This window comes from Rhodococcus sp. BP22, from assembly GCF_014281965.1.
GTDB lineage: Bacteria > Actinomycetota > Actinomycetes > Mycobacteriales > Mycobacteriaceae > Rhodococcoides.
The window spans coordinates 1-115343 of sequence record NZ_JACFTB010000002.1 but is presented as its reverse complement, the minus strand read 5'-3'; the positions used below and the strand labels follow the sequence as shown (position 1 = coordinate 115343).

Here is a 115343-nt window from a genome sequence, read left to right as displayed (position 1 = left end):
ATCGGGATGAGGGGCAGCACGAACCACACCACCAGAAGTAACCGCCCCGCGGGCCGCGTCGCCGTCATTTCCATACCGCCGATCTGCGGAGATAGTTGAGCGCGACCGCGGCCACGACAATCGCCAGTGCGGCGGCAACTATCGCAGCGGCCGCAGCTTGGGGACGGGCAGCGAGGTCGATCGAGGTGAACAATCGAATTGCCATGACGGACAATGGTTCCGGATAGGGCCGACCGAGAATCCGGGCCACTTCGTAGGACCCGACGGTGTAGGTGAAGGTTATCGCAGCCGACGCTGCCAGGGCCGGCCGCAGCAGCGGCAGCGTGACCAAGCGGAAGCGTGCCCACCGTCCCGCACCGAGAGTGGCCGCTGTCTCGTCGAATCCTGCCACCCGAGTTGCCAGGGTGCCGGCCACGACGATGGCGACGAATGCCGATTCCTTCCACGCGTATTCGAGTGCGACGGCAATCCACCAGCGTCCACCGACAAGCTCCGGCCATCCGCCGTCGGTGAGCCCGAAGATGCGCGGGAGTAATCCTGAGTCGGCGAGCAGCAAACCCATGGCGGCCGCACCGATCAGATGGGGTACGGCCAACGTCAGCGCCGCGGCGACCAACGCCGTTCGACGGCCGGACAGCACCGTCAGTGCCGCTGCGAGACCGATGACGACAGCCAGGAGAGTCGAGACCGTCGCGACGGCAAGAGTGAGCGCGAGAGAACTCCAGAGATCTCCACCGAGGGCAGAATAGGCATCGAGGGTGAGTGCGGGCCGTCCCACCAGAGGCATCAGACCGAGACTCTGCAGCAGGGCAGCTCCGAGGCCACCGCCGACCACCAGTAAAACCGGAATCACCGCTGGAAGCACCCAGAGGGTGCTGCGTACCTTTCGCTGGCTCACTGCCCCGCGAGAACGGATCGCCGCCACCCCTCGTCCAGCGGCGTGACCCACTCCGCGGCCAGTTCGGGATGAGCGTTGGCCGAGAGTTCCTCGTATGGCGGGAGGACAGGGGAGGCTGGGAGCGCCTCGAACTGCGCCCTGACTTCCGGTGTCAGGCGAGAAGTGTCCAGCACTGTGAACTGGCCCCATACATCTGGTTCGGATTTGGCGAGCTGCTGCTCCGGTGACAGTGCGATGTTGGCGACGACCTGCGCTGCCGCGGACTGCCCCGACGTCGACGGGATCGCCAGGAAGCTCGCGTTGCCGACGGTGCCCTCATCGAGAGCCAGGACGCGCGTCTCGGGGGGATAGGTGCCGTCGGCGACAAGTTGTGGCAGCGTCGCGGGCCCATAGGTCATGGTCATGTCCACCTGCCCGCCGGCGTACAGGTCGTCGAGTTCGCTCGATGACTGCGGATACGTGGTGCCCCCGCGCCAGAGCGACGGTGCAAGGGCGTTCAGCCGATCGAACACGGCCGGCGCGAGAGAATCGTAGGTGTCCTGATCGAACTGGGCGGGCACCTTCTCGACGCCACCGGACTGGTTCACCAGTGCCTCGCGGACGAATACCGAACCGGTGAAATCCGGGGGCGCAGGATAGGTGAAGCGGCCGGGGTTGGCCTCGGCCCAGTCGAATACTTCGTCCAAAGTGCGGGGCGGGTCCGCTATTGCCGCCGAGTTGTAGACGAGCGTGAACTGCGCCTTGTGCCAGGGTGCTTCGCAGTTGTTCACCGGCGTACCGAAATCGCTGCTCAGCAGCGGGTCCTCGGGGTCCGTGTACTCCATGTTCGGTAGATTCTGTGTCCAATTGCAGAGCCACGCGCCTGCCTGCTGACCGGTCCCGAAATTTGCACCGTTGACCCACACCAGGTCGACCTCTCCATCGGTGACACCTGCTTGCCGCTCGGAGAGAATCCGGTTGACGGCGTCGGTGGTGGATTCGACGGGCACACGACGCAGCGTGACCCCTGCGGCTGCGGCGGCGGGGGTGAGGACGTTGTCGACGTACGTATTGCCCTGTTCGTCACCGCCGTACATCCACAGTGAGACTGTTTTCCCCTGCGCTTGCTGTTCGATCTCGCTCCAGGACAGTTCCTCGGCGACCGGCGCGTCGGACGACGGGGCTGCGCACGAGGACAGGACCAACCCCACGCTCGCGGCAACCACCAGGGCCGCGAACGCGTACTTTCTCGGTCGACGGGTATGAGATCGAGAAAACAACGTGGGCCTCCTGGTCCGAGGATGCAGACAGAGTCGACGCTGCCTGTTCCACGGTAATCGGTCGAATCCGGTGATAGGGGAACACACTGGGGTAGTCGAGGACTTCCCGTCGTAGAAGAACTGTTTTGTGTGTCGAGCACGAGAGGTAGCAATTGTGAATCAGGACCCCCGACCGGCACGTAGCCGCTCCACCGCGATCAAGCTGGCAGCTGCTGCCGCCGTGATCACGGTGGTCGTCATCGTGGCCGCGACTGTGGACCTTCCGGACCCGGAGTCGATCCGAACCCTGGTCGCGGACGCAGGTGCGTGGGGGATCGTTGCGTTCGTAATTCTGTATGTCGTGCTGTCGGCGACGCCGTTCCCAGCGAGCGCCCTCACCATCGCTTCCGGATTGCTGTTCGGGTTGGCGGTCGGTGCAACGGTGGTGGTCGTGGCTGCAACGGGAGGCGCCTATGTGGGTTATTGGGCGGCGCGTGCGCTCGGCCGTGGATCGGTTGCACGCTCGGAGTGGGGCAAGCTCCGCAGGCTGGACGCCATGCTCGGGCGACGCGGTTTGATGTCGGTGTTCATCGTCCGCTTGATCCCAGTGTTCCCATTTTCGGTCGTCAACTACGCGGCGGGTATCAGCGCCGTGGGCCAGCGTGATTACCTGCTCGGCACGGCGGTCGGCATCATCCCGGCCACTGTCGGTTTTACCGCCCTCGGCGCGTACGGAACCTCTCCGCTGTCCTGGCCGTTCGCCGCTGCGCTGGTGGCCGTCCTCGTGATCGGCGTCGGGTCGTCGTTGGCTGCCAAACGTCTCGCCCTGAAGAGTGATCCGGAACCCAACGGCCCACATCTCGACGGCATCGCGGCCCCATGATCGATAGCTATCTGCGTCGCAAGCTCGAGGGGCCGCTGGATCGGTGTGCACGAATCCTCGACATCAGCCAGGTCACTCCGGACCGAATCACCGCGGTCGGTCTGCTGCTGGGATTGGGCAGCGCAGTGGCCGCTGGGCTGCAGTTCTGGCTACTCGCGTTGGCACTGTGGATCCTCTCGCGCCTTGCCGATGGACTCGACGGACCACTGGCCCGTAGACGACTCCGCGGTGGCGGACCAACCTCCGGTGCGGGCGGGTTCTTCGATATCACAGCGGATTTCACCGTCTACGGGACCACGGTCGTGGGCGTCGCGGTCGGTGCGTCGGCCGGTTACGACGCCCCGTGGTGGCCGTTTCTATTGGTGTTGCTGGCGTACTACATCAACGGCACGGCCTTTCTCGCGTTCTCCTCCATCGCTGAAAAAACGGGCAGAACACTCGACGACGGCCGCTCGCTGTCATTTCTGGGCGGGTTGGCCGAAGGAGCGGAAACGATTGCCGTGCACAGTCTCTGGTTGTTGTTTCCCGCAGTGTCGTGGCAGATCGCAACGGTATGGGCGGCGGTGGTGGCGGTCAGTTCGGGTCAACGCATCATTGCCGGCTACCGCGCTCTCTCCTGACGATCCACCTACCTCGGGCCTTCGCGAGGGTGTTCAGTGCGCGAGATGCAACTGGAGTGCTCAACTGCGAACGGACGTCGCCGACCGCAGCGTTCCACGGCCCGTCGTTGTACGTCGGATACGGGTGGGTGGCACCGGCGAGATCGCGAGTGCGCAGGCCCTGCCTGACGGCGAGAATCAGTTCGCCGATGGTTTCGCCCGCCCGTGGCCCCACCACGCTGGCACCGACGATGCGGCGCTTGCCGTCGAGCACCAGCGTCGTGAAGCCGGTGGTTTTGCCCTCGGTGACCGCGCGGTCGACGTCTTCGTGCCCGAGTGTCTGCAATCGCAACCCGGGGATACGCTTCGCTGTGCGCACATCGATTCCAGCAGAGGCGATTTCGGGATCGGTGAAGGTGACGCGCGGAGTGCCGGTCTTGTCGATCTTTCGGAGCACACCGAGTACGGCGTTGCTCGCCGCGAGGCTGCCGTGCATCCCTGCCACATGAGTGAACTGTGGGTGACCGGTCAGATCTCCGGCGGCCCAGATGCGGGGATTAGTGGTGCGGAGATGATCGTCGACCACGACGTAACCGTGCTCTTTCAATGACACCCCGGCGGCGTCCAGGCCCAACCCCGTGGTCCGAGGAGTACGTCCGGTGGCGACGAGGACTTCGTCGAACGTACACGTGAGACCGGAATCGGTGATGGCCTTCCCGTCGTCGATTCGGGTGACCGTCGTAGAGGTCAGAATGTGCACTCCCTCATCGGTGAGCGCTGCGGACAGTACTGCCGATGCCGAGGCGTCCTCCCTCGGAAGAATGGTCTCGGCCCGACCGACGAGGGTGACAGCCGAGCCGAGACGGGCAAAGGCCTGAGCCATTTCGCAGCCGACGGTGCCGGCCCCGATGATGAGTAGTCGTTCCGGCAGAGATGTCAGGGACCACAGTGTCTCGCTGGTGAGGTAGGCCGTCGAGTGCAATCCTGAGATCGGCGGTATCGATGGACTGGCACCGGTGGTGATGATGGCTTGACCGAAACGCAAGGACCCCGATCCGACGGCCACGGTGCCGGGTCCGGTGAACACGGCATCACCGGCGACGACGGTGACCCCCGCTTCGGTGAGCGCTTCCGGAGAATCGATCGGGGCGATCTCAGCGATGGCGCGGGAAACGTGCGCCATGACACGGGGAAAGTCCACGCGCGGCTCGCCGGCGTCGATCCCGAAGCTGCGCGCGTCCCGGATCGTGGCAGCTGTCGACGCCGCCGCGAGTAACGCCTTGGACGGCACGCACCCGGTCCACAGGCAATCACCGCCGGGCCGCTCCCGCTCGATCAGTACGACGCGCACGCCGAAGCCAGCAGCAGTCTTGGCTGCGACGATGCCTGCTGTTCCGCCGCCCACTACGACGACGTCGGCTTCGGTCGGCATCGAACTCATGTCATGTCACCTCGGGTAAGTCGATCCACGAATTTTCGAGCATGCTCGACGCTCTTCTCATCGGGGACCGTCCGTACCGTCCACCTGGACAACGCCGTATCGATCTGACGGAACTCGCCCTCCGCGGCCCGGCATCTGGCGCACACAGCAAGGTGTGCCTCGATTCTGCGCACCTCGGCGGGATCGAGCCGGCCCGACGGGTCGGCGTCGAGATAACGCTGCAATCGTCGAGCCGACCAATGGCAGGTGAGCATCATCCGCGCGGTCTTCATCATGGCTTTCCCTTTCCGGTGGCAGAGGCGAATGTGGGACGCAGCCGGCGTCGAACCCGATCACGGGCCCGGCTCAATCGGGACATCACCGTTCCGACCGGGACGTCCAGAACGTTCGCGGCCTCGGCGTAAGTGAGTTGATCGACGTCGATCAGCAACAGAACCGTCCGGAATTTCGGGTCCAGCGACCCGACTGCCCGCTCGAGATCGTCGGACAAGATGGATGTCATGACTCTCTCCTCGGTTCCGAGTTCCTCGACGCCGAACGCGGGCCGGGTGGACAGGTAGTCGCCGAGCTCGGCGAATGTGTCCGGCCGCTGCCGTCGGTGCATGTTCATGTTGGTGTTGCGCAGAATGGTCAGCAACCAGGCCCGAGGGTGGCGCCCGTCGAAGCTGTCGACGCTGCGCCACGCACGTATGAGCGTCTCCTGCACGAGGTCCTCGGCTTGCGAGGGCCCAGTCAAGGTGGCGGCAACGCGCAAGAGCACCTCGATCTCCGGTTCGACGTAGAGGCTAAAATTACGTGCCTGAGCGTCGTTGACGGCGTCGGATTCGATTTCGGGCACAGCTATGGAACCCTTCGAGTGTCCTGCGGTGTTCCCATAGCGACAGAGTGTGCCCTGCAGGCCTCGATGAAATGGACCGACCGATGAAGAAGCCGATGCCCTACACGATTTCGGCGCGCATGTACGACGTGATTTCTTTCGAGTGGCCGATCTATCGCGCTGGTCGTACGGCAGCGATCGATCTGATGGCTCTTCCAGCGGGCAGTCATGTCCTCGACGTCGCCTGCGGGACCGGCCTCAATTTTGCTTTGCTGCAGCGCCGGATCGGGCCTACAGGTTCGATCACCGGTGTCGATTCGAGCCCGCAGATGCTCGAGCAGGCCAGACGCCGCGCTACCTCCGCTGGGTGGGAGAACGTCACCCTGATGTCAGCGGACGCCACCGCACTCGATTCGGTGTACCTGGGAGATCACGTTCCCTTCGACGCGGCTATCAGTACCTACGCGTTGTCGCTGATGGCTCGGTGGGAGGTTGCACTCGACGCGATGATCTCCGCAACGCGGGCAGGGGGAGTCGTGGCCGTCGTAGACATGCAGAAACCCGTCGGACGCGCAGAATTATGGACACCGCTGGCGCGCCTGGCGTGCCGACTGGGTGGATCCGACATCGACGCTCACCCGTGGACTGCAATGCCTGCTCGACTCGACACGGTGCAGTCAGCATCGGTGCGCGGCGGTCACATCCAGGTTCGCGTCGGGTCGGTCCCCTCTGTGTGACCGCCGGTTGCACCGCCCGAGGTAGTCATTTCTTCTGACGTCGACTACCGGCGTGCCAGTCTTGCTGCGTGCCGACTTCGTCCTCCGCTACACCCAGAGCCTTCAGTTGTGGAAGCTCACGCATGCTGCGCTTCATTTCGGCGAATCCTGGGAAGCGTGCGAGTCCGATCACGTTGTCCCACAGAGGTACTGCATCTTCGTCACTGGGTAGTCTGCTGATCACCGGGCCGAAAAATGCAACTCCGTCCGGAGGCTCGAAGGCAATGATCGGTGTGCCGACGTCCTTGCCGGTCAGCGAGAGAGCGTGGTCGGTTTCGGCACGAATTTCCTCGTCGAACGAGGAATCATCCAGGGCGCTGGTGTGCCGAGTCGGCAAGCCCAGTTGTTCGAGGATCGGTGCCAGGAATGCCGCGGTGCCGCGATAGCCGTGGCTCGCAGCGTCGTCGGGCACCACATCGGTATCGAAAATTCGCGTACCGAGGGCGGCATACAGTGGCCCGATCGCAGCAGGCCCGTGCTCGCGCCGAATGTCTGCGGCGGCCCTCAGCAGTCGGAGACCTGCGGTGTGGCCGGCCTCGTACTCGGGTGGAAAGTGGGACGTGTAGTCGATGTGAGAATTGAGCAGGCGCAGGGAGATGAATCGCCAGTCGACCGTGTAATCACGCTGCGCCTGCACCTTACGAACCCATTTGCTGGTCATCCATGCGAAAGGGCACACCGGATCGAAATAGAAGTCGATATCGGACATCGAGGGACGCTCCTTGCCAGTCGGAATTTCCGTGTGCACGACGGTATACGCAGGGGCGCACTTCGTACCTCCGCACAGACGATCAATTCTCCCCCAACAATTCCGCTCGCTGCTCGATTACCACCGCGCGGATCGCGTCGACTACTGCAGATACCTCGGGCCGCCGCAGCGATTCTTGCCGGGTGACGAGCCAGTAGGACAGTCGTGTGGCGACGGTGTCGTCCAGAATTCTGACGAGGTCTCCGTGCCGATCTGCCATGAAGCACGGCAGCAGGCCGATGCCCGCCGATGCCCGGGTGGCTTCGACGTGCACGAAGACGTTGGTCGAGGAGACCGATTCACGCATGGTCGGGGTGAAGTTGGGGGCGAGATCGAGGTCGTCGACCTGGAGCATCGAGTCGATGAAATACACCAGCGGATGGTCGGCGAGGTCGTCGACGGTACCCGGTGTTCCGTGGTCCGCGAGGTAGTCCTTCGACGCGTAGAGACCGAGACGGTAGTCCCCGAGCCTGATGGCCTGCGCGCGATGCAACTGCGGTTCACCGACGACGATCTCGATATCCAAACCGGACCGCTGCTGGGATGCGCGACGAGTGACCGCGACAATTTCTACCGCCACTTTCGGGTGCTGGCGCTGCACGCGAGCGGCTGCTGGAGCTGCGATGTATGCGCTGAATCCGTCGGTCGCCGAGAGTCGGACGACGCCTTCGATTTGTCCAGGTTCATCCCCGCTTTCGAGTGATCTCATCGCCGCTTCGACAGTCTCGGCCGCGCGGAGGGCGCCGCGTCCCAGCTCGGTGAGTTCCCACCCGCCTCCTGCCCGGATGAGCACGCGGCCGCCGAGGCCGGCTTCGAGCATGGCGATTCTCCTCGAGATGGTGGTGTGGTTGACGCCCAGTTCGTTGGCTGCGGAGCTGAACCTCCCGCTGCGCTCCACAGCGAGTAGTACCAAGAGGTCGTCTGCGCTCGGACCGGGCTGATCGCGTGCCATATCTGCATTTTTGCAGACTGGGCCTGCAGTCTTGGCCATTGTCCGCATACCGATCTGCATCGATACTCAGGAGCAGCGGTTCACTGTGTACCCCGTCACACTTTTAGGCACGACGGCTTTCGACCACACAAGGAGATGAAAATGAGCGTTGACGATCGGACACAATCCGGCGGTCCAGACCCGGACGAAGCCCCGACCGGGCTCAAGAAGGTCGTCGCGGCGTCGATGGCAGGCACCATCGTCGAGTGGTACGAGTTCTTCCTCTACGGCACCGCAGCGACGCTGGTGTTCTCGAAGATCTTCTTCGCAGCCGGCACCAGCGAACTCGATGCCATTCTCGCTGCATTCGTCACCTACGCCGTCGGGTTCGTGGCTCGCCCGCTCGGCGGTATCGTCTTCGGTCACTACGGGGACAAGTACGGTCGAAAGAAGTTGCTGCAGTTCAGCCTGGTGCTCGTCGGCGGAGCAACGTTCCTCATGGGATGTCTCCCCACCTTCAACCAGATCGGCTACTGGGCTCCCGCACTTCTCGTGGCGCTTCGATTCATCCAGGGCTTCGCAGTCGGTGGCGAATGGGGTGGCGCGGTTCTGCTTGTGGCAGAACACAGTCCGAACAAGAGTCGCGGATTCTGGGCCAGCTGGCCACAGGCCGGGGTCCCCGCCGGAAACCTTCTCGCCACCGTCGTGCTTCTCGTTCTGACCACAACGCTGTCCGATGCAGCCTTCCTCAGCTGGGGCTGGCGTGTCGCGTTCTGGCTCTCCGCCGTCATCGTGTTCGTCGGCTACTACATTCGCACCAAGGTCACCGACGCCCCGATCTTCCTCGAGGCACAGAAGCAAGCCGAGGTCATCAAGGCCGCGTCGTACGGCGTCTTCGAGGTCGTGAAGCGTTACCCGCGTGGCGTTCTCACCGCAATGGGTCTTCGGTTCGGCGAAAACGTCATGTACTACCTCGTCGTCACATTCACCATCACCTACCTCAAAGTCGAGGTCGGCACCGACACCCAGACGATCCTGTGGTGGATGCTCGCAGCTCATGCCGTCCACTTCGCCGTCATTCCGCTGGTAGGACGTCTAGCCGACCGTATCGGTCGACGGCCGGTCTACCTGTTCGGTGCACTGACCGCCGGCACCTGGGGCTTCTTCGCATTCCCAATGTTCAACAGCGGGCACAACGCCGTCATCATGCTCGCCATCATCATCGGCCTGGTCTTCCACGCCTTCATGTACGCCACCCAGCCGGCGATCATGGCCGAAATGTTCCCGACGCGTATGCGGTACTCCGGCGTCTCCCTCGGCTATCAGGTGACCTCGATCGTCGCCGGCTCGCTCGCGCCGATCATCGCAGTGTTCTTGCTGAACAGGTACGGATCCTCGGTGCCGATTGCGTGGTACCTGGCCGGTGCGTGCACCATCACGTTGGTTGCAGTCATCGCTGCCCGTGAGACCAAGGGCCTTTCGCTGGAGTCGATCGATATCGCAGACGCCAAAAACCTTGCAACGGAGTCAGAACTGGCCAAGGCGGGACTGAAGTGACGGACCTGACCGGGAGGTCCGCACTCGTCACCGGTGGGGCAGGCGGCATCGGTGCAGCGTGTGCCCGGATGCTCGCCGATCGGGGCGCGAGAGTCACCATCGCCGACGTCGACGAAGTCGCGGCGAAGGAGCTGGCATCGGAACTGCACGGGGAGTCGTGGGCGGTGGACCTATCGGACGTTTCGGCTCTGGAGAACCTCACGCTCGACACCGACATCCTGATCAACAATGCCGGCATACAGACCGTCTCACCGATAGTCGATTTCGATCCAGCAGCATTTCGTCGGATCCAGACGCTGATGGTCGAAGCGCCCTTCCTTCTCGTCCGAGCTGCGTTGCCGTACATGTACTCTCGCGGTTTCGGCCGAATCGTGAACATATCCTCCGTGCACGGCCTACGCGCCTCGGCATTCAAAGTCGCCTATGTCACGGCCAAACACGGCCTCGAAGGACTCTCGAAAGTCACCGCGCTCGAAGGTGGCCCACACGGAGTGACGAGCAACTGTGTCAATCCGGGCTACGTCCGAACCCCATTGGTCGAGAAACAGGTCACCGATCAGGCTGCCGCGCATGGCATTCCGGAAGAAGAGGTGCTTCAACAGGTCATGCTGGCCGAGAGCGCGATCAAACGGCTCGTCGAACCGTCGGAAGTTGCCTCGTTGGTCGGATGGCTGACGTCCGCGGACGCGGGCATGGTCACCGGTGCGTCCTACGCCATGGATGGTGGGTGGTCGGCGAAGTAGGCGCCCCGCCGCCGGCTGGTGTTCACTACCACCGCCGGCTGGTGTTCACTACCACCGCCGGCTTGAATGGACCCCTCTAGCTATTTGATCGTATGAGTGGTTCATTCAAGCGATGGGTGAGGCGCCTTCAGACCTCCCGGCCCAACTGGGCGAGCACCTTTCTCTGGCGATCGGCCGACGCCGGCACCTCGACGGCCGGACCGCACACTCCCTCCATCCGAATGCTGTCGCCTATCTGCTCGATGAACGCTTCGACGAAGTCGAGGTCCTGGTCGGCGATCGTTGCGTCGACGCCCGCCGGGTGCGCAATGTCCCACGCGTGAACGATCAAGTCCAGGCTGTAGAACGACCCGATCGACGACGCTAGATCGGTTTTCCCGAAATGTCCGTCGTACTCGAGGTTCGCGCGGGCGGGGTCGTCGAGAATGTCCTGCATGCTGTCGCGGGTGTGGGCCCAGGCGGCGGCTGGATCGTCGTCCACCGATGGGCCGTCGGGAATGGAGAGGCCGACGGGTTCGAGTGCGCCCTTCTCGGTCTCGATGAGGTGTTTCACGACATCACGGATGCTCCAGCCCGCACAGGTAGAGGCGATGTTCCACTTATCGGGCGGCACTGCCTCGATCCGTTGGGTGAGTATGCCTGCGAGGCGGCGATAGCGGTCGGCGGTCGATTCCGGCGTCGTCATGTGGCCGATTCTCCCAACATTCGCCCTTGTCGGGGATCGAAATCGGATTGCGTAGGAGACGGGGCGCGCGGACCTGCACCGATATGAAGAAAGCCCCTGCAACCAACCGGTTGCAGGGGCTTCCCTGGCGGAGGATAGGGGATTTGAACCCCTGAGGGCGTTAACCCAACCCGCGTTCCAGGCGAGCGCCATAGGCCACTAGGCGAATCCTCCGTGTGGAAGCGTACCGGATAACCCCCTCCAGATCCCAAACGGGCTCCGGTGAGGGCCACCGAAACGACACGGCCGCCAGTGTGGTTACACTCTTCCTTGGATCCCGCGCGGCGCGCATCCTGTGAACTCCCCCAGGGCCGGAAGGCAGCAAGGGTCAATGGGCTCTGCCGGGTGCGCGGGGTCCCCTTTACTTTCAAGGGACCAGATTCCGAGCCCCGAACACCGAGAGGGAAGCTCCACATGCCAGCGCAAACCCAAATGGGGTTGATGAGCCATGAGGAGCTCGTCTCCGAGAACGAGCGTCAGTCTGCCAAGTACCAGCAGCTCGAGAACGAGAATCTCGCACTCGACCTCACCAGAGGGAAGCCGTCGCCCGAGCAGCTCGATCTTGCTGCCGGCCTGCTGACGCTTCCCGGTGAGGATTACCGCGACGGCAACGGAACCGACTGCCGCAACTACGGCGGCCTCGCAGGTCTTCCCGAGTTACGAGCAATCTTCGGTGAAATCCTCGGCATTCCGGTGAAGAATCTTCTGGCCGGCAACAATGCCAGCCTCGAAATCATGCACGACCTGGTTGTGTGGGCCCTGCTGCACGGTCTTCCCGATTCGCCGCGGCCTTGGTCGGCCGAGCCCAATATTCGCTTCTTGTGCCCGGCGCCCGGGTACGACCGGCACTTCGCAATCGCCGAGAGCTTCGGCATCGACATGATCGCAGTCCCGATGCTTCCCGATGGTCCCGACATCAACGAGATCACCCGTCTCGTCTCGTCGGATCCGCAGATCAAGGGCATGTGGGCGGTTCCGAATTACTCGAACCCCACAGGGGCCGTGTACTCCGAGGAAGTAGTGCGAGCGTTGGCATCGATGCCGACTGCCGCTCCGGACTTCCGCCTGTTCTGGGACAACGCTTACGCCGTACACCCGCTGGTGGAAGAGTTCGCCCCGTCCCACGACATTCTCGGGTGGGCGGCCGAAGCCGGATATCCGAATCGTCCGTTCGTGCTGGCGTCGACGTCGAAGATCACGTTCGCCGGTGCGGGCGTCAGTTTCTTCGGCAGCTCGGACGAGAATCTCGCGTGGTACCAAAAGCATTTGGGTAAGAAGAGCATCGGTCCGGACAAACTGAATCAGCTTCGGCACCTTCGGTTCTTCGGCGACGCCGACGGTGTCCGTGCCCACATGGCAAAGCACCGGGACATCCTTGCACCGAAGTTCGCGCTCGTCGGTCAGATCCTCGAAGACCGGCTCGGGGCGTCGAAGATCGCGTCGTGGACGGAGCCGAAGGGTGGATATTTCATCTCCCTCGACGTGCTCGAAGGTACCGCGGCCCGCTCGATCGCCTTGGCGAAGAACGCCGGTATCGCGTTGACGGGAGCGGGTTCGGCATTCCCGTACGGAAACGATCCCGAGGACCGAAACATCCGGCTCGCTCCGAGCTTCCCGTCCCTGGACGATCTGCAGAAGTCGATGGACGGGGTCGCGACGTGCGTTTTGCTCGCCGCGACCGAAAAGCTCCTCGACAGGTAAATGGAATACGCCCGAGAGGGCGTATTCCATTCGAGCTGCAACGAAGTCGCTCAGTGACCGATCACTACCGCGCCTTCTGGTGCTTCGGCGAGTAGGCCCGGTCGCAACAGGAACCCCGTGATGACCGCGCCCAGTACGAAGATCCCACTCGCCCACCAGAACGTCGTTGTGTAGCTGGCGAGTTCGGCGTTGGCCTGCAGTGCTGCCGCACTCGAGGCGCTAGCCACATTGTCTGTGACGTACGTGGCTGCCGCGCTCGCTGCGATGGTACTGAGCAGTGCCGTACCGATCGAGCCGCCGATCTGCTGCATGGTGTTGACCGTGGCGGAGGCGACACCCGAGTCGTCGAGATTCACCCCGGAAATCGCACTTTGAAAGGCCGGAGCCATGGAGGCGCCGAGTCCGAGGCCCATGATGATCAAGCCGGGCAGAATGTGCATCGGGTAGGTGCTGTCCAGTGAAACCTGGGTCAGGAGACTCATTCCGATCCCGGCAACCAGCAGGCCCGTCGGTATCAGTACCCGGGGGCCGAATCGCGGCAGGATCACTCCCGTCGACACCGTTGCGGTGAGGATCAACGCGCCGATCATCGGCATGAATGCGAATCCGGTGGTGATCGGTGTGTAGCCGAGTGTGCTCTGCATGTAATAGGTGAGGAAGAGGAACACCGCGAACATGCCTGCCCCGGTGACGAAGACTGCGAGGAACGATCCGGCGCGTGTCCGGTCGAGGATGATGCGCAGCGGCAGCAGAGGATGCGCGACGCGTCGCTGCAGGACGACGAACACTCCTAGCAGTGCTGTACCGATGATGAGGAACGCGAGGGTGACCGTGTTGCCCCAGCCGTCGGATTCTGCGTGGGCGAAACCGTAGACGATTGCGAACAGCGCGGCCGAGACTGTGACTGTTCCCGGAATGTCGAGCTTGGGCCTGGTGGTGACCGCATGCTTGGCCAGCAGGATGAATCCGGCGACGAACGCCACCCCAGCGAAGATTAGGTTGACGTAGAGGCTCCAACGCCAGGTCGCCCATTCGGTCAGGATGCCGCCGAGCAACAGGCCCAACGCGCCACCGCCACCGGCGATCGCACCGAAGATGCCGAATGCTTTCGCACGCTCCTTCGGGTCCGTGAATGTGGTTGCCAGCAGCGACAGTGCCGCCGGCGCGAGAAGTGCACCGAATACGCCCTGGCCTGCGCGAGCTGCGACGAGCATTCCGAAGTTCACCGATGCGCCCCCGACCGCGGACATGAGGGCGAACCCGACGAGCCCGATGAGGAAGGTGTTGCGACGACCGAACAGATCGCTGAGTCGCCCGCCGAGGAGCAGGAGACTGCCGAAGGCCAGCGCGTATGCGGTGATGATCCAGGAGCGGTTGCTGTTGTCGAAGCCGAGATCGAGCTGGGCCGCGGGCAGCGCGATGTTCACGATGGTCGCGTCCAGAACGACCATGAGCTGAGCCAGGCCGAGGGTGGCGAGAACAAGCCAGCGAACGCGATGTGATTTTGCGTCAGCGGTTTCTTCCGAGGCCGGTGACGTCGATGTCTCGACGCTATCCGGAGACAATGCGGTCATGTTCGTCCTTTTGTCGACTATGCGGAGGTGTACTCTCCGGTTATCGACCAAAGGTAGCAGCTAAGCGGAGGGCTACCCTCCGCTTATCGGGTGAAACGGACATTCAGATGAGTGTGAGAGCTGACACAGCGGCAAAGAAGCCGCTTCGGGCCGATGCGGAACGAAACCGTAAGCGCATCGTCGAGGCAGCTCGCGAGCTGTTCGCATTGCGTGGCATCGATATCACTCTCGACGACGTCGCCGACCATGCGAAGGTGGGCGTCGGGACCGTCTATCGACGTTTTTCGTGCAAAGAAGAGCTCATCGATGGTGTCTTCGAGCAGCGACTCGAGGAAATGATCGTGTTTGCCGAGGAGGCGTTGACCGCTACCGACCCATGGGAAGGCCTCGTGATTTTCCTCGACCGATTGTGCGAGGGGATGTCCGCGGACCGGGGCCTCGGTGAGGTCGTGCTCGGTACAGACGAGGGCTGCGAGGGGATCGCGCAGGTGCGCGAACGGCTCGAGCCCTTCGTCGACAAGATCGTCCTCCGAGCGAAGGCATCGGGCCAGCTTCGCGCCGACGTCGAGGTCAACGACATCTTTCCGCTGATCGGCATGGTCTCCACCGGTGCCGAGTTCACCTCCGCCGTGGACGCCGGCAATTGGCGCCGCTACTTCACCGTGGTTCTCGACGGGCTCCGATCCGAACCCGGTGCGGCGACCGCTCTGCCGGGTCGTGCACTCACCGGAGCCGAACTCGACTCGGCCAAAGCTGCGATGCATCGCCGTCGCCGCTGATCCGTCTTTTGTGAATGTTCACAAGGTTCGCGCCGGTGAACGGTGGGTTGAACCATCGGTCTTTCGCCTGTGCTGTACATCACGTATGGTCCGTCACAAGTGTTGTTACTGCCGAGTAAGGAGTGGCGGCAACAGTGGACCTATGGGGGTAATGCATGCGAGCGTCACGGGTAGTCGGACCGGCCGTCGGAGCCGTTCTGTTGGCAGCAACAGCAATGACGCCCTTGGCGTCGGCTCAGCCGCCTTCGGGTTCATCGACCGGATCGACTGTGGAGTCCGACTTCTACACGCCTCCGAGCCCACTGCCCGACGGCGATGCAGGGGACGTCATCCGCTCCGAGCCCTCGCATTTGGCGATCTCGGTGCCCACCATCGGTGGGGAACTCCCCGGCGAGGCGACTCGAATCATGTACCGCAGCAAGGATTCCAACGGTGATCCGATCGCAGTGACGGGTACCTACATCGATCCGTCGGCAGACTGGACCGGCCCAGGTCCGCGACCGCTCGTGAGTCTCGCACCCGGCACGCAGGGGCAGGGCGACCAGTGTGCGCCATCGAAGATGTTGAACAACCTGATCACTTACACGCCTCCGTTCGACGCCATGGTGGAGTACGAGGTGCTCTCCGCATACGCGTTGCTGTCTCAGGGGTATGGCGTCGTCATCACCGACTACGAGGGACTCGGCACCCCGGGTGCGCACACTTACGTCAACCGCGCTGCCGAAGGGCATGCTGTTCTCGATGCGGCTCGGGCAGCTCAGAGTCTTTCCGGCACAAAGATTTCCACCGATGGACCCGTCGGGCTGTACGGCTATTCGCAGGGTGGAGGCGCGGCGGCGTCCGGCGCAGAACTGGCATCCGAGTACGCGCCGGAACTGAACATCGTCGGAGCGTATGCGGGTGCTCCGCCTGCTGATCTGAAGTCGACACTCGAACAGGTGGACGGCACCATCCTCACCGGCGTTATCGGGTACACGCTCAACGGTTTGCTCGAATCCGACCCCGATCTGCGTCAAATCCTCGACGAGAACATCAACGGGGCGGGCCAGGCGATGCTGAAAGAGGTCGCGGATCAATGTGTCGGCGACACGATTCTGACGGTCGGGCTCCATCGCACGGAGGAGTACACCAACACCGGCGAACCGATGTCGGTTGTCCTCGACAGGCTACCCAGGGCCCAGGAGATATTGGCGGCCAACAAGATCGGCGAGCGCACGCTCGACGCACCCGTGCTGATTCAGTCCGGCGTGTCCGACGACATCGTCCCGCACGGTCAAGCTGTGCAGCTGGCCGCCGACTGGTGCAGTCAGGGCGCAACCGTTCAGCTCAGCAGTGCTCAGGTGCCGGCCATAGTGCCGGGATCGGGTGCGGGACACATCATTCCGGATCTACTCGGACTCGGTGAAGCGCAGAGCTGGATGAAAGATCGTTTCCATGGAGTCCCAGCGCCGTCGAATTGCTGAGGTGATCTCGTACGGTCCGGGTACAGTCAGCGCGGACCGTACATGATCACGGCGACGCCGAGAAGGCAGAGTGCTGCTCCCGTCACGTCCCACCTGTCCGGCTCGAAGCCGTCGGCAATCATTCCCCAGGCGAGAGATCCCGCGACGAAGACACCGCCGTACGCGGCGAGGATGCGGCCGAAATTGGCGTCCGGCTGCAGCGTCGCAACAAATCCGTAGGCACCGAGCGCAACGACACCTGCGCCGACCCAGATCCATCCGCGGTGCTCTCTGACTCCCTGCCACACCAGCCATGCTCCGCCGATCTCCAGCACTGCGGCGAAGCCGAACAACAGGATGGATTTGAGTACCGTCACGTGTGCACGATTCCACATGTTCACCGAAGTGCCATAGGTTTCCTAAGTGTAGGAGCATCAACACTCGGGTATCAGGGGGACGGTATGTACACAGCGAGGGGCGGCGGCAGATGATCGTGACCGATCGAGGTCAATCGAGTAAGCCCAACGGAGGTAGGTAGCTCATGCGTGAGCAGTACAACGTCACCTTGGATTCCCTCGCAGCCGATCTTGCATCGATGTGCGGACTTGCCGAAGTTGCGATGGAGTCGGCCACTCGAGCCTTGCTGACCGCGGATCTCGCCGTCGCGGAACACACCATCTCCGGCAGGGAAGCAATCGACAGAGCTGCAGCCGACTGGGAGCACCAAGCCTTCGGAGTCCTCGCATTGCAGTCGCCTGTTGCCCTGGACCTGCGAATCATGGTCAGTGGACTTCACATAGTTGCCGATCTCCAACGCATGGGTGGACTTGCCATCCATATCGCCGAGCTCGCTCGACGCAGGCACCCTGCACCCGTACTGCCGGTCGAGGTGGAGAGTGTGTTCGCCGAGATGGGGCGCGTCGCCGTCGAACAGGCAGATTCGACGCGCAAGGTTCTGCTTTCCCGTGACGCCGAACTGGCAACCGAGCTGCAGACCAAGGACGAAGCGATGGACGAACTCCACCGGAGCTTGTTCACTCTGACGTCGGCACCGGGCTGGCCGCACGGCATTCCTGCTGCCGTCGACATCACGTTGCTCGGCCGCTTCTACGAACGGTTCTCCGATCACACTGTCGAGGTTGCCAAGCGGGTCATCTTCCTCGTCACCGGTGAATTTCGGTCCGACGAGACATAGTCGCGCCACACCGTTCGGCCAGGACATCGCAGCTGGAACCCGATAACGGAATTTCCACCCGCGTGGGAGGATCGGAGTCATGTCACCTACTCTGCACCTGGTCGGCGACCCAGAAGCCGATGCGCTGCTCGCCGAGGACCCTTTCGCGTTGCTGATCGGAATGCTTCTCGATCAGCAGGTTCCGATGGAATCGGCATTCGCCGGTCCCAAGAAACTCGTCGACCGTCTGGGCGATCTGAAGGTCGAGACGATCGCGACAGCCGACCCGGAGGAGTTTGCGGCCGTGTGCGCCACAACCCCTGCGGTACATCGCTTTCCGGCTTCGATGGCCAAACGTATCCAAGGACTCGCGGAATACCTCGTCGAGAACTACGACGGTAAGCCGGATCAGATCTGGCGCCGTGACAGTCCTGACGGCCCCGAAGTACTGAAGCGGCTGAAGGCTTTGCCGGGGTACGGAGATCAGAAGGCCCGTATCTTTCTCGCATTGCTGGGCAAGCAGATGGGAGTGACGCCAGAAGGGTGGCGCAAGGCCGCGGGCGCGTACGGGGATGAGGGATCGCGGCGGTCGATCGCCGATGTCGTCGACGAGAAGTCGCTCCTCGAAGTCCGTGAATTCAAGAAGGCAGCCAAGGCAGCAGCCAAGAACAAGTGACGTACGAGCACTGGCTCGAGAGTATCGACGAGGCGTCGCTGGCTCGCCTTCTCGAGAAGCGTCCCGACGTGGCGCTCGATCCGCCACCGCGCACGTATGCCGCACTTGCCCACCTTCTGCGGCGCGATCGATCGTTGGATGCTGCCATACGTGAACTCGACGTGGGTGCCCTGTCGCTGCTCGTGATTCTCGTTGGAAGCGAATCGATCTCGCGTTCGGACCTCGGTATTGCGGTCGCGGAGGGAGTCGATTGCACGACGTCAGATGTAGATTGCGCCGTGAGATCGCTGATCGAACTCGGACTCTGCTCACCGGTCGGTGAGGGTTACACCTCCATTCTCGAGAACCTCGAACGTCTGAATCTGCACGCACTCCTCGACGTGTCGCGGCCCGTCATGGTCGAGCGAGGGGCAGCGAATGTGCAATCGCAGGAACTTGCCGTGGCCGGGTTCTGCGACCTCGTCGAAGCAGTGCTCGTGGAAGTCGATGCAGGCTCTGTGAAAGCGGTCAGGGCAGGGGGAGTGGGGAGTCGCGAGGTTCGGGCACTTGCCAAGGGCGTCGGCGCAGATGTCGACGACGTCGAACTTGTTCTCGGTCTCGCAGGCGAGCTGCGTCTCGTCGAACCTCGCGCTCCGCTACTGCGATGCACGACCGAGTACGGCGAATGGCAATCGATGGACCGGGCAACGAAATACACGAAGATCGTGGAAGCGTGGTGGTGGTCGGAGGGTGCCGCGACGAATTCCTTGCAAGCGAACGGCAAACGGGCTCAGATACTCGGTCCGATCGCCCCGAATCCGTCGACGGCCGTGCTTCGTCGACGCATGATCGACTCGATCCCGGACGGTGGTTTTCTCGACATCGACTCGGCTGTGAACTACACAGTGTGGAAGCTGCCCCGGTTCGTGGCCGAGGCGAACCCCGGTGATGTCGCGGCCGTGTGGCGCGAGGCATCCGCACTCGGGATCATCGTCGACGGTGCTCCGACGGACTTGTCACGACTGCTCGGCAGCATGGGAACTACCGTCGACGGGACGGTAGTTGCACCCGCTGTGCACCAGCTCGTCCACCGAGCCGAATCAGTAGTGCGGTTGTTGCCCGATCTCACTGCCGTGGTGTCCGGACCTGTGAGCGAACGTGTTTCGCTGCTCCTCACGGGATCGGCCACCCGCGAATCGCGCGGCGCTGCGTCGGCCTGGCGGTTCAGCGACCGGTCCATCCGCGGTTGGCTCGATCGAGGTGGCTCCGGCGAAGAACTGCTCGTATCCCTGGCTGCAGCCGCATCGACCGAAGTGCCACAGTCACTCGAATACCTGATCCGTGATGTCGTGCGCAGACACGGGGCAATCACCGTCGACCGGGTGTCCGGGCGCATCGAGTCTCGAGATGCCGCACTCATCGCCGAGATTCACACGCGCGCACTGTTCGAGGTCGAAAGGTGCGCGGACACAGCCCTGGCCCCGTCGATACCGGCGCTCAGCGTGCTCGCCGCGTTGCGATCCGCGGGCTACGCCCCAGTGCTCACCGGCGACTTCGCACCGACAGAGGTGGCCAGGGTGGCACCTCGACCGCTACAGGCGCGCATCGTTCCGATCTCGCCGCATCGCACCGATGTCGGTGAGTTGGCGCGCGCCCTCGTGACAGGTGTTCCAGCCGAAGTCGATGTAGCCCGATTGGCCGCGCGTTTGAAGGCCGTTCATCACCTCCCGGCCCGAGATGCCGATGCCCTCGCTGGAGCCATCGCGGTCGGCACTGTGGTGACGGTCGATGTACTTACCGCGGGCACGGGCATCGTCAAGGACGCGATCGGTGACATCCTCCTCGATTCCGGTACGTTGCATGCCTGGTCGGAACGGTTGCAGACCAGGCGGAGTATCGGTATCTCGAATGTCCGGATGGTCGTCGCGCCGCTGTTGTGAACTCGAGACTGGGCCATCGACGCCGATGTCGGCGTTCGCCGGTACCCTTTCGGCGTGGCTCTCTACCGGAAGTACCGTCCTGCGACGTTCGCTGAGGTTGTCGGGCAGGAGCACGTCACCGAGCCCTTGAGTGTGGCGCTCAACTCCAACCGAATCAACCACGCCTACCTCTTCTCCGGCCCACGTGGCTGCGGCAAGACGTCGTCGGCGCGCATCCTCGCGCGTTCGCTGAACTGCGCCGAGGGCCCTACCTCCACACCGTGTGGGGTGTGTAATTCCTGTGTCGCGCTCGCGCCGGGTGGACCAGGCAACTTCGACGTCGTAGAGATGGACGCAGCGAGTCACGGCGGCGTGGACGATGCCCGTGATCTTCGGGACAAAGCGGTGTATGCACCCGCCGAGTCTCGTTACGTCATCTTCATCATCGATGAGGCTCACATGGTGACCACGGCGGGCTTCAACGCGCTCCTCAAGGTCGTCGAGGAGCCGCCGGAGCATCTGGTCTTCATCTTCGCCACCACCGAGCCGGAGAAGGTGCTGCCGACCATTCGCTCACGCACGCACCATTACCCGTTCCGGTTGCTGCCCCCGTCGACCATGCGCGGACTGCTCGAAAAGATTTGTGCGCAGGAGAACGCGATCGTCGCGGATCCCGTGTTCCCGCTCGTCATCCGTGCAGGAGGTGGATCGCCGCGTGATTCGCTGAGCGTGTTGGATCAGCTCCTCGCGGGCGCAGGTCCGGACGGCGTGACGTACCCCCGGGCGCTGTCCTTGCTCGGAGTCACCGATGTCGCACTGATCGACGAGGCAGTCGACGCTCTCGCTGCCGGCGACGGTGGCTCCCTGTTCGGCACCATCGACAAGGTCGTCGATGCCGGTCACGACCCCCGCAGGTTCGCCACCGACCTCCTAGAGCGGCTGCGCGACCTCATCCTGATGCGCGCCGTGCCCGACGCCGGGGAACGCGGTCTGGTCGATGTGCCGGGCGACGTGCTCGAACGACTCCGCGAAGAGTCCACGCGCATCGGATCGGCAACCTTGGCGCGATACGCGGAAATCGTGCACTCCGGATTGGGGGAGATGCGTGGGGCCACTGCACCGCGACTTCTCCTGGAGGTGATGTGTGCGCGCATGCTTCTGCCCTCCGCTTCCGACGCCGAATCTGCCGTCCTGCAACGTCTCGAGCGCCTGGAACGGCGTCTCGAGGTGACCCTTCCCGCCGGTGAACAGGCCGCGGTCGATCGGGCTGCGGTTGTCGAAGATGCAGCCCCGAGGCGGATCGAGGCGTCGGCGCCAGTGGCACCAGCGGCACCGGTGGAGGACACCCCGTCGAAGTTCGTCCGCCCCTCGCAACGGCCGGTGACAGAGGCGCCTGCGCCAGCCGTGCCTACACCTGAGCCCGCCGCGGCTCCTGCCACGCCCCCGCCCCCGGCCACGCCCCCGCCCACGCCCACGCCCACGCTGACTGTGCCTGCGCCGGAGCCACAGCCGGAACCGGAACCGCAGCCCGAGCCGGAACCACAGCCCGAGCCGGAACCACAGCCCGAGCCCGAGCCGAGTGCTGTACCCGAGTCGGCTCTTGTATCGCCGCCGGAGCAAGAGCACGAGGCAGAATCGCAGCCCGAGCCTTCGGCCGTCAGCGAGCCCGTTGTTAATGAGCCCGTTGTCATTGACCCGGTTGTCAGCGAGCCTGAGCCCGCGCCGGTTCCCGTCGCGGCGAATCAACCCGATGCGGCGGCGGTACGTGCGGTGTGGTCCGAGGTCAGGACCAAGGTTCGCGAGCGCAGCCGTACGGTCGAGGTCATGCTGTCCGGGGCGTCGGTGCGTGCCGTCGAAGTCGATTCGATCACCCTCGGCCACGACTCGGCCCCGCTGGCCAAGAGGCTCGGGGAACCGCGAAACGCCGATGTCATTCGAGACGCACTGCGTGATGTTTTCGGAGTCGACTGGGCCGTGACCTGCGTCGTGGGTGCGACCGCGCCGGTTGAGGAGGTCTCGGCATCGAAGGGTGCTCCCGAGGCTCCAAAGGCCCCGTCGACGAAATTCTCACGACCTAGCCAGATCAGCAAGACGGCGCGGACGACCGATGACGCATTCGGTTCGGCGGGGGATGGATCGGGGTACGACGACATTCCGCCACCTGAAGCGCCGGATTACCCTGACGACCCCGAGCCGACAGGTCCGCCACCGCCGGAAACTGCCGAGGATGAGGAAGAGCTCATGAAGGCGGCAGCAGAGCCTGCGGATCCATCGATCAGGCGCGACCCGGATACGGTGGCACTGGAGTTGATTCAAACCCAGCTGGGCGGAACTCCTCTGAAGGAGTAGCGCTGCTCGTAGCGGAGAAATCTGCTCAGGCGAAGTTGTTGTCGAGTGCCGTGTTGTGCACTCGACAACAAGCGGCTAGGCCGGCTCGATATCTTCCGGATCCACGAAGACCAGGCGTCCGTCGTCGAGTGCGACCGCATACCGACGAGCGAGAGCCCAGCCGCGGTCGGAAACCGAGGCTTGTTGGTCGCCGAAGTCTTCCTTGACTACGCCGGACTCTTTTGGCCAGTGCTCGCGCGAGAGCTCGGCGTCGGAGCTGTAGCGAACCTTCACATGTGCGCCGACAGCAACGGGCTGCTGGGTGTCCATGGACATCAACTCCTGATCTTCCACAAATATCCCCCCGCTATGTCGATTGTAGGTCTACCCAGCACCTTCGAAACCCAAACTGCCCGTTCGGTCACGGACAATGCTCGTTTAGGTCCTGTCGCTTTTGCGGTAACACGTTCTAGTCTGTACACAGCCGAGGTGTATTCCTCGTGTCCTGCAGCGTCCTGACCGGCGCTGCCACCGAAATCAGTACGTGGAAGGAACTGCACGCTGTGACTACAGAGGCGTTCATTTACGAAGCCATCAGAACCCCGCGCGGTAAAGGGAAGAACGGCTCGCTGCATTCCGTGAAGCCGCTCTCGCTGGTTACCGGGCTGATCGACGAACTTCGTCGTCGATTCCCGGATCTGGACGAGAACCGCATCTCGGACCTGATCTTGGGCGTCGTGTCGCCGGTAGGCGATCAGGGTATGGACATCGCCCGCACCGCCGTTCTCGCCGCGAAGATGCCGGACACCGTAGGCGGATTCCAGCTCAACCGGTTTTGCGCTTCCGGTCTCGAAGCAATCAACCTGGCCGCACAGAAGGTGCGCTCCGGCTGGGATGAGCTCGTGATCGCAGGCGGCGTCGAATCGATGTCTCGTGTTCCGATGGGTAGCGACGGTGGTGCGTGGGCGATGGATCCGGCCACCAACTACGACACCTACTTCGCCCCGCAGGGGATCGGCGCCGACCTGATCGCGACGATCGAGGGCTTCACTCGCGAAGACGTCGACGCATACGCAGTGCAGTCGCAGGAGCGCGCGGCAGCAGCATGGTCGGGTGGATACTTCGCCAAGTCGGTCGTGCCCGTCACCGATCAGAATGGTCTGCTCATCCTCGATCAGGACGAGCACATGCGTCCGGGCAGCACCGTCGAATCGCTCGGCAAGCTGAACCCGGCGTTCGCCGGAGTTGCCGCCATGGGCGGATTCGACGACGTCGCGCTGCAGAAGTACCACTGGATCGACAAGATCAATCACGTGCACACCGGTGGTAACAGCTCCGGCATCGTCGATGGTGCAGCCCTCGTCCTCGTCGGCAGCGAGCAGGCAGGCAAAGACCTGAATCTCGTTCCGCGAGCGCGTGTCGTAGCAACCGCGACGAGCGGCGCCGACACCACCATCATGCTCACCGGCCCGACCCCGGCATCGAAGAAGGTTCTTGCGGCAGCAGGCTTGACCGTCGACGACATCGATCTCTTCGAGTTGAACGAGGCGTTCGCCTCGGTCGTGCTGCGGTTCCAGAAGGACCTGAACATCCCGAACGAGAAGCTCAACGTCAACGGTGGAGCCATCGCTATGGGTCACCCGTTGGGCGCCACCGGAGCCATGATCACCGGAACCGTGCTCGACGAGCTCGAGCGCCGCGGCGGCCGTTACGCACTCATCACCCTGTGCATCGGCGGCGGCATGGGCGTTGCCACCATCATCGAGCGAGTCTGAGGCGAAGACATGACAAACACTGAAGCAAGCAACGACAACATGATCAAGTGGGAGCAGGACTCCGACGGCATCGTCGTGCTCACGATGGACGACCCCAATCAGGGCGCCAACACGATGAATCAGCTGTACAAGGACTCGATGGCCGCCACCATCGACCGTCTCGAAGCCGAAAAGGACTCGATCACGGGCGTCGTCATCACCTCCGCGAAGAAGACCTTCTTCGCCGGTGGCGACCTGAAGAACATGATGAAGATCGGACCCGACGACGCGCAGCAGGTGTTCGACGAGGCCCAGAACCTCAAAGCGCAGCTGCGACGCATAGAGAAGCTCGGCAAGCCCGTCGTCGCAGCCATCAACGGTGCGGCGCTCGGCGGCGGATTCGAAATCGCACTCGCAACGCATCACCGTATTGCGGCGAACGTGTCCGGAGTTCAGCTCGGCCTCCCCGAGGTTTCGCTCGGCCTGCTCCCCGGTGGTGGTGGCGTCACGCGCATCACTCGCCTCCTCGGCATTCAGACCGGCTTCATGACGGTCCTCGCCCAGGGCACTCGATTCCGTCCCGACAAGGCGCTCGAGATCGGTCTCGTCCACGAACTCGTCGACAGTATCGACGCGCTCGTGCCTGCAGCCAAGGCATGGATCAAGGCCAACCCGGAGGGCGGCGTCGCTCCCTGGGACGTCAAGGGCTACAAGATTCCCGGTGGGACACCGTCGAGTCCGGCTATGGCCGCTGTTCTGCCTGCTTTCCCCTCGAACCTGCGTAAGCAGCTCAAGGGCGCACCGATGCCCGCGCCGCGTGCAATCCTCGCCGCTGCAGTCGAAGGCGCCCAGGTCGACTTCGACAACGCGTCGACGATCGAGTCGCGGTACTTCACCGAGTTGGTCACCGGGCAGATCTCGAAGAACATGATTCAGGCGTTCTTCTTCGACATTCAGGCGATCAACGCAGGCAAGTCGCGTCCGGACGGCATCGAGAAGACGAAGTTCACGAAGGTCGCCGTCCTCGGTGCAGGCATGATGGGCGCCGGAATCGCCTACGTGTGCGCCAAGGCCGGCATCGACGTAGTGCTCAAGGATGTGGCCATCGAGTCCGCGCAGAAGGGCAAGGCGTACTCCGAGGCCATCGAGGCCAAGGCGCTCTCGCGTGGGAAGACCACCCAGGAGAAGTCCGACGCACTGCTCGCTCGGATCCACCCGACCGCCGATGCCAAGGACGTCGAAGGCGCCGATCTCGTCATCGAGGCAGTCTTCGAGTCCGAGGAGCTCAAGCAGAAGGTATTCCAGGAGATCGAGGACCTCGTCGATCCGACGTCGTTGCTCGGCTCGAACACCTCGACGCTGCCGATCACGAGCCTGGCGAAGGGAATCAAGCGCCAGGAAGACTTCATCGGGATCCACTTCTTCAGCCCCGTCGACAAGATGCCGCTCGTGGAGATCATTCGCGGTGAGAAGACGTCGGACGCTGCTCTGGCGAAGGCATTCGACCTGGTCCAGCTCATCAAGAAGACCCCGATCGTCGTCAACGACAGCCGTGGGTTCTTCACCTCGCGCGTCATCGGCACGTTCATCAACGAGGCAATCGCCATGCTCGGCGAAGGTGTCGAGCCGGCATCCATCGAGCAGGCCGGTCTGCAAGCGGGCTACCCAGCAGCGCCGCTGCAGCTCTCGGACGAGCTGACGCTGACGCTGATGCAGAAGATTCGCAAGGAAACCGCGGACTCGGTGATCGCGGCCGGCGGAACTCCTGCCGAGGATCCGGCCGGTGCGGTCATCAACAAGATGGTCGACGAGTTCGAGCGTCCGAGCAAGCTCAAGGGTGCAGGCTTCTACGAGTACACCGACGGCAAGCGCACCGGCCTGTGGCCCGGACTGCGTGATGCGTTCAAGTCGGGAACCTCGGAAGCTCCGTTCGAGGATCTCATCGAGCGCATGCTGTTCATCGAGGCACTCGAGACGCAGAAGTGCTTCGACGAAGGCGTGCTGACTTCCACAGCCGACGCCAACATCGGGTCCATCTTCGGCATCGGGTACCCAGCCTGGACCGGCGGCGTGCACCAGTACGTCGTCGGCTACAAGGGTGGTCAGGCGGGCTTCGTCGCGCGCGCCGACGAGCTTGCAGCGAAGTACGGCGAGCGGTTCACCGCGCCGGACTCGCTCCGCTCCTAGCAGCCATGTGAGTGGAAATACGTCCTACACGACGTATTTCCACTCACATGTTGCGGTATGCGAGCAAACGCTCGGCGCCGTCGGTGAATTGCCTGCCCATCAAAGTGCAGGCCGCATCGACGTCGCCGACGTCCAAGGCATCGATCAGTTGCTCATGGTTGCTCACGGCCGCGCGGCCCCATTCGGGGTCCGACGCATATAGACGGGTGGGGGTGTACCGGGTCGCGTTGTTGAGAAACCACGCCAACTTGCTCGCCTCGGCCAGTCTGTTGATCACTCGGTGGAACTCGAACTCGCTGACTTCGACCTCCTCGGCCCGGCCGTTCGCCACGGCAGCGGCCAACGATGCATTGAACTTTCTCAGCTCGGCGATCTCTGATTCGCCGATTTTCGGTGCCGCGCGCCGAACCAACTCGACGGCAATCCGACCCTGCAGCCAAAAGATGTCCGCGATATCGGCCGGAGTCAGTGCCGAGACCACGTATCCGCGATGCGGTACGAGTTCGACCATTCCCTCGCCCCGAAGTGTCAGTAAAGCCTCTCGAACCGGCGTGACACTGACACCGAGCTCGGCTGCGGTCTCGTCCAATCGGATGTAGTCACCGGGGCGAACTTCTCCGGACATGACGAGGTGCCGCACATGATTGGCGACGTCCTCGGACAGCTGTGGCCGCCGACGCAGCGCTGTTGCTGCGGAAGTCGTGCGCGCTCTGCCTGCCATGACGATCAGCCAATCACAGTGTGTAGGTCTGCACTCAACTCCGGGGCCGGATCAAAGACTTCGTAAGGGGCTCGACCACGCGTGCAGCGACGGGTCCGAGTACCGCCATCAACAGCACGTACGCAGTCGCGAGGGCAGCCAGTTCGCCGTCGACAGCGCCGGCGGCAACAGCGAGCCCCGCGATGACGATCGAGAACTCTCCTCGCGCGACCAAAGCTGCGCCCGCGCGCAGCTGTCCAGGCCTGCCGATGCCTTGTCGACCAGCGGCCCAGGCGCCCGTCATGACCTTGGTGACCGTTGTTGCCACGGCCAGGACGACGGCCCAGCCGAGGACGGGCGGAATGGTCGAGGGGTCCGTATTCAGTCCGAACACGACGAAGAACATGGCGGCGAAGAGATCACGTAACGGTTCGAGGATGCGGGTTGCGTTGTCCGCGGTCGAACCGGAGATGGCGATGCCGAGCAGAAAGGCGCCGACTGCGGCCGATACCTGCAACTCGGAGGCGATGCCGGCTACCACCAACGCAGATCCGAGGACCGTGAGCAGAACTACCTCGCGGTCGGGGCTGTCGACGACGGCAGAGACGAATCGTCCGTATCTGAGCGCGACCACAAGGACCACGGTGATGACGAGTAGCGAGATTCCGACCGCACCGAAGCCACCAAGAATGCCCACTCCGGCCAGGACTGTCGTCAGTATCGGCAGGTAGATCGCCATCGCGAGGTCCTCGAATACGAGGATCGAGAGCACTACGGGTGTTTCGCGGTTGCCGAGACGGCCCAGATCGGTGAGAACTTTGGCGATGATCCCCGAGGATGAGATGTAGGTGACGCCGCCGAGAACGAGGGCGCCGACGCCACCCCAGCCGAGCATGAGCGCGACGACTGCTCCCGGGGCGAAGTTGAGGACGATATCGACGACACCGGCCATCCACGACCTGCGTAGCCCGGTGACGAGCTCGTTGGCGGTGTACTCCAGCCCGAGCAGTAAGAGCAGAAGTATGACCCCGATCTCGCTGGCCAGTTCACTGAACTCGTCGATACCGTCGAGTGTGATGAAGCCGCCGTTGCCGAAGCACAGTCCGCCGAGGAGATAGAAGGGGATCGGGGAGACGCCGATGCGTCCGGCGAGCCTGGCGAGGAGGCCGAGTGCGAAGAACACTGCCCCGAGTTCGGTCAGCGCGAGTGCGCTTTCGGCCATGGGTAATCAGCCCTGTTTCTTCTTATGCATTGCCGAGCAGCTTTGTGGCTGCATCCAGTCCCTCTGCCGTACCGACAGCAACGAGCAGATCGCCGGAGACGATCAGGAAATCAGGGTTGGGTGACGGTTGGACCTGCCCGGCGCGCATGACCGCGACGATGGATACACCGGTCTTGGTGCGCATCGTGGTGTCGCCGAGAGTTCGGCCGTCGAATCGCGAGCCCTCTTTGATGCGGAGCTGTCGCGTGTGGATGCCGGGGAGTTCACGGTGCTCTTCCCCGAGCTGAGCAATGAGTTGCGGCGTGCCGAGCAAATTGCCCAGCGCCGCCGCTTCCTCATTGCTCAGTGTGATGGACGCCTGTGTCGCGTCGGGGTCATCCATGCGCGAAACGATCAGCTCGTTCACGCCGTCCTTGCGGGTGATGACACCGATGCGACGCCCAGATGCGAGGGCGAAATCCTTCCGCACCCCGATCCCGGGCAGCAGGGTCACTTCGACATTCATAGGGGAATGTTAACCCCAGTCGGTATGACCCGTACCGCCTAGAGCCTCTCGGTCAGGACGCGACAGCGGCCAGCAGTGCTTCACGCTGGTTGGCGCCGAGTCCACCGATGCGGCGGGTGTCTGCGATGGAAAGCTGCTCGAGCAGCTGTGCGGCGCGCACCGAACCGACACCCGGAAGTGCCTTGATCAGTGCGGAGACCTTGGTCTTCTTGACAATCTCGTCGCCCTCGGCCTTTGCGAGAACGTCAGCAACGCTCAGCTCGCCGGACTTGACGGCGGCCAGCAGCTTCGACCTGGCGGTACGTGCCTCGGCCGCCTTGGCCAACGCCGCGGTGCGCTGTTCCGGAGTCAATACTGGTAAAGCCATGGCCTTATCTCCTCGATAGTGGTGACCCGTCGCTCAATGACATGGTCGGGACCCTCTTGCATCGTGCCTGGTGGCTCGGACAATCTTTTCGAACGACACGCGTGTCATTCGGAGTGAGCCACCGATCCTTCACCGCCAGGCTACGTGCTTTCGCTTTCGGGGTATGCCCCGACCAGCAGTTCGGCGGATCCGGATCTCGGCAACTGTGTCACTTCGGTCCAGCAGGCGCCAGTAGCCGGCGGTCTCGATAGCCCGTGAAGCCGATCGGGCTCGTCATCCGGTCAGTTCGCATCGGCAGGTGAATACGAGCTTCGTAGAGCGGCTTTGACAACCTTGCCGCTGGCGTTGCGGGGGAGAGCGTCGACGACCACGAGCTCCTTCGGGTGTTTGTACCGTGCGAGGTGCTCGCCCAGCCATTCCACGAGTTCCTCCAGGGTCAGATCCGGGGCCCCGGACGCGTCGGTCAGGGCAACTACGGCTACGGGTACCTCGCCCCAGGTCTCGTCGGTTCGCCCGATGACTGCAGCTTCGCGGATCCGCGGATGTGAGAAGAGGACGTTCTCCACTTCGGCGCAGTAGATGTTCTCGCCGCCGGAGATGATCATGTCCTTCTTGCGGTCGACGACGAAGACGAAACCTTCGTCGTCCTGACGGACCAGGTCCCCGGAGTGAAACCAACCACCGCCGAACGCGTCGGCCGTGGCGTCGGGGTTCTGCCAGTACTCACGCATGAGAGTAGGGCCCCGGTAGACGATCTCACCGATCTCCCCACGAGTGACGTCTTGCATGTCGTCGTCGACCACACGGGCCGAAACGGTGGCGATGACGCGGCCGACGGAACCGAGCTTGCGCAGCGCGTCCGCTCCGTCGAGAACGCAGGTGATGGGTGACATCTCGGTCTGGCCGAAGACCGCGACGTTGAGTGCATCGGGGAACGTTGCCGACATTGCCTTCAGGATGGTGTCCGACGCCGGGGCGGCGCCCCAGGATATGACGCGAAGCTTCACCGCGCGTGGCGCTCGCGATTGTTCGGCACATATCGCTTGCCACTGCACGGGCACGAGGAACAGTGTGGTGACTCCCTCGTATTCCAGGACATCCAGCAGTGCTGCCGGATCGAATGCGCCGACTGGGTAGATGACTGTCGGAACCCCCAGCAGCAGACTCGGGGCCAAGCTACCCAGGGCCGCGATATGAAACATCGGTGATGCGCAGAAGCCGATTTCGTCGACGCCGTGCATCTGCAGTGCGCGAATGCACGTCAGCGCTTGCGCCTGCATGTTGGCGTGGGTCAGCACAGCACCTTTCGGTCGGCCGGTAGTGCCGGAGGTGTACATGATCAGTGCCGGTGCATCATCGGGGACGTCGACGGGTGCGGCGTGATCGGCGTCGACGAGCAGTCTCTCGTACTCCTCACCGACCGTGATCGTTCCTGCCACGGAATCCGATTGTGCTGCAACTGCTTCGGCAAGTCGAGCCAGCGGCTCGTCGGTGACGAGTAGCGTCGCACCGCTGTTGTCGGCCAGGAACGCGACCTCAGGGGCGGTCATCCTGAAGTTCACGGGTACTGCCAGCGCGCCGAGCGCATTGATTGCCAGCACCGATTCGAGGTATTCGGGGCGGTTGAGCATGAGGATCAGGACGCGATCCCCGGCGCCGACACCTCGTCGACTCAGGACGTCGGCGAACCTCGCGACCCGGTCGGAAAGCTCGTGCCACGTGGTGGATTCACCGAGGAATCGCAGCGCGAGCCCGTCCGGATTCATCAGGGCGTGGCGACGAACCTGGTTGTTCCAGTTGTTTCGAACCGAACGTTGCGGCTCCTGGCTGTGATCGGGTGAGTCCATTGCTGGTTCCTCTTTCGCGCGGTGCCGGCTGTCGGGGGTTCGATTTTCCCGGTCAGAGTGTCGCGGGTTGCTCCGCTCGTGGACCGACACTGCGTTCGGGTGTGTACGGGCACGTCGGTGGATCGGCGAGCGCACCGAGTTGGCTCGGACGGTAGCCGCGCGGGTAGCCGGGGTAGGTCTTGTTCTTCGAATCGTCGGTGGTTCTCGAATGCCTACGCTTGGGCATGAATCGTTCACCACGCGCTTTGGCGCGTAAACTCGCTACCGCGATGCGACGCAGAGTCGGTGAGCCGGCCGGGAAGCCGAATGCGTGCGCCATCTTGTCGTCCATCAGTGCATAGACACCTTGCCGTACCGCCGGATGCAGTGCCGTCGGAAACCATGAGCAGAACAAGTCGAGGGTGTACTTTCCGACGCGGTGGTTGTCCTCGGTGTACCGGAAAGTGCGTTCTTCGTAGTCGAGTTTGAATCGCGCGAATTCGGTGTAGGACTCCGGAATGTTCTTGATACCCATCCGAATTCCGATTTCACGGTAGAAGTAGAACGTTGCCAGGCGTTCCTTCGGGTGCAGCCGACGCCAGCCGTATCGGTCGATCCAGTCGATCGGCTCGTAGATGAATGTGGTCAGAACATAGAGCATGTCGTCGTTGTCGATGTCGTACTTGCCGTGCATTCGGTTGATCGTCCGTAGTGACTCGCGTCCTCTCTCGGAGTCGTAGCCGTGCTCGAGCATTTCCGCCATCAGGAGCGATGTGTCGTCGTAGCGCTTCTGCGGTCGATTCTCGAATTCGCCTGTCTTCTCCAACAGTTCGGAGATGGTCGGGACGCAGTACGTCCGGAACAGGGCGAATTCCAGAGCGCGTTGGTAGTCCCACGGAAACTCGCAGCCTGCGGTGATGAGATGAATCTCGTGGTTGTCCACTTTCGGATCGAGTTCCTCTATTCGCCGCAACCACCCGTACCGGCCGCGCTTGGGAGTGGCATCCATGTCAGCCTCTCCCGTGTCGCAGTTTGAGCATCAGTTTCGAGATCTTCATGTCGCGTGCTTTGCGGTTCATCGTGAGCAGCTTCAGTGGTATCGCGAATTGCTGTACGGCAAGTGATTTGACGGTGCTGAACTCGCGGAGTCCGTCGGCACCGTGGATACGACCGAAGCCGGAATCGCCCGTACCACCGAACGGCAAAGCAGGAATGCCGGCGAACCCGAGGACGGAATTGACCGTCACGACGCCGCAGTCGAGTCTTTCCGCTGCACGTCGTCCGGCCTCGGTGTCCTTGGTGAATACCGAGGCGCCGAGTCCGTACACCGACGCGTTGGCGCGCTCGATTCCCTCGTCGAGATCACGAACCTTGTTCACGACCACCGTCGGACCGAAGGTCTCTTCCGTTATCGCAGTGGAATCTTCGGGAACGTCGGTGAGAATGACGGGGTCGATGTACGGGCCGTGCAGCGATTCGAGGCCGCCGATGACAGCACGCGCGCCCTTGGCCAGAGCGTCTTCGATCTGGCTTCGGACGATGTCGCTCTGCTTTCCGAGGGTCATCGGACCGTACGAGGAAGATCCGGCGCCGCCGGGTTTCAACGCTGATACTGCCGCAGCAAGTTTGTCGACGAAGGTCTCGTACACCGGAGCCGCGACATAGATCCGCTCGACACCTGCACACGTCTGACCCGCATTGCCCATCGCGCCGAATGCTGCAAACTCCACGGCTGCATCGAGATCGGCGTCCGCATCGACGAGCATGGCATCCTTACCGCCACACTCGGCAACGAGCGGGGTCAGCGACTGGGCGCACGTTGCCATGACCTTCTTGGCGGTGGCCGTGGACCCGGTGAAGGCGATCTTGTCGACTCCCGCAGTGCACAACGCAGCGCCGGTCGATCCGTCACCGGTGACGGTCTGCAGCACTAGCTGTGTCGGCGCGAGTGACTCCCATTTCTTCGCCAGCCACACACCGACGCCCGGGGTGAGCTCGCTCGGTTTGAACACCACGGCATTGCCGGCCGCAAGTGAGTACGCGATGGAACCCATCGGGGTGTACAACGGGTAGTTCCACGGCCCGATGACGCCGACGACACCGAACGGCCGGTAGCCCACATAGGCCTTCTGATTGGCGCTGATCAGTCCAGAGGACACCTTGCGCTGTTTCAGCGTCTTCTCGGCGTTCCGTGCAGCCCAATCGATGTGTTCGACGGCCATCATGACCTCGAGAATCGCATCCTCATCGGGCTTGCCGCTCTCGGCGGCAATGACCGCAGCAAGGCTCTGCGCATCCTTGGCGATCGCGTTCTTGAACTCGAGCAACCAATTCTTACGTCCGGTGAAACCCTGAAGATCCCACCACCGAGAGGCCGCCCGAGCGCGGTCGACGGCGGCCAGGACTGCATCGCCGTCGGAGATCGGATAGCTGGCCAGCACCTCGCCTGTCCTCGGATCGAGACTGTCGAACGTTGGAACTGTCATCTGCGTGACCTGGTCCGTCATGGGCCGGAATCCTCCCGCTCTCACAATCACATCACATATATGTGATGTGATTTACTGTTGTCTGGCTCACACTATGCGGCGTGTGCGGTGCCGACAACCAACCGGGTTGCGGGTGGTTCGAAGCCCGCGCGAGACGCCATGCGTCGCCGGCTTCGTGGACGGGGCCGAACGGATGACAGCGCCTCTCGATGGCGGGGCCTAACTCAGATGATGTGGCTGCGGGTGGGACTTGTGAGCCTCGTCGGATCTCACGTCGTTCTGGCGACCGCGGCCTTCGGTGCCGGCAGCCCCGGCAGGAAGTAGCTTGATGACGACCGATTTCGATGTTGGACAGTTGCTTCCCACTGCCGTCGAGTCCAGGGGAACCAACGGATTGGTCTCCGGGTAGTACGCGGCGGCGCATCCGCGAGGGGTGTCGTATTCGACGATCCGGAAATTCGAGGCACACCGCTCGATGTCGTCGTCGTCCCATTTGGTGACGAGGTCGACGTACTCGCCGTCGCGATAGCCGAGTGCGGCAATGTCCTCGCGGTGGACGAACACGACGCGTCGGCCGCCTTCGATTCCTCGGTAGCGATCGCTCAGGCCGTAGATCGTCGTGTTGAACTGATCGTGACTCCGGAGCGTCTGGAGTAGTAGGTGGCCTTCCGGGACATGTAGAACGTCGATCGGCAAGGCAGTGAATTCGCCGCGCCCTGAGTCGGTTTCGAAGGTTCGTGAATCCCGCGGTGGATGTGGGAGAATGAACCCGCCTGGCCTGCGTACGTTGACCTCGTAGCCTTCGCAGCCCGGTACGACGCGAGAGATGTGTGTGCGGATGTTTCGGTAGTCCTGACGCATACCCTTCCAGTCGATGCCATGGCGGTCACCCAAGGTGGCCTCGGCGATGCCGGTGAGGATGGCAACCTCGGACCGGAGGTGCGCACTGGCAGGCTTCAACGGGCCGCGAGAAGAGTGCACCGAGCAGGTGGAGTCCTCGACGGAAATCCACTGTGGGCCCGAGGCTTGCACGTCCTGCTCGGTGCGGCCGAGTGTCGGGAGGATGAGGGCAGTCTCACCACAGACGAGGTGCGAACGGTTGATCTTCGTCGAGATGTGCACGGTCATGCGCATGCCGCGCATGGCCTCGAATGTGACGTCGCTGTCCGGCGTCGCCTGAACGAAGTTGCCGCCGAGTCCGAGGAAGAAATGGGCTTTACCGTCACGCATCGCGCGGATCGAGTCGACTGTGTCGAGACCGTTCTCGCGCGGTGGATCGAAACCGAACTCGGCCTCGATGGAGTCGAGGAAGTGCTGGGGGACTCGCTCCCAGATCCCCATGGTGCGATCGCCCTGCACGTTGGAGTGGCCGCGGACGGGCAGCAGCCCGGCACCGGCCTTGCCTATATTGCCCTGCGCCAGAGCCAGATTGGTGAGTTCTTTGATGGTGGCGACGGCGTTGCGGTGTTGGGTCAAGCCCATGGCCCAGCAGAAGACGGTGGCCTTCGAATCGCGGAGCATACGCGCCGCTTCGGTGATGACTTCCCTTGTCAATCCGGTGGATTCGGTGACGACATCCCAGTCGAGGGCGCGCACGTTCTCGCGCCACGCGTCGAACCCTGCGGTGTGAGCCTCGACGAACTCGTGGTCGAGTGCATCCCATTCGACGAGCAACGACCCGAACGCCTGGAACAGCGCCAGATCACCGTTGACTCTGATCGGCAAGTGCATGTCGGAGAGGTCCGTACCGGGACCGACCATTCCGCGGACGGTCTGCGGGTTCTTGAAGTTCACCAGACCGGCTTCACGCAGTGGGTTGATCGAGAGGATCTTCGCGCCGTTCTGCTTCGCCTTCTCGAGCGCCGACAACATGCGGGGATGGTTGGTGCCTGGATTCTGGCCGGCGAGGATGATCAGTTCGGCGTCGTATACGTCGTCGAGCGTCACGCTGGCCTTACCGATGCCGATGGTCTCCTGCAATGCGATCGAGGTGGACTCGTGGCACATGTTGGAACAGTCGGGCAGATTGTTGGTACCGAATGCCCGCGCGAAGAGCTGGTAGGTGAAAGCTGATTCGTTCGATGCTCGACCCGAGGTGTAGAAAATCGCCTCATTGGGGTCGGGGAGCGATCGAAGTTCCTCGCCGATGAGCGCGAACGCGTCGTCCCACTCGATCGATTCGTAATGCTGGCTACCTGGCCGCTTCACCATCGGATGGGTGATTCGCCCCTGCTGCCCGAGCCAGTGTTCGGAGTGACCGTCCAGGTCTGCGATGGTGTGAGCCGCGAAGAACTCAGGGGTCGCACGCGTCGTCGTCGCTTCCTCGGCCACCGCCTTGGCGCCGTTTTCGCAGAACTCGGCGACGTGACGATGGCCGGGGTCGGGATCCGGCCATGCGCAACTCATGCAGTCGAAGCCCTCGGCCTGGTTGAGATCGAGAAGGGTCTTCGCCGTCCGAACCGGACCCATGTGGCCGAGCGCGCGTTTCATCGACACCGCGACGGCGGTCAGGCCCGCAGCATGAGTCTTCGGTGTGCCGATGTCGAGCTCGGTTTCGTGACGCTCCATGCTGGGTCCTTTCGGGTCGGGCGAAGCTGCTACTTGCCTAGCATCCTGGCGACCAAGTCCACGTAGGACTGCTTCGCCGAATCCTGGCTCGTTCCTTCGAGCTTCGCCCATGCGTCGAACTTGGCACGATTGACCATGTCCAGTCTTCCGGGACGCTTACCCTCGGCGTCGCCTTTCGAACCTTGCTTGAACAACGAGTACAGGCTGAGGAGGTCGTCGTTACTGGGCTTGGAGGTCAGCGTCTTCACATCGATCTGGGCCTGCTGAAACGACTGCTCGAGATCGGACACTTTTCGGCTCCCTTGTTGTGCGACGCGGTGCTCTGGTGATCTGCTCACCCGATCATGGCACGCGAGCGGAGTGCTGACAGGCCGTTCGTCCGGCATCGGCGACGAGGCGGACACAATGAGCGAGAAACTTCTCCCGCGTTGCGGTGACGGTCCCGTCGAGGTATCCGACGAACAACGAGGTGAGCGCTCCCACGACACCGATGGCGACCAGGTGCTGGTCTACGGCGTCGAGGCCGGTCAGTTCCGCACGAACCAGGTCGACGAAGGCGGGGACGAGCGCGGTTCCGCTTCGGCTGATCGCGGGCTCGGACAGTGGCGCCAGCAGCAGTACTCGGCCCACAGCAGGGTTGTCGAGGACCAGTTCGACGAATGCGCGAACAGGTGCTGCGGCTCGGTCCTCTTCGGTGGAGGTCGCGACAGCGGTTTCGATGGCAGTACGTGCTCGAAGCCCGACGTGGGCGTAGACGGCTCGGACGTACTCGTCGCGGTCGGTGAAGCTCTCGTAGAAGTATCGCTCGGTCAGGCAGGCGCTCCGGCAGACCGCGCGGACGCTGACTGCGGGTCCGCCCGGGGAGCCGAGGAGTGCAACACCGGCGTCGAGCAGCGTCGCGTACCGGTGTCTTCGGCGTTCGTCGATGTTCACCGGTCTCCTCGCCTCTATTGACTACGGATGTTGTCGAATCCTAGTGTGACAACATGTGTAGTCAGTCTGGGGTCGATAGGCCGATTCCGCTGGGGCCCGAGTCGTTGACGTGGAAGTACTTCGGCGATTGGCGCGGCATGCTGCAGGGGGTATGGGCCGGATCCATGCAGAACATGCATCCCGGGCTCGGTGCAGGCGTCGAGGAGCATTCGACCTTCTTCGATGAACGTTGGCAGCGCCTGTACCGATCGCTGTATCCGATCGGCGGCGTGGTCTTCGACGGCAATCGAGCCGAACGAACTGCGCTGGCCGTCCGTGGATATCACGACAACATCAAGGGCATCGACGCCAAAGGCAGGCGCTATCACGCACTCGACCCGGATACCTTCTACTGGGCGCACGCAACGTTCTTCATGGGGACTGTTCTGACGGCGGACCACTTCATGGGTGGCCTCGGTGAAGAACAGAAACGCCAACTGTTCACCGAACATGTTCAGTGGTACCGGTTGTACGGGATGAGCATGCGCCCGGTTCCCGAGACATGGGAGGACTTCCAGGTGTACTGGAAGTACATGTGCCGCGAGGTATTGGAAGACAACAAGGCCACTCGCGACGTCCTGGATCTGTCGGGGCTGGGGCCGCCGCCGTACGCGTCGTGGATTCCCGGGCCGATCTGGGGTGTGCTCCGGCGACCGGTCGCGCGGGGTTTCGTGTGGCTTACCGTCGGGCTCTACGACCAATCGGTACGAGATCTGTTGGGCTACAACTGGACCGAGCGCGACGAGCGAATCTTCTCCGCCGTGGGAAAGCTGATCGACAAGGCGTTCGCCGTGGTGCCTCGTCGATACCGTATGCACCCGAGAGGACGAGCAGGGTGGGACCGCGCGACCGGACGCATTCCGGCCGACGCGGTACTACCTCAAACCCCGGCACGCAATCTGCCGCCGATCGGTGAGCGGAACGATCCGAAGCACTACAGTCCTCGGGTCTAGAGGTTCCGCTCACCTGTTCACGGAAGGTGCCTAGGCATCCCACCAGGGCCGCAGTGGGAGGCCGGCTTCACCCTTGGGTCCGAGCTTGACGCCCAGAACCTGGTGCAGCTGAACGACATTGCGTTCGAATCCCAGACGTGAGCCGGCCATGTAGAGGCCCCAGATGCGGGCGGTTCCTTCGCCGGCTTCGGCGACGCATGCGTCCCAGTTGTCGACGAGATTGCGGCACCACGCGGCCAGCGTGAGGGCATAGTGCTCGCGGAGGCTTTCCTCGTGCCGCACCTCGAGGCCGACATCCTGCATCTCGCTGATGATGCGCCCCGAGCCGGTCAGCTCACCGTCCGGAAAGACGTACCTGTCGATGAACGATCCGGCTTTGGCGTGGCTTCGATTGTCGGGGCGGGTGATGCTGTGGTTGAGCACTCGACCACCGTCGCGCAACTTCGACTGAATGAAACTGAAATACGCTGGATAGTTACTCACCCCGATGTGCTCGGTGAGGCCGATCGAAGACACCGCATCGAAACCGGTCTCGGCGATGTCGCGGTAGTCGGAGAAACGAACCTCGGCGAGTTCGGAGAGCCCTTCGTCGGCAATGGCCTTCTGCGCCCAGTCTGCTTGCTCGCGAGAAAGAGTCGCGCCGATGACCTTGACGCCACGTCGTGCGGCATAGCGGACCATCGAGCCCCAGCCGCAACCGATATCGAGCAGTCTGTCGCCTTCCTTCAATCCGAGCTTCTCGAACACCAGGCGATACTTGTTCTCCTGTGCCTCCTCGAGGGACTGCTCCGGTGAAGTGTATGCGGCACAGGTGTAGGTCATCGATTCTCCGAGTACGTACTCGTAGAACGTATTCGACACGTCGTAGTGGTGCGAGATCGACTCGGCGTCACGAGTCTTGGAGTGGCGCAAGCCCTCCGCGATTCGGCGCCACCGCGGAATCGCCTCCTGTGGCGGCGGAGCGATGGGACGCAACAGGTCCCAGCCGAGAGAGCGGGTGATCGTGGCGAGAGTGAGAGCGGACGGCCTGCGGAAGTGCAGCTCGTCTCCCATCACCCGCAACAACTCATACGGATCTCCCGGGTGTACGCCCTCGGCCTCGAGGTCGCCGGACACGTAGGCGCGGGCCATGCCGAGGTCGCCCGGAGCGGTCGCCAAGTAGGTGGTGCCGCGCGGACTCTTGAGCTTGAGTCCGAGCGGGGCATCCTCCGGACCGGCGGCGCTGCCGTCGTAAGCGCTGAAACGGAGGGGGATGTTTCCGTCGGAAAGCAGCTCGAGAATCTCCGAGATGGTGAGCTTGTGGGTGCGGCTCGCGTCGCTACTGGTGGATTCTTTCAACGTTGTCATTTTCCTTGCACCGCTTTCGAGTACATGTCCAACAGACGTGACTTCGGATCGTACTTTTTCTTCAGTTCTTCGAATTTCTCGCCGCCGTACAGCGCGGCAAACTCTGCCTCGGAGTAGTAAGCATCCGAGTAGAGCGACTTATGCCCATCGAAGTCGGTGACCTTGTGTTCGATGGCACGATTGGTGGCACCTTCCGGTTGGCCGGGGACTATGGGGACCGAAGACCAGAAGCCGATGTTGACGTAGGTCTTCTCGGGCTGGAGCGGATACAACGGCCATGGTCGCGCACCGTCGGCGCCGTCAGGTGCCGGATCACGAAGGCGCAACGGGCACAGCCACAATGGCTCGATGGGGATTTCGTCGAGGAACCAGCGCAGAAACGGGGCGGTGTTCTCGATGGGAACCTCGACGTCCTGAACGACGCGCTCTCGCGGTGGTCTTCCCTTGCGGGCCTCCAGGCGATCGGCGATATCGTATTTGCGGTCGAGGCCGATGAGCTTCCAGTAGAAGCTGGAGCGTCGATACTTCTTCGGCCAGAGACGTCGAATTTTCGGATTCTGGGTGCCGAAAGCGCGTGAGCACCAGAACCAGTCGGTATCCCAACGCCACAGGTAGTCGTGAATCGTCAGTCGATCGGTCTTCGGCTCGGCGCCGTCGTGCTGGATCGAGCGGTAGAAGATGTCGGGCCCGGCGTGGTACTCGCTGACCGGGCCGGGCTCGGCCGTTTGGGTACCCAGTGTCAGGTAGCTCTCGTCGGCGGAGAACACGACGCCGTCGAGGTAGTGGACTTCGATGCCGTCGTACGCACGCTCGGAAACTATGGTGTCCATCGTCGACTGCATCGTGTCGAGGTCGTGGAAGCGCACGTGACGGAGAGCGACGAACGGCTTTACCGGTTCGAGTTGAATCTTCAGTCGGGTCGAGTATCCGAGGGTGCCGTACGAGTTGGGGAAACCCCGGAACAGTTCGGCGTTCTCGCCGCCCGGTGTGGCGGTGATGATCTCGCCGTTTCCGGTGAGGACGTCTATCTCGAGAACGGATTCGTGTGGAAGTCCGTTACGGAAAGAGGTGCTCTCGATCCCGAGGCCGGTGACGGCACCGCCGAGCGTGATGGTTTTCAGTTGCGGGACGACGAGCGGGGCCAGACCGTACGGCAGCGTTGCGTCGACCAAATCCTCGTAGGTGCACATTCCGGCCACATCGGCTGTCCGATCCGTCGGGTTCACCGTGATGACTCCGGTCAGCCCCGATACATCGAGTCCTGGGGCGGTCGAGCCTGCTCGTGCTCGAAAGAGATTCGAGGTCTTCTTAGCCAGACGCACCGTCGCGTCCTCGGGGATTGCTCGGTAGCTTGAAAGTAGTGCGCCGACGCCGGCGCGATACGCGGCGAATCCGATCTCTCGAGGTTCGGGTCGTCGTCTAGTCAGCACGTTCGCGGAAGCCACAGACTGACGCTATCTCTACTGCAGGTCGAGGGCCACCGAGAATGCGTCCTCTCACGAAAACTTTCACGCAAATGTTGAGTGAAAGTGTCGGTGGAACCGGACTAATCGGTCAAATAGATGCGTCTTGCATGTCTTTTGCACGGCTAAATAAAAGTCGGTGAACCCTGTCACATCGCCGCATACCGTTGGGCCGACGCTGCGCCAAGGGCGGGCAGGATGGTGCTTTGGTCTTGAAACGGATTCATCGAAGGAGACACATCATGGCTCAGGTAAGTGCGCGTAGCTCCATCACGATCGCTCAGGCACCCGACAAGATATTGGCCGCGCTCGCCGACTACGAAACAGTGCGCCCGCGCATACTTCCCGAGCAGTACCTCGACTACGTAGTGGTCGAGGGTGGCCAGGGTGACGGCACAGTGGCCAAGTGGACGCTGCAGGCAACCTCGAAGCGCTCGCGCAACGTCTTGGCCACCGTGACGGTCGCGGGATCGAAGATCACCGAGCGGGACGCCAACTCCACGATGGTTACGACCTGGACGGTCGAACCGTCCGGGACGGGATCCCAAGTTACGACGACCACCGAATGGAAGGGCGCAGGTGGCATCGGCGGATTCTTCGAGAAAACTTTCGCACCGCTCGGACTGAAGAAGATCCAGGCGCAGACGTTGGCGAACCTGGAACGCCAAGTTCGATAGAACGCCGTACGGCGACACGCACGTGTACGGATGCTGGGCCGCGCTCCCCTGAGCGGGGCGCGGCTAGGCTGAGATGTGTAACCGAACCGAGAGGACACCACAGTGCAACCCGGTGAGCAGCCCGACATCGCGTCGATCATGCAGCAGGCGCAGCAAATGCAGCAGCAACTGATGGCCGCACAAGCCCAGATCGCCGAGATCGAGGTGAGCGGGCAGGCGGGCGGAGGATTGGTCACGGCAACGGTGAAGGGCACAGGCGAACTCGTCGGCCTGACGATCGACCCGAAGGTTGTCGACCCGGACGACGTCGAAACACTGCAGGATCTGATCATCGGCGCGATCGCCGACGCGGCGAAATCCGCTCAGACCGTAGCGGCAGACAAGCTCGGTCCGCTCACTGGTGGGCTCGGTGGCGGTTCGCTCGGCCTTCCCGGCTTCTAGGACCGACACGTGTACGAAGGTCCTGTTCAGGATCTGATCGACGAACTCGGAAAACTTCCAGGTGTTGGACCCAAGAGCGCTCAGCGCATTGCGTTTCATCTGCTGAGCGTGGAACCACCCGACATCGACCGGCTCCTGAAAGCGCTGCAACGCGTCCGCGACGGTGTCCAGTTCTGCACGGTGTGTGGCACTGTCTCCGACAAAGAGCTGTGTCGAATCTGTGCCGACCCGCGACGCGATCGCAGCATCATCTGCGTCGTCGAAGAGCCCAAAGATGTTCAGGCGGTGGAGAGAACGCGGGAGTTCAAAGGTCGTTACCACGTGCTCGGTGGTGCCCTCGATCCCTTGAACGGCATCGGCCCCGACCAACTTCGCATTCGAGAGTTGTTGGTGCGGATAGGAAACCAGGACGATGGTGTCGATGTGTCCGAGGTGATCATCGCCACGGACCCGAACACCGAAGGTGAGGCAACGTCGACATATCTGGCCAGGACGATGCGTGACTTCCCAGGTCTGTCGATCACCCGGCTGGCCTCGGGGCTACCGATGGGTGGGGACCTCGAGTTCGCGGACGAGCTCACCCTGGGTCGGGCACTGACGGGGCGTCGGGTGCTCTGACCCGATCAGCGCGTTCGACGCCGCCGGCCTTTCACGTGACCAGCGGGACGCTCTAGCGGCTGAGCCGCTCCTTCCGCAGTTGGGTGACCTCGGGGAGTTCCAACGGCGCCAGCGGCGATCCGAGCGCACGTTCGAGGAGGTAGTCCGCCAACTCGGGATTGCGCGCGAGTACCGGCCCGTGCATGTACGTCCCGATCACCGAACCCTGTACGACGCCTTCGCGGCCGTCGCCGACACCGTTGCCGACTCCGTGCGTGACCTTCCCCAGTGGGGAAGCGTCGGCGCCGAGTGTCGTTCCACCACGGTGGTTTTCGAAGCCGGTCAGATGCGAAGTGAGCCCGGCGAGCAAAGGTTCGGTGACGACCTCACCGATCGACCGCGTCGCCTGCGGCTTGGTGGTGACGTCGAACAGTGACACGCCGTCGACGCGCTCGCCGGAGGATGTTTCGTACCAGTGCCCGAGGACCTGAATGGCCGCGCAGATCGCGAGGACGGGAACGCCGCGTGAGGCCGCATTCTGCAGTCCGGGGTATCGGGCGAGGTGACGCGTCGCCAATCGTTGCGCCGAGTCCTCGGCGCCGCCCAAGGTGTAGACGTCGAGTGACTCGGGGACAGGGTCCTGCAGCGTGATGTGGACGACTTCGGCATCGATACCGCGCATCCGAAGACGCTGCCGGAGAATCAGCGCATTGCCGTTGTCTCCGTAGGTTCCCATGACGTCGGGCAGGACGAGCCCGATCCGAACGGTGGACTCAGACATCGTGCACCTCGCGGGCGAGCGCGCGGCCGAGGTCGCGGAACGCGGTGTAATTGGCCAGCACTTCCACGCGTCCGGGCGGACATGATGCGATGGCCTTCAGCGGATCTGTCACGGTCGTGTGTGGGGAACCGGCGTAGAGCAGGCGCACGCCGAGATCGGTGGCGCGTTCTCCGGAAGCGACGACGGCGACATTCTCGAAGTGTTCGAAGCGTACGTCCCACAGCCAGGAGAGGTCTTCACCGTCGGGAACCTGACCGTTTACGGCGATGACCAGACCGTCCACGGTGGGGTCGATCATCGACATGGCTTCCTGCCATCCCGCGGGATTCTTGGCGAGAAGCAGACGTACGGAATGAGGTCCGTACTGGACTGTCGAGTAGCGGCCGGCGACCTCGTCCACTCCCGACGCCGCGGCAACGGCGTCGACCGCGCTCGCTCCGAGAGTCACGGCAGCGGCGACGGCTTGAGCTGCGTTACCGCGGTTGGCTCTACCGGGCAGGGCCAGGGTCATCGGAATCTTCAGACTGTTCGGCCCGTACAGATTTTCGTCGTCGAGCCACCAGTCGGGTGTCGGGCGCTCGAAGGCCACGCCGTTTCCGACTTCGCCGCCGGTGCTGTACCAGTGGTCGCCGTCCCAAACGATCGGTTCGCCGGTCCTCGGGCAGCTGACGGAGTCTCCCGCCCAGCCGCCTCCTGCGGCTACCCATACGACGTTGGGGGCATCGAACGCGGCGGACGTGACGAGGACGTCGTCACAGTTGGCGATGACGACGGTCTCGGGGTGCCGTGCGAGACCGGCGCGCAGCTTGCGCTCGATCATGTTGATCTCGCCGACGCGATCGAGCTGATCGCGGCTGAGGTTCAGTAGAACGACAGCGTCGGGGGACACCGCGTCGCACACGTGGGGGACGTGGAGTTCGTCTACTTCCAGCGCAGCGATCGGTGCATCGAGATGCGCGAACAGGGCCGCGACGATTCCGGCATCCATGTTGGCGCCGTCGGCCTGGGTGGCTACTTCTCCGAGGGGAGCGAGTGCCGCCGCCGTCATCCGCGTCGTCGTCGACTTTCCATTGGTACCCGTCACCACAACCGTGCGACGGCCGGAGCCGAGGCCAGTCAGGATGTCGGGGTCGATCTTGAGGGCGACGAGGCCGCCGATCATCGATCCCTTGCCCCGGCCTGCCTTGCGTGACGCCCACGTTGCAGCCTCGGCTGCTCGTAGTGCCAGCCTTCCGCGTGCACCTATCGCCGCTCTGCGCTCACCCGCTCGAACCATGCGCCGAGTCTGGCACAGACTGGCCGATGAACTCTCCTCGGAAGTTGCCTCGGACCGCTATCTTGTTTTTGGAACATGTTCTAAAAACGATGAAGGGACTACTTTTCATGGCTCCAACTGCCGATGTCATCCGCAAGACGGTCGACGCATACGTCCAGGCCGTCGCGCACGGCACTGTCGACGACGTCTTGGCGTTGTACGCCGAGGGCGCCACGGTGGAAGATCCGGTCGGCACCGAGGTCAAGACCACCGAGGCCTCGATCAGGGAGTTCTATGCAGTGGTCGAACCGATGGAGCAGACCGGAGAGGTGCTGACGGTGCGGATCGCGGCGAGCACCGCGGCGTTCCACTTCAAGCTGACAACCAAGTTCGGGGACAAGCTGCTCGAGATCTCGCCGATCGACGTGATGGAGTTCGACGACGAGGGCAAGATCACTTCGATGCGTGCAATCTGGGGTCAGGAAGACATGGTTCAGCTTCCCTGAACCGAGGTCGATCACGCCCCGGGCTCACAGCCCCGGTCGTGCCCCGAGTTCCGGTCATTCCGCCGAGACAGCCACCGATGACGACAGCGGCTCCGATCAGAGACAAGACACTCGGGGACTCGGCGAGGAAGATCCACGCTCCGGCGATGCCGACGACGGGGACGAGCAGGGAGAACGGTGCGATGACACCCGCGGGGTGGCGACTGATCAGTACCGTCCAAAGACCCGATCCGGCGATCGTGCCCAGCAGCACGATGTAGGTGAGACCGGCGAGCGCCGGCCAACCCGACGAGCTGAACGAGTCACCGAGGGCACGCCACCCTGTGGATGGTCCTTCGACGGCAGCCGAGAGTGCAAGCATCGGAAGCGGCGGGACAACACACATCCACAGCATCAGCCGCATCGGTTCGGTCGACCTGGCGAGCCTGTTGCCGAGGTTGCCGAATGCCCATCCGAGCCCGGCGAGCAACGTCAGGGCGACGGGCAGCAACGACGCGGCCTGTGCTCGGTCCCAACCGATGAGGACCATACCTACGACGGCGACGGTGATACCCACTGTTCGGCGGCGACCGACGTGTTCACGAAGTAGCAGCGCGCCGAGGACGATGGTGAACGGTGCAGAGGATTGCAGCACGAGGGAGGCGAGCCCGGTGGGCATTCCGGCCTTCATTGCAGCGAAGAGAAAGGCGAATTGAAGAAATCCGAAGCCGAACCCGTAGAGCAGAAGCCATGCGATCGGCACCTTCGGCGGACGAACGAACAGCAATACCGGGATCGCGATGACGAGAAACCGAAGACCGGCGAAGAAGAACGGCGGGAAGTGATCGAGCCCGACCCGAATGGCAAGAAAGTTGAGCCCCCACAGCACCGCGACGGTGAGCCCGAGGAGTCGATCGCGGTTGTTCACGGTCACTATCCTGATCGGTAGCAAACATCAGCACAATCTAATAAATCCGCATGAATGATTAAGCTGTGCTTCATGAACGTTGACCGCTTGCGGATCCTTCGGGAGCTGGCCGACCGCGGGACGGTCGCGGCAGCGGCTTCGGCACTGTCCTTGACCCCGTCCGCGGTGTCCCAGCAGCTCAAACTGCTGGCCAAAGAAGCCGGCGTGACGCTGTTGGAACCCGACGGCCGAAGGCTGCGATTGACCGATGCCGGGCACGCGCTCGTGCTGCGCGCCGACGAGGTCGTATCAGCACTGGACAGAGCCGCAGCGGAGATGGCCTCGTGCAGCAACTCCCCGCGTGGACGCGTGCGCGTCGCACTGTTTCCATCGGGCGCGGCGCTACTGCTTCCCGGTGTGCTGGGCAGATTGAGCGAGAGCGGAACTCGCATCGAAGCCAGCGACGAGGACCTCCCCGCATCTTCCGCATCGGCGCTTCTTGCGGACTATGACGTCGTCTTGACTCATCGTGATGACGTTGCCCCGGCGACCGCGGCCATGCGTATCGAGGTCGTGCCGCTGATGCGTGAACCGATCGATCTGGTGTTACCGCCCGATCATGCACTGGCCGAGCAGGATTCGGTAGATGTGCGCCAGCTGGCGGATGAGCGCTGGATCAGCGTGCGTGGTGGCTTCCCGGTCGACGACGTTTTGCTCTCGGTTGCGGCAGCTACCGGAGTGCAACCTCGAGTTGTGCAGCGCATCAATGATTTTCGAGTGACCGAGGAACTCGTGGCCCGCGGCCACGGCGTCGCGCTGATGCCGCGTTATGCGGTAGTGCATCCGCTGCTGGTTCGGCTGCCGTTGAAGGGTGTGAAGGCCGGACGGATCTACGAACTCGCGACGCGGCCGGGAGCACACAGGCTCCCGGCCGTGGCCGCGGTCATCGAAGCTTTTCGTGCGGAGGCTTCGCAGGTGAGCGGAAATGCATGACCTGCAATACATTTCCGCTCAGACGCGAAGAAGCCTTTCTACTGTAGTGCCTTGGCCTTCAGCTGCGTGAACTCGTCTTCGGTGATGGTTCCGCTGTCGAGAAGTGCCTTGGCATGTGCAATCTCCTCGGCGGAGGTGCGTCCTGCGACCTGTTTGATGTACTGCTCTTGTTCGTCCCTTGCGTGCTGCATGGCCGAAACCTGACGCTTGGTCATATCGCCACCCTTGGCGATCAGGTAGATCAGCGCAGTGATGAACGGTGCCAGGATGAGGAAGAAGACCCAGATGGCCTTGACCCATCCAGAGCTCTTGTGATCCCTGAACAAGTCTCCGATGATCGAGAACAGCACCATGAGATAGGCGATGAATGCGAAGCTGACGATGATCAGCCAGAGGAAATCCCAGAACGAATCCACGATTCGATGCTCCATTTCGAGTGAGACCAACTTCTGGTGACAGAAAATTGGTGAAAGGCCCTGCGCCTTAGTGTCGCACTCATCTGCGAGCAAGATCATCATCCGAAACAGGTGAATTCACCCGCGCCGGATGATGGCACAGGTGGCGAACGCGGGGAGTATCACTGCGATGAGTGAGACGGTGTTCGACATAGGGCCGGTTGGCCTGTTGGTCATGACATTTCCCGGCGATCGGGCAAATCCCAAGGTGGTCGAGGCGCTGCAAAGTGTGATCGCACAGGGCTCGGTGTCGCTTCTCGATCTGGTGTTCATCGGGCGAAGACCGGACGGAACTTATCGTCAGGTCGATGTCGACGAGAAACTCGAAGACGTGGGTCTCGAGATCCTCTCGCTCGAAGCCAAGGCATTGATCAGCGACGAGGACCTCGACGTCGTGCGTGAGTCCCTCGAACCGGGGACCTCCGCCGCAGTTCTCGTCTACGAGCAGACCTGGGCCCGAACCTTCGCGAATGCAGCACGCGCGGCAGGTGGCGAAGTCGCACTGCACGTTCAAATTCCACGCGAAACAGTCGAAATCGCGCTCGCCGCAGCGCTGGTATAGGAGAAGCACATGGTATTCGGACGAGGACGCGTCGGTAGGCCGGGACTACTGGGGACGGTGGCCCGCACCGCTGTCGTCGCGGGGACGGCGAATGCGACGTCCAACGCGATGAACCGCCGCAGACAATCGCACGAGCAACAAGCCCAGGACTCACAGTCGTACCGGAACGAGCAACAGCAGGCGCCGCCGCCGGTAGCCGCGCCTCCGGCCGAGGACGACCTCGTAGGTCAGATCCAGAAGTTGGCCGCAATGCGCGATGCAGGCGTGCTCGACGCGAACGAGTTCGCGGCAGCGAAAGCAAAGCTCCTCGCCTGATCCCCGGGGGCGGTGGAAAAATACGGGCCCTTCTCCGCCTAGGCGGAGAAGGGCCCGAGTGATCGGCCGAAGTTACTTCAGGGCGCGATTGACCGCGGAAACGAGCGCTCGCAACGATGCAGTCGTAATCGACGTCGCGATACCAGCACCCCACACCGTCACAGCAGTGCCGGAGGGACCGGTGACCGAGGCCTCGACGTAGGCAGCTGCCTGGGCGTCGTCGCCCGCCGACATCGCGTGCTCGGAGTAGTCCAGGACGCTGATGTCGTAACCGACCGTCGACAGCGCGTCGACGAAAGCAGCAAGGGGGCCATTGCCGGATCCGGTGATGTCCTGCTCGACGCCGTCGAGCAGGATCGTCGCGACGATGCTGTCGGTTCCGCCGTCCGTTTCGGCCGCGATGACGCGCTGCTTGATGCGCTCGAGCGGACGTACCGGACTCAGGTACTCCTCGGCGAAGACATCCCACATTTCCTTCGGGGACACCTCGCCGCCCTCACCGTCGGTGATGCGCTGAACAGCCTGCGAGAACTCGATCTGCAGCCGTCTCGGCAATGCGAGGCCGTGATCGGACTTCATGATGTAGGCGACGCCGCCCTTGCCGGACTGCGAGTTGACGCGAATGACGGCTTCGTAGGTGCGGCCTACGTCTTTCGGATCGATCGGCAGGTACGGGACCTGCCAGGTGATCTCGCCGACATCCGAGTTCTGTTCGTCGGCGGACACTTTCATCGCGTCCAGACCCTTGTTGATGGCGTCCTGGTGGCTTCCTGAAAATGCCGTGTACACCAGGTCTCCACCGTAGGGGTGACGCTCGTGGACGGGGAGTTGGTTGCAGTACTCGACTGTCCGACGCACCTCGTCGATGTTCGAGAAGTCGATCTGCGGATCGACACCGCGGGTGAACAGGTTCAGACCCAAGGTGACCAGACAAACGTTGCCGGTGCGCTCACCGTTGCCGAAGAGGCATCCCTCGATACGGTCCGCGCCCGCCTGGTAACCGAGCTCGGCAGCAGCCACGCCGGTGCCGCGATCGTTGTGCGGGTGCAGAGACAGAATCACGCTGTCACGACGATCGAGATTTCGGCTCATCCACTCGATCGAGTCCGCGTACACGTTCGGCGTGGCCATCTCGACCGTTGCAGGCAGATTCAGAATGATGGGCTTGGCTGGTGAAGGATCGATGACGTCGACTACGGCGTCACAGACCTCTTTGGCGTAGGCGAGCTCGGTGCCGGTGTAGGACTCCGGGGAGTACTCGAATCGCCAGTCGGTGTCCGGGTACTTCTTGGATTCCTCGAGGCATTTACGTGCGCCGTCGGTAGCGATCTTCTTGATCGTGTCGCGCTCCGCGCGAAACACCACACGACGTTGCAGAATCGACGTCGAATTGTAGAAATGCACGATGACGTTCTGTGCACCTTCGCACGCAAGGAATGTGCGCTCGATGAGCTCGGGTCGGCACTGCGTCAGAACCTGAATCGTCACATCGTCGGGAATGGCCCCGTCCTCGATTATCTCGCGGACGAAGTCGAAATCGGTCTGGCTCGCGGAGGGGAATCCGACCTCGATCTGCTTGTAACCCATACGGACCAGCAGGTCGAACATACGTCGCTTACGTGCCGGACTCATCGGGTCGATGAGCGCTTGGTTACCGTCCCGCAGATCGACCGCGCACCACTGCGGGGTCCGGTCCGTCACCTTGTCCGGCCAGGTGCGGTCGGGGAGGGTGATCGGCTCGACCTCCTCCGCGAACGGCAGGTACCGGTACGTCGGCATCGAGGAGTTCTTCTGGGTGTTCCACGCAGGCTGGTCGCTGGGAGCGGGCCGCGAGGGAGGAGTAATTGTTCTCGAGGTGAATGCGTCGGCTGGTGACATTGGCTCAATCTCCGAAGTTACTGGCTGAAATGGTTATCGACCGGCGCGAAAAACCCCGCGACGGGAAGCCAGTCTGATTCAGACCCCGTCGCGGCGATCGAGGAGGAGCGCACGCTGCATGAATAGAAGTGTACTACCGCGAGCGCAAACCTCGTGCCGGGGTCGGTAAGCAAAGTTCAATCGGGAAGTCTTCGCAACTCCACGACGGTCAGTCCCAACGCGTCGAAACGCGCAAGCATCCCGCGCAAGGCAGTCTCGTCGTCCACCGGACCGAACAACCGGGTGAACGGCATCGGGACTTCGGTGGTGGCGAGATCGGGGAAGGCAGCCTGCGCACGTTCGGACAGCTCACCCTCGACGAGGAATTCGTACCGAACTCTGTGGGTGTTGATATCGGCGGGCTGAGCCATTGTGCTGCTCCTTCGCGGTCCGCTGCTGGCGTTACCACCAGGGTCCGCGCACCCTGCCGCCGCGGCATCACCCGCAGATGGTGAACCTGCGCCACTTCTTCGAGCTGCGCATCACAGCAGGCCGTGCTCGTGCGCGGCGGCAATCGCGTCGCGGCGCGATCTGACCTCGAGCTTGCGGTAGATGCCACGCAAATGCGTCTTGACGGTGTTGACGGACACGAAGTGATCGGACGCGATTTGCTCGGCAGTACGCCAGGACGGCAGTTCGCGGAGCAATTCCAGTTCGCGGGGTGTCAGTGCGCCCGACATCCTCGACTCGGCCGCAGCCGGATGCCTCGGTACTACTTCGCGGGCGCGATCTGCGAATGGTTCGAGCAGACCGAACCGCCCGCGATTGTGCGTGAGAATGTCCCGCAAAGCGGCGCCGCCCTCGGCGAACGGCAGCAGTATCGCCTCGGGTTCGGCCTCGGCAAGAGCGCGGCACACGAGCTCGAACGCGCGTGCCGGATTGCGTCGTGCCAGCGCGACCTTGGCAGCAGTGATTGCAGCGCGGATGGGAGTTGTGAAGCCGGCGCATGGGAGCTGACCGCCCAGGATCGCCGCAAGTTCGGAGTCTGCGACGTCGAAGCGCCCGTGCACGCGGTGGATCTCGGCGGACAACAGGGCAACCTCGCCGACCTTGCCGAGCCGTCGCCTCGTGACAGCTATCAGCTCGGTTGCCCAGAGGGTTTCACCCGCCGTCAGATATCGACGCTGAACCATCGGCGCCAGCAGTGCCTCGTAGGCGGGGACCACCGGATGAACCGATTCGATCCACTCACGGCCTGCGGCGCTCACCTCCTCGATCGTCCCGTTGAGTACGAGAGCCGCGCGCTTTCCGTACTGCGCGACGGCGGAATCAGCGGATCGACCGATGCTCGACCACACATCCTCCGGTGCCACGAACGTAGGCGTCATACGGATATGGGCAACGAGAAGTTCGAGCGATTCGGCGACCGAGAAGAGCGGAGTATCGGTCAGTGAGTGTAGGCGTGCGTAGGTGACGGCGCGCTGGCCACGAGCAAGGGCCTCGGTCAATCTGCCGGTGAGAAAGCAGATCCCGGCAGAGGTCACCAGGCAGGTCGTGACAACCGCCGGAAGATTTCCAGCCCGACCGTTCGCTACCGCGTCCTCGAGGTAGCGCTGCGCCTCGGTGGTTCGACCGAGATGCAACTCGGCGAGTCCGGCGATCAGCAGCGCGTACGAATCGAGTTCGGGCGAACCGGATTCGCCGATCTCCAGCTCGCGTAAGCGACATAAAGCGTCCTCGATGTCGTTGCCGACGTGCACCCTCGCATGAACCTCGAGAGTTCGACGCAGAATCTCGAAATCGAAACTCGCAAGCTCGTCGAGTGGCCTGCGCCGGAGCGCCGTCAGCGTCGAGGTCGCCGGTGCAACACTTCCGATGGCCAATAGTGCTGCGGCGCTGATCAACTGAACAATATCGTGTCGACGTACCGAAGCAGGACTGTCGTCGATAGCGGTCAGAACCTCCGAAGCGTTGCCGCGCAGTACGAGTCCGAGACCGGACTCGCCGACGATGTCGAGAATCGATTTCGAATCACCAGCGTGCACGCTGTGCTGCAGAGCCTGCAGGGGCTGCCGGTAGTCGCTGAACCAGGAGGATGCGACGCGCTCGAGGCTTCTGATCTGCCCGGCGCCAAGGCGACAGATTTCGGCACGAAGATAGCCACGCATCAGCGGGTGATATCGATAGGTGGGTTCCGATCCGGGGATCTGATCGATGAGAAAGTTCTGCGCCAGCAGGTGATCGATGGTGGCCTGCGCACCCCCGACGCCGGTCAACTTCTCGGCGAGATCGGTTGTGAACCATTCGGGTACGGAGGTCTCGATCAGGAACGTACGAGCATCGTCGGGGAGTCCGGCCAAGATCTCGTTCACGAGATAGTCGGCGACCGTGTGCTGTGTTCCGGTGAAACCGTCGATGAGTTCGGGAGAATTCGTGCCACCGCTCAGCGTCATCGCAGCCAGCCTCAGACCCGCTGCCCAGCCCTCGGTTCGGTTCATGACCTTCACCAGATCGCTTCGGGCAAGGGCGATTCCGGATCGCTGGAACATATCCGACGCCTCATCGGTGGTGAATGCCAAGTCGGCTGCGGAGATGTCACGGACGAGTCCGTCGAGCCGCGGTTTCTGCAGTGCGAGTGGAGGTTCGAATCGTCCAGCGATGATTATCCGAAGATTACATGGGGGCCAATGTAGAAACGTACCCAGAAGGGCCAGTACTTCACGGTTGTGCAAGAGATGGGCGTCGTCGAATATCAGGCAGATCTGTGCGTCGACGCTTTCGATGGCCTCGACCAACAGTGCACTGAACTCCGAGTAGGACGGATCGCCCACGGATGGAAGGGATCCGACAGCAGAAGTGAGGTGGGGCGATCCGCACTGGGCGAGCGCCGAGACCACGCACGCTCTGAGCACGGCCACGTCGTTGTCGGATTCGTCGATGGTGATCCAGGCGAGAAGGGTGTCGTATTCGGGGTCGATCGTATGGACCCAATCGACGAGCAAAGTTGTTTTGCCCGAGCCTGCGGGGGCCGCGATCACGGTGATGGGGCTGCGGTCACCCGTCGGTTCGAGCAGGGTCAGCAGGCGCCGTCTCCGAATCGTGGCGCCGGATCTCTGTGGCTTTCGGCTTCGCACTCTCGGTGCGGCGTAATGCAGCGTATTCATATACGACCGTCTCCCGACGAAAAGGCCACACGGAGGTTTGCTGGACGCGTCGAGAATATTGCACTCGAGGTGATCTTGGGTGATTAAAGCGGCATTCGATACTGATCGTTACGCTCTTACTCCTCAATGCATACCTCCTGCCTTTTATAGGGATTGATACCGGATACGTCGAATGACCAATGCGGAATATGCCGCCGTGCGGTCTCCTTGGTCGAAACATGTGTGCGCCCCATTTGTCGCGAATGTCACGACTTGTCCGGTGACCAGCCCACCCACACCCTGTTGCCGCAGGTGGAGGGCTCCGACGGGCCCTCCCCGGAACACCCAAGGCTGCTGGCGAAGGTATACCTCGGTAAGGTGGCGGGGCCAGATGCACCACAAACACACACGAAAATGCACCGGAGGTACACACGCGTGGCTCTCATCGTCCAGAAGTACGGTGGATCGTCGGTGGGATCCGCCGAACGTATCCGACGCGTCGCTGAACGAATCGTCGAGACCAAGAAGGCCGGCAACGACGTCGTCGTCGTGGTCTCCGCCATGGGCGATACCACCGACGAACTGCTCGACCTTGCCAAGCAGGTGTGCCCAGCCCCACCCGCCCGTGAAATGGACATGCTGCTCACCTCGGGTGAGCGCATTTCCAACGCACTGGTCGCGATGGCTATCCACTCCCTCGGCGCCGAGGCTCGTTCCTTCACCGGATCACAGGCGGGCGTCGTGACTACCAGCGTGCACGGCAACGCCAAGATCATCGACGTGACACCAGGTCGTGTCCGCGACGCACTCGACGAAGGTGCGATCGTGCTCGTCGCCGGATTCCAAGGCGTCAGCCAGGACAGCAAGGACGTCACGACACTCGGCCGCGGTGGTTCCGACACCACGGCCGTCGCACTCGCCGCTGCGCTGAATGCCGACGTCTGCGAGATCTACACCGACGTCGACGGCATCTTCACCGCCGATCCGCGCATCGTTCCCAACGCCCGCCACCTGAGCGCAGTCTCTTTCGAAGAGATGCTCGAAATGGCGGCATGCGGCGCCAAGGTGCTCATGCTGCGATGCGTCGAATATGCCCGTCGATACAACGTTCCCGTACATGTTCGGTCGTCGTACACCACGAAACCCGGAACAATCGTCTCCGGATCTATGGAGGACATTCCAGTGGAAGAAGCCATTCTCACCGGCGTCGCACACGATCGCAGTGAAGCGAAGGTCACCGTCGTCGGCCTGTCCGATGCCCCTGGCTACGCAGCCAAGGTCTTTCGCGCCGTCGCCGATGCCGAGATCAATATCGACATGGTGTTGCAGAACGTATCCAAGATCGACACCGGCAAGACCGACATCACCTTCACCTGCCCGAAGTCCGACGGTCCCAGAGCAGTGGAGATGTTGACCAAGCTGCAAGGTGAGATCGGCTTCGCCCAGGTGCTCTACGACGATCTCATCGGCAAGGTCTCGCTCGTCGGTGCAGGCATGAAGACCCACCCCGGCGTTACAGCCACGTTCTGTGAAGCACTCGCCGACGCCGGTATCAACATCGACTTGATCAGCACCTCGGAGATCCGCATCTCGGTATTGGTCAGTGACACCCAACTCGACGAGGCAGTGCGCGTACTGCACGCCGCCTTCGATCTCGGCGGCGACGAAGAAGCTGTCGTGCACGGCGGAACAGGACGGTAGGGGAGATGACAACAGTCGCAGTAGTAGGCGCCACCGGTCAGGTCGGTGCTGTCATTCGAACCTTGCTGGAGGAACGCAACTTTCCCGCCGACACGGTGCGGTTCTTCGCCTCGGCGAGATCCGCAGGCAAAAAACTTCCGTTTCGCGGGGAAGAGATCGTCGTAGAGGACGCGTCGACGGCCGATCTTGCAGGCATCGACATTGCACTGTTCTCCGCAGGCGCCACGCTCTCACGTGCGCAGGCACCACGGTTCGCCGCAGCAGGCGCAGTCGTCATCGACAACTCTTCGGCATTCCGTAAGGACCCCGAGGTGCCGCTCGTCGTCAGCGAAGTCAATCCGGAGGAGGCGAAGAACCCTCCGAAGGGCATCATCGCCAATCCGAACTGCACCACCATGGCCGCGATGCCGGTCCTGAAGGTGCTGCACGACGAAGCAGGCCTTCGGCGCCTCATCGTCAGCAGTTACCAGGCAGTGTCGGGCAGTGGGCTTGCGGGCGTCGAGGAACTCGCGACGCAGGCACGCGCCGTCATCGGTGACGTCGAGAAGCTGGTGCACGACGGATCTTCGGTGGATTTTCCGGCTCCGAACAATTACGTAGCGCCGATCGCGTTCAACGTTCTTCCGCTGGCCGGGGCGCTGGTGGACGATGGATCAGGCGAGACCGACGAGGATCAAAAGCTGCGTAACGAATCGCGGAAGATCCTTGGACTCCCGGACCTACTGGTCAGTGGCACCTGCGTGCGCGTCCCGGTGTTCACCGGGCACTCGCTGTCGATCAACGCAGAGTTCGCGAACCCGCTCTCGGTGGAACGTGCTCGTGAGCTTCTCGCAGCGGCACCGGGCGTGACGTTGGTGGATGTGCCGACACCGTTGCAGGCTGCAGGCAAGGACGATTCCCTCGTCGGGCGTATCCGTCAGGACCCGGGCGCTCCCGAAGGCCGCGGACTCGCACTGTTCGTATCGAGTGACAATCTTCGTAAGGGTGCTGCGCTCAACACCATTCAGATTGCCGAACTGCTGGTCTAGATCTACCCGATCTGCTCTCCGGTTGTGCGCTCGAGCATAACCGGAGAGCAGATCGCGGTGGGCTCAGCTCAGCCGGTGCCCGTCGCCCGATCCGTCGAACAGATGCGCATGGGCCTCGTCGAACCGTACGTGCACGACCTGGCCCTTCTGTGGTGGATCACGCCAGTCGGCGCGCGCGACGATCGTCTGCGTCCGGCCGTTGATATCAGCGCGACCGAACACGAAAGCTTCCGAGCCGAGTTCCTCGACGATGTCGATCTCGAGTTTCACTCCCGAGTCTGCGATCTGCACGTGTTCAGGCCTGATCCCGAACACGACCTGCGCCCCGGATGACGCCGCAAGGGCCTCGCGCTGAACCGGAATGACTTGATCACCGATCTGCACCCCGCCGTAGGTAATCGGCAGCGTGAACAGATTCATCGACGGCGAACCCATGAAACCCGCGACGAACACGTTGACCGGGGTCCGGTACAGCTCGCGCGGTGAAGCGCACTGCTGCAGCACTCCACCCTTCAAGACTGCGACGCGGTCTCCCATCGTCATTGCTTCGACCTGATCGTGCGTCACGTAGACCGTGGTGGTGGCCAACCGCCGTTGCAGTTGGGCGATCTGGGTACGCGTCTGCACCCGCAACTTGGCGTCGAGGTTGGACAGTGGTTCGTCCATGAGAAATACCTGCGGCTGACGCACGATGGCGCGCCCCATGGCGACTCGCTGCCGTTGACCACCGGAGAGTGCCTTCGGCTTCCGGTCGAGGTAGTCCTCCAAGTCGAGCAGCTTCGCGGCCTCGAGGACTCGCGTGTTGATCTCTTCCTTGCTTGCCTTCGCAAGCTTGAGCGCGAAGCCCATGTTCTCGGCGACGCTCATGTGCGGATAGAGCGCGTAGTTCTGGAACACCATCGCGATGTCGCGATCTTTGGGCTCGGCGTTGGTGACGTCCTTGCCCCCGATGAGGATCCGTCCGCTGTTGACTTCTTCGAGACCGGCAAGCATGCGGAGCGAGGTGGACTTGCCGCAACCGGATGGGCCGACGAGGACGAGGAACTCGCCGTCCTCTATCTCCAGGTCCAGTGCGTCCACCGCAGGCGCATCCGAGCCCGGGAAAAGCCTGCTCGCGCGATCGAACGTAATCGATGCCATGTTCTGTGAAATCCCTCCACCGGCAGGAACGTGCCGGACGATCCGAGTGTGGGGTATCGACGGGTGCCGACGAAGGAACATAGTATGGGCGCGGTCACACTGGTGGGCGGGAGGGTAGCCCGCGGAACGACCCAGGTGGGCGGGAGGGTAGCCCGCGGAACGACCCAGGTGGGCGGGAGGGTAGCCCGCGGAACGACCCAGGTGGGCGGGAGGGTAGCCCGCGGAGCGACACGAAGGGTGTGGATGTGGACGGTATTTCGCGCAGGTCGGTCTTTCGGAGTCTCGCTTTGGTTGCCGCTGTTGCCGGGGGTGCTGCGTTGCCGTCGAGTTCGGTAGCTCGGCGGGCTTTTGCCGACGATATTTTCGGCGGCCGTAGCCCTTTGCTGTTCCATTCGCCCACGCTTGCTCCGTTTCGTGACGAGTTGCCGAGGCTGCCGGTTGTCGGGGGTTCGCAGGTGTCGCTCGATGCGCGCAGTGCGATGCATTCTTTCCACGCCGATCTCCCGGCCGGTCCGACGTTCGGATATGGCGAGCTCGATTATCTGGGCCCGACCATCGAGTCCGTGCAGGGTCAGCCGTGGACGTTGAATTACACCAATCGCACCGAAGGCAATCCGCTTGCAGCCGATGTGGATACTTCGCTGCACGGGATGAGCGAGCAGGACCGGCAGATGACTCCGACGTCGTTGCATCTGCATGGGAGTATCACTCCGCCGGACAGTGACGGTAACTCCGAGATGCTCGTCCGCCCGGGTGAGTCTCTCACCCATAGGTTTCCGGGGCTCAACGAAGCTGCCGGGTTGTGGTATCACGATCATGCGATGTCGATGACGCGCATCAACGTCTATGCGGGTTTGGTCGGAATGAATTTGGTTCGGGATCAATTCGATTCGGGCCTCGCCGACAATTCTCTGGGGTTACCGTCCGGTGAGTTCGAAGTACCGTTGGTGCTGCAGGAAAAGATCATGAACCCTGACGGCAGCATGAGCATCAGGTCCAATATCACTGTCCCCCAGGGAAAATGGGAAGGTGGCGCAACCGGAGACGTCGGCGTCGTCAACGGGAAGATCTGGCCGACGATGGAAGTGGCACGGGGGCTGTACCGTTTCCGCATCGTCAATGCCGGCTCCTACAGTGTGTGGAATCTGTTCTTCGGCAACAGAATGCGGTTCTGGGTGATCGGGAACGACGGCGGGCTTCTCGATGCTCCGGTGCAGACCGACAGTATTCGACTGGCGCCGGCCGAACGGGCAGATGTGCTGGTCGATTTCGGCTCGCTGGCACCCGGCGAACTGGTCGAGCTCCGCAACGACGAGCCGCCACCCGCCCAGGCTGCATCGTTGGGAGCGGTGCCGATGCCATTGTTCTGTCAGTTCAGGGTGGCGTCAGGCCGAGGATATGTCGGTGACGTCATGACGATGTATCGCGGAGGCAAGGGTCAGCCACCACTGCTCCCGACGGTTCCTGCTGCTCAGGTTCAGCGGACGGTGACCGTCAATCAGCCTTCGGCAGGGTTGTCGTTGGCGCCGCCGATGATGACGCTCAACAACCTTCGATACAGCGACCCGGATATCGAGATGCCGACGCAGGGCGTCGTCGAACAGTGGAACATCGTCAACACCACCCTCGAGCCGCATCCGATTCACTTGCATCTGGTGCACTTTCGCACGCTCGGTCGAGCGCCCGTGGATCTGACGGCATACATGCGCGACAGTCCGCGCCCCGATATCGGCCTCAAGTGGGCTCCCGACGTCGAGCGATATGTGACCGGACCGCTCTCTCCGCCGGCTGTATGGGAGTCGGGCGCGAAGGACACCGTCAACACGTATCCGGGGACCGTCACCCGAATTCTCGTGCGATTCCCCACCGCCGACGAGCTCGGATTCGATCCTGATGCAACGTTTGCCGGTCCTGCGCCTATGCACGATGGCGGCCACGGTGCTCACGAGGCTGGTGGACAGGGTGGTTCTACCGAGCTGCAGGGTTACATGTGGCACTGTCACATGCTCGATCACGAGGATCACGAGATGATGCTGCGTTACCGACTCCGCGCCTAGATCCCCTCTCGACCTGGGTTAACTTACAATCAGTCTGGACTGTTTGTTGATTTGCAGCTACAGTCACCCATGTGACCCAGAGCACTCAGCCGTCAGAGCGGCGCACGCAGGCACAACGCACTGCCGGAACGCAGACGAAACTGCTCGACGCGGCAATCGACTGCCTGGTCGAGAAGGGTTTCGCGAGGACCAGCACACAAGAGATCGCCCGTCGTGCCGGCGTGTCCCGCGGAGCGCAGCTGCACCACTTCCCGACCAAAGAATCGCTTGTCACTGCCGCCGTCGAACATCTGGTGGACAAGCGGCTGGCCGAAATTCTCGAGGCGAACACCGAGGGCGCCCGGGGCGTCGAACTCCTCAGCGAAGCGTTCTCCGGACCGCTGTTCTACGCCGCCCTCGAACTATGGGTGGCCGCGCGAACCGACCCGATATTGCACGAGGCCATGGTCCCGCTGGAACGCAAGGTCGCCGACGCCATTGCCGGCGGTGCCGCCGAAATCATGGGCAAGACGATGTCGCCCGAATCCATCGAGCTGAGCGTAGAGCTCGCTCGCGGCCTGGCGGTGTCCTCGATATTCCGCACTCCCGACGCCGACGCCCAACTGCGGGCCCGACTTCTCCCGGTATGGGAGGCAAAGGTGATCCAGTCATGACAAGTACCCAATCAATCCTTGCCGAGGAATCCACTCTCCCTGAAAAATCTACGTTGCCGAAATCGGTACACGTACTTGTCGTGGGAGCTGGTTTTGCCGGCATTGCCGCGGTCTCCCGCATCCTGCAGGACGACCCCGACGCCGATGTTCTAGTCATCGAACGAGCGCACGACGTCGGCGGAACGTGGCGTGACAATACGTATCCCGGATGCGCATGCGACGTCCCGACCTCGCTGTACTCCTTCTCCTTCGCGCCGAGCCCCGAGTGGTCGCACACGTTCGCGCGTCAACCGGAGATCTACCGCTACCTGCGCGGGGTCGTCGACAAGTCGGGTCTGGGCAGCCGAATCATCACCGACTGCTCGCTCGATGCGGCGAGATGGGATGCGGCGCAGAACCTCTGGATCGTCGAGACGAGCAAAGGCATCGTGCACGCCGACGTCCTCGTCGCCGCCACCGGTGCACTGTCGACCCCGAAGTTGCCTGATGTAGCCGGACTGGAGAAATTCACCGGCACGGTATTCCACTCGGCGACGTGGGATCACGAACAGGACCTGACCGGTCGCCGCATAGCGGTCATCGGCACCGGTGCATCCGCTGTCCAGTTCGTTCCCGAGATCGTCGACCGCGCCGAACGGCTGACGGTCTTTCAACGAACGCCCGCCTGGGTGATTCCCAGGCTGGACCGCACGCTCAGTAGAGTCGAACGCACGCTGTATCGGAAGTTTCCGGCTGTCCAAAAGGCAGTACGGGGAACGATATACAGCTACCGCGAGCTCTACGTCACCGCGCTGGCGCACAACCCTTGGGTGCTACCGGCGGTGTCGGTGGTAGCCAAGGCTCATCTACGCAGGCAGGTGAAGAATCCTCGAACGCGAGCTGCGCTGACTCCGGACTTCACGATCGGCTGCAAGAGAATGCTCCTGTCCAACGATTGGCTCCCCACTCTCGATCGGCCCGATGTCGACCTCGTCACGAGCGCGCTTACTTCGGTCACCGAAGATTCGGTGATCGATGCCGCCGGCAACTCGTATCCGGTAGACACGATCATCTTCGCCACCGGATTCACCCCGACGGAGCCTCCGGTATCGCACGCGCTGACCGGCCTCGACGGGCGCACCCTCGCCGAGCATTGGGACGGCAGCCCCAATGCGTTCCGCGGCACCACGGTGCATGGGTTCCCCAACCTGTTCCTCATGTACGGTCCCAACACCAACCTCGGCCACAGTTCGATCGTGTACATGCTCGAGTCGCAGGCGAACTATCTCGCCTCCGCACTCGAACAGATGCGAGAGGGCGGGATCGTCAGCGTGGAGGTTACCGAAGCGGCTCAGCGGCAATATAATTCGTGGATTCACGACTCGTTGGCTGGAACGGTGTGGAATTCGGGCGGCTGCTCGAGTTGGTATCTGGATGCGGAAGGCCGCAATCCGGTCATGTGGCCGACATACACGTTCACCTTCCGAAACTCGACTCGCACCTTCGACACTGCCGACTATGTGAGTACGAAATTGCGGAAAGGCGTTCGGGTATGAGCGACTTCGACGTCCTCGTCATCGGATCAGGGTTCGGCGGTAGCGTGGCGGCCTTGCGCGCAGTGGAGAAGGGATACCGCGTCGGAGTTCTCGAATCCGGGCGGCGCTTCACCGACGAAGAATTACCGAAGACGAGTTGGCGGCTCCGAAAGTATCTGTGGGCGCCCGCTATCGGATGCTATGGCGTTCAAAGAATCCATCTTCTCCCCGATGTTCTGGTGATGGCAGGCGCGGGCGTCGGTGGTGGTTCGCTCAACTATGCCAACACGCTGTACCAACCTCCGCGCAGATTCTTCGAGGATCCGCAATGGGGGCACATCACCGACTGGCATCGGGAGCTCGCGCCGTACTACGACCAGGCCAAACGGATGTTGGGCGTGGAGACGAACCCGACCATCACGCCCTCGGACAAGGTCATGAAGGAAGTCGCCGAGGACATGGGAGTCGGGGACACCTTCACCAGTACGCCGGTCGGCGTCTTCTTCGGAACGCCAGGGCAGGAGTCACCGGATCCGTTCTTCGGTGGAGTCGGACCAGCGCGCACCGGGTGTACCGAGTGCGGATCGTGCATGACGGGATGCCGGGTCGGGGCCAAGAACACTCTTGTCAAGAACTATCTTTACCTGGCGGAAAAAGCTGGCGCACAGGTACTTCCACGGACAACCGTGACGGCTGTTCGGCCCGCGCCAGGCGGCGGATACGAGGTTTCCACACGCAGGACCGGTGGCAAGCTTCGCCGAACCGTCACCGTGCTGACGGCAGACCAAGTGGTCTTCGCAGCCGGTACGTACGGAACCCAAAAGCTGATGTTGGCGATGAAGGACACTGCTGGACTGCCGAATCTGTCGAACAGGATCGGCTCACTGGTGCGGACCAATTCCGAGGCCGTGCTTGCCGCGACCGCACGTGGCCGCGAGGTCGACTACACCGAAGGCGTCGCGATCACCTCATCGTTCCATCCCGATGACCACACGCATATCGAGCCAGTTCGATATGGCAAGGGCAGCAACGCGATCGGGCTGTTGCAGACCGTGCTGAGCGACGGCGGAGGTAGAACGCCTCGAATTCTGAAGACGCTCGGCGTGGCGCTACGCCATCCGGGAGCGGCGTTCCGCAGCCTGTCGGTCCGCCATTGGTCGGAGCGGACGGTGATTGCGCTGGTGATGCAGACCGACGACAACTCGCTCGAGCTGGGATCGACGAAGGGTTTCTTCGGCAGACGGCTCACGAGCAGGCCCGGCGCCGGCGATCCGCCACCGCAGTGGATCCCGCAGGGGCACGAGGCAATCAGGCTGCTTGCAGATAAGATCGGCGGCGACCCGGGCGGGTCGATGGCCGAGATCGTCAACATCCCGATGACTGCCCACTTTCTCGGCGGTTGCGCTATCGGAGACTCGGCCGACACGGGCGTCGTCGACGCTTATCACCGTGTCTACGGACACGTTGGTCTCCATGTGGTGGACGGGTCGGCCGTCAGCGCCAACCTCGGTGTCAATCCATCGCTCACCATTACTGCCCAGGCCGAGCGAGCTATGGCGTTGTGGCCGAACAAGGGTGAACCGGACCGACGTCCAGAACTGGGAAGCGGATACCGCGAGGTCCTCCCGACGTCGCCGACAAGCCCGGTAGTGCCTGCTGCTGCTCCTGGCGCATTGCGACTGCCGCTGACCGTCGTTTCGGTCGACGCTCTCGGAGGTACGACATGTGGAGCGTGACCGAATCCCAATCGGCGAGAACCGCGTGGCCGGAAAGTCCGCCGCCGCCGTGGCCCGCCGAAGTGAAAGCCACCATCTGGTGGCACCGGGCTCGGCCCGCCGGGCGTGCGCTACTGCGTAGTCGGACGATTCCGATCACGGTGGTGATGGTCATCGACTACCTGAACTCACCGGTCGGACCGTACCGCGAGGTACTCGCCAGTCCGGTGTTGCGGCGCCCGGGCCGTGGCATGGGTCCGATGCCACGAATGTCGGTTCCGTTCATCGCCGTCGACTCCGAGACTTCGGTGCACGGTGGCCGTACCCATTGGCATCTACCCAAAGTTTTCGCAGAGTTCGGCGGCGACGTACTTGCCGGCGCCTCGGTGTCGGGTGAAGGGGCGTCGGGAGACGGATGGTCGGTAAGCACACAGGCGAAAGGTATCGGTCCGAGCTTCCCCATCAAGGGTGCGCTCGGGTTCGCGCAGCCTTCGGACGAGGGTTCGCTTCTGGCGACTGCACGGTTGACGGGTAAGGCTCGGCTGGCGCGTGTCCAGGTCGCGGCGTCGGGTCCGACTCTGGGCGAGTGGATTGCCCCGGGCACCCATTTTGGGTTGCAGATCGTCTCCGGCCGCATGGAGACGGGGCCGTCGTCCCTGCTCAGCGGTGTTCAGGTTTAGTTAGCCTGCCTTTTCTTGACTAATTCCAGAAAAGGGGCATACTCGAATGCATGCCACTGAACGACGCAACTCTCGAACCCACCGCGCAATTGCGCTCGGTGGGTCTGCGAGTCACGGCGCCACGAGTGGCGGTTCTGACTGCGGTTGCAGCCCAACCGCATTCGGATGCAGATGAGGTAGCAGCAGTGGTGCGATCCCGCATCGGCTCGGTGTCCACGCAGGCGGTGTACGACGTTCTTCGTGCCTGCGTCGGTGCCGGACTTCTCCGGCGGATCGAACCCGCAGGTTCGTCTGCGCTGTACGAAAGCAGAACCGGTGACAATCACCATCACCTGGTCTGCCGCGTGTGCACAACAGTGGTCGACGTCGATTGCGTCGTCGGTCGACCGCCATGCCTCGAGCCGTCGGAGTCTCATGGATTCGTCGTCGAGGAAGCCGAAATCGTGTTCTGGGGGCTCTGCTCCGACTGCGCATCGACACACGATTCGCATGTGGTTTCGAACACGCAACCTTCGGCTGCATCCGCTCGAAACGCCATCCCAACGCAGGCGGCGTCGAACCAAGCCTTCCGAGTCAGCCCCTCGGTAGGCGACCACCCATCAACTTAGGAGGCTGCGCATATGACTAAGCCGACCACCAGTAACGCTGGAATTCCGGTAGCCAGCGACGAGCATTCGCTCACTGCAGGCACGCAGGGTCCGATCCTGCTACATGACCATTACCTCATCGAGAAGATGGCGCAGTTCAACCGCGAACGTGTCCCGGAGCGTGTCGTGCACGCCAAGGGCGCAGGTGCGTTCGGTGAACTCGAAATCACCGGTGACATAAGCAAATTCACGAAGGCCAAGGTCCTCCAGCCCGGTGCCAAGACCGAAATGTTGGCACGCTTCTCCACGGTGGCGGGCGAGCAGGGTAGCCCTGACACCTGGCGCGATCCGCGCGGATTCTCGCTCAAGTTCTATACCGAGGAAGGCAACTGGGACCTCGTAGGCAACAACACCCCAATCTTCTTCATGAGAGATCCGATGAAGTTCCAGGACTTCATTCGGAGCCAGAAGCGCATGCCGGACTCCGGATTGCGCGACAACAATATGCAGTGGGACTTCTGGACGCTCTCTCCCGAGACCGCGCATCAGGTTACATGGCTCATGGGGGACCGCGGCATCCCGAAGTCCTTCCGCCACATGGACGGATTCGGTTCACACACCTACCAGCTGATCAACGAGGCCGGTGAACGCAACTGGGTGAAGTTCCACTTCAAGACCGACCAGGGCATCGAATTCTTGACGCAGGCCAAGGCCGACGAACTTGCCGGGACCTCGCCCGATCATCACCGTCAGGACCTGTTCGGCTCCATCAAGAAGGGCGACTTCCCCAGCTGGACGCTCAAGGTGCAGATCATGCCGTACAACGATGCAGAAGACTACAAGTTCAACCCGTTCGACCTCACCAAGACCTGGTCGCAGAAGGACTACCCGCTGATCGAGGTCGGTAAAATGACCCTCAATCGCAACCCCGAGAACTTCCATGCCCAGATCGAGCAGAGCTCCTTCGAGCCGTCGAACATCGTTCCCGGCATCGGGTTCAGCCCGGACAAGATGCTGCTCGGCCGGGTCTTCTCCTACGCCGATGCACACCGCTACCGGATCGGCGCCAACTACGCGCAGCTGCCCGTCAATGCACCGAAGGTTCCGGTCAATTCGTACTCCAAGGACGGGTCGATGCGGTACTCGTTCAATTCCGCCGACACACCTGTGTACGCACCGAACTCGTACGGCGGACCGAAGGCCGACACGAATACCTACGGCGACGACGGATCCTGGGACTTCGAGCCACGGTTCGTGCGCACCGGATACATCGAGCATCCCGAGGACGGTGACTTCGTTCAGCCAGGGACGCTGTACCGCGAGGTCATGGACGACGCGGCGCGGGAGCGCTTGGTAGGAAACATCGTCGGGCATGCGCTCAACGGCGTGACCGAGGAAGTCCTGGTTCGAGTCTTCCAGTACTGGTCGAACGTGGACCCAGAACTCGGCAAGAAGGTCGAAGAAGGCGTCCGTGCAGGTCAGTCCGACACCGAGCCGACGACGAGCCAGTCGCCGACCGCTCCCGGCGACGAGGCCGCAAAGGTCTAGTCACCCGACTGAACGTTCGAGCGTCCCACCGGTCGATCTTTCCCGCCGAATCTCACAAAGGAGGCACATCATGAACAACCCCATCACCAGTTCACTCGACGCCGGACAGCAGAAGATCGCAGGCGACGCGCTGCAGGGCACCGTCGTGGACCTGATCGACTTGTCCTTGATCGCCAAGCAGGCGCACTGGAATGTCATCGGAAAGAACTTCCGTTCGGTCCACCTCGCTTTGGACGAACTCGTAGCCGCAGCGCGCGAGTTCACCGATTCGTCGGCCGAGCGCGCCACCGCGATCGGGGTCAGCCCGGACGGCCGCTCCGCCACGGTTTCGGCGACGGCGGGAACCAAGGGAATCGGTGACGGCTGGACCAAGGACGAGCAGGTCATCGCGGCAGTGGTGGACAACCTCGCCGCTGTGATCGATCGCCTACGCGGCCGCATCGCCGATACCGAGGCGGCCGACCCGGTCACCCAGGATCTGCTGATCGCGATCACCGCACGACTCGAGCAACTGCACTGGATGTGGCAGGCACAGGTCGGCTAATCGCCCCAACGATACGAAAGAGGGCCCCTCGCATGCCGAGGGGCCCTCTTTGTTGTTTCGTGGCTGTACGCGTCGGGTACGAGGGTGGAATGAGCGAACCCTCGAGTGGCCAAGGTTCAACTGCGGTGCTGTTCGACATCGACGGCACACTCGTCGACTCGAACTACATCCATGTCGATGCGTGGTCCAGGGCATTCTTCGAGGCAGGTGCCACCGTGCCGGCCTGGCGCATCCACCGTTGCATCGGAATGGACGGTGGCAAGCTGCTGGAGTCGCTGGTCGGATCTGCTGAGAGCGACATCGCACGTGAGGCGAAGAACCTTCACAGCGAGTATTACCGCCAAGCAAGTCATCGCCTGCAGGTTCTCCCAGGTGCGAGGGACCTGCTGAAACGGCTCGAAGAGCGCGGATCGATCGTCGTGCTTGCGACGTCGGCACCCGAATCCGAGCTTGCTCTGCTCCGTGACCTGCTCGACGTCGAGGACATCGTCGCGGTCGTGACGTCAGCCGAAGACGCCGAGGTGGCGAAGCCGAGCCCGGAGATCGTGGAGGTCGCACTGGCACGGGCCCACGTATCGGCGGGCAGCGCGGTCATGGTCGGTGACAGCGTGTGGGACATGAAGGCCTCCCGCAAGGCGGGGGTGGTCTGTCTCGGTGTTCGGTGCGGCGGCGTTCCCGACGCCGAACTACGCTCTGCCGGTGCGGAAGAGGTGTACGAGGATCCCGCCGACCTGCTCGGCCGGCTCGAGTCGAGTGCGATCGCAAGGCTGACCGCACCATGAGTCGTGAGCACGGATACACCGCAATCGAGAACTATGCCGCAATCGGCGACGGGCGCACGGTAGCCATGATCGCAATGGACGGCCGAATCGACTGGCTGCCCATCCCCAATCTCGACTCGCCGCCGACGTTTGCGGCACTTCTCGACGCCGAACACGGCGGAAGATTCGAACTGTCACCGGCCGGACCGTTCACGGTCGAGCGCGAATTCGTCGAAGGAACCAACGTTTTGGCCTCCACCTACCGAACCGCAACCGGGTCGGTGCGAGTCACCGATTCCCTCAATACCGGGGTCGCGGGTCGATTGCCGTGGCTGGAACTCGCCCGTCGAACAGACGGTCTCGAAGGTGTGGTCGAGATGGAGTGGCGGGTTGCGCCGGGCACGATGCTGGGCAAGGCATCCCCATGGGCCTACGACACTTCCCATGGGACCGTTCTGCGCGTCGACGGCGTGACGTTGGCCGTGCGAACCCTCGGGGCCGACGACGTGACCGTAGAAGAGCAGAACATTCACGGCGTGTTCACCACGTGTGCAGGGTCGAGGCACCTCGTGGGCCTGGTCGGCACCGAAAACGAACCACTGAATATCCCGGACCCCCGGGAGGTCGACGAAGGCGTCGACCGAACCATCGCGAACTGGCGTGCGTGGACCGACAAATTCCAGTACGACGGCCCGTGGGCGGCGCACGTGGCTCGGAGCGCACTCGCGCTGAAGTTGTTGCTTCACAGCCCCTCCGGTGCCATTGCTGCCGCAGCGACCACCTCGTTGCCGGAGAATCCTGCGGGAGGCAAGAACTGGGACTACCGCTACGCGTGGGTCCGTGACACCGCATACACACTCAGAGCTTTGATTCGGTTCGGGCTGCGCGAAGAAGTACACGCCGCCGTTGCGTGGCTACTGAAAGTCATCCGGGCCAACGATCCTCTGGTCAATGTCTTTTACACGCTCGGAGGTGAATTGCCCGGCGGGACCGAACAACCCGACGTACCGGGTTGGCGTGGCATCGGGCCCGTCGTGAACGGCAATCGGGCTGCAGATCAACTGCAGCTGAGCATCTTCGGAGATCTATTCTCGATCGTTCGGTTGTACGTCGATGCGGGCAATGTGCTCGACGCTTCCACTGGTCGACTCCTCGCGACGATCGCGGACCAGACGTGCGATTCCTGGCAGCAGCGAGATGCGGGAATCTGGGAACTCGAAGACGAGCAGCATTTCACCAGTTCGAAGCTCGGTTGCTGGCAGGCACTCGACTGCGCTGTCTACCTCGCCGAGGACGGCCAGATCCCCGGCATCCCCGACAGGTGGCGAGCCGAGCGAGAGCGAATCAGGGCGTACATCGAGGAGCAATGCTGGTCGGACGAGCGGCAGTCCTACATGGCATATCCAGGTGCGGAAGGGCTGGACGCGTCCGTACTGCTGGCGGCGGAGATGGATTTCGATCGCGGAGAACGCATGTCATCCACCATCGATGCGCTCGGTGCCGAACTCGGCGCCGGACCACTGCTCTATCGATACACCGGTGTCGACGCAGAAGAAGCAACCTTCGTTGCCTGCGCCTTCTGGCGTGTCTCCGCCCTATCCTGCGTCGGCCGCGACGCCGAAGCGATGGACTTTATGGACGAGCTGGTTTCCATGTCCAACGACGTCGGCCTGTACAGCGAAATGATCGATGCATCGGATGGCTCCTTCCTGGGTAACTTCCCGCAGGGATTGAGTCATTTGGCGCTCGTGAACGCGGCGCTGACCATCGCACGATCGCGCGATGCCACCACGAAACGATAGGGGAGTGATGAAAAGCGCTGGGCGATAAACACATTCTCGTACAGTCTTCCGGAGCCACGGCTGCGCAACCATCCAGGAGAAACCGATGACGAACTTCGGCTACACATTGATGACCGAACAGAGCGGTCCAAAAGAACTCGTGAAGTATGCGGTCGGTGCCGAGAAAGTCGGTTTCGACTTCGAGGTCGCCAGCGACCACTATTCGCCCTGGCTGTCCTCGATGGGACACGCGCCTTATGTCTGGACCACACTCGGCGCCGTCGCGCAGGCGACCGAGCGTGTCGAGCTCATGACCTACGTGACGTGTCCGATCATTCGTTATCACCCGGCCGTCGTCGCGCAGAAAGCCGCGACCATGCAGATCCTCGCCGACGGAAGGTTCACGCTCGGACTCGGTAGCGGGGAGAATCTCAACGAGCACGTCGTCGGTGAGGGATGGCCATCGATCGACAAGCGTCAGGACATGTTCGTCGAAGCGTTGGAGATCATCGCGCAACTTCATACAGGCGAGTTGATCACCTACGAGGGTAAGCACTTTCGCGTCGATTCCGCCAAGATCTGGGATATGCCCGACGGCGGCATTCCGATCGGGATCGCGGTTTCGGGAGAAAAGTCCATCGAGAGATTCGCTCCATACGGTGACCATTTGATCGCCGTCGAACCCAATGGCGACCTGGTGAAGCAATGGACGGAGAAGCACTCCGGACTCTCGCGCACCATCGGTCAGATCCCGATCTCCTGGGATCCGGACAAGGATGCGGCAATAGACCGCGCGCACGATCGTTTTCGTTGGTTCGCCGGCGGCTGGGCCGTCAACGCGGACCTCCCGACGACGGCCGGGTTCGCCGGAGCAACGCAATTCGTCCGCAAGGAAGATGTAGCCGAAACAATTCCTTGTGGACCGGACCTCGATGCGATCGTCGAGTCCGTCAAGCCGTACTGGGAGGCAGGTTTCACCGACGTCGCGCTCGTGCAGGTCGGCGACGAAACCCAGGAGCGATTCCTCGCCGAGGCTGCAGGTCCGCTGTTGGAGAAACTGCGCGCCGCTGCGAACTGAGTCGAGAAAGCAAAAGTCCTGGCCTTGTGGAAAGGCCAGGACTTTTGTAATTCACCGATACTCTGTCGGGGTGGCGGGATTCGAACCCACGACCTCTTCGTCCCGAACGAAGCGCGCTACCAAGCTGCGCCACACCCCGTGTACCGCCTCGGAGAGTCTAGCTCACGACTGCCTCAGAACGCGAAACGCCCTCGTCCGATCCTTCGCGAGGACCCTGACGCGGGGCGGGGGTCAGCGTCAACAGTGTCGCTTCGGGCCTGCAGCAGAACCGAGCCGGCGCATAGGGAGACGTGCCGACGCCGGCGGAGACATGCAGCTGGGTATGTGCGCCCCACTTCGACGGACCCTTCACCCGAGACCGATCGAGCTCGCAGTTGGTGACGAGGGCACCGTAGAACGGTAGGCACACCTGACCGCCGTGCGTGTGTCCGGCGAGGACCAGGTCGTATCCGTCTTCGGCGAAACGATCCAGCACGCGTGGCTCGGGGGAGTGCGTGATTCCCAACCGAAGGTCTGCGAGGGGATTCGGCTGGCCTGCGATGGTGTCGTACCTGTCGCGCTCGAGATGAGGATCGTCGACACCGGCCGAGGCGATACGCACGCCCGCAACCTCGAGTTCTCTGCGCACATGCGTGACGTCGTGCCAACCGCGTTCGGAGAAGGCTGCCCGCAGATCACGCCACGGTAGTGCTTCGCCGAGTACCTTCTTGCGATCTTTCTTGAAGTACAGGAGTGGATTCTTCGGCTTGGGCGCAAAGTAGTCGTTGCTGCCGAAGACGAACAGCCCCGGCCTGGACAGCAAGGGACCGAGAGCTTGAACGACGGCAGGAACCGAGCGTAGATGCGACAGGTTGTCGCCTGTGTTGACCACCAGGTCCGGTTCCAGGCTGTCGAGCTCGCGGAGCCAATTCTGTTTCGAACGCTGGCCGGGCATCATGTGCAGATCGCTGATGTGCAGCACCCGAAGCGAAGAGGAGCCAGGTTCCAGCACGGCCATCGACGTTTCCCTCAATGTGAAGGCATTACGTTCGATGAGGGTCGCATATCCGATACCCAATGCCGCCGCGCCGGCCGTCGCAATCGCTGCGCTTCTGATGGGGGCCTCCGAGGCAACGGCGCGAGTACGTTCTGCTGCTGCGAGGAGTCGGGCCGATGTAGTGATTTTCACGGACACGCCTTCCACGATACGTCAGGTGGTGCAATCGACGTGCGGGCCAGGGCACTGCCCGCGTAGCGTTCTGATACATGTCCGAACTGAAGTCCCAGCTGCGAACCGACCTGACCACCTCCATGAAGGCCAGAGACAAACTTCGAACCGCGACCATCCGCATGCTCCTCGCCGCGATCCAAACAGAAGAAGTATCCGGCAAACAAGCCCACGATCTCACCGACGACCAGGTAATCAAGATTCTTGCGAAGGAATCGAAGAAGCGCGGTGAGTCCGCAGAGATCTACACCCAGAACGGCCGAGGTGAGTTGGCGGCTACCGAACATGCCGAGGCACAGATCATCGACGAATACTTGCCGACGCCATTGACCGACGCCGAACTGGCCGATATCGCGGATACCGCACTTGCTCAGGTCGCCGAGCAATTGGGCGAGCGTCCCGGTATTCGGCAGATGGGTCAGGTCATGAAGGTCGCGACCGAACTCGCCAAGGGCAAGGCCGACGGCACTCGGATCTCCAAGGCTGTCAAGGACCGCTTGTAAGTTCGAACTCCGGCAATCCGCACGAGGTACACCCACCGCGTAGGTGTACCTCGTGCGGATCGATTGCGTCCTAGCGCGGCACCGTGAGGCCGGGGATGGCCGGGATCGGAAGGTTGGGCGGTATTGCCGGAATCTGGATGTTGGGAAGCTCCGGTAGTGCTGGAAGAGACGGAGCCGGTGGTGCCTGTCGAGCGGATCCATCGCTCACGTAGATCGTGATCATCGCACCGGGGATAGCCGATCCCGAGGGGGACATTCCGGTGACCGTTCCTCGTGCTGCAGAGTCGGACGTGCTCACCACGGTGACCTGAAAACCTGCCGCCTGCAGGGTCGCGGTCGCGGACGACTGGGTCGAGCCGGTCACGTCAGGAACCTGACCATTGGCGGATCCACGAACGTATTTCTGATCGACGGCCGGCAGCGAGACCGGACCGAAGTTGTTGGCGACTGGATCGATGGCCCCATACCAGGTCCGAGCTGGCTCGTTGCCGCCGTACAAATTGCCGTCGCCACACGGGCGCAACGGGAACGAGCAGATTTCACCGGGGCTCGGGGAGTCTCCGTAGGTGTACACCGCGGCGGCGTAATTGTTGGTGTAACCAAGGAACCCTGAGGACATGTGCGACTCGGTAGTGCCCGTCTTGCCGGACATCGGCAAGGTCCAACCCACCGATCCTGCAGCGGATGCCGACGTGCCACCGGGCTGGTCGTCCTTGCTCATCGCATTGGACAAGGTGTTGGCCAAGCCAGGCTCGACGACCTGCTCGCATGCCTGCTGCGTCACAGGTACTTGCTTGCCCTTCCGGTCGAACACCGAATCGATCGGTGTCGGTGGGCACCACTTGCCCGAAGACGCGAGGGTAGCTGCCACATTCGACAACTCGAGTGGATTGACCCAGGTGGGTCCGAGGGTGAAAGAACCGAGATTCTGGTCCTTCTGGAAGTCGGCCATACTCCGCTCGTCGAAGCCGGATGTGCTCGGTGCGGCGTAGGACCGTAGGCCGAGGCGCACCGCCATGTCCACCGTCGGCGTCACTCCGACGGACTCGATCAACTTGACGAACGCCGTGTTCGGAGACTTCGCCAGTGCATCGGTAACCGAGAGTGACGCAGGGTAGTCGCCGACGTTCTCCACGCAATACGTGTTGGCGGGGCAACCCTTCGCGCCGCCGTCGCCCATGCCTCGGACCTCGGCCCGTCTGGGGACCTGCAAGGTTGCGCTGGTACCGAGGCCGCGCTCCATCGCGGCGGCCGTGGTGAACACCTTGAAAATGGATCCTGCGCCGTGTCCCACGAGCGAGTACGGCTGCGGCTGCACCGTTTCGTCTGCGCCGGAATCAAGACCGTACGTTCGGCTGCTGCCCATTGCCAGGACACGGTGGGCATCTTGGCCGGGTGCGATGACGTTCATGACGGTCGCGACGCCGTCGAGTGTCGGTCTGGTGTTGGCGACCAGCGAGGCTTTGGTCGAGTTCTGGACGGCGGGATCGAGGGTGGTCTTGATCAAATATCCACCCTGGTCGATCTGCTCTCGGCTGATACCTGCATTGGCGAGGTATTGCAGCGCGTAGTCGCAGAAGAACCCACGGTCGCCGGCAGCGATGCACCCGCGGGGCAGGATTTGCGGTTCGGGGAGTACACCGAGCGGCTCGGCCCTCGCGGCTTGGAATTCCGTAGCGCGTTCCGGGATGTTCTGGATCATCGTGTCCAGGACTGTGTTGCGCCGTTCGAGGACGCCCTGCTCGTTGGTGTACGGATTGAGTGCCGAACTCGACTGCACCATGCCCGCGAGCATTGCCGACTGCTTGGCGTCGAGCTTGCTGGCGTCGATGCCGAAATATGTCTGTGCGGCGTCCTGAATCCCGAACGACGAGTTACCGAACGGGACGAGGTTCAGGTAACGGGTAAGGATCTCGTCCTTGGTCAGCTCTTTGTCCAGAGTGAGCGCCATCCGGATCTCGCGGATCTTGCGGGCAGGCGTCGTCTCGATAGCTGCCCGACGCTCGGCGTCGGTCTTGGCCACGACGAGCAGGTGATAGTTCTTGACGTACTGCTGATCCAGTGTCGACGCACCCTGCTCGACCTGACCGCTGGTGGTGTTGGTCAGAAACGCGCGCAGCGTGCCCTGCCAGTCGACGCCCTTGTGTTCGGCGAACCGCTTGTCCTCGATCGAGACGATGGCGAGCTTCATCTCGTTCGAGATCTTCTCGCTCGGCACTTCGAATCTTCGCTGCTCGTACAACCACGCAATGGGGTTGCCTGCGCTGTCGACCATCGTCGAGACCGCAGGCACGGATCCCTCGACTAATTCGGCCGAAACATTGTCGACGGTATCGGCCGCGCGGTTGGATGCGTATCCGAAACCGCCTGCCAGCGGAAACATGACGCCGGCCAACAACGCACCCGCAAGGGCTGAACATCCGGCGAGCTTCGCCACGGTTTTTCCAACTGACACAGGCACAGCGTACGTGGACGATGCCGTCTCTCCCAGTGGACACGGATCTGCGCGCTCGACTTGCGTCGCTTTGCGGGGTTCGATCCCTGCCGCGGTACCTCGAGAATTTGCTGAGCCGCAGGTCGAGACGGCCGTACCAGAAAGTTGCCCTGTCCGTCTTGCGTTCGCGGCTTCTTTTACCTAAATTATGAGCACGGTGTGATTCACATAACACTTGTATATGAATGTGGGGCAGCTCCTAGATCCGTGTGCTTCGAGGTGAAGTTCGAGATCGAAAGAGCTTGTGGAACGTCCAGCAAGGATGTTCGAACTGCAAAGGGGATCCGCACATGAACACGACAGCAGCGCCGACGCGGCTCGATGTGGAAGAAGCCGAAGCGCGTATTGCGTGGGTGGCGCAGGCAAGGTGCTCGGGCATGGACCCGGACCAGTTATTCGTGAGGGGTGCAGCGCAGCGCAAGGCCGCAACGATCTGCAGGCACTGCCCTGTATTGATGCAGTGCGGCGCGGATGCGCTGGACAACCGCGTCGAGTTCGGGGTGTGGGGTGGAATGACGGAGCGTCAGCGACGCGCGCTGCTCAAGCAGCATCCCGAGGTCGACTCGTGGTCCGAGTTCTTCGAAAGCCAACGACAGACCCAAGCAGCTATTTGAGCCTGCTTCTTCGTCGTGCTCTGCGCTACGCCGTACCGGTGAGTTGGTCGGCCACAGCGCGTAGGGCCTGAAGGTCCGAGACTTCGAATGGGAGTGATGGGACCCCGACGATAGGGATTCGGGGATGAGCCGCTGTGAAGCGGCGCAGGAGTCGAAGCTCGCGCGTGGCGGTGACCGCGCGAGCAGCGTGGATCCGCAGTACTGCGGCGGTCAGGACGGCAGCGGCGTCGTCGTCACCGTCCAGTTGATCAGCGGCCGTGGCGGCATGGTCGGCCGGCAACGCCGACAGGGTCGGGTGGGTTCGGTTGAGGATCAGCCCCGCCAACGGCATGCCCTCGCTACTGAGGCGATCCACGAAAAACGCAGCCTCACGCAACGCGTCGGGCTCGGCCACGGCGACGACCACGAAGCTCGTCCCGCTCTCACGCAGTAGTTGGTAAGTGAGTGTCGCGCGTTCCCTGAACCCGCCGAACATCGAATCGAGTGATTGAACGAACGCCGACGCGTCGTTGAGCATCTGGCTTCCGATGACGGTCGAGACTCCTCTCAACGCCAACCCCATCGCGCTGGTGACAATCCTCGTCAGGCCTCGACCGGGTGCCATCAGTAGGCGGATGAATCGACCGTCCAAGAATGATCCGAGGCGCTGTGGGGCGTCGAGGAAGTCGAGAGCGTTACGTGACGGCGGAGTGTCGACGACGATGAGATCCCACGTCGAATCGGCCGCGAGCTGCCCCAGTTTCTCCATCGCCATGTATTCCTGCGTGCCGGAGAACGAGGATGCGACAGTTTGGTAGAAGGGGTTGGCCAACACTTGCTCCGCTTTTTCCGGAGTCGAGTGCTCGATGACCATCTCGTCGAATGTTCGACGCATGTTCAGCATCATCGCGTGCAGTTCACCCGTTGCGCCCGCCGCGAGTTTCACCGGCTGCGGAGTGTTGTCGAGTTCACCGACACCGAGAGCCTGCGCGAGTCGTTTGGCTGGATCGATGGTGAGTACCACGACCTTCCTGCCCTGCTCGGCCGCGCGGAGGGCCATTGCTGCTGCCGTTGTCGTCTTGCCGACACCGCCGGCACCACACACCACCACGATGCGTGAGGAGTCCTCGAGGAGAATTCTAGAGACGTCGAGGACATCCGTTGCGGGAGAGCTCATTTGACACCCTGTTCTGTGAGCTTGGCTGCTAGTTCGTACAGTCCGCCGAGGTCGATTCCCCCGCCGAGCATCGGCAGATGCATTCGTGCCGTGTCCAGCTCGTCGAGTTGGCTTCCGCTCTCCACCTGCGCAGCAAGCGTCGAAGCATGTTCGATCGTTTCCGTGAGAAGGCCGGCAAAGTCGCTGTCGGACAATGCTATTCCAGCCCGTTTCAGTCCCTGCTGGATCAGCTCGGCGTCGATTACGCCCTCGGCTGCGTCCGCGAGTGCGTCCGGAGGAAGGAAGGTCGGCTCCGTACGGTTGACGATGACGGTTCCCAGTCTCAGATCTGCGGCCTCGAGTTCCCGGACAGCGTCGGCAGTTTCCTGCACCGGAAGAGCCTCGAGCAGTGTCACGAGATGGACGACGGTCTCTGACGAATGCAGCAGGCGGACAACACCTTCGCTCTGCGATCGGACCGGGCCACCCTTGGCCAAATCCGCCATCGCCTTGGTCACGTCGAGAAAATTGCCGATGCGCCCGGTCGGCGGTGAGTCGACGACGACCTCGTCGTACGCGCGGTTTCCGGCCCTGTCGGTTCTGACGACGCACTCCTTCACCTTGCCGGTGAGGAGAACGTCACGTAGCCCGGGTGCGATGGTCGTCGCGAACTCTATGGCACCGATCTTGCGCATCGCTCGGCCGGCGAAGCCGAGGTTGTAGAACATGTCGAGGTATTCGAGAAATGCAGTCTCGATGTCGATAGCGAGCGCGAAGACCTCACCGCCCCCCTCTGCCGAAGCAACGCGGGTCTCGACGGGCGGCAGCGGCGGCACGTCGAAGAGTTGCGCGATGCCCTGCCTGCCCTCGACCTCCACAAGCAAAACGCGTCGACCGCCCGCTGCGAGTGAAAGTGCGAGAGCGGCGGCCACCGTCGACTTACCGGTGCCGCCTTTGCCGGACACGAAATGCAAGCGAGCGGCTGCGGCCTTGTCCGGCCAGACTGACAAACTAGAGGTACCCACATCACGACCATATAGACGAATCGCCCATTGCCTCCCGGGAACACGGCACGAGCTCACCATCTCCGGGCATGACCTGGTCCGTGATCCAGGACGGATGGGACGCCGGTGCATCCTCGATGCCGACTAGGCTTGTCGGTATGAGCGAAAAGATTATCTGGGAGTACTTCACCGCACCGGTTCTGATTCACGCCACGAAGCAGATTCTGGACAACTACGGTTCCGAGGGCTGGGAGCTCGTGACCATCATGTCGGGCCCCAATGGCGGGGACTCGCTCGTGGCCTACTTCAAGCGTCCGAAGGCCTGACCGGTATGGCCGACTGGTCCGCGCGACTGGCCGAACTGGGCATCGAACTACCCGCAGTCGTCCCTCCGTTGGCGGCGTACACGCCGGCGGTCCAGACGGGAATGTACGTCTATACCTCCGGTCAGCTGCCGATGGTCGACGGCAAGTTGACCTGCACCGGCAAGGTTGGTGCCGAGGTCTCTCCGGAGGAAGCCGCAGCAGCAGCGCGGACGTGCGCACTCAATGCGTTGGCGGCGATCCACTCGCTCGTCGGGATCGATCGCATCGAGCGCATAGTCAAAGTTGTCGGCTTCGTTGCGTCGGCGACCGGCTTCACCGGCCAACCTCCGGTGATGAACGGGGCGTCGAACCTGCTCGGTGAAATATTCGGGGATGCAGGCGTGCATGCGCGCTCTGCGGTCGGTGTAGCCGAATTGCCTTTGGGCGCAGCGGTCGAGGTCGAGCTCATCGTGGAGCTCACACCCGAGGCCTAGGCGCCGCGAGGTAAAGATCCTCGTGCCACTTCTCTCTTCGTCCTAAGGTACGTCTATGACCCTTGCTCACCCTGCCTACGGAAAGCTACGACAGGTGACCGACACAGCTTCTGTGTTGCTCGCCGACAATCCGGGCAAGATGACGCTCGATGGCACCAATACGTGGATTCTCCGCGCCCCTGGCAGCCAGGACTGCGTCGTCGTCGACCCCGGTCCGAAGGATTCCGAGCATCTCGACGCGGTTGCCGGGGTGGGCAACGTGGTTCTCGCGCTGGTTACGCATCGGCATCGGGACCACACGGCAGGGCTGAAGAGGTTTCACCGCAAGAGTGGCGCGCCGATCCGAGCCTTCGAGTCCAAGTATGTCCATGGCGACACCTCACCGTTGACCGACGGAGAGGTGATCGTCGCGGCCGGCCTGTCCATCTCGGTACTGGCGACGCCGGGGCATACAGCCGATTCGTTGTGCTTCGTCCTCGATGACGCCGTCCTGACCGGTGACACCATTCTGGGACGCGGAACTACGGTGCTCGATCCGAAAGACGGCACCCTCGCCGACTACCTGGCCTCGCTCGACCGGCTCGAAGAAGTGGGCGAGGGCAAGGTCGCGCTGCCCGGGCACGGCGCCGAGATCGCCGACTTCCCCGAGCTAGTGAGGTTCTACCGAAAGCACCGACTCGAACGGCTGGCCCAAGTTCGTGCAGCACTGCACGAACTTGGTGCCGATGCGAAGCCGATGCAGGTGGTCAAGCATGTCTACTCGGACGTGGACAAGAAGCTGTGGCCTGCCGCCCGCATGTCGGTCAAAACACAGCTGGCGTACCTACGCGAGAACTAGCTCTGCGCTTCTAGCGTGCTCGGCGAGCGAGTCGCTCGGAGTCCGAAATCAGTACGCTCTTGCCTTCGAGGCGCAGCCATCCGCGGTGCGCGAAATCGGCCAATGCCTTGTTGACGGTCTCACGTGAGGCGCCGACGAGCTGGGCGATCTCTTCCTGCGTCAGGTCGTGGGTGACACGAAGTGACCCGGCTTCCTGGGTCCCGAAGCGCTGAGCGAGCTGGAGCAGTGCCTTGGCGACGCGTCCGGGAACATCGGTGAAGATAAGGTCCGCGAGGTTGTTGTTGGTGCGGCGAAGGCGACGGGCCAGCACGCGAAGAAGCTGCTCGGCAATCTCCGGACGCTGATCGATCCACGCTTTCAGGGCGTCGCGATCCATGCTGACGGCACGAACTTCGGTAACCGTGGTCGCCGTGGACGTACGTGGGCCAGGGTCGAAGATCGAGAGCTCACCGAACATGTCCGACGGACCCATGATGGTCAACAGGTTTTCGCGACCGTCGGGGGAGCGGCGGCCGAGCTTGATCTTGCCGGAAACGATGATGTACAGCCGATCACCCGGCTCACCCTCGTTGAAGACCACATGTCCTCGGGGGAAATCGACCGGCTGCAGCTGCTTGGTCAGCGCTGCTACCGCAGAGGGCTCGACTCCTTGGAAGATGCCGGCCCGTGCCAGGACGTCGTCCACTTGCGCTCCTTTTGGGATGTCGTCGATTCAGTTTCCCGGATCGACAAGCGTTTCAAACGGCGCGGGTCACGTACCCGAAGGCCAGCAACGCCACACCAATAATCGAACATGACAAGAATCTCGGTGAAGTCTACTTCGCCGAGTCCGATATCGAGTGATCGGCGCCACGGAACCGTCGAGGAGAATCTACGGACCCTGGGTAGTTCACCGGATCTTCATCTCGAAACGGGCATGTCGGGCGTTACGGACCGCTCAACTGGCGCGCTGGTCCAGCAGTGCCTCGGAGTCCTTCGCAACATGGGGGCGGCTCTTGCGGTTGTTGAGCTTCGCGAGAGCGTTGGGGAAGCCGTCGTTGGCGAGTGTTGCCACCTCGGAACTACTGGCCTGATCGAGAAATTCCTCGACGTCGTGCTCACGAACCGCCAGCTTGCTCAGTTTGCCCTCGACGCGCTCCATAGCGAGCGAGAAGAGCATCAGGAGTACTGGAAAAAGCACCACGGCGAGTCCTTGCATACGGGGAAGTTAACACCGAAAAAGTCTCGATAAGAACACAGAGCGAATTAGATGCCGATTCTTGTCCGTACAGTTGTGGAGTGGATTCGACAGCCTCGAAGGCCTTCGACGTGCGTAAACGCGAAGAGACAAGACTTGGGCTCGTCAGGCGCGCCCGCCGGATGAATCGGGAGCTGGGGAGGGCGTTTCCGCATGTCTACTGCGAACTCGACTTCACGACCCCCCTCGAACTTGCCGTCGCAACCATCCTGTCGGCCCAGTGCACCGACAAGCGCGTCAATCTCGTCACGCCTGCTTTATTCGTGAGATATCGCACTGCGCGCGACTACGCCGAAGCGGACAGAACGGAACTCGAGGAGTACATCCGCACAACCGGTTTCTTCCGCAACAAGACGAACTCACTGATCGGCCTCGGAGCTGCTCTTCTCGAGCGGTTCGACGGAGAAGTTCCAGCCAATCTGAAGGACCTGGTGTCGCTGCCCGGCATCGGCCGTAAAACGGCCAATGTGATCCTCGGAAATGCATTCGACGTTCCCGGCATCACCGTCGATACCCACTTCGCTCGACTCGTTCGACGCTGGCAGTGGACGGACCTGGAAGACCCGGTCAAGATCGAACACGCCGTCGGCGAGCTCATCGAGCGCAAAGAATGGACACTGCTCTCGCACCGCGTGATCTTTCACGGACGCCGCGTATGCCACGCCCGCAAGCCTGCCTGCGGGGTGTGCATTCTGGCCAAGGACTGCCCGTCCTACGGAATCGGTCCGGTGGACAAGACCCAGGCCGCCGCTCTGGTCAAGGGGCCGGAGACCGAACATCTTCTCGCGCTCGCCGGAATCACACCGTGAACAAATCCGCACTGCGCTGGTCGCTGGTAGCACTGATCGTCGTCGTCGGGATGATCTATGCCCTGTGGCCGCGCGATACGAACCCTGGTCTGCAAGCGCCGGTCGGTGGCCTCGCTACCGGCCAAGGGCCCGCTGCGGGCTCCCCCGGCGGTTCTGTCGCTTCCGCCGAGGGGCTCGCCGCGTTGCGGGAGCGGGCGCAGCTTGCGCCGTGCCCGACTCCGGATCCAGGATCACCCGTACCGGCCGGCCCGTTGACGGGGATCGTGCTCGAGTGTGTCGCCGACGGCAGCAGCATCGACGTAGGCCAGGCACTGGCAGGTAAGCCCGCCTTGATCAACCTGTGGGCGTACTGGTGTGGACCGTGCGCAGAGGAACTCCCTTATCTTCAGCAGTACGCAGACACTGTGGCCGACCGACTGACCGTCCTCACCGTTCACCAGGACCGCAACGAAGGCAACGGCCTCGCCAAGCTCGCCGACTACGGCGTATCGCTGCCCGGAGTCCAGGACGAAGCCGGCCGCATAGCAGCCGCCGTCGGCGCGCCGCCCGTCCTCCCGGTATCGATTCTGATCGACGCGGATGGCAATGTCGCCAAGGTGCTGCCGCAACCGTTTCGAAGTGTCGAAGAGATAGCAGATGCAGTCGAGAACGATCTCGGACTCGCACGATGAGCGCCCCGGAGTGGCTTCGCGGTGTCGTCGAGGCGGTCGGCGGTGAACGAGGCTTGCTGGATACGACAGGCATCAACCCGGTACTGCAGCGCACTGCCGTCGCCGGTGAGTCGACGCGTCCGGCATCGGTCCTCGTACTGTTCGGTGGCTCGCCCGAGCCGGACCACACCGCGCGGGGCGGACTTCCCGCCGACGCCGATGTGCTGCTGACCCAGCGAGCGTCGACGCTGCGCCATCACGGCGGACAGATCGCGTTCCCCGGTGGCGCCACGGACCCCGGCGACGAATCACCGGTCGCAACGGCCCTGCGTGAAGCCGAGGAAGAGACCGGTTTGGATCCTGCAGGTGTGCAACCGCTCGCGACGATGCCGGGCATCTATGTGCCGCCCTCACGATTCGACGTAATCCCAGTGCTTGCGTACTGGCGAAGGCCGAGCGACGTCCGCGTGGTCGACACCGGCGAGTCCGCCCGAGTGGTTCGGGTGCCGATCCGAGCACTACTGGATCCCGACAACCGCTTCCAGGTCCGCCACCCGGCGGGTTATAAGGGTCCGGCCTTCGCGGTCGACGGGATGCTGGTGTGGGGGTTCACAGGCGGTATTCTGGCGGGCCTGCTCGCAGTGTCCGGCTGGGAGACCGAGTGGGACACCGGAGACATTCGTGATCTGGAGGCCAGCTTGGCAGCTGTAGGAGCGGGGCTCGATCAGTGAGCGGGTCCGGTTGGGTAGATCTCGTCGTTCTCGCGGTGGCGTTGCTGGCAGCGATGTCGGGATGGCGACAGGGTGCAGTGGCGTCGGCGTTGGCATTTCTCGGTGTCGTACTCGGTGCCGTCGCGGGAATTCTGATCGCGCCGCATGTTCTGTTGCACGTCGACGGCGCTCGAATGCGAGTATTCGTCGGAATCGCGCTGATCGTGGTGTTGGTGATCGTCGGCGAAGTGTCGGGGATGGTGCTCGGCCGTGCGTTACGCAGCGGAATCCATTCACGTGGCGCTCGATCGGTGGACAGCCTTGTCGGCGCCGGCCTGCAAGCCATGGCAGTCCTCGCTGCTGCGTGGTTGCTCGCTATTCCGTTGACGTCGTCTTCGCAGCCCGAGGTTGCCGGCGCGGTTCGTGGCTCCAAGGTGCTGGGCAAGGTCGACGAAGTGGCCCCACAATGGCTTCGTGAAGTACCCAAGGAATTCTCGGCGCTGCTCGACACCTCCGGGCTTCCCGACGTCATCGGACCGTTCGGCAAAACCCCGGTTGCGGAAGTTGCCGACCCGGACCCAGCGCTGCAGGCGAACCCCCTGGTGGATCAGTTGCACGCCAGCGTCCTCAAGGTCAGCGGCCTGGCTCCGAGCTGCCAGAAGGCGTTGGAGGGTTCTGGATTCGTCGTAGCCCCCGAACTTGTGATGACCAACGCGCATGTCGTCGCCGGCACCGAAGGCGTCACCGTCGACTCGGTAGGCACGGTGTTCGACGCCCAGGTCGTGCTCTTCGATCCCCGGGAAGATGTGGCGATCCTGCGAGTACCGGGTCTTCGAGCGCCGGTGTTGAACTTCGCGCCCGACCCGGCCGTCCCTGGAGACAGCGCACTGGTCCTGGGATACCCGGGTGGCGGGCCGTACACGGCAAGCCCAGCCCGCGTCCGAGAAACGTTGAACTTGAAGGGTCCGGACATCTACCGAACCGGAACGGTTCAACGCCAGGTCTACACCGTGCGAGGCAGCGTGCGGCAGGGCAATTCGGGTGGCCCACTCGTCGCGGAAGACGGTCAGGTCCTCGGGCTGGTCTTCGGTGCCGCCGTCGACGATCCCGATACCGGATTCGTGCTTACCGCACCCGAGGTATCCGACGAGCTCGAGCTGAGCCTCGAGAGCCCGGTCGCAGTCGGAACAGGCAACTGCATTCTCTAGGTTCGGATGCGGGAGACGCGTCGAACCTAGAGCGCCAACAAGGCCAGCAACTGTGCGGTGACCTCGGCAGGAGCTTCCTGGTGCGCGTAATGACCGGCCCCGAGCACAGTGTGTAAGCGCTGATCAGGGGCCCAGCGAGCCTCGGTGGCTACCGATCGAGGTAGCACGTACGGATCGAGTTCGCCTCTGATCTGGAGTACCGGAATGCGCAACCGGGTGTCCATGGCCTGCATGAACTTTCGCCCGTCGGAACGAAACTGACTGCGAAATGCCCATCGTTGGTACTCCAAGGCGCAATGTGCCGCGCCTGGAATGCGTATCGCCGATCGCATCTGCTTCGCTGTGTCGACGAACTCGTCCGAATCCAGCCAGCCGGCCCCCGACCGCGCTCGGAGAAGTTGCTCGACGGCGGCGCCATTGTGCTTGGTCAGCGTGCGTTCGGGCACCAGCGGCACCTGGTATCGCAGGAACTGCCGGAGCAGTGCAGCTCGTTGGGCCTTGTTGCGCAGGACTGCCCGGCGCAACGCGATGGGATGCGGCGACCCGACCAGACCGATCGACCGGACCATTCGTGGATGCAGCGCGGCAGTAGCCCAACACACCAGACCGCCGTCGGCGTGCCCGACGAGAGTCGCTTCGCCATACCCCAGCGCTCGGATCAGGCCGACGACGTCGCCGGCCAGCGTCCACCCGTCGTATCCACGCGGTGGCTTGTCGGTGTCTCCGTATCCACGGAGGTCGACAGCCACAGCGCGGAACCCCGCCTCGGTCAGCGAGGTCAATTGGTGACGCCACGACCACCAGAAATCTGCGAAGCCGTGCAGTAGAACTACCAGCGGGGCATCGGCAGGCGCGTCGTCGGTCTCGACTACGTGGAACCGGATGCCGTTGGCATGAATGTCGCGATGTGTCCACGGACCGGCGAAACGAACAGAGGACGGATCAGGCCGACTCATTCTTTCTTGCCCCGCTACCGACGTCGCTATTGCTTGTACCCGGGAATTGCCGGTGTCGACTCGTGCTGGTGCGGCAGGACGGTCGAGGCCTGCTTGAGCGACTCGATCGTCTTCTCCGGCTTACGGAGCTTCTTGACCCGCCGATACCCGAGGAACCCGAGCAGGGCAGCCACGAGCAGCATGAAAACGAAGACGATGAGGAAGGCGGCCCATCGCGGCAACCAGATATCGAGCGTCTCGGCCAAGAAGAAGAAGAAGAAAAATGCGCTGAAGACGACAACAGCGAGAGCCAGGATGAAAAAGAGGCTGCCTTGTAGACCCTTCTTGATCTCGCCCGTGACCTCGGCCTTGGCCAGTGCGACCTCGGCGCGGACCAGCGTCGACACCTGCGTCGTCGCATCCTTGACAAGGTTCCCGATGCTGCCGGTACCCGGTGCGCGGTGGTCTACCTCCGTCAGTGGAATGGACGAAATCGTGTTCGGCACCCCGTCTGGATAAGCATTGCCATTACCGCGATTGGTCACGCTCAACTTCTCGACCCCTCCACTTGCTGGTGCTGATTGGTTCCGAGATGTCGTCATGCGACGCCGTCTCGACTGCTTTCTTCGGATAACACTAGTGCCGACCCGATGCACTCTGCCTCACAGTCGCAGCTAGCCCTGTGATGACGCTCTCAGATTAACGGTGAACGCTACGGCGGTGTAACGGGGCGTCGCCTGTAATTCTCAGGTTTTCATCAGGTAATTTGCGTTCTACGTACCCCCCTCCTCAGGAGTTCTAACCGTGACCATTACCTCGGCCGTCCCAAGCGACGGCACCGCTGCTGCCCCGGAGGTACCACGGTCTCGCATCGTCGTCGCATCCATGGTCGGCACGTCGATCGAATTCTTCGACTTCTACATCTACGCGACTGCCGCAGTATTGGTCTTCCCCAAGCTGTTCTTCCCCGCTGGTAACGAGACGACCGCGCTGCTGGCGTCGTTCGCGACGTTCGGACTCGCTTTCGTTGCACGACCCATCGGCTCGGTGCTGTTCGGCCATTTCGGCGACCGCATCGGACGCAAAGCGACGCTCGTCGGTTCACTCCTGACGATGGGCGTGGCGACCTTCGCGATCGGATTGCTACCCACCTATGCGGCGGCAGGATTGTGGGCGCCCGCACTGCTCGCGATCATGCGGTTCACGCAGGGTGTCGGGCTCGGCGGCGAGTGGAGCGGCGCAGCGCTGCTCGCGACCGAAACAGCCAAGCCCGGCAAGCGCGCCTGGGCCGCGATGTATCCGCAGTTGGGTGCACCGATCGGTTTCTTCTTCGCCAACGGGATCTTCCTGCTGTTGGTCGTCATCACCGGCTACGACTCCGCCAACTCGGCAACGGATCACGCATTCCTCACGTGGGGATGGCGTGTGCCGTTCCTGCTGAGCGCCGTCATCGTCATCATCGGTCTGTACGTGCGGCTCAAACTGGAAGAGACGCCGGTGTTCAAGCTGGCTGTCGCGCGTGGGCAGAAGGTGAAGACTCCGCTCGCCCAGGTCTTCCGTACGAGCTGGCGCCAGCTGATACTCGGCACGTTCATCATGCTCGCCACTTACACGCTCTTCTACATCATGACGACGTGGGTGGTCAGTTACGGCACCGGCAAGGTCTCCGACGCCAATGGCCCGAAGATCACCATCGCGTACACCGACTTCCTCGAGCTTCAGCTGATCGCAGTGCTCTTCTTCGCCGCGCTGATTCCGGTGGCAGGTTTGCTCGCCGACAAATACGGTCGGCGCCCGACCCTCATCGTCATCACGGCTGTGATCATTGTGTTCGGTCTGTCGTTCCACTGGTTCGCCGCACCGGAAAGCGCGACGGCCGGTCGGATGCTCGTGTTCATGTGCATCGGACTCGGATTGATGGGTCTCACCTTCGGTCCGATGAGTGCCGTTCTGCCCGAACTCTTCCCGACCAACGTGCGATACACGGGATCGGGGATCTCATACAACACGGCGTCGATCCTCGGCGCGGCAGTGGCGCCGTTCATCGCGACCTGGCTGGTGAGCAGCTACGGCGTCGGATGGGTCGGGGTCTACCTTGCGGTTGCCGCGGTGCTGACGTTGATCGCGTTGATCCTCATGAAGGAAACCCGCGATCAGTCACTGACTGACTAGACGTGAATGGGCATACATCCCAGGGATGTATGCCCATTCACCGGTCGCTAGCGGCCCTTCTTGATCGAATCGAAGACCTTCGGATCGACGAGAGTCGAGACGTCACCGAGTTCGCGGCCTTCGGCGACATCACGCAGCAGGCGTCGCATGATCTTGCCGGAGCGAGTCTTCGGGAGTTCGGGAACGACCGAGATCTCGCGGGGGCGAGCGATCGGGGAAATCTCTTTCGAAACCTGAGCTTTGAGCTCCGCGATCAGTTCGTCACCCGTGTTCTCGATTCCTGCGCGCAGGATCACGAACGCGACGATGCCTTGACCGGTGGTCTCGTCGGCGGCACCGACGACTGCAGCCTCGGCGACACCGTGATGGCTCACGAGCGCTGATTCCACCTCGGAGGTGGAGATCCGGTGGCCGGAGACGTTCATGACGTCGTCGACGCGTCCGAGGACCCATAGAGCGCCGTCCTCGTCGTACTTCGCGCCGTCGCCCGCGAAGTACCAGCCTTCTTCGGCGTAGCGGGACCAGTACGTGTCCTTGTATCGCTCCATGTCACCCCAGATGCCGCGAAGCATCGCCGGCCACGGCTCATCGAGGACCAGATATCCGTTGCCGCCGTTGCCCAGTGGCTTTGCATCGTCGTCGACGATCTTGGCGGAGATCCCGGGTAGCGGAGTCATCGCCGAACCGGGCTTGGTGCTCGTGACGCCCGGCAACGGCGAAATCATGATCGCGCCGGTTTCGGTCTGCCACCAGGTGTCGACGATGGGTGCCGTTCCACCACCGACGACGTCGCGGAACCAACGCCACGCCTCTGGGTTGATCGGTTCGCCGACGGAGCCGAGCAGCCGGATCGACGTCAGATCGTGGGCCTCGGGAATCTCCTTGCCCCACTTCATGAATGTGCGCACGAGGGTGGGGGAGGTGTAGTAGATCGACACCTTGTACTTCTCGATGACATTCCAATGCCGGTGCTCGTCAGGGGAATTCGGTGTTCCCTCGTACACGACCTGCGTCGCGCGATTCGAGAGCGGACCGTAAACGATGTACGAGTGGCCGGTGACCCAGCCGACGTCGGCGGTGCACCAGTAGACATCCTTGCCTGGCTTGTGGTCGAACACATTGTGGTGCGTGTACGAGGTCTGAGTCAGGTAGCCACCGGAAGTGTGCACGATGCCCTTCGGCTTACCCGTCGTGCCGGAGGTATAGAGAATGAACAGTGGGTGCTCGGCCGGGAACGGCTGAGCCTCATGCTCTTTCGACGCTCGAGCGACGCTCTCGTGCCACCAGATGTCGCGGCCTTCGGTCCAGGCGACCTCGGAGTCGGTCCGCTTGACGACCAATACATGCTCGACTGATTTTGCACCGTCGACGGCGGTGTCGACGGTGTCCTTGATCGGCGCGGGCTTACCGCGGCGCCACTGCCCGTCCGTGGTGATGACGAGTTTGGCTTCGGCGTCGTCGATGCGTGAACGCAGTGCCGTGGCGGAGTAGCCGGCGAAGACGACGGAATGCATCAGGCCCAGGCGTGCGCAGGCGAGGATCGAGATGATGGCTTCGGGGACCATCGGCATGTAGATGGCGACGCGGTCGCCGGAGACCAGTCCGAGGTCGGTCAGGGTGTTTGCCGCTTGACTGACCTCTGCGAGCAGGTCGCCGTAGGTGAGGTCGCGGCTGTCACCGGGTTCGCCTTCCCAGTGAATGGCAACCTGCTCGCCATGGCCGTCGAGGACATGTCGGTCGACGCAGTTGTAGGCGACGTTGAGCTCTCCGTCGGCGAACCATTTGGCGACGGGCGCGTCGGACCAGTCGAGCACCTCGGTGAACGGGGTATGCCAGTGCAGTCGGCGTGCCTGCTCGGCCCAGAACGCGAGGCGGTCCTTGGCGGCGACGTCGTAGAGATCTGCTGTGGCGTTCGCCTGCGCGGCGAATTCTGCAGACGGCGGGTAGGTCTCCTCGGCGGCAGTGTCGTGGTCACCGGAGGTACTGGTCGTCATCTCGAATGGCTCTCTTTCGTCGTGGTTCTCTTCGCGCTCGGGCAGCTACTTATGCCATCACGAACGAGCTGAACAGTCGCTCTGCAGCCTCCGCGCGAGCCCTTGTGAGGGTAGTCACATGTGAGCGCTGTCGCATCGTTGCATCCGCCTGCAACCCTCTGATCTGCGGTGATCGGTAGGTTTCGAGCGGTGGGCGGTACTGCACCCTGCACGATCGGAGAGGTTGACGGGAGATCGCTCTCACCTCGTGGGAATTCAGTTGCCGAAACGTTTCGAACATGTTGCGAGCCTGTGCGAGGGTCTCCAGTTTCTGGGGGAGTTCACAGGTTCGTTTCAGGGTGTGTCTAAAGTTTGGACCATTGGATCGTTGCTGCGGCGCCACAATGCCGTGGCTTGCGGTCGCCGCCCATGAATCCCCCGGGGCGTCGCGCCCGGAGGACGGACCACAGGAAACCTGTGGTCACACCTAGATGGAGGGTTATCTTGCGTGTCAAACGCATAGCAACCGTCGCTGTTGCGTCGGTTCTCGGGTTGTCCATGATCGCTGCGTGCAGCAGCGGATCCGACGGCGGCGGTGGTTCTGACAGCGCCGTCACGGTGAACGGCTCGGAGCCGCAGAACCCGCTGATTCCGACCAACACGAACGAGAACGGCGGCGGCCGAATCGTCGATCGTTTGTTCGCCGGACTGAAGTCGTACGACGCCGAAGGCAAGTCGACCAACGAGGTTGCCGAGTCCATCGATACGACGGACAACCTCAATTACGACATCAAGATCAAGCCCGACTGGACGTTCACGGACGGCACGCCGGTTACGGCAAAGTCGTTCGTCGATGCGTGGAACTACGGCGCACTGTCCAGTAATGCTCAGTTGCAGGGTTCGTTCTTCGAGCCGATCCTGGGCTACGACGAGGTTTCCGTCGAGAACCCGTCTGCGCAGACCATGTCGGGGCTGAAGGTTGTCAGCGACAATGAATTCACGGTCCAGCTCAAGGCTCCGACCATCGATTTCGAGACGCGTCTGGCGTTCACCCCGTTCTACCCGCTGCCCGAGGCAGCGTTCGCCGACATGAAGGCATTCGGCGAGAACCCCATCGGCAACGGACCGTACAAGTTCGCCAGCGACGGTGCGTGGCAGCACAACGTCCGGCTCGACCTCGTTCCGAACACCGACTACGAAGGCAACCGGGTGCCGAAGAACGACGGACTCGGCATTGTCTTCTACAGCTCGCTCGATACCGCCTACGCGGACCTACAAGGCGACAACCTCGACGTTCTCGACACCATCCCGTCGAGTGCATTGCCCACGTACGAGCAGGATCTGGGCGATCGGGCGATCAATGCACCGACTGCGCAGAACCAGACCGTCGCGATCCCCCTCAGGCTGGCTCACTTCGGTGGCGAGGAAGGTGTTCTGCGCCGCCAGGCGATCTCGATGGCCGTCAACCGCGATCAGATCACGGAGCAGATTTTCCAGGGAACCCGCGAACCACTGAAGGACTTCACAGCGAGCTCCCTGCCGGGCTACGACTCTTCGATCCCCGGGAACGACGTCTTGAGCTACAACCAGGAAAAGGCGAAGCAGTTGTGGGCGAAGGCCGATGCCATCGCCCCGTGGAGCGGCCAGTTTGCCATCGCCTACAACTCGGACGGTGGCCACCAGGAGTGGATCGACGCGGTGACCAACAGCATCCGCAACACCCTCGGCATCGACGCCATCGGCGCACCGCAGCCGACGTTCGCGCAGATCCGTACACAGATCACCGATCGGACCATCACAACCGCATTCCGGACCGGCTGGCAGGGTGACTACCCGTCGCTGCTCGAGTTCCTCGAGCCGATCTTCGTCACGGGTGCAGGTGCGAACGACACCGACTACGCGAATCCCGAGTTCGACGCCGCCCTGCGTGCTGCAGAGGCCGCAACGGACGTGGACGAGTCCTACAAGCTGACAAACGAGGCGCAAGAAATGTTGCTCCGCGATCTGCCGGTCATCCCGATGTGGGACTACATCTCCGCCGCCGGTCACTCGACGGCAGTGTCCGACGCAGCGATCACGTGGAACGGCTTGCCGGACTACGAGAACATCACCAAGGGCTGAGTAGCACAACATGACTGACATGCGAGGTCTACCTGCTCATCCATGAGCAGGTAGACCTCGCATTTTCACATTCGCACCCCACGGAAAGTGACCTGATGACCTGGTACATCGGGCGACGGATACTCCAGATGATCCCGGTGTTCATCGGAGCGACCCTGCTCATCTACGCGATGCTGTTTCTGCTCCCTGGAGATCCCATCGCAGCTCTCGGCGGTGACAAACCGCTCACCCCTGCTGTCGAGGCCGCGTTACGCGCGCGCTATCACCTCGACGAGCCATTCTTCGTGCAGTACCTCGAGTACCTCAAAGGCATTTTCACGCTTGATTTCGGAACCTCGTTCTCCGGACGACCGGTGTCCGAGGTCATGGCGCAAGCGTTTCCGGTCACCATCAAGCTCGCATTGATGGCGTTGGTCGTCGAGGCGGTGTTCGGTATCGGCTTCGGTGTGATCACCGGCATTCGCAAGGGCGGTTTGTTCGACGGTTCCATCCTCGTCGTCAGTCTCGTCATCATTGCGGTGCCGATTTTCGTCCTCGGTTTTCTCGGTCAGTTCTTCCTCGGAATCAAATGGGGAATCGCTCCGGTGACTGTCGGTGGCGATGCGACGTTCGGCAAGCTCCTGCTCCCCGCTTTCGTTCTCGGCCTCGTGTCGTTCGCGTACGTCTTGCGCCTTACGCGCTCCTCTATCGCGGAGAATCTCACCGCCGACCACGTTCGCACCGCTACGGCCAAGGGGCTGGGACGCAACCGCGTCATCACCGTTCACGTCCTACGCAATTCGCTCATTCCGGTCGTCACGTTTCTCGGTGCCGATCTAGGTGCGCTGATGGGTGGCGCCATCGTTACCGAGGGAATCTTCAACATCCCAGGCGTAGGCGGCACGTTGTATCAGGCCATTGTTCGTCAGGAGGCACCCACGGTCGTATCCTTCGTGACGGTGTTGATCGTCATCTACATCGTTGCGAACCTCGTCGTCGACCTTCTGTACGCCGTTCTCGACCCTAGGATTCGTTATGTCTGATCAGCGAGCCGCATCTGACGGCCTCGTGCTTCGTCCACGTCCGGCGCAAGGCTCCTTCGTCGCCGGGCCCACTGAGGTCGAGGTCGCTGTGGTCGATTCGGTCGACGACTCCGAGGCGCCTTCGGGTTTTTGGCGTGACGCGTGGGTCAACCTGCGCAAGAGCCCGCTGTTCATCATCTCGGGCTTGCTCATCGTGTTCATTCTTGTCGTCGTGGTCTTCCCTGGTTGGTTCACCAGTCAAGATCCGCGCTACTGCAACGGTGATTTCAGCATGGCCGGACGTAGCAGCGGGCACCCGTTCGGGTTCGATTTGCAGGGCTGCGATATCTACGCGCGCACCGTGTACGGCGCTCGCGCGTCGGTCCTAGTGGGTGTTGGAGCAACGCTTGCCGTGTTGCTCTTCGGTGGCATCCTCGGTGCTCTGGCCGGCTTCTACGGTGGCTGGCTCGACTCGTTGCTGTCGCGAGTCACGGACATCTTCTTCGGAATCCCTCTGATCCTGGGGGCGATCGTGCTGCTACAGGTCCTGCGTGATCGCAACGTCTGGGTCGTCATCGGCATCATTGCCATATTCGGCTGGCCTCAGATCGCGCGCATTACCCGCGGTTCGGTGCTCTCGGTCAGTGGCAACGATTTCGTGATGGCTGCAAAGGCTCTCGGCGTCAGCCGATTCAAAACCTTGCTACGGCACGTCATTCCGAACGCTTTGGGTCCGATCGTCGTCACCACGACAATTACGCTCGGTGTATTCGTGACACTCGAAGCAACGTTGTCATATCTAGGCGTCGGTCTGCCCGGAACGGTCGTCTCGTGGGGTGCCGACATCAGCACAGGACAGTCGCGGCTTCGTTCGGGTTCCCCGATTTTGTTCTATCCTGCAACGGCATTGGCGATCACGGTCCTGGCATTCATGATGATGGGCGATGCGCTACGTGATGCCCTCGACCCGAAGGCGAGGAAACGATGACTGAAAAGCCGCTGCTCGAAATCAAGAATCTTCAGGTCGGATTCAAATCCAAGTTCGGAATGGTACCCGCTGTCAAAGGCGTGAGTCTGGCTGTGTACCCCGGACAGACTGTCGCAATCGTAGGTGAATCCGGCTCCGGAAAGTCCACGACGGCTCATGCCATCATCGACCTTCTACCTGGCACCGGTCAGGTGACCGGCGGCGAGATCCTGTTCGACGGTCTCGACGTCACCAAGGCGTCGAAAAAGGAGATCGTGGCGCTTCGCGGCGATCAGATCGGACTGATCCCGCAGGACCCGATGTCGAACCTGAACCCGCTATGGAAGATCGGCTTTCAGATCGAAGAAACTTTGGCGGCCAATGGCATAGCCAAAGGTAAGGCGGCAAAGAAGCGGGCGATCGAACTGCTCGACGAGGCCGGGATGTCTGAGTCCGACAAGCGTGTGAATCAGTATCCACACGAGTTCTCCGGTGGCATGCGTCAGCGTGCGCTTATTGCGATCGGCCTTTCTTGTCGACCGAAACTACTGATAGCGGACGAGCCGACATCGGCATTGGATGTGACCGTTCAGCGTCAGATCCTGGATCATCTCGAGGGACTGACGAAGGAACTCGGCACTGCGGTTCTGCTCATCACCCATGACCTAGGGTTGGCCGCTGAGCGTGCCGAGCATCTCGTCGTGATGTATCGGGGCAATGTTGTCGAATCCGGTCCCGCACGGCAGATTCTGCAAAATCCGCAGCACGAGTACACGCAACGTCTGGTGGCGTCGGCGCCGTCTCTGGCATCGCGCCGGCTCGAATCGGTGAAGGCGCGCGCAAAGGTCAAGGACAGTGCGACCGAACACGCCTTCGAGTTGGCCGAGCAGCAGGACGATTCGCTTACCGAAAACGTCACCAAAAATGTGGTGGTGGCTGAAGGGCTCACGAAAGCATTCAAGATCCGCGGCGGGGCACCGTGGAAGTCGACGGACTTCATTGCAGTGAAGGATGTTTCGTTCGAAGTGCAGCGCGGGACGACGACTGCGATAGTCGGTGAGTCGGGTTCGGGCAAGTCGACTGTTGCGCAAATGGTGCTGGGGCTACTCGAACCGACAACTGGCACAGTCAAGTTCGACGGGCAGGACGTAGGGGCGCTGGATCGCAAAGAGGCGTTCGCATTCCGGCGTCGTGTACAGCCGATCTTCCAGAACCCCTATGGGTCGCTGGATCCGATGTACTCGATCTACCGCACTATCGAGGAGCCGTTGCGGACCCACAAGGTCGGCAGCAAGAAGGAACGCGAGGCTCGGGTCCGTGACCTGTTGGACAAGGTGGCGTTACCGGCTTCGGTCATGCGCCGATTCCCGAACGAGCTTTCCGGTGGGCAACGTCAACGCGTAGCTATCGCGCGCGCGCTGGCTCTCTCGCCAGAGATGGTGATCTGCGACGAGGCAGTCTCGGCTCTCGACGTTCTCGTGCAGGCGCAGATTCTGTCCTTGCTGAACGATCTACAGGCAGAGCTCGGTCTGACATACCTCTTCATCACGCACGACCTTGCCGTGGTGCGGCAGATCGCCGACGACGTGCTCGTCATGCGATCGGGAGAGATCGTCGAGGCAGCCACGACCGACGAGGTGTTCGACAACCCGCAGCAGGAGTACACACAGCGACTGCTCGCCGCCATCCCCGGCGGTTCGGTTCAGCTCGGCGTATAGCGATCGGCTGGGGCAGTCCGGCGAGTCTGCTCCCGGCCGCGAGGGGGTACCGTCGCCTATCGTGACGGACCCTCTCGCCCCGCTGCTCGAACTCCCCGGTGTCATCGACGCCGCCGAACGAGCCCGCGACGCACTCGGAGCAGTACATCGGCACAAGACGAACCGTCGGGGCTGGCCTGCCACGGCGGCCGAAGCCGCAGTGCGTGCAGCTCGATCGTCGTCCGCCCTCGAAGGTGGATCGATGGACTTCCCGCGCGAAGGTGAAGACGGCGACCCGATTCTGGCCGGTGCCTTGCGGGTAGGTGCGGCGCTCGACGGGGATGCGCTGTCCATCATGCTCTCGACGTGGAAGAGCGCGCCGCTTCAGGCGCTCGCTCGACTCCACCTACTGGCCGCAGCAGACCTGGTCGAGGATAAGTCCGCACTAGGACGGCCACGTTCGGACGACGGGATCGGTGAGCGTCTTGACTTCCTGGCCCAACTGGTAACCGGTGGATCCTCCGCGCCGGCGCCGGTCATCGCGGCGATCGTGCACGGTGAGCTGTTGACATTGAAGCCGTTCGAGTCGGCCGATGGTGTCGTCGCCCGGGCAGCGTCTCGGCTCGTGGCCGCATCTTCGGGTTTGGACCCACATAATCTCGGAGTACCCGAAGTGAGTTGGCTGCGCCGATCGCAGGCCTACCGAGACGGAGCGGCAGGGTTCGCTTCCGGTACTGCCACCGGTGTCGGCAGCTGGGTCATCCTCTGCTGCGGTGCACTCGAGGCCGGGGCGATGGAAGCGACGTCGATCGCTGAGGCTGCAGGCTCCGACAAGTAACCACCTGCCTGTGCCGACGCATTAAAAGGGCGGCGCCGCCGACCTGAGTCGACTTCGCCGCCCGTTAGCACGGACTGCCGGGTTACCAAGCGTGCATTGGTGGGCTGTCACGATCACGAGGATCGCATGGCCTCGGCGATGGTCCGGTGAGGTAGGAGGTCATCCCTGCAACCGGTGCAGGGTTCTTGCTGCTACATCCCGAATCTCGCAGACCCACAGCGCTTTTGCCATGTCAGCGGCGAGCTCAGCGTGGGTGCCTGGTGTCCGTGCTGGGAATCGCGGTTGGGAGAGGGAACCTTCTCTTCCGGTTCGATCTTGGCCTTCCGTTCTTCCGTAAGTCCTTTGTACCCCGTGACGGCGCTCACAGCAAGGGGTGCGTCACGGTTTTCTTCTCAGCAACCCGTAGGTAACCGTCCCGGCCAGCAGCGCACTGAAAAAGACTGCGGCACTTGCCGCCACGGTTGTACCCGATGGTGCTTGAATGCGTGATCGAAGTGAGACCGGATTGGAAAAAGTCAGAATCGGCCAGCCGAGCGATGCTGCCTCCTTGCGGAGCGCACGATCGGGATTGACGGCAGTCGGATTGCCGACGGCATGAAGCATGGGGAGGTCTGTGATCGAGTCCGAATACGCGAAACACCTTGACAGGTCATAATTTCGGGACTCGGCGAGTACGTTCATCGCTTCGACCTTGCCCTCACCGTAGCAGTAGAAGGCGACGGTTCCGTTGTATCGGCCGTTCTCGACCTCCATCTGCGTGGCGGTACTGATGTCTGCGCCGAGTGCTTCGGCGATCGGACCGACGATCTCTTCACCGGATGCCGAGACGATCACGATGTCGTGTCCGCGGAGTTTGTGATCTGCGATCAAGTCCGCGGCTTCGGCGAAAACCAGCGGATCCACTATGTCGTGCAACGTTTCTGCAACGATCGACCGAATTTGTTCGACGTCCCAGCCGGCGGACATTGCGGCGATATGTGCGCGCATTCGTTCCATTTGGTCGTGATCGGCTCCGGATAACAGGAACAAGAATTGTGCATAGCTACTTTTGAGTACGGCTCGCCTGTTTATCAGCCCCTGATCGAAGAATGGTTTGCTAAAGGCGAGGGTGCTCGACTTGGCGATGATCGTCTTGTCCAGGTCGAAGAATGCGGCGATATTTCTGCCTGGACGAGGGGATTCGGCGTTGTCGATGCCGGCGCTGGTGGTCACGGACTTCACAATAGAGCGTCGATACTTCTGGGCGATTTCCCGGTTTATCTCACTGTGTAAGAACGAATGTTGAACTTGCAAACACCGTCGTCGCCAGGTGTAGTATCGACCTGTCCGGATTCGTCCGGGCAAGTTCAGCCCGACCCCCCGGGGCTGAACTCGACGACCCTCGCCTCCTCCCCCCTGGCGAGGGTCGTCCTCGTTTCAGGGGATGGTCGCGAATTGGTACGGGTGTACAGAATTGCATCCACACCCTCCGAGTTGTCCACATTCGGTATGAACACTGTTTTCTCCGAGCGCATTTCGCTGCAGGCTCGCACCCATGGAATTCCAGGACAAGTCGCCGACTCGGCGCCCGATCGTGCTGTCCACCGGCGACCCCGTGCTGCGCGACGAAGTACTCAGGATCGCCGCAGCGGCCGAATGCACTGTGCTGGAAAGGAACTTACCAGTCGGTATTGCCGGTCCGGGAACTCCACCGAGCAGGATCGAGTGGGATGAAGCCGACGCGATACTCCTCGACATCGACCACGCACGCGAGGCCTCGTCTCGGAGACTGCCCCGTCGCGACGCGATTTTCGTGTTGGGCCGAGGAGACCCCGGCGTCGAGCAATGGCGTGCTGCCACGGCCGTCGGAGCATCACACGTCCTGGGACTTCCGCAAGACGAAGCGACGTTGATCGGGCTCCTCGGACGAGAACACGACCGGACCGAGGGCGACGGCGGAGTCATCACTGTCGTCGGTGGCAGAGGGGGTGCTGGAACGTCGACGCTCGCGGTGGCGTTGGCACTGTCGGCGTCCGCTGCAGGATCTCGAACGCTGTTGGTCGACGGCGACAGCTACGGTCCAGGACTCGATCTCCTGCTCGGCTGGGAGGAACAGCCGGGCCTGCGATGGCCCGGACTCGTCGTCGAGGCAGGTCGGATTTCCGGTGACGCCCTACATAGTGCGTTGCCGTCGAGTGGTTCGTTGGCAGTCCTGTCGGCCGGCCGAGCGGACTCGTTATCTTCGGGCCTGGATGTGACGGCATGTGCCGCGGTGGTCGATGCCGGACGCCGATCCGGAGATCTGGTCGTGTGCGACGTTCCACGACACCCCGGTCCGCACACCGACGTCTTCCACGACGCCGCGGACCTGGTGGTGTTGGTCGTTCCCGCCGAGATCGGAGCCGTCGCGGGCGCAGAGAACCTTCTCGGCTACCTCCGCGGCCGCAATTCGAATGTCGGACTCGTCGTGCGAGGACCCGCGCCCGGGGGATTGCGCGGCACCGACATCGCCGACGCCCTCCGGTTGCCCCTGCTGGCCACGATGCGACCCGAGCCAGGCCTGGCGCAGCGCATCGAACGTGGAGGGCTCGGCCTCGGACGTCGATCGCCTCTCACCGATGCCACCGAGTCGATTCTCGCGACTTTCGCGCGCAAGCCGGCACCGAGGCGGTGGGCGGCATGAGCGCCGTCGTCACGCCGGAGTTGTTGGACCGCGTTCGCGACAGGCTCGTCCACACGACAGGTGAACCGACGCCCGCGTTGGTCGCTGCAGCCATCAGAATCGAAGCGGGCGGGGTCCTGAGCGATACCGATCTCTTGGCGGCGCTCCGTGTCCTGCAGACCGAGTTGACCGGTGCCGGGCCGCTGGAGACTCTGCTACTCGATGCCAGCGTCGCCGACGTTCTGGTCACGGCACCGGACGAAGTATGGGTCGACCGCGGCGCGGGACTCGAGCGCGCCGACATCCGTTTCGCCGACGAGGCCGCGGTACGACGCCTCGCGCAGCGACTGGCACTGTCCGCCGGCAGACGGCTCGACGACGCCCAACCGTGGGTCGACGGGCAGCTACCCGGAGTGGGCGACGGCACTTTCGGTGTCCGACTGCATGCGGTGCTGTCGCCCGTCGCGCGAGGCGGTACCTGTCTGTCGCTGCGCGTGTTGCGCCCGACCACCCAGGGGCTCGCAGCCTTGGCGGACCGTGGAGCACTCGAGCCGAGTGCTCTCGCTCTGGTGAAGCGGATCATCGAGGCGCGCTTGGCATTTCTGGTCATCGGCGGCACCGGCGCAGGAAAGACTACGTTACTGGCTGCCATGCTGGGCGAGGTCGCGCGCAGCGAGCGCATCGTGTGCGTCGAGGATGCTGCAGAGTTGGCGCCGTCGCATCCGCACGTCGTTCGAATGGTTGCTCGGGCGCCCAACGTCGAGGGCGTCGGCGAGGTCACCGTTCGGCAGCTTGTTCGTCAAGCGCTGCGGATGCGGCCGGACCGGCTCGTTGTCGGAGAGGTCCGCGGTGCAGAGGTCGTCGACCTGCTCACCGCGCTCAACACCGGTCACGACGGCGGAGCGGGCACGATTCACGCCAACTCTCCCGCCGAGGTTCCCGCGCGCCTGGAAGCTCTTGCCGCACTGGGTGGTTTGGATCGTGCGGCTCTGCACAGTCAACTCGCGGCCGCGGTACAGGTGGTCCTGCATGTGCATCGCTCGTTCGATGGTCGGCGTCGGTTGCGGGAAATTGCCGTGGTCGTTCCCGATGATTCCGGTCGTGTGCAGATGGTGTCCGCGTGGAGTGTGGACGGCGGTGTGCACCGTGGCCGAGAACGGCTGGATGCACTCCTCGAACAACGGTTGGCGCGGTTGTGACCGTGCTGGGTGTTCTCTTCTGTGCGGCAGCACTTATGGTGCTACCGCGCCCACGAGTGCGAGTGCCTTCGTTGCTGATTGGCAAAGCTGCCCGTGTGGATCGAACACGCTCTCGGGCACTGGGTCTCGCGTCGACACTAGCGATGGGACTCGTCCTTGCCGTGGTGGCGGGTGGCCTGCATGCGCTCTGCGCAGCCATTGTCGTCGGCGCAACGGTGGCCCGCCGGAGGAAGAAGGCTCAACGGCGCAGATCGCATCGCAGAGAACTCGACTCGCTCATCGCTGGACTCGACGTCGTCATCGGTGAGCTCCGAGTCGGCTCACATCCGGCGCTGGCCTGTGCGAGTGCTGCTGCCGATTGCAGTGGAAGCGTGGCTCAAGCGTTCGGAACCGCAGCTGGGCGTGCGCGTCTGGGTGGTGATGCGAGTGCGGGCTTGCTTGTCGAGGATTCGCCGGTCCGCGTGGAACTTTCGCGACTGTCCGCAGCCTGGGACATCGCGGACACCCGCGGATTGGGACTTGCCGACCTGCTCGGCGCAGCGCGGCAGGACCTTTTGGGCAGGAGTCGATTTCGCGATCGAACCGAGGCGGGTCTGGCGGGTGCCCGTGCGACGGGAACGGTGTTGTCGGGTCTGCCGGTCCTCGGGGTCATCCTTGGTCAATTCATGGGGGCGTCCCCGATCGGTGTGCTGTTCGGCGGCGGCCTGGGCGGAGTCCTTCTGGTGCTCGGCTCGATGTTGGCGTGCGCCGGGCTGATGTGGACCGATGCGATCACCGAAAAGGTGTGCCGGTGATGTGGGTGGCGGCGGTGTGCGCGGCGGCATCTCTCGTCGTGATCCCAACAGCTCCCTCGTACGTCTCTCGTATCGCGTCCAAGGAGCCTCTGGAGGAGAAGAGCGGAGACGGCACCGACAGCGCCGATCCGCATTCGGTTGCGACCACGTTCGATCTGTTGGCTGCATGCTTGCGCGGCGGGCTTCCGGTGGGTATCGCAGCAGCCGCAGTTTCCGAGTCGACGAACGAGCCCTTCGCCCGGGCATTGCGGACCACCGCAGACCTACTCGCGCTGGGCGCGGACCCCGCTGCCGCGTGGGAGCCAGTAGCAGCCAGGCCCGACATCGAGTCGCTGGCGCGAATGGCGCGGCGATCGGCGAGATCGGGAGCGTCGTTGGCGCAGGGCATTTCCGAGCTTGCCGAGGCGCAGCGTGCACAGACCGAGGATTCCTCGGCAGCCGCGGCCGAACGTGCAGGGGTGTTGATCAGTGGGCCGCTCGGCCTGTGCTTTCTACCGGCGTTCGTGTGCCTCGGGATCGTTCCCGTCGTCATCGGACTCGCCGGGAACGTACTGGGTGGGGGACTGCTGTGAGCACCCAAGGATCGCTGTGACGAGACACAGAGAATTCCGAGGCGGAACCGCCGTCTCGGAGGTCGAGGGAGGGAATGGGCATGGTGCACAGGATGGTTCGAGAGTTTCAGACGAGATTGATCTTGGCCGCGGCAGGCGACGATGGAATGTCGACGGCGGAGTACGCAATTGGCACGATCGCCGCTGCGGCGTTCGGAGCGATTCTCTACACAGTGGTGACGGGCGATTCGATCGTGAACTCGTTGACCGGAATCATCGACCGGGCCCTCAAGACAGCTGTGTAGCCGACGATGGCGCCGTGACGGTGGAGGCGGCTATTGCCATCGCGTCCATCGTCGCGGTCGTCGTGACCTGTATTGGAGCGATACTTGCTGTGTCGATGCATGTCCGGTGTGTTGATGCGGCGCGGGAGGCAGCGCGATTGGCGGCCAGGGGTGATGCGGTATCGGTCGCCCAGGCGGTGGCGCCGGAAGGGGCGCAGATCACCGTCACCGAGCACGACGGATTCGTGACAGCTCGAGTGCAGTCCAATACTCCGTTGCCGGGTCTGACGGTCGGTGCCGAAGCGGTCGCCGCGATCGAACCGGACGCTGTGGAATGACGGTGTCCAGCGAGGAAGGCAGTGTGACGGTTCTTGCTGCAGCTGCACTGGCCGCATTGCTGGTGCTCGTGGTGGCAATCGTTCACGTCGGCGCGGCGGTCGGTGCCCGGCATCAGGCACAGTCGGCTGCGGACCTGTCTGCTCTCGCGGCAGCAGGGGAGTTGAGCGGAGGCGTCGGGGATGCGTGTGCGGCGGCGCGAGAGATCGTAGGCCGCTCGAAGGGCGAGGTGACGGACTGCGTCGTGGAAGGCTGGGATGTCGTGGTCACCGTGACGATCACCCTGCCGCTCGGGCGATTCGGGATCGCCGACGCGGTCGCGTCGGCGCGGGCGGGGCCGGCGTGAAGGTACGTGCGACACGGCCTCGCGTCAGGCGTCAGGGAATGGCCCGTTGGATTCACGAGAGCAGCTCTCGTTACCACTTGTCGTAGATGGACTTTCGGTCATCGGTCTGGTTGTTGTCGGCATGGTGCGACGGTCGTTTCGCCGCTACTCGATCCACAATTCTGGCCACGCGATAGTCTTCGGTGAGTTCCCGCCGGACTTCCGCTGCCGCAGCTTCCGCGTCGGCCAGTGCTTCGCTGTGGGTGCGGGCGATCGCTGCTGCGGTGGCATCCGGACTGGTCCGCGAGAACCATTGTGAAACAACCATCTTGGTGATTCGACCATCGATGGAGACTTCGATCGTCACGTCGCCGTCACTCGATGTGGCCCTACCTCGTATCTTCAGCAGGGATCGATGAACTCGAGCGGCTTTGACCGTGAGTTCTTCGACGTCCGCGTCGGACCGGCTGGTCATCGTTGTTCGATCACCAGCGGAGCAGCAGCGCGCGGAGGGGTCCGCCCGGGCTCGATCTCGAAGCACGGCGACACCCCCACTACGCTCAGAGCTTCGGGCGTGCCGAGCTCGGCAGCAATTCGATACCCATCCGGCGTCGTTGCTCTCGCCGACTTCCCACCGTCTTTGCTGTCGTCGTCGACTGTCCAGCCCCACTCACCCCAGCTGGCCAACAGTAGGTCCAGATTGTCTCGATGCGCCCCGTCACCGACCGCCCAGTAACCGGCACTGAATTGATGCGGCCCGTCGACGATGGTGTTGTCGTCGTAGCAGGGTCCGAATCCTCCTGTGGGGAGACTCGACTGAGGATAAGTCGGATTCTCGACATCGAACCGCGTCCCGGTCGGCAATACCGAGAGCGAGCGCCCCAGCACTTCGACGGTTCGATTCTGTGCTTGCTCCTGCGTCAGTGCGCTATCCACGTCATCTGCTCCGTTCTGCGAGCACCCGACTGTGAGAAGAACACAGGTCAGTACGGTCGCGAGGGATGTTCTGGGATTGGCTCGGACGGTCCGAACAGTCATTCTCTATTTCCTGTATTCGTAATGATCTCTGCCATTGATCGCAGCGAAGGTGTGCCTGGCTCGAAGTAGCCACTGTGCGAGGCGAAGTCGAGTCCGACATCACCGAGTACCGGTACGTTGATCGAGTTGTTGCCCGGCGCGCTCTCGAAGACAGTCGCTCCGAATACGTCCCCGGTCGGATCTGCGCCGTGGGCTACTTCCGGCGCTATCACCCCGATCCACGTCACCGGGTCGGCAGGGGCAGCGGTGGCGAACACGTGATCGACCATCTGATCTGGAGCTACCCCGTCGAGCGCAAGCTCGCCGACCCTGGTGACCCCTACTCCGGGGCTCCCTGCGAACACGGCTCTGTCGACATCGAGCGAGCCGGCTTCGCTCATCGCGTGGCCGACGACAGTGCTGCCGTAGCTGTGACCGATGACGGTGTTGTGCGAGGCAGGGCCGTCGTGCGCGGCGCGCAGACCGTCCTGGAAACTGTCCAGCCTGGGAGCCCCGGCGTCGGCGTACGTTGTGCGCGCGGCGTCGGCAAGGTCCGGCGGAGCGTCGTACCCCATCCACATGACCACCGAGTTTTTGCTTCCCGGCGACACTTTATTGGCCTCGATCAGTATGTGGTCGGCCCGCGTCATGTCCCCGCCCATCTTCGACAACTCGGTGCCCGTCCCCGGAACATACGTCGCAACGTTGTGCGCGGTGTCCGGATTGTTGAGCGCGATCACGCCTCGGCCCTGGTCATCGATATTCATCAAGAATGTCGGAACTCTGCCGTCGCCTTCGAGCTGGTTGCGCACTTCGTGAAGACCCGCCACCGCACCGGACGCCTCCTCGCGTTCGTCCGTCCAGCTCTCCCAGTCTTTGCGAATAGCCTGCTGTTCGTCGTCGAGAAGGCCTTCGGTCGGCGGCACGTTCTCACCTCTGGCCCAATCAGGATGACGAGCTTCGATAGCGGCGAGATCATTTTCCGCTGCCGCAGTGATCGGTACCAGCAAGTCCTCGTTCAGGCGCGTCTTGTCTACCGCCGGCAATCCGTCCCGGTTTCCGATAGTGGGGTCCCAGGCCGCTACACCGTCTTTCTCGGCCGGCGTCAAGCCGTCCCAGAACTGAGCGAGCTCTCGAGGATCATCCGGTAGAAAAGCATTGCCGTCGAGTATGTCTCGGACACGGTCGCTGTAGTCGTCCGGCGCACCGGGCGAGTCGGAGATGTCTGCAACGGCATCGATCGCGCGCTGCAGCGAGCCCGCACACATTCGGTCGACGTCGGCTGCACTGTTCAACAGACCTCGCACTGTGGCCTCGTGGCCGCGCGCTTGTTCATCGAAACTGGTTTGCAACAACAGGTCTGTGACGATGTCACCGGTCGAGCAGATGGGGGCGGTTACCGAACCCGCATCGGCGACTGCGAATCCGCCGGCAGTCGCAGCATCGACTGCGGCAAGCGTCGACGTCCGCACCTCGGTCAGTTGCCCTGCCGCTTTGCCGAACTCGTCTGCTTCATCGTCTACAGCGGTGACGAGATGGGTCGCGGCCAGCCGATCAGCCAAAGATCGAGCAGATGCGGCTGTTGCCACGTCCCCTTCCCACTGGCTCAGTCCATCCCTCGTGGCTCGGCCGACGGCGCTGACCAAGTCGTCGAATTCTGCGTTCACCGCTGCAAGACTGGAGGCGACATCGATTAGTGCAATCGGATTCCATCCGCGAACCTGCGAGACCGTCGCACTCATCGACGATCGGCGTTCAGACGCATGAGCTGATCACGAAAAGCTCGGTCGGTGTCTTCGTAGCTGTCCGCCGAGACCAACGATGCGGACGACATTTCTCGAATGTGTACCGACACTCCGCGATAGGCGGCGAGGGTCGGAATCGCAGCGGACCTGGCAACAGCGCCGAACGCCGAGTTGGGCATCGCATCGGCCGCGGCCGCAATGGGAGCTACCGGATCCAACGACCCCACCGAATCGGCGGTAGCTGTCAGCGCCATTCCCAATGCCCGCAGTGCGTCGAGATCGACTTTCAACATCGGCATTCCCCCCGGCAAGTCCCGTCGCGCCCTCCCCAGGGCCGCGTCAGCGTAGCAGTACGAACGCTCTCGTCAGGGCTATCGGTACAGAGCCGTCCAGTTCATTGGCGTCGCTCCGTGGCGGGGGAACTAGTGGGGTCGAAGGCACTACGACCACCGGCCACCACGATCAGACCCGGTTGCGCGGCTGCCAAAAGATGACTACTCGAGGAAGGCCCTGGGATAGTCGATGATCGGCCACGCTCAGTTCCACTGACAGAGTCCCTGCCAACACGGGCAAAAACCTGGCGATGAATGCTTTCGGTGGCCGGATGACGCCTTCGTTATGTTCCTGGCGACGACCGCTGGCTTGACTCGGTTCCCCTCGTGACCTAACCGATCGTGGGCAGTCTCGAACAGTGAGACTGAGCCTTCGTGATGTGTGACAGCAGTCATAATGAGACGCACGGAACAGTGAATGCTGTCGTTCCACGGCTCGGCGCTGTACCAACTCGGTGCCGGCGAATACCCACCCAAGACTTTGTGGCCGCAAGCGCGGCCAGCTGAGCAAACGTATCGAAGTGAGGATGAACGGATGAACAGAGAAAGGGGGCAACGCCAGCAATGACCAAGGTTGTGTTCAAAAAAATTGGCGAGCTGATTGCTGTGCTGTTCGTCGTCAGCCTCGGCACGTTCGGACTTGTGTCGCTGATACCCGGTGACCCGTCGGTGGCGGCACTAGGCGAGGGTCGTACCCCTGAGGAGTACGCCCAGGCGCGTCTCGATATGGGCTTGGACGATCCGTTCTTGAGCCGCTACTGGGATTGGCTCTCGTCCGCTCTGCAGGGCGATCTGGGCCGTTCGCTGGTTCCGCCGCAGTCGGACGTGATGGAGCGCATCGTCGCAGCGCTGCCGGTGAGTGTGCAGTTGGCTGTCATGGGGATGGTTATCGCACTGGTGGTATCGATTCCGTTGGCAATGTGGTCCGCGCGCCACAGCGGCGGCCTTGTCGACCGTGTCATCAGTGCAACCACATTCGGCGTCTTGTCGATCCCATCGTTCCTGTCCGGCCTGCTGCTGATCATGCTGTTCGTCAACACCCTCGGCTGGTTCCCGCGCTCCCAGTGGGTGCGTGTGTCCGAGGGGGGACTTTCCGACAACCTGTACCACGCGATCCTGCCGGCGGTCACGATCAGCCTCCTGGAAATGGCGATGTTCCTGCGCATCTTGCGCAGCGACCTGATCACGACCCTGCAAGAGAACTTCATCCTGGTATCCAAGGCGAAGGGCACCTCGAACCTGAGGTTGCTGATCTCCGATGCGTTCCGTCCCTCCTCGTTCTCCCTGATCACGATGCTCGGCCTGGTGCTGGGCTCGATGATCGGCTCCACCGTCATCATCGAGACGCTGTTCTCGCTGCCGGGGATGGGTTCGCTGATCGTGCGCGCCGCCCAGCAGGGCGATATGCCGATGGTGCAGGGAGCGGTACTGGTGATCGCGTTCATCTACGTGGTGGCTAACGGCATCATCGATATCTCCTATGGATACCTCGACCCGAGGAGCCGACGAGCCCATGTCTAATATCTCCCACCCCGACCTCAACGACCCCGATCAGGCCATCCCCGCGATGGCACAGGGCGCCGCGGTGATCGTCACCGATCCGGTCGTGAAGGACCCCGCTGTCGCGGCCGCCGCCGACGGCAAGGACGGACGTCGAAACCTGTACGTACGCGGCGGAATTCTGCTGGCGATCGGCGTGATCGCGTTCGGTTTCGCGCTGGGCGCGGGCCCGGTCGTGATGGCTGTGCGCATCGTGGTCGGCATCATCGGCCTGATGGGTATCTACATGGGCGTCCGTCGGATCGGGCTGGCCCGTTTCGGCCCGGACTTCGATCTGACGTTCGTGATCTCGTGCGTGTGGCTGGCATTGATCATCGGCGTAGCAATCATCGCGCCGCTGTTGCCGTTTGCTGAGCACCAGGACACCAGCAAGACTCTCGGATCCAAGGGCTACGCCCCGCCGGATCTGTTCTCCAGCCACCCGCTGGGGACGAACAACTTCGGCCTGGACCTGCTTGCGAGGTCCATTTACGGTGCACGGTCCTCGCTCGTGGTCGCGGTCGGCGCTGTGCTGATCGGCATCATCATCGGGGGCGCGATCGGCATCCTCGCCGGCTACTTCGGCGGGAAAGTCGACTCGATCGTCGGGATCTTGACGAACTCGCTGCTCGCAGTACCCGCATTGATCCTGCTGATCGCGTTGGCGTCGGTGCTCAAACCGAACCTGCGCAACATCGCGATGGCACTGGCGGTGCTTGCGGTGCCGTCGATGATTCGAATAGCGCGGGCGAACACGTTGACATTCGCTCAACGTGAATTCGTCCTCGCGGCCCGCGCGATGGGCGCAAGCCGCTGGCGGGTGATGGTGCGCGAGCTGGCGCCGAACGTGGCGCTGCCGCTGGCCTCGCTCGGCATGGTGATGATCTCGGTGATGATTGTCGCCGAGGCATCGCTGAGCTTCTTGGGCCTCGGCATCCAGCCGCCGATCCCGACGTGGGGAAACATGATCGCCGAGGGCCAGGGCGGGGTGTTCGAGAAGCACGCGTTCGTCGTACTGGTCCCGGGCATGTTCCTGTTTTTGACAGTGTTCTCGTTCAACATTGTCGGCGAAAAGGCGCAGAAGGCCACCGGCGGCTCACGCAAGGCAAAGCTGTGACGGCGAGAGCGGACAGTGTCCGTATCGCCTCAGTCCTGGCCCTACATGGCAAGCGGGAGTTCACCGATGAATAAGCACGAAAAGCCTGGCACGGATGCTGCGACGGCAGTCGCCGAAACGCCAGACCATGCGGCGGCGGGACCGCTGCTGACAGTGGAGAATGTGTCCACGCACTTTCGCACCAAGCGGGGCCAGTTGCGCGCCGTCGACCGTGTGAGCTTGACCCTCGCTGCGGGCGAGACCCTGGGCCTGGTTGGCGAGTCCGGTTCCGGAAAATCGGTGCTCGGGCAGACCATCATGGGACTGGTCTCCAACGGTGGTGCGACCACCGTCGCCGGCGAGATTCGGTTCCAGGGCCGCGACATGCAGGCGCTTACCCGCAAGGAACAGCAGGGTCTGTGGGGCAAGGACATCGCGATGGTGTTCCAGGACCCGATGACGGCGCTCAACCCGTTCAAGCACATCGGCACGCACCTTACCGAGTCGATCCGAGCCCATCTGGGCCTGGACAAGAAGCAGGCCCGAGAGCGGGCGATCGAGTTGCTGCGTAAGGTGCGAATCCCCGAGCCGACTCGACGGGTGGACCAATACCCACATGAGCTCTCGGGAGGTATGCGCCAGCGTGTAGTCATTGCGATGGCGCTAGCGTGCGACCCCATCCTGACCATCGCGGACGAGCCGACGACGGCGCTCGATGTGACGGTGCAAAAGCAAATCCTCGAGTTGCTCGACTCGCTCCGCAAGGAAACGGGGATGGCGGGGATTTTGATCAGCCACGACCTGGGCGTCGTCGCAGGCCAGACGGACCGCGTCGCCGTAATGTACGCAGGCCGAATAGTGGAGACCGCGCCAACACGGCAGTTGTTCGCGCAGCCGCGTCATCCGTACACCGAGGCGCTGCTGTCGGCGATCCCGCGAATCGAGGATGCTCCGCACACGGTCCTCGAGGCCATCGAAGGCGGGTTGCCGGATATGACGAAGCCAGTTGAGGGGTGTTCATTCGCGACTCGCTGCCGGTACGCACAGGAGAAGTGTCTTACGGTGCCGCCCGAACTGGTCGCCACTGCAGACTCTGCCGCGGCGGTGCATCCGCACGAGGCCGCATGTCACTTCCCCGTCGGCACAGCCGAGGGTGCAGCGGCGTTGGCCGCCAACGAGAAGGCCGGGCGCACCGCGGCCGGACGCAAGCTGGACTTGGAGACTGTGTAATGGCTGGCAGCGGTACCGCACACATGCGCGAAGACGAGAAGCGGGTCTTGACCGTCGAGAACCTCTTGGTGGAATTCCCCGCAGGCAAACAGACCGTGCACGCGGTCTCCGGCATCAGCTTCGACCTCGTCCCAGGGGAGACACTGGGCATCGTCGGGGAGTCGGGCTGCGGGAAGTCCACCGCCGGGCGCGCGGTCCTACAGTTGCCCAAGCCCACGTCCGGCACCGTGACGCTCGATGACATGGTCCTCGGTGACATGTCCGCGTCGAGTCTGCGGATCACCCGCAACCAGATGCAGATGATCATGCAGGACCCGATCTCATCGCTGAACCCGCGCCGCAAGGTCAAGCATCTTGTCACCGAGGGACCTCGCATCTGGGGGACCAAGAACAAGGCCAAGCTCGAAGCCATGACCCGTGAGCTGCTCAGCGCAGTGGGCCTGGATCCGGATGCGGTGATGGAGAAGACGGCGGGCGAACTGTCGGGCGGCCAATGCCAGCGTGTGTGTATCGCACGCGCTTTGATGCTCCGGCCGAAGCTGCTGATCTGTGACGAGCCGGTCTCGAGCCTCGACGTGTCGGTGCAGGCACAGATCTTGAACCTTCTGGAGAAAACCAAGAAGGAATTCGAGTTCTCGATGATCTTCATCGCCCACAACATGGCCGTGGTGAAGAACATCAGCGACCGCATCATGGTGATGTACCTCGGTAAGGTCTGCGAGGTCGCGCCGACCGACGATGTTCAGAACACCGGGATGCATCCCTACACCCGACTGCTGCTCGACTCGATTCCGGATCCGAACCGATCGCGGGATGGGGAGGACGAGATCGAGATCATCGAGGGCGACCTGCCCTCCCCTCTGAACCCACCGTCGGGTTGCCGTTTTCGGACCCGTTGTCCACTCGCGACCGAGCAGTGCGCAGCCGAAGAGCCACTGTTACGGGAGGTCGGCAAGGACCACTTCGTGGCCTGCCACAACGTGTAGTCCCAGCTTTTTCCTGCCCCCTCGCGGCGAACTGTCCCAGAGGGTCGTTGTCTGACGTTCTCATCCGTCGAACTGCACGCACATACAAGGAACCCACATGATTTCCATGTTTAATGGACAGCGGACGATCGGTCGCTCCAGTCGTATTGCCGTCGCGCTGGTCGGAGCAGGCGTTGTACTTGCAGCGTGCTCGGGCGGGGCCAACGATAGTGGCACCGATTCCGGCAGCAACACCTATGAGACCGGCCTGGTGAACATGCAATCCGAAGGTGGCGATCCGGTCACCGGCGGCACCCTCACCTATGGTGTACAACTTCTCACTCCGACGCTGGACCCACTCCGAGCCACAGCCCGCGGCGGCCAGGGCGGCGAGGCGCTCGCTGCCATATACGACGTGCTCATGAAATACGACATCGAGTCCGGGGAGTTCTCACCCCAGCTCGCCGAATCATTGGAAAGCACAGACGACACGACATGGACTCTGCGTCTACGTGAGGGAGTGCGCTTCAGCGACGGCACGCCGTTGGATGCTGCAGCGGTCGTCGCGAGTATCGAGCGCTACAACGCCGGCGGCGGCAATGGTGCAGATCTATGGAAGCAGTCGGTGAAATCGACCGAGGCGCAAGACAGTTCGACCGTCATCTTCCGTCTCACAAATCCATGGCCCAGGTTTCCGTCGATGCTGGCGTTGGGCCACGGCATGATCGTCGCCCCAGGTGCACAGCAAGGTGAGAAGTTCACTCCGGTTGGGGCAGGCCCCTTCACCGAGGCAGGTTTTCTCCCCGGAGAGGAACGCACGTTCACCGCGAACCCCGACTACTACGGCGGGCCACCGAATTTGGCCAGTCTGCGCATGGTGGCGTTGAACGGCCCACAAGAGAACTTCGAGTCACTGGAAGCGGGCCAACTCGACGTTGCCTACATTCGCGGCCTGGGATCGGCAATCAACGCTGCGAAAGATGCCGGCTACCCCGGATTCGTCGACGTCCTCAATGCCGGCGGAGCCGAGCTGATCAACAACCGCGAAGGTCGTCCAGGCACAGACGTGCGGGTACGACAAGCGATCTCGCATGCCATTGACCCCGACCTCATCGACCAGCGCGCTGAAGAAGGCCAGGGCCTTCCCGGATCCGAGTTGTTCGGACAGACGTCGCAATGGCATACCGACGTTGCCGGCCCTGTCTACGATCCGGCCAAGGCCACCGAGTTGCTGAACCAGGCAAAGGCCGACGGCTATGACGGACGTCTGAAGTACACCGTTCTCAACGAGCCCAAGGATCAAGCGATCGGCCTTGCGGTGCAGTCGTTGCTGCAAGCCGTCGGTTTTACAGTGGACATCGTCTACGCCAACAACGCTGGGGATCTACTGAACAGCGTCTATGTCAAACATGAATTCGATCTGGCTCATGCCGGGATCGGTCTGTACGAGTCGATTCCAGACGCGGGTCTGCAGTCCGTCCTCTCCAGCACATCGTTGAGGAATACAACCGGGTATGCGAATCCGGAGATGGACGGCTTGTTGAAGGAGCTCCAGGCGGCCCCCGACGATGATGCTGCGCGCGATGTGATCGCTCGAGTCCAGAGCCTCTGGAACGACACTGTGCCATCGGTACCCATCAGCGGGCTTGCCGCGTTTTGGGCGTGGCAGAAGGACGTGCACGAAGTCGTGCCCACTGCCACTGGCATCATGCTGTTCGACAAAGCATGGGTCGAGTCCTGAACGTGCACAGGCAGGTTGGAAATCCAGAAAAAGGTGAGCGCGCCAACGAGGTGTAGTTCCCGCGATGGTTGTGGATGATGTGACGAAGGTGAGGGCCTCTCGGTGTCGGTGTGCGTACCACGCACCCTGATAACCGAGAGGCCCTCGCTGTTTGTCGCTGATGTCCGGCCCGCGGCGAAGAGACGGGCCGCCCGCAACAGGACCAGCCGCCCGCAACGTATCTCCTACCACCTGCGTCTGCCGCGCCACCCCGACTGCTGTGGAACCCGCGGACTCGGGCGCCGACAAGGACGAAGGAACCGTTTCGGCTGGGTTGCATTCATGCACCATGCCGCAGGCGCCCACTCTCGGCAGGCGTACTCGGAGAATCTTCCCGGCGAGCACACACCAGATCATGTTGTCGCTCTGGGCTATTCGACGAGACGCTCAGTCCGTGACGTGAAGCAAGAAGACCGGCCCGCCTACGCCGTCGAACAGTGGAGACAGCAGACTGCCCGGTGCGACAACTAGCGTTGACGTACCGGGCAGTCGGCCTTCTATATGCAGTTTTCTAGGTCATGCCACCTCGCCGTTGAGATGACATGGGCGAGCGGTTATTACTCGACCCAGGCCTTGTCCAGAAGCACCATTGCGTCCAGGCTGGGTACTGCGCCGTGAACGTTGTCGGTCCACGCCAGGAAGTTGGCACCGGAGGCAAGGGCCAGGAACGGAACGTTCTCGTTGACCTCTACCTGTAGGTTGCTCAACGCCTCGAGCTTCGCCTCGTCATTGGTTGCGGTTTGGACACTGGTGACGATCTCGTCCATCTTCGGGTCGCTGACGCCGCCGATGTTGTTCGTCGACGTGGAGTTCAACGCACCGTACAAGCGCTGGAACGGCGCGTTGTCCTGGATGCTGAGCGCACCGGTGGCGATGTCGAAGTCCTTGTCGATGTACAGGCGTTTGACGATGTCCGTGACCGATGCCGCGTACTCGATGTTGACGTTGATACCGATCGGTGCCAACATCGCCTGGATTGTCAGTGCAGTGGCCTGGGCCGCCTGTGTCTGAGGGGTGAAGTAGGTCATGTCACCGCTGAAGCCGTCTGCCTTCGCGGCCTCGACGAGAGTCTTGGCCTCTTCGGTATTCATCTCCACGGGTGCAATGTCGTTGTGCCACTTGGACCAAGGCTGGAAGATCTCGGTGCCGGGCATTCCCTTGCCGCCACGTGCACGCTGATCGATTGCCACGGGGTCGACGGCCAGCTGCATCGCCTTACGTACTCGCACGTCCGCGGCGGGACGGCCTTCACGCTGGTTGATACTGACCACCGAGGAGAGACTGTTCGTCTCGTAGTAGCCCGGAAGGTTGGCCGAAGCCTCGTCGACAACTGCGGCGTCGCGCAGGTATGCCATGTTGATGCCGCCCGAGTTGAGGGCGTCGACCTTGGGCTGCTCGTCGCTGATCGTGACGAACTTCAGTGTGTCCAGGTGCGGCTTGCCGTTGAAGTAGTCCGGCCGGGCCTTCATCACAACGTCTGCGCCGGGAGTCAGGCTCTCCAACGTGAAAGCGCCTGCGCCGATTGGCTTGAACGAGCCGTCAGGCTGATCCGAACTGGGGGCCACGACCATGCCGTGGCCGTAGACGAGCAGCGAGGGGAACTCGGACCACGGCTGATTCATGGTGTACACCACGGTGGAGTCGTTGGTGGCCTCCATGGACTTGACACCGGCGGTGAACGCTTGACTGCCGCCGCCGCGTCGTTCATTGAAGCGATTGGTACTGGCGACTACTGCGGCGGCATTGAGTGGCGTGCCGTCGCTGAAGGTGACGCCGTCGCGCAACTCGAGGGTCCACGTCGTGAAGTCGTCGCTCGAGGTGAGTGATTTCGCCAACTGGGGCTCGTAGGTGTCGGATTCGGAATCGTAGCGAACGAGGAGATCGTAGATCGCTGCCATCTCGGTGCCACCGGTTGCGCCAGTGGGCTGCGTCTTGGTCGGATCGAGGCTGGCTACGGGTGAATACCCGGCATAGCTCAACGTGCCGCCCTCCACGGGCGTGCCGCCTTCGGTCTGGTCGCCGATCACGCCGACAGCGCCGGGGTCGGTCTGTGGGCCGGAACTGCTACCACCACCGCTCGCACAGCCCGCCAACAGTAGGCCGCTGGCTAAGACGGCGACGGCTACCGTGCCGCGCCGGCGTTGCCTTGAAAGTGTCACCTGAGAACCTCCTGGATTGTGTCGAGACGAACGGTCTCGGTGGGAACATGTTGCGCTCGCCATAGGCGAACCACCATATGACCTAAATCACGGTAATCAGACCACAGTCTCTCTCACTGGGATTGCGCCATTCGAAAATCAGCAGGAGGCACGCCCGGGATGGCGGACGCGAGCCGACGGGTCAGCTGTACAACCAGGAGAAAGATGCCCCTGGGCTCGATCATTCTTCCCGCTGATGTCTCACAGGGTGTCCGCGAATTCGGCGATCAGGTCTTCGTTTCCTTGCTGACCGAGGAAGGTGTCACGTACGACGTCGACGATGCTCCTTGTGCCGAAGTAGCTCCTGATCGTTTCCCTTGTAGGGTCTGCGCCACGTTTGTGGAGTAGACGAATGAAGTCGATCGCTACGCCCGGCTCGCGCTTCTTGCGGGCGAAGATGGCGAAGTACAGTGCGTCCTCGGTGTCACGGCTATCGACACCCATCCCTGACTCGATCAGGGTCCTGGCCTCGCCGAGTCGGCCGTTAGCTGCGGCGTAATGCAACGCGGTCCGTCCGAATTCGTCGCGGTATGCCATCACTTTCCTCTCGGAGGTGGCTTCGGTTGCTGTACTTGCCTTCGACTGCACACTTCGTTGGATCACTGTTCACGACGTCGTCGAACCCGGCCTCACGGCTCGGAGTGGGCGGCAATCGAGTCCGTCGCAGGCAAGCTCGCGATAGGTAGGGCCCAGACGCTCCTCAACTGGGTCTGAAAGGTGCAGGCCAATTCGGGGCAACGCCCCGGCGTGACCTCCGACGCTGCTGCCGAGTTGCGCCAGTGGCGGGCTGGGAATCGAGAACTCGAGTGGCCAACGAGGTCCTGAAGTCTGCATCGACCTTCTTCGCGGCGGAGCTCGACCGCCAACGCAAGTGACCGTCGAGTACATCGACAGCCACATGGAGAAGTTCGGCGTCGAACCGATCTGCAGAGCACTCACCGAGCACGGCTGCAAGGTCTCGTCGAGCACCTACTAGGGGTCCCGGTAGTAATCGCCGAAAATTCAACGATGTTCGGAATGTCGCCCGGTAGAAAGTGATTCGGCGGTTCCGTTCGAACCGTCGCGCAGGGGTTAGTCCGCTGTGCCGGGGTCGAGGTGGCGGTAGATGGTCTTGCGGGAGACGCCGAAAGTTTCGCCGATCTGGGCGACGGTGTACTTGCGCTTACCGCGTTGGTCGCGTTCGTCATACATCTCCCGGGCCTTGAGCGCCTGCAACTGGGTCAGCGCGGGGGTCGGCCACCGACGCGCCCGCGCGCCCGCGCGGATTCCAGGCCTTCGAGGGTGCCTTCGCTGATCAGGTCGGCGGTCATCTCGTCCATGGCGGCGATGACGTGGAACAGGAACCGCCCGGCCGGGGTGGTGGTGTCGATGCCTTGTTTGAGCACGATCGGGTCGATGCCGCGCTCGTCGAGTACGGCGGCGAGTTCGGTCATGTGCCGCACCGACGGAAGGGGCGCGAGAGCCGGGTGATCACCAGTTCGTCGCCGCGGCGCAGATGGTGAAGCATTTGTCCCATTCCGGGCGGCGGGCGAGTTTGCCCGATGCATTGTCCACCCAGATCTGTTCGTACCCAGCGGCATTGAGTGCGTCGAGCTAGGAGTCGTCCTTCTGCCCGCGCGTGGATACCCGCGCATACCCGAACCGAGCCATGCGGCGAACTGTCCCATAAAGGGCCGACAGGTCCGGTTGCGTCGCATCGATTCCGCACACGGGTTGTGTCCCATGTCTGTAGGTCGTCGACCTGGGGATTTCGGCGAGCACCAGGAGGGCCGCTACTGGGTCGAAAACGTTCGTTTACGACCCATGCGATCGCCCATAGCGGAGTGAACGCCTCGTCGCTCAACTGTCACGGCGGGTGAGGCGTATA

General features: G+C 62.6%; 111 protein-coding genes, 2 tRNA genes and 1 other RNA gene (1 of these 114 running past the window's edge). 63 read left to right on the top strand and 51 right to left on the bottom strand.

From position 1 onward, the window contains the following. The 3 genes in view from H2510_RS05010 to H2510_RS05000 are tightly spaced (each overlapping or abutting the next) and all read right to left on the bottom strand, a layout consistent with a single transcriptional unit that may run on beyond the window. A protein-coding gene (locus H2510_RS05010) for an ABC transporter permease (protein ID WP_261392748.1) crosses the window boundary here: on the bottom strand, positions 1-68 show its 5' end (the start). 703 nt of this gene lie to the left of the window's left edge; the window shows 68 of its 771 coding nt (coding positions 1-68); the start codon lies at positions 66-68; the stop codon falls past the left edge of the window. Next, positions 65-898 (bottom strand): ABC transporter permease subunit, encoded by an 834-nt coding sequence (locus H2510_RS05005; RefSeq protein WP_186627264.1) that lies wholly within the window; start codon positions 896-898, stop codon positions 65-67. Before H2510_RS05005 ends, H2510_RS05010 begins: the two co-directional genes overlap by 4 nt. Next, a complete protein-coding gene (locus tag H2510_RS05000; protein WP_261392747.1) occupies positions 895-2157 on the bottom strand; it encodes an ABC transporter substrate-binding protein in 1263 nt (420 codons plus the stop codon). The genes H2510_RS05005 and H2510_RS05000 overlap by 4 nt, the downstream gene beginning before the upstream one ends. Positions 2158-2311: 154 nt before the next feature. Here H2510_RS05000 and H2510_RS04995 point away from each other — a divergent pair, with 154 nt between their 5' ends. Together H2510_RS04995 and H2510_RS04990 are read left to right on the top strand one after the other, a co-directional pair. Next, entirely contained in the window at positions 2312-3019 is a 708-nt protein-coding gene (locus tag H2510_RS04995; RefSeq protein ID WP_315901249.1) for a TVP38/TMEM64 family protein, read from the top strand. Further along, positions 3016-3639, top strand: a complete 624-nt coding sequence (locus H2510_RS04990) for a CDP-alcohol phosphatidyltransferase family protein (RefSeq protein ID WP_186627263.1) — start codon at positions 3016-3018, stop codon at positions 3637-3639. Before H2510_RS04995 ends, H2510_RS04990 begins: the two co-directional genes overlap by 4 nt. On the opposite strand, the gene H2510_RS04985 is transcribed toward H2510_RS04990, so the two are convergent. Genes H2510_RS04985 through H2510_RS04975 form a run of 3 tightly spaced genes read right to left on the bottom strand, consistent with a single transcriptional unit; the run spans position 3611 to position 5897 of the window. Further along, positions 3611-5059: an NAD(P)/FAD-dependent oxidoreductase gene (locus H2510_RS04985; RefSeq protein WP_186627262.1), complete on the bottom strand. Its 1449-nt coding sequence runs from the start codon at positions 5057-5059 to the stop codon at positions 3611-3613. The two genes, H2510_RS04990 and H2510_RS04985, sit on opposite strands and share 29 nt — an antisense overlap. Next, a complete protein-coding gene (locus H2510_RS04980) occupies positions 5056-5334 on the bottom strand; it encodes a zf-HC2 domain-containing protein (RefSeq protein WP_186627261.1) in 279 nt (92 codons plus the stop codon). Before H2510_RS04980 ends, H2510_RS04985 begins: the two co-directional genes overlap by 4 nt. Next, on the bottom strand, positions 5331-5897 hold the full coding sequence (locus H2510_RS04975; protein ID WP_315901248.1) for a sigma-70 family RNA polymerase sigma factor: 567 nt from the start codon (positions 5895-5897) through the stop codon (positions 5331-5333). Before H2510_RS04975 ends, H2510_RS04980 begins: the two co-directional genes overlap by 4 nt. 83 nt (positions 5898-5980) lie before the next feature. Here H2510_RS04975 and H2510_RS04970 point away from each other — a divergent pair, with 83 nt between their 5' ends. Further along, positions 5981-6613, top strand: coding sequence for a class I SAM-dependent methyltransferase (locus tag H2510_RS04970; protein ID WP_186627260.1), 633 nt, complete (start codon positions 5981-5983; stop codon positions 6611-6613). A 25-nt stretch (positions 6614-6638) separates the two neighbouring features. On the opposite strand, the gene H2510_RS04965 is transcribed toward H2510_RS04970, so the two are convergent. Both H2510_RS04965 and H2510_RS04960 read right to left on the bottom strand, forming a co-directional pair. Then, positions 6639-7361 (bottom strand): hypothetical protein, encoded by a 723-nt coding sequence (locus tag H2510_RS04965; RefSeq protein WP_186627259.1) that lies wholly within the window; start codon positions 7359-7361, stop codon positions 6639-6641. An 82-nt stretch (positions 7362-7443) separates the two neighbouring features. Further along, positions 7444-8352 carry a LysR family transcriptional regulator gene (locus tag H2510_RS04960; RefSeq protein WP_397517319.1) on the bottom strand — a complete coding sequence of 303 codons (909 nt, stop codon included), beginning with the start codon at positions 8350-8352 and terminating at the stop codon, positions 7444-7446. A 141-nt stretch (positions 8353-8493) separates the two neighbouring features. On the opposite strand from H2510_RS04960, the gene H2510_RS04955 reads away from it, so the two are divergent. Both H2510_RS04955 and H2510_RS04950 read left to right on the top strand, forming a co-directional pair. After that, positions 8494-9888, top strand: coding sequence for an MFS transporter (locus H2510_RS04955; protein ID WP_186627257.1), 1395 nt, complete (start codon positions 8494-8496; stop codon positions 9886-9888). Beyond that, on the top strand, positions 9885-10631 hold the full coding sequence (locus H2510_RS04950) for a 3-hydroxybutyrate dehydrogenase (protein ID WP_186627256.1): 747 nt from the start codon (positions 9885-9887) through the stop codon (positions 10629-10631). The genes H2510_RS04955 and H2510_RS04950 overlap by 4 nt, the downstream gene beginning before the upstream one ends. Before the next feature lie 127 nt (positions 10632-10758). On the opposite strand, the gene H2510_RS04945 is transcribed toward H2510_RS04950, so the two are convergent. Both H2510_RS04945 and H2510_RS04940 read right to left on the bottom strand, forming a co-directional pair. Beyond that, positions 10759-11316: a TIGR03086 family metal-binding protein gene (locus tag H2510_RS04945; protein ID WP_186627255.1), complete on the bottom strand. Its 558-nt coding sequence runs from the start codon at positions 11314-11316 to the stop codon at positions 10759-10761. Positions 11317-11441: 125 nt separating this feature from the next. After that, positions 11442-11529: transfer RNA gene (locus tag H2510_RS04940), tRNA-Ser, on the bottom strand. Positions 11530-11624: 95 nt separating this feature from the next. Here H2510_RS04940 and ffs point away from each other — a divergent pair. Further along, positions 11625-11719: signal recognition particle sRNA small type (gene ffs, locus H2510_RS04935), an RNA gene on the top strand. Positions 11720-11769: 50 nt separating this feature from the next. Further along, positions 11770-13056: an aminotransferase class I/II-fold pyridoxal phosphate-dependent enzyme gene (locus H2510_RS04930; protein ID WP_186627254.1), complete on the top strand. Its 1287-nt coding sequence runs from the start codon at positions 11770-11772 to the stop codon at positions 13054-13056. A gap of 50 nt (positions 13057-13106) precedes the next feature. Here the strand turns inward: H2510_RS04930 and H2510_RS04925 are convergent, their stop codons facing one another. Continuing rightward, positions 13107-14630, bottom strand: coding sequence for an MFS transporter (locus tag H2510_RS04925; protein WP_186627253.1), 1524 nt, complete (start codon positions 14628-14630; stop codon positions 13107-13109). Positions 14631-14737: 107 nt separating this feature from the next. On the opposite strand from H2510_RS04925, the gene H2510_RS04920 reads away from it, so the two are divergent. Beyond that, positions 14738-15409, top strand: coding sequence for a TetR/AcrR family transcriptional regulator (locus H2510_RS04920; protein ID WP_186627252.1), 672 nt, complete (start codon positions 14738-14740; stop codon positions 15407-15409). Between the two features lie 155 nt (positions 15410-15564). Beyond that, a complete protein-coding gene (locus H2510_RS04915; RefSeq protein ID WP_186627251.1) occupies positions 15565-16872 on the top strand; it encodes a lipase family protein in 1308 nt (435 codons plus the stop codon). Positions 16873-16898: 26 nt separating this feature from the next. Here the strand turns inward: H2510_RS04915 and H2510_RS04910 are convergent, their stop codons facing one another. Then, entirely contained in the window at positions 16899-17228 is a 330-nt protein-coding gene (locus tag H2510_RS04910; protein WP_186627250.1) for a YnfA family protein, read from the bottom strand. A 164-nt stretch (positions 17229-17392) separates the two neighbouring features. Between H2510_RS04910 and phoU the strand changes: the two genes are divergently transcribed. The 4 genes from phoU (at position 17393) to H2510_RS04890 (ending at position 22948) form a co-directional block, all read left to right on the top strand. Then, positions 17393-18046, top strand: coding sequence for a phosphate signaling complex protein PhoU (gene phoU / locus H2510_RS04905; protein ID WP_186627249.1), 654 nt, complete (start codon positions 17393-17395; stop codon positions 18044-18046). Positions 18047-18125: 79 nt separating this feature from the next. After that, entirely contained in the window at positions 18126-18701 is a 576-nt protein-coding gene (locus H2510_RS04900) for an HhH-GPD-type base excision DNA repair protein (protein WP_186627248.1), read from the top strand. Then, positions 18698-20620 (top strand): helicase-associated domain-containing protein, encoded by a 1923-nt coding sequence (locus H2510_RS21055; RefSeq protein WP_186627247.1) that lies wholly within the window; start codon positions 18698-18700, stop codon positions 20618-20620. The genes H2510_RS04900 and H2510_RS21055 overlap by 4 nt, the downstream gene beginning before the upstream one ends. Before the next feature lie 54 nt (positions 20621-20674). Further along, a complete protein-coding gene (locus H2510_RS04890) occupies positions 20675-22948 on the top strand; it encodes a DNA polymerase III subunit gamma and tau (RefSeq protein ID WP_186627246.1) in 2274 nt (757 codons plus the stop codon). Positions 22949-23023: 75 nt separating this feature from the next. On the opposite strand, the gene H2510_RS04885 is transcribed toward H2510_RS04890, so the two are convergent. Beyond that, entirely contained in the window at positions 23024-23257 is a 234-nt protein-coding gene (locus tag H2510_RS04885; protein WP_261392746.1) for a hypothetical protein, read from the bottom strand. A gap of 233 nt (positions 23258-23490) precedes the next feature. Between H2510_RS04885 and H2510_RS04880 the strand changes: the two genes are divergently transcribed. Both H2510_RS04880 and H2510_RS04875 read left to right on the top strand, forming a co-directional pair. Continuing rightward, a complete protein-coding gene (locus H2510_RS04880) occupies positions 23491-24702 on the top strand; it encodes an acetyl-CoA C-acetyltransferase (protein ID WP_186627623.1) in 1212 nt (403 codons plus the stop codon). A gap of 9 nt (positions 24703-24711) precedes the next feature. Next, entirely contained in the window at positions 24712-26868 is a 2157-nt protein-coding gene (locus tag H2510_RS04875) for a 3-hydroxyacyl-CoA dehydrogenase NAD-binding domain-containing protein (RefSeq protein ID WP_186627245.1), read from the top strand. Between the two features lie 43 nt (positions 26869-26911). Here the strand turns inward: H2510_RS04875 and H2510_RS04870 are convergent, their stop codons facing one another. From H2510_RS04870 to H2510_RS04825, 10 genes are all read right to left on the bottom strand, one after another. Continuing rightward, on the bottom strand, positions 26912-27589 hold the full coding sequence (locus tag H2510_RS04870) for a GntR family transcriptional regulator (RefSeq protein ID WP_186627244.1): 678 nt from the start codon (positions 27587-27589) through the stop codon (positions 26912-26914). 34 nt (positions 27590-27623) lie between these two features. Further along, entirely contained in the window at positions 27624-28790 is a 1167-nt protein-coding gene (locus tag H2510_RS04865) for a cation:proton antiporter (protein ID WP_136170776.1), read from the bottom strand. 22 nt (positions 28791-28812) lie between these two features. Next, positions 28813-29295 carry a cation:proton antiporter regulatory subunit gene (locus tag H2510_RS04860; protein ID WP_084345685.1) on the bottom strand — a complete coding sequence of 161 codons (483 nt, stop codon included), beginning with the start codon at positions 29293-29295 and terminating at the stop codon, positions 28813-28815. 52 nt (positions 29296-29347) lie between these two features. Further along, complete coding sequence (mihF, locus tag H2510_RS04855; RefSeq protein WP_084345684.1) at positions 29348-29662, bottom strand: integration host factor, actinobacterial type; 315 nt, start codon at positions 29660-29662, stop codon at positions 29348-29350. A gap of 281 nt (positions 29663-29943) precedes the next feature. Further along, positions 29944-31509 carry a fatty-acid--CoA ligase FadD5 gene (fadD5, locus tag H2510_RS04850; protein WP_186627243.1) on the bottom strand — a complete coding sequence of 522 codons (1566 nt, stop codon included), beginning with the start codon at positions 31507-31509 and terminating at the stop codon, positions 29944-29946. 52 nt (positions 31510-31561) lie between these two features. After that, complete coding sequence (locus H2510_RS04845; RefSeq protein ID WP_186627242.1) at positions 31562-32497, bottom strand: oxygenase MpaB family protein; 936 nt, start codon at positions 32495-32497, stop codon at positions 31562-31564. A gap of 1 nt (position 32498) precedes the next feature. Then, positions 32499-33995: an aldehyde dehydrogenase family protein gene (locus H2510_RS04840; RefSeq protein WP_186627241.1), complete on the bottom strand. Its 1497-nt coding sequence runs from the start codon at positions 33993-33995 to the stop codon at positions 32499-32501. A gap of 198 nt (positions 33996-34193) precedes the next feature. Beyond that, positions 34194-36542 (bottom strand): FdhF/YdeP family oxidoreductase, encoded by a 2349-nt coding sequence (locus tag H2510_RS04835; RefSeq protein WP_186627240.1) that lies wholly within the window; start codon positions 36540-36542, stop codon positions 34194-34196. Between the two features lie 29 nt (positions 36543-36571). Continuing rightward, the gene (locus H2510_RS04830) at positions 36572-36832 is read right to left on the bottom strand and encodes an acyl-CoA-binding protein (RefSeq protein WP_269302268.1); all 261 of its coding nucleotides are present in this window, start codon (positions 36830-36832) and stop codon (positions 36572-36574) included. Positions 36833-36884: 52 nt separating this feature from the next. Then, the gene (locus H2510_RS04825; RefSeq protein WP_186627238.1) at positions 36885-37475 is read right to left on the bottom strand and encodes a TetR/AcrR family transcriptional regulator; all 591 of its coding nucleotides are present in this window, start codon (positions 37473-37475) and stop codon (positions 36885-36887) included. A gap of 53 nt (positions 37476-37528) precedes the next feature. On the opposite strand from H2510_RS04825, the gene H2510_RS04820 reads away from it, so the two are divergent. Further along, entirely contained in the window at positions 37529-38467 is a 939-nt protein-coding gene (locus tag H2510_RS04820) for an oxygenase MpaB family protein (RefSeq protein ID WP_186627237.1), read from the top strand. A gap of 30 nt (positions 38468-38497) precedes the next feature. Here the strand turns inward: H2510_RS04820 and H2510_RS04815 are convergent, their stop codons facing one another. Further along, positions 38498-39814, bottom strand: coding sequence for a class I SAM-dependent methyltransferase (locus tag H2510_RS04815; protein ID WP_186627236.1), 1317 nt, complete (start codon positions 39812-39814; stop codon positions 38498-38500). Then, on the bottom strand, positions 39811-41211 hold the full coding sequence (locus H2510_RS04810; RefSeq protein WP_186627622.1) for an FAD-binding oxidoreductase: 1401 nt from the start codon (positions 41209-41211) through the stop codon (positions 39811-39813). Before H2510_RS04810 ends, H2510_RS04815 begins: the two co-directional genes overlap by 4 nt. A 308-nt stretch (positions 41212-41519) precedes the next feature. Here H2510_RS04810 and H2510_RS04805 point away from each other — a divergent pair, with 308 nt between their 5' ends. From H2510_RS04805 to recR, 3 genes are all read left to right on the top strand, one after another. Continuing rightward, the gene (locus tag H2510_RS04805) at positions 41520-41954 is read left to right on the top strand and encodes an SRPBCC family protein (RefSeq protein ID WP_186627235.1); all 435 of its coding nucleotides are present in this window, start codon (positions 41520-41522) and stop codon (positions 41952-41954) included. A 102-nt stretch (positions 41955-42056) separates the two neighbouring features. Next, on the top strand, positions 42057-42395 hold the full coding sequence (locus H2510_RS04800; RefSeq protein ID WP_136170785.1) for a YbaB/EbfC family nucleoid-associated protein: 339 nt from the start codon (positions 42057-42059) through the stop codon (positions 42393-42395). Positions 42396-42404: 9 nt separating this feature from the next. Then, positions 42405-43013, top strand: coding sequence for a recombination mediator RecR (recR, locus tag H2510_RS04795; protein ID WP_084345673.1), 609 nt, complete (start codon positions 42405-42407; stop codon positions 43011-43013). Between the two features lie 52 nt (positions 43014-43065). Here recR and H2510_RS04790 read toward each other — a convergent pair whose 3' ends face one another. Beyond that, a complete protein-coding gene (locus H2510_RS04790; RefSeq protein WP_186627234.1) occupies positions 43066-43773 on the bottom strand; it encodes a type 1 glutamine amidotransferase in 708 nt (235 codons plus the stop codon). Beyond that, a complete protein-coding gene (locus tag H2510_RS04785; protein ID WP_186627233.1) occupies positions 43766-45049 on the bottom strand; it encodes a MurT ligase domain-containing protein in 1284 nt (427 codons plus the stop codon). Before H2510_RS04785 ends, H2510_RS04790 begins: the two co-directional genes overlap by 8 nt. A 107-nt stretch (positions 45050-45156) precedes the next feature. Here H2510_RS04785 and H2510_RS04780 point away from each other — a divergent pair, with 107 nt between their 5' ends. Continuing rightward, positions 45157-45534 carry a nuclear transport factor 2 family protein gene (locus H2510_RS04780; protein WP_186627621.1) on the top strand — a complete coding sequence of 126 codons (378 nt, stop codon included), beginning with the start codon at positions 45157-45159 and terminating at the stop codon, positions 45532-45534. On the opposite strand, the gene H2510_RS04775 is transcribed toward H2510_RS04780, so the two are convergent. Then, the gene (locus tag H2510_RS04775) at positions 45482-46441 is read right to left on the bottom strand and encodes an EamA family transporter (protein ID WP_186627620.1); all 960 of its coding nucleotides are present in this window, start codon (positions 46439-46441) and stop codon (positions 45482-45484) included. The two genes, H2510_RS04780 and H2510_RS04775, sit on opposite strands and share 53 nt — an antisense overlap. Before the next feature lie 72 nt (positions 46442-46513). On the opposite strand from H2510_RS04775, the gene H2510_RS04770 reads away from it, so the two are divergent. Further along, on the top strand, positions 46514-47413 hold the full coding sequence (locus H2510_RS04770; RefSeq protein ID WP_186627232.1) for a LysR substrate-binding domain-containing protein: 900 nt from the start codon (positions 46514-46516) through the stop codon (positions 47411-47413). A gap of 38 nt (positions 47414-47451) precedes the next feature. Here the strand turns inward: H2510_RS04770 and H2510_RS04765 are convergent, their stop codons facing one another. Continuing rightward, on the bottom strand, positions 47452-47844 hold the full coding sequence (locus H2510_RS04765) for an SHOCT domain-containing protein (protein ID WP_186627231.1): 393 nt from the start codon (positions 47842-47844) through the stop codon (positions 47452-47454). Between the two features lie 154 nt (positions 47845-47998). Here H2510_RS04765 and H2510_RS04760 point away from each other — a divergent pair, with 154 nt between their 5' ends. Together H2510_RS04760 and H2510_RS04755 are read left to right on the top strand one after the other, a co-directional pair. After that, positions 47999-48430 (top strand): DUF6325 family protein, encoded by a 432-nt coding sequence (locus tag H2510_RS04760; protein ID WP_084345912.1) that lies wholly within the window; start codon positions 47999-48001, stop codon positions 48428-48430. 9 nt (positions 48431-48439) lie between these two features. After that, a complete protein-coding gene (locus H2510_RS04755) occupies positions 48440-48745 on the top strand; it encodes an SHOCT domain-containing protein (protein WP_186627230.1) in 306 nt (101 codons plus the stop codon). Positions 48746-48817: 72 nt separating this feature from the next. Here H2510_RS04755 and leuA read toward each other — a convergent pair whose 3' ends face one another. From leuA to H2510_RS04740, 3 genes are all read right to left on the bottom strand, one after another. Then, positions 48818-50623 carry a 2-isopropylmalate synthase gene (leuA, locus tag H2510_RS04750; protein WP_186627229.1) on the bottom strand — a complete coding sequence of 602 codons (1806 nt, stop codon included), beginning with the start codon at positions 50621-50623 and terminating at the stop codon, positions 48818-48820. A gap of 176 nt (positions 50624-50799) precedes the next feature. Next, entirely contained in the window at positions 50800-51033 is a 234-nt protein-coding gene (locus H2510_RS04745) for a hypothetical protein (protein ID WP_186627228.1), read from the bottom strand. A gap of 111 nt (positions 51034-51144) precedes the next feature. Next, positions 51145-53766 (bottom strand): LuxR C-terminal-related transcriptional regulator, encoded by a 2622-nt coding sequence (locus tag H2510_RS04740; RefSeq protein ID WP_186627227.1) that lies wholly within the window; start codon positions 53764-53766, stop codon positions 51145-51147. A 414-nt stretch (positions 53767-54180) separates the two neighbouring features. Here H2510_RS04740 and H2510_RS04735 point away from each other — a divergent pair, with 414 nt between their 5' ends. Then, on the top strand, positions 54181-55446 hold the full coding sequence (locus H2510_RS04735; RefSeq protein ID WP_084345663.1) for an aspartate kinase: 1266 nt from the start codon (positions 54181-54183) through the stop codon (positions 55444-55446). 5 nt (positions 55447-55451) lie between these two features. Next, positions 55452-56474, top strand: coding sequence for an aspartate-semialdehyde dehydrogenase (locus tag H2510_RS04730; RefSeq protein WP_084345662.1), 1023 nt, complete (start codon positions 55452-55454; stop codon positions 56472-56474). Between the two features lie 63 nt (positions 56475-56537). On the opposite strand, the gene H2510_RS04725 is transcribed toward H2510_RS04730, so the two are convergent. After that, positions 56538-57614: an ABC transporter ATP-binding protein gene (locus H2510_RS04725; protein ID WP_186627226.1), complete on the bottom strand. Its 1077-nt coding sequence runs from the start codon at positions 57612-57614 to the stop codon at positions 56538-56540. Positions 57615-57859: 245 nt separating this feature from the next. Here H2510_RS04725 and H2510_RS04720 point away from each other — a divergent pair, with 245 nt between their 5' ends. The 11 genes from H2510_RS04720 (at position 57860) to H2510_RS04670 (ending at position 70532) form a co-directional block, all read left to right on the top strand. Continuing rightward, entirely contained in the window at positions 57860-59671 is a 1812-nt protein-coding gene (locus tag H2510_RS04720) for a multicopper oxidase family protein (protein WP_186627225.1), read from the top strand. Between the two features lie 71 nt (positions 59672-59742). Next, positions 59743-60324 (top strand): TetR/AcrR family transcriptional regulator, encoded by a 582-nt coding sequence (locus H2510_RS04715; RefSeq protein WP_186627224.1) that lies wholly within the window; start codon positions 59743-59745, stop codon positions 60322-60324. Further along, on the top strand, positions 60321-61859 hold the full coding sequence (locus tag H2510_RS04710; protein WP_186627223.1) for an NAD(P)/FAD-dependent oxidoreductase: 1539 nt from the start codon (positions 60321-60323) through the stop codon (positions 61857-61859). The genes H2510_RS04715 and H2510_RS04710 overlap by 4 nt, the downstream gene beginning before the upstream one ends. Then, entirely contained in the window at positions 61856-63574 is a 1719-nt protein-coding gene (locus H2510_RS04705; protein ID WP_186627222.1) for a GMC oxidoreductase, read from the top strand. The genes H2510_RS04710 and H2510_RS04705 overlap by 4 nt, the downstream gene beginning before the upstream one ends. After that, a complete protein-coding gene (locus tag H2510_RS04700; protein ID WP_186627221.1) occupies positions 63562-64233 on the top strand; it encodes a hypothetical protein in 672 nt (223 codons plus the stop codon). The genes H2510_RS04705 and H2510_RS04700 overlap by 13 nt, the downstream gene beginning before the upstream one ends. A gap of 50 nt (positions 64234-64283) precedes the next feature. Further along, positions 64284-64841 (top strand): Fur family transcriptional regulator, encoded by a 558-nt coding sequence (locus H2510_RS04695; RefSeq protein WP_186627220.1) that lies wholly within the window; start codon positions 64284-64286, stop codon positions 64839-64841. A gap of 12 nt (positions 64842-64853) precedes the next feature. After that, positions 64854-66368 (top strand): catalase, encoded by a 1515-nt coding sequence (locus H2510_RS04690; protein ID WP_186627219.1) that lies wholly within the window; start codon positions 64854-64856, stop codon positions 66366-66368. Positions 66369-66438: 70 nt separating this feature from the next. After that, complete coding sequence (locus tag H2510_RS04685) at positions 66439-66912, top strand: Dps family protein (protein WP_186627218.1); 474 nt, start codon at positions 66439-66441, stop codon at positions 66910-66912. Between the two features lie 89 nt (positions 66913-67001). Then, positions 67002-67694: an HAD family hydrolase gene (locus tag H2510_RS04680; RefSeq protein WP_186627217.1), complete on the top strand. Its 693-nt coding sequence runs from the start codon at positions 67002-67004 to the stop codon at positions 67692-67694. Continuing rightward, on the top strand, positions 67691-69475 hold the full coding sequence (locus tag H2510_RS04675) for a glycoside hydrolase family 15 protein (RefSeq protein ID WP_186627216.1): 1785 nt from the start codon (positions 67691-67693) through the stop codon (positions 69473-69475). The genes H2510_RS04680 and H2510_RS04675 overlap by 4 nt, the downstream gene beginning before the upstream one ends. A gap of 85 nt (positions 69476-69560) precedes the next feature. Further along, positions 69561-70532, top strand: coding sequence for an LLM class F420-dependent oxidoreductase (locus tag H2510_RS04670; protein ID WP_186627215.1), 972 nt, complete (start codon positions 69561-69563; stop codon positions 70530-70532). A gap of 65 nt (positions 70533-70597) precedes the next feature. Here the strand turns inward: H2510_RS04670 and H2510_RS04665 are convergent. Continuing rightward, positions 70598-70671 (bottom strand) — tRNA-Pro (locus tag H2510_RS04665). A gap of 18 nt (positions 70672-70689) precedes the next feature. Then, positions 70690-71628 (bottom strand): metallophosphoesterase, encoded by a 939-nt coding sequence (locus H2510_RS04660; RefSeq protein ID WP_315901275.1) that lies wholly within the window; start codon positions 71626-71628, stop codon positions 70690-70692. Positions 71629-71777: 149 nt separating this feature from the next. Here H2510_RS04660 and H2510_RS04655 point away from each other — a divergent pair, with 149 nt between their 5' ends. After that, positions 71778-72242 (top strand): GatB/YqeY domain-containing protein, encoded by a 465-nt coding sequence (locus H2510_RS04655; protein ID WP_084345641.1) that lies wholly within the window; start codon positions 71778-71780, stop codon positions 72240-72242. A gap of 70 nt (positions 72243-72312) precedes the next feature. On the opposite strand, the gene H2510_RS04650 is transcribed toward H2510_RS04655, so the two are convergent. Continuing rightward, complete coding sequence (locus H2510_RS04650) at positions 72313-74679, bottom strand: transglycosylase domain-containing protein (RefSeq protein WP_186627618.1); 2367 nt, start codon at positions 74677-74679, stop codon at positions 72313-72315. 347 nt (positions 74680-75026) lie between these two features. Between H2510_RS04650 and H2510_RS04645 the strand changes: the two genes are divergently transcribed. Next, positions 75027-75350 (top strand): WhiB family transcriptional regulator, encoded by a 324-nt coding sequence (locus tag H2510_RS04645; protein ID WP_186627214.1) that lies wholly within the window; start codon positions 75027-75029, stop codon positions 75348-75350. 25 nt (positions 75351-75375) lie between these two features. Here H2510_RS04645 and H2510_RS04640 read toward each other — a convergent pair whose 3' ends face one another. Then, positions 75376-76506, bottom strand: coding sequence for an ArsA-related P-loop ATPase (locus H2510_RS04640; RefSeq protein WP_186627213.1), 1131 nt, complete (start codon positions 76504-76506; stop codon positions 75376-75378). Continuing rightward, on the bottom strand, positions 76503-77510 hold the full coding sequence (locus H2510_RS04635; RefSeq protein WP_315901247.1) for an ArsA-related P-loop ATPase: 1008 nt from the start codon (positions 77508-77510) through the stop codon (positions 76503-76505). The genes H2510_RS04640 and H2510_RS04635 overlap by 4 nt, the downstream gene beginning before the upstream one ends. Before the next feature lie 137 nt (positions 77511-77647). Between H2510_RS04635 and H2510_RS04630 the strand changes: the two genes are divergently transcribed. Genes H2510_RS04630 through H2510_RS04620 form a run of 3 tightly spaced genes read left to right on the top strand, consistent with a single transcriptional unit; the run spans position 77648 to position 79126 of the window. Continuing rightward, complete coding sequence (locus tag H2510_RS04630; protein ID WP_088944003.1) at positions 77648-77815, top strand: DUF4177 domain-containing protein; 168 nt, start codon at positions 77648-77650, stop codon at positions 77813-77815. Between the two features lie 5 nt (positions 77816-77820). Continuing rightward, on the top strand, positions 77821-78288 hold the full coding sequence (locus tag H2510_RS04625) for a RidA family protein (protein WP_186627211.1): 468 nt from the start codon (positions 77821-77823) through the stop codon (positions 78286-78288). A gap of 55 nt (positions 78289-78343) precedes the next feature. Further along, entirely contained in the window at positions 78344-79126 is a 783-nt protein-coding gene (locus H2510_RS04620; RefSeq protein WP_186627210.1) for an MBL fold metallo-hydrolase, read from the top strand. 10 nt (positions 79127-79136) lie between these two features. Here H2510_RS04620 and H2510_RS04615 read toward each other — a convergent pair whose 3' ends face one another. Both H2510_RS04615 and H2510_RS04610 read right to left on the bottom strand, forming a co-directional pair. Next, on the bottom strand, positions 79137-79811 hold the full coding sequence (locus H2510_RS04615; protein ID WP_019662947.1) for a Crp/Fnr family transcriptional regulator: 675 nt from the start codon (positions 79809-79811) through the stop codon (positions 79137-79139). A 252-nt stretch (positions 79812-80063) separates the two neighbouring features. Further along, positions 80064-80324, bottom strand: coding sequence for a hypothetical protein (locus tag H2510_RS04610; RefSeq protein WP_084345634.1), 261 nt, complete (start codon positions 80322-80324; stop codon positions 80064-80066). Between the two features lie 161 nt (positions 80325-80485). On the opposite strand from H2510_RS04610, the gene nth reads away from it, so the two are divergent. From nth to H2510_RS04590, 4 genes are read left to right on the top strand one after another with little or no spacing between them, the layout of a single operon-like run. After that, positions 80486-81172 carry an endonuclease III gene (nth, locus tag H2510_RS04605; RefSeq protein ID WP_186627617.1) on the top strand — a complete coding sequence of 229 codons (687 nt, stop codon included), beginning with the start codon at positions 80486-80488 and terminating at the stop codon, positions 81170-81172. Then, entirely contained in the window at positions 81169-81843 is a 675-nt protein-coding gene (locus H2510_RS04600) for a TlpA disulfide reductase family protein (protein WP_315901246.1), read from the top strand. Before nth ends, H2510_RS04600 begins: the two co-directional genes overlap by 4 nt. Then, positions 81840-82553, top strand: a complete 714-nt coding sequence (locus H2510_RS04595) for a CoA pyrophosphatase (RefSeq protein WP_186627209.1) — start codon at positions 81840-81842, stop codon at positions 82551-82553. The genes H2510_RS04600 and H2510_RS04595 overlap by 4 nt, the downstream gene beginning before the upstream one ends. Beyond that, the gene (locus tag H2510_RS04590) at positions 82550-83740 is read left to right on the top strand and encodes a MarP family serine protease (protein WP_186627208.1); all 1191 of its coding nucleotides are present in this window, start codon (positions 82550-82552) and stop codon (positions 83738-83740) included. The genes H2510_RS04595 and H2510_RS04590 overlap by 4 nt, the downstream gene beginning before the upstream one ends. Positions 83741-83766: 26 nt before the next feature. Here H2510_RS04590 and H2510_RS04585 read toward each other — a convergent pair whose 3' ends face one another. Both H2510_RS04585 and H2510_RS04580 read right to left on the bottom strand, forming a co-directional pair. Continuing rightward, positions 83767-84696 carry an alpha/beta fold hydrolase gene (locus tag H2510_RS04585; RefSeq protein WP_186627207.1) on the bottom strand — a complete coding sequence of 310 codons (930 nt, stop codon included), beginning with the start codon at positions 84694-84696 and terminating at the stop codon, positions 83767-83769. Positions 84697-84722: 26 nt separating this feature from the next. Beyond that, entirely contained in the window at positions 84723-85226 is a 504-nt protein-coding gene (locus H2510_RS04580) for a phage holin family protein (RefSeq protein WP_084345629.1), read from the bottom strand. A 259-nt stretch (positions 85227-85485) separates the two neighbouring features. On the opposite strand from H2510_RS04580, the gene H2510_RS04575 reads away from it, so the two are divergent. Further along, positions 85486-86847, top strand: a complete 1362-nt coding sequence (locus H2510_RS04575; protein ID WP_186627615.1) for an MFS transporter — start codon at positions 85486-85488, stop codon at positions 86845-86847. 47 nt (positions 86848-86894) lie between these two features. On the opposite strand, the gene acs is transcribed toward H2510_RS04575, so the two are convergent. After that, complete coding sequence (acs, locus tag H2510_RS04570) at positions 86895-88841, bottom strand: acetate--CoA ligase (protein WP_186627206.1); 1947 nt, start codon at positions 88839-88841, stop codon at positions 86895-86897. A gap of 537 nt (positions 88842-89378) precedes the next feature. Between acs and H2510_RS04565 the strand changes: the two genes are divergently transcribed. The 5 genes from H2510_RS04565 (at position 89379) to H2510_RS04545 (ending at position 95444) form a co-directional block, all read left to right on the top strand. Continuing rightward, on the top strand, positions 89379-90941 hold the full coding sequence (locus H2510_RS04565; RefSeq protein WP_186627614.1) for an ABC transporter substrate-binding protein: 1563 nt from the start codon (positions 89379-89381) through the stop codon (positions 90939-90941). A 95-nt stretch (positions 90942-91036) separates the two neighbouring features. Next, positions 91037-91963, top strand: coding sequence for an ABC transporter permease (locus H2510_RS04560; protein WP_186627205.1), 927 nt, complete (start codon positions 91037-91039; stop codon positions 91961-91963). After that, on the top strand, positions 91956-92930 hold the full coding sequence (locus H2510_RS04555; RefSeq protein WP_186627204.1) for an ABC transporter permease: 975 nt from the start codon (positions 91956-91958) through the stop codon (positions 92928-92930). The genes H2510_RS04560 and H2510_RS04555 overlap by 8 nt, the downstream gene beginning before the upstream one ends. Next, positions 92927-94627 carry an ABC transporter ATP-binding protein gene (locus H2510_RS04550; RefSeq protein WP_186627203.1) on the top strand — a complete coding sequence of 567 codons (1701 nt, stop codon included), beginning with the start codon at positions 92927-92929 and terminating at the stop codon, positions 94625-94627. Before H2510_RS04555 ends, H2510_RS04550 begins: the two co-directional genes overlap by 4 nt. A gap of 61 nt (positions 94628-94688) precedes the next feature. Beyond that, positions 94689-95444: an oxidoreductase gene (locus H2510_RS04545; RefSeq protein WP_186627202.1), complete on the top strand. Its 756-nt coding sequence runs from the start codon at positions 94689-94691 to the stop codon at positions 95442-95444. A gap of 378 nt (positions 95445-95822) precedes the next feature. On the opposite strand, the gene H2510_RS04540 is transcribed toward H2510_RS04545, so the two are convergent. After that, the gene (locus tag H2510_RS04540) at positions 95823-96656 is read right to left on the bottom strand and encodes an HAD-IB family hydrolase (protein ID WP_186627201.1); all 834 of its coding nucleotides are present in this window, start codon (positions 96654-96656) and stop codon (positions 95823-95825) included. Positions 96657-96978: 322 nt separating this feature from the next. On the opposite strand from H2510_RS04540, the gene ssd reads away from it, so the two are divergent. The 7 genes from ssd to H2510_RS04505 all read left to right on the top strand — a co-directional run bounded on the left by ssd (position 96979) and on the right by H2510_RS04505 (position 101595). After that, on the top strand, positions 96979-98106 hold the full coding sequence (gene ssd, locus H2510_RS04535) for a septum site-determining protein Ssd (protein ID WP_186627200.1): 1128 nt from the start codon (positions 96979-96981) through the stop codon (positions 98104-98106). Beyond that, positions 98103-99284: a TadA family conjugal transfer-associated ATPase gene (locus H2510_RS04530; protein WP_186627199.1), complete on the top strand. Its 1182-nt coding sequence runs from the start codon at positions 98103-98105 to the stop codon at positions 99282-99284. Before ssd ends, H2510_RS04530 begins: the two co-directional genes overlap by 4 nt. A 95-nt stretch (positions 99285-99379) precedes the next feature. After that, the gene (locus H2510_RS04525; RefSeq protein WP_315901244.1) at positions 99380-100078 is read left to right on the top strand and encodes a type ii secretion system integral membrane subunit; all 699 of its coding nucleotides are present in this window, start codon (positions 99380-99382) and stop codon (positions 100076-100078) included. Next, entirely contained in the window at positions 100078-100650 is a 573-nt protein-coding gene (locus tag H2510_RS04520; RefSeq protein ID WP_186627613.1) for a type II secretion system F family protein, read from the top strand. The genes H2510_RS04525 and H2510_RS04520 overlap by 1 nt, the downstream gene beginning before the upstream one ends. 80 nt (positions 100651-100730) lie before the next feature. Beyond that, on the top strand, positions 100731-100934 hold the full coding sequence (locus H2510_RS04515) for a DUF4244 domain-containing protein (RefSeq protein ID WP_186627197.1): 204 nt from the start codon (positions 100731-100733) through the stop codon (positions 100932-100934). 20 nt (positions 100935-100954) lie between these two features. Next, complete coding sequence (locus H2510_RS04510; RefSeq protein WP_315901274.1) at positions 100955-101251, top strand: TadE family type IV pilus minor pilin; 297 nt, start codon at positions 100955-100957, stop codon at positions 101249-101251. Continuing rightward, the gene (locus H2510_RS04505) at positions 101248-101595 is read left to right on the top strand and encodes an Rv3654c family TadE-like protein (protein ID WP_186627195.1); all 348 of its coding nucleotides are present in this window, start codon (positions 101248-101250) and stop codon (positions 101593-101595) included. Before H2510_RS04510 ends, H2510_RS04505 begins: the two co-directional genes overlap by 4 nt. A gap of 70 nt (positions 101596-101665) precedes the next feature. Here the strand turns inward: H2510_RS04505 and H2510_RS04500 are convergent, their stop codons facing one another. From H2510_RS04500 to H2510_RS04485, 4 genes are all read right to left on the bottom strand, one after another. After that, positions 101666-102049 (bottom strand): YbaB/EbfC family nucleoid-associated protein, encoded by a 384-nt coding sequence (locus H2510_RS04500; RefSeq protein WP_186627194.1) that lies wholly within the window; start codon positions 102047-102049, stop codon positions 101666-101668. Continuing rightward, entirely contained in the window at positions 102046-102510 is a 465-nt protein-coding gene (locus H2510_RS04495) for a hypothetical protein (protein WP_315901243.1), read from the bottom strand. The genes H2510_RS04500 and H2510_RS04495 overlap by 4 nt, the downstream gene beginning before the upstream one ends. Before the next feature lie 98 nt (positions 102511-102608). Then, entirely contained in the window at positions 102609-104258 is a 1650-nt protein-coding gene (locus H2510_RS04490) for an alpha/beta hydrolase (RefSeq protein ID WP_315901242.1), read from the bottom strand. A 71-nt stretch (positions 104259-104329) separates the two neighbouring features. Next, entirely contained in the window at positions 104330-104629 is a 300-nt protein-coding gene (locus H2510_RS04485) for a UDP-glucose 4-epimerase (RefSeq protein ID WP_186627191.1), read from the bottom strand. Between the two features lie 603 nt (positions 104630-105232). Here H2510_RS04485 and H2510_RS04480 point away from each other — a divergent pair. The 5 genes from H2510_RS04480 (at position 105233) to H2510_RS04460 (ending at position 111239) form a co-directional block, all read left to right on the top strand. After that, positions 105233-106189 carry an ABC transporter permease gene (locus tag H2510_RS04480; RefSeq protein WP_186627190.1) on the top strand — a complete coding sequence of 319 codons (957 nt, stop codon included), beginning with the start codon at positions 105233-105235 and terminating at the stop codon, positions 106187-106189. After that, on the top strand, positions 106182-107324 hold the full coding sequence (locus H2510_RS04475) for an ABC transporter permease (protein ID WP_261392745.1): 1143 nt from the start codon (positions 106182-106184) through the stop codon (positions 107322-107324). The genes H2510_RS04480 and H2510_RS04475 overlap by 8 nt, the downstream gene beginning before the upstream one ends. A 66-nt stretch (positions 107325-107390) precedes the next feature. Then, positions 107391-108533 (top strand): ABC transporter ATP-binding protein, encoded by a 1143-nt coding sequence (locus H2510_RS04470; protein ID WP_186627189.1) that lies wholly within the window; start codon positions 107391-107393, stop codon positions 108531-108533. Then, a complete protein-coding gene (locus tag H2510_RS04465; protein WP_088943978.1) occupies positions 108533-109519 on the top strand; it encodes an ABC transporter ATP-binding protein in 987 nt (328 codons plus the stop codon). Before H2510_RS04470 ends, H2510_RS04465 begins: the two co-directional genes overlap by 1 nt. Positions 109520-109616: 97 nt before the next feature. Continuing rightward, positions 109617-111239: an ABC transporter substrate-binding protein gene (locus tag H2510_RS04460; RefSeq protein WP_261392744.1), complete on the top strand. Its 1623-nt coding sequence runs from the start codon at positions 109617-109619 to the stop codon at positions 111237-111239. A gap of 596 nt (positions 111240-111835) precedes the next feature. Here H2510_RS04460 and H2510_RS04455 read toward each other — a convergent pair. The 3 genes from H2510_RS04455 to H2510_RS20615 all read right to left on the bottom strand — a co-directional run bounded on the left by H2510_RS04455 (position 111836) and on the right by H2510_RS20615 (position 114909). Further along, a complete protein-coding gene (locus tag H2510_RS04455) occupies positions 111836-113437 on the bottom strand; it encodes an ABC transporter substrate-binding protein (RefSeq protein ID WP_315901241.1) in 1602 nt (533 codons plus the stop codon). A 240-nt stretch (positions 113438-113677) separates the two neighbouring features. Next, positions 113678-114013: an ankyrin repeat domain-containing protein gene (locus tag H2510_RS04450; RefSeq protein WP_186627187.1), complete on the bottom strand. Its 336-nt coding sequence runs from the start codon at positions 114011-114013 to the stop codon at positions 113678-113680. A gap of 683 nt (positions 114014-114696) precedes the next feature. After that, positions 114697-114909 carry a recombinase family protein gene (locus H2510_RS20615; protein WP_222438337.1) on the bottom strand — a complete coding sequence of 71 codons (213 nt, stop codon included), beginning with the start codon at positions 114907-114909 and terminating at the stop codon, positions 114697-114699. Positions 114910-115343: the final 434 nt, after the last annotated feature.

What these genes read in the sequence shown, in the direction of transcription:
- H2510_RS04990 (WP_186627263.1), top strand. Translation starts at nt 3,016, where the DNA reads ATGATCGATAGCTATCTGCGTCGCAAGCTCGAGGGGCCGCTGGATCGG.
- H2510_RS04985 (WP_186627262.1), bottom strand. Translation starts at nt 5,059, where the DNA reads ATGAGTTCGATGCCGACCGAAGCCGACGTCGTCGTAGTGGGCGGCGGA.
- H2510_RS04980 (WP_186627261.1), bottom strand. Translation starts at nt 5,334, where the DNA reads ATGATGAAGACCGCGCGGATGATGCTCACCTGCCATTGGTCGGCTCGA.
- H2510_RS04970 (WP_186627260.1), top strand. Translation starts at nt 5,981, where the DNA reads ATGAAGAAGCCGATGCCCTACACGATTTCGGCGCGCATGTACGACGTG.
- H2510_RS04965 (WP_186627259.1), bottom strand. Translation starts at nt 7,361, where the DNA reads ATGTCCGATATCGACTTCTATTTCGATCCGGTGTGCCCTTTCGCATGG.
- H2510_RS04960 (WP_397517319.1), bottom strand. Translation starts at nt 8,352, where the DNA reads ATGGCACGCGATCAGCCCGGTCCGAGCGCAGACGACCTCTTGGTACTA.
- H2510_RS04955 (WP_186627257.1), top strand. Translation starts at nt 8,494, where the DNA reads ATGAGCGTTGACGATCGGACACAATCCGGCGGTCCAGACCCGGACGAA.
- H2510_RS04945 (WP_186627255.1), bottom strand. Translation starts at nt 11,316, where the DNA reads ATGACGACGCCGGAATCGACCGCCGACCGCTATCGCCGCCTCGCAGGC.
- H2510_RS04930 (WP_186627254.1), top strand. Translation starts at nt 11,770, where the DNA reads ATGCCAGCGCAAACCCAAATGGGGTTGATGAGCCATGAGGAGCTCGTC.
- H2510_RS04925 (WP_186627253.1), bottom strand. Translation starts at nt 14,630, where the DNA reads ATGACCGCATTGTCTCCGGATAGCGTCGAGACATCGACGTCACCGGCC.
- H2510_RS04920 (WP_186627252.1), top strand. Translation starts at nt 14,738, where the DNA reads ATGAGTGTGAGAGCTGACACAGCGGCAAAGAAGCCGCTTCGGGCCGAT.
- H2510_RS04915 (WP_186627251.1), top strand. Translation starts at nt 15,565, where the DNA reads ATGCGAGCGTCACGGGTAGTCGGACCGGCCGTCGGAGCCGTTCTGTTG.
- phoU (WP_186627249.1), top strand. Translation starts at nt 17,393, where the DNA reads ATGCGTGAGCAGTACAACGTCACCTTGGATTCCCTCGCAGCCGATCTT.
- H2510_RS04900 (WP_186627248.1), top strand. Translation starts at nt 18,126, where the DNA reads ATGTCACCTACTCTGCACCTGGTCGGCGACCCAGAAGCCGATGCGCTG.
- H2510_RS04885 (WP_261392746.1), bottom strand. Translation starts at nt 23,257, where the DNA reads ATGGACACCCAGCAGCCCGTTGCTGTCGGCGCACATGTGAAGGTTCGC.
- H2510_RS04875 (WP_186627245.1), top strand. Translation starts at nt 24,712, where the DNA reads ATGACAAACACTGAAGCAAGCAACGACAACATGATCAAGTGGGAGCAG.
- H2510_RS04870 (WP_186627244.1), bottom strand. Translation starts at nt 27,589, where the DNA reads ATGGCAGGCAGAGCGCGCACGACTTCCGCAGCAACAGCGCTGCGTCGG.
- H2510_RS04865 (WP_136170776.1), bottom strand. Translation starts at nt 28,790, where the DNA reads ATGGCCGAAAGCGCACTCGCGCTGACCGAACTCGGGGCAGTGTTCTTC.
- H2510_RS04860 (WP_084345685.1), bottom strand. Translation starts at nt 29,295, where the DNA reads ATGAATGTCGAAGTGACCCTGCTGCCCGGGATCGGGGTGCGGAAGGAT.
- mihF (WP_084345684.1), bottom strand. Translation starts at nt 29,662, where the DNA reads ATGGCTTTACCAGTATTGACTCCGGAACAGCGCACCGCGGCGTTGGCC.
- fadD5 (WP_186627243.1), bottom strand. Translation starts at nt 31,509, where the DNA reads ATGGACTCACCCGATCACAGCCAGGAGCCGCAACGTTCGGTTCGAAAC.
- H2510_RS04845 (WP_186627242.1), bottom strand. Translation starts at nt 32,497, where the DNA reads ATGGATGCCACTCCCAAGCGCGGCCGGTACGGGTGGTTGCGGCGAATA.
- H2510_RS04840 (WP_186627241.1), bottom strand. Translation starts at nt 33,995, where the DNA reads ATGACGGACCAGGTCACGCAGATGACAGTTCCAACGTTCGACAGTCTC.
- H2510_RS04835 (WP_186627240.1), bottom strand. Translation starts at nt 36,542, where the DNA reads ATGGAGCGTCACGAAACCGAGCTCGACATCGGCACACCGAAGACTCAT.
- H2510_RS04820 (WP_186627237.1), top strand. Translation starts at nt 37,529, where the DNA reads ATGTGTAGTCAGTCTGGGGTCGATAGGCCGATTCCGCTGGGGCCCGAG.
- H2510_RS04815 (WP_186627236.1), bottom strand. Translation starts at nt 39,814, where the DNA reads ATGACAACGTTGAAAGAATCCACCAGTAGCGACGCGAGCCGCACCCAC.
- H2510_RS04805 (WP_186627235.1), top strand. Translation starts at nt 41,520, where the DNA reads ATGGCTCAGGTAAGTGCGCGTAGCTCCATCACGATCGCTCAGGCACCC.
- H2510_RS04790 (WP_186627234.1), bottom strand. Translation starts at nt 43,773, where the DNA reads ATGTCTGAGTCCACCGTTCGGATCGGGCTCGTCCTGCCCGACGTCATG.
- H2510_RS04785 (WP_186627233.1), bottom strand. Translation starts at nt 45,049, where the DNA reads ATGGTTCGAGCGGGTGAGCGCAGAGCGGCGATAGGTGCACGCGGAAGG.
- H2510_RS04780 (WP_186627621.1), top strand. Translation starts at nt 45,157, where the DNA reads ATGGCTCCAACTGCCGATGTCATCCGCAAGACGGTCGACGCATACGTC.
- H2510_RS04770 (WP_186627232.1), top strand. Translation starts at nt 46,514, where the DNA reads ATGAACGTTGACCGCTTGCGGATCCTTCGGGAGCTGGCCGACCGCGGG.
- H2510_RS04765 (WP_186627231.1), bottom strand. Translation starts at nt 47,844, where the DNA reads ATGGAGCATCGAATCGTGGATTCGTTCTGGGATTTCCTCTGGCTGATC.
- H2510_RS04760 (WP_084345912.1), top strand. Translation starts at nt 47,999, where the DNA reads ATGAGTGAGACGGTGTTCGACATAGGGCCGGTTGGCCTGTTGGTCATG.
- H2510_RS04755 (WP_186627230.1), top strand. Translation starts at nt 48,440, where the DNA reads ATGGTATTCGGACGAGGACGCGTCGGTAGGCCGGGACTACTGGGGACG.
- leuA (WP_186627229.1), bottom strand. Translation starts at nt 50,623, where the DNA reads ATGTCACCAGCCGACGCATTCACCTCGAGAACAATTACTCCTCCCTCG.
- H2510_RS04745 (WP_186627228.1), bottom strand. Translation starts at nt 51,033, where the DNA reads ATGGCTCAGCCCGCCGATATCAACACCCACAGAGTTCGGTACGAATTC.
- H2510_RS04740 (WP_186627227.1), bottom strand. Translation starts at nt 53,766, where the DNA reads ATGAATACGCTGCATTACGCCGCACCGAGAGTGCGAAGCCGAAAGCCA.
- H2510_RS04730 (WP_084345662.1), top strand. Translation starts at nt 55,452, where the DNA reads ATGACAACAGTCGCAGTAGTAGGCGCCACCGGTCAGGTCGGTGCTGTC.
- H2510_RS04725 (WP_186627226.1), bottom strand. Translation starts at nt 57,614, where the DNA reads ATGGCATCGATTACGTTCGATCGCGCGAGCAGGCTTTTCCCGGGCTCG.
- H2510_RS04710 (WP_186627223.1), top strand. Translation starts at nt 60,321, where the DNA reads ATGACAAGTACCCAATCAATCCTTGCCGAGGAATCCACTCTCCCTGAA.
- H2510_RS04705 (WP_186627222.1), top strand. Translation starts at nt 61,856, where the DNA reads ATGAGCGACTTCGACGTCCTCGTCATCGGATCAGGGTTCGGCGGTAGC.
- H2510_RS04700 (WP_186627221.1), top strand. Translation starts at nt 63,562, where the DNA reads ATGTGGAGCGTGACCGAATCCCAATCGGCGAGAACCGCGTGGCCGGAA.
- H2510_RS04695 (WP_186627220.1), top strand. Translation starts at nt 64,284, where the DNA reads ATGCCACTGAACGACGCAACTCTCGAACCCACCGCGCAATTGCGCTCG.
- H2510_RS04690 (WP_186627219.1), top strand. Translation starts at nt 64,854, where the DNA reads ATGACTAAGCCGACCACCAGTAACGCTGGAATTCCGGTAGCCAGCGAC.
- H2510_RS04685 (WP_186627218.1), top strand. Translation starts at nt 66,439, where the DNA reads ATGAACAACCCCATCACCAGTTCACTCGACGCCGGACAGCAGAAGATC.
- H2510_RS04680 (WP_186627217.1), top strand. Translation starts at nt 67,002, where the DNA reads ATGAGCGAACCCTCGAGTGGCCAAGGTTCAACTGCGGTGCTGTTCGAC.
- H2510_RS04675 (WP_186627216.1), top strand. Translation starts at nt 67,691, where the DNA reads ATGAGTCGTGAGCACGGATACACCGCAATCGAGAACTATGCCGCAATC.
- H2510_RS04670 (WP_186627215.1), top strand. Translation starts at nt 69,561, where the DNA reads ATGACGAACTTCGGCTACACATTGATGACCGAACAGAGCGGTCCAAAA.
- H2510_RS04655 (WP_084345641.1), top strand. Translation starts at nt 71,778, where the DNA reads ATGTCCGAACTGAAGTCCCAGCTGCGAACCGACCTGACCACCTCCATG.
- H2510_RS04645 (WP_186627214.1), top strand. Translation starts at nt 75,027, where the DNA reads ATGAACACGACAGCAGCGCCGACGCGGCTCGATGTGGAAGAAGCCGAA.
- H2510_RS04640 (WP_186627213.1), bottom strand. Translation starts at nt 76,506, where the DNA reads ATGAGCTCTCCCGCAACGGATGTCCTCGACGTCTCTAGAATTCTCCTC.
- H2510_RS04630 (WP_088944003.1), top strand. Translation starts at nt 77,648, where the DNA reads ATGAGCGAAAAGATTATCTGGGAGTACTTCACCGCACCGGTTCTGATT.
- H2510_RS04625 (WP_186627211.1), top strand. Translation starts at nt 77,821, where the DNA reads ATGGCCGACTGGTCCGCGCGACTGGCCGAACTGGGCATCGAACTACCC.
- H2510_RS04620 (WP_186627210.1), top strand. Translation starts at nt 78,344, where the DNA reads ATGACCCTTGCTCACCCTGCCTACGGAAAGCTACGACAGGTGACCGAC.
- H2510_RS04610 (WP_084345634.1), bottom strand. Translation starts at nt 80,324, where the DNA reads ATGCAAGGACTCGCCGTGGTGCTTTTTCCAGTACTCCTGATGCTCTTC.
- nth (WP_186627617.1), top strand. Translation starts at nt 80,486, where the DNA reads ATGAATCGGGAGCTGGGGAGGGCGTTTCCGCATGTCTACTGCGAACTC.
- H2510_RS04595 (WP_186627209.1), top strand. Translation starts at nt 81,840, where the DNA reads ATGAGCGCCCCGGAGTGGCTTCGCGGTGTCGTCGAGGCGGTCGGCGGT.
- H2510_RS04585 (WP_186627207.1), bottom strand. Translation starts at nt 84,696, where the DNA reads ATGAGTCGGCCTGATCCGTCCTCTGTTCGTTTCGCCGGTCCGTGGACA.
- acs (WP_186627206.1), bottom strand. Translation starts at nt 88,841, where the DNA reads ATGACGACCAGTACCTCCGGTGACCACGACACTGCCGCCGAGGAGACC.
- H2510_RS04565 (WP_186627614.1), top strand. Translation starts at nt 89,379, where the DNA reads ATGATCGCTGCGTGCAGCAGCGGATCCGACGGCGGCGGTGGTTCTGAC.
- H2510_RS04560 (WP_186627205.1), top strand. Translation starts at nt 91,037, where the DNA reads ATGACCTGGTACATCGGGCGACGGATACTCCAGATGATCCCGGTGTTC.
- H2510_RS04555 (WP_186627204.1), top strand. Translation starts at nt 91,956, where the DNA reads ATGTCTGATCAGCGAGCCGCATCTGACGGCCTCGTGCTTCGTCCACGT.
- H2510_RS04550 (WP_186627203.1), top strand. Translation starts at nt 92,927, where the DNA reads ATGACTGAAAAGCCGCTGCTCGAAATCAAGAATCTTCAGGTCGGATTC.
- ssd (WP_186627200.1), top strand. Translation starts at nt 96,979, where the DNA reads ATGGAATTCCAGGACAAGTCGCCGACTCGGCGCCCGATCGTGCTGTCC.
- H2510_RS04530 (WP_186627199.1), top strand. Translation starts at nt 98,103, where the DNA reads ATGAGCGCCGTCGTCACGCCGGAGTTGTTGGACCGCGTTCGCGACAGG.
- H2510_RS04520 (WP_186627613.1), top strand. Translation starts at nt 100,078, where the DNA reads ATGTGGGTGGCGGCGGTGTGCGCGGCGGCATCTCTCGTCGTGATCCCA.
- H2510_RS04515 (WP_186627197.1), top strand. Translation starts at nt 100,731, where the DNA reads ATGGTGCACAGGATGGTTCGAGAGTTTCAGACGAGATTGATCTTGGCC.
- H2510_RS04505 (WP_186627195.1), top strand. Translation starts at nt 101,248, where the DNA reads ATGACGGTGTCCAGCGAGGAAGGCAGTGTGACGGTTCTTGCTGCAGCT.
- H2510_RS04500 (WP_186627194.1), bottom strand. Translation starts at nt 102,049, where the DNA reads ATGACCAGCCGGTCCGACGCGGACGTCGAAGAACTCACGGTCAAAGCC.
- H2510_RS04485 (WP_186627191.1), bottom strand. Translation starts at nt 104,629, where the DNA reads ATGTTGAAAGTCGATCTCGACGCACTGCGGGCATTGGGAATGGCGCTG.
- H2510_RS04480 (WP_186627190.1), top strand. Translation starts at nt 105,233, where the DNA reads ATGACCAAGGTTGTGTTCAAAAAAATTGGCGAGCTGATTGCTGTGCTG.
- H2510_RS04475 (WP_261392745.1), top strand. Translation starts at nt 106,182, where the DNA reads ATGTCTAATATCTCCCACCCCGACCTCAACGACCCCGATCAGGCCATC.
- H2510_RS04470 (WP_186627189.1), top strand. Translation starts at nt 107,391, where the DNA reads ATGAATAAGCACGAAAAGCCTGGCACGGATGCTGCGACGGCAGTCGCC.
- H2510_RS04465 (WP_088943978.1), top strand. Translation starts at nt 108,533, where the DNA reads ATGGCTGGCAGCGGTACCGCACACATGCGCGAAGACGAGAAGCGGGTC.
- H2510_RS04460 (WP_261392744.1), top strand. Translation starts at nt 109,617, where the DNA reads ATGATTTCCATGTTTAATGGACAGCGGACGATCGGTCGCTCCAGTCGT.
- H2510_RS04450 (WP_186627187.1), bottom strand. Translation starts at nt 114,013, where the DNA reads ATGGCATACCGCGACGAATTCGGACGGACCGCGTTGCATTACGCCGCA.
- H2510_RS20615 (WP_222438337.1), bottom strand. Translation starts at nt 114,909, where the DNA reads ATGACCGAACTCGCCGCCGTACTCGACGAGCGCGGCATCGACCCGATC.